Origin of the sequence: Chelativorans sp. YIM 93263, assembly GCF_028767125.1 — a bacterium.
In the GTDB taxonomy this organism is placed as follows: Bacteria; Pseudomonadota; Alphaproteobacteria; order Rhizobiales; family Rhizobiaceae; genus Chelativorans.
Genome location: NZ_JAKCWP010000005.1, coordinates 1 through 113,647 on the forward strand (window position 1 = coordinate 1; position 113,647 = coordinate 113,647).

The window sequence follows — 113,647 nt, forward strand, 5'->3', positions numbered from 1 at the left end:
GGACTGGACTTGCGTCCGCAAGGTAAAGGAGGGCGAAATCTGCATCGATCTGTTCGGCTTCCTGACCACAGAGCCGAACAGCATTGTTGCGCCCATTCACCCGAAGGCGATGCCTGTGGTCCTTACCGAGTCGGATGAGATCGAGACCTGGCTGACAGCGCCCTGGGAGGAAGCAAAGGCGCTGCAACGTCCCCTGCCCGACGATCGGCTGATGATCGTCGATGCACCGGCTGTGCCTGAAGAAGAGCCGGCGCAGGCAAACCTTTTCTGAGCATTGCACCGGTCAGAAGGGTCGGTTTCAATGTCGGGGGCGTGCCCTGGTCTTCGACGGGACAGTTCGCAAACTTGTTCCTTTCTCTTTGCGGCAACGGGGGGCGTTTTCGGCGGCCAAGGTCGACTCACGGCCTGCCCTTTTCTGATCAACATACGCCTTGTTCTCCCGCTCAGCGGAACTCAGGAACTGTCGCCAATCGATCATGGGCAATTCTCCTTCGACAAAGGAATGCGACGGAAGCAAGCCTGTTCCAAAATCCAATCAACTTAGAATAGCTTGTACGTCTGATGACACTCCGGTGTGTCAGGAACGATTCCCAGCATCCACTAATTAAGCCGCCGTAGAGTCTGATGTGCGAGGATGCCGTGTCCAAGTGGCGGCAAATCAGGGAGTGGCGGAAAAACACCTGCGCCATCCTCTTTCAAGGGGATCCGCGAGGACCGATCTGCGGCCGAGTTCGGATCCACCCGGGAGAAATTGGCGATGAATGCGCGAAGGTACGAAAAGCGCCCTGCCCGCGAAGGGGTCTGGCAGGTCGTTTACACCTCTACCGGCCAGATCGTTACGATGGACGGCAATCCACTCGATGGCCTCGATAAACGCGAAGCCATCGAAGTGATCGCCCTTCTGGATGAAGGCGAGCTGGTGCCCGATCCCTCTGATGGGCCGTAAAGGGCAGTGATCTCGTTCTGATCGCGCTTGAGTGTGGGGAATTTGACATTCCTTTCGGTAAGGTACACGCTCCCACACACTGAATTCGTGGGAGAGAGGATTCGTGGACCCTTGCGGCGGGTGGCACGATCCGGAAAACGATGAAACAGTCCAATGCAGCCTGGCGTACTCTTCTACCGGTTGTGCTGTCACTCACCCTGATATTGCGGCATTGGCCGACATGCGGATGTGGGTTGCGGTCAGTGATTTGAAGCGGCGCACATGCCCATCCGACAATTGCGGTGTCGTGGGGAAGTTCTTTTTCCAGGAATCTGTCTTTGTTTATGAGACTGAGAACGGATGGTCTCGGGTCTCCGCGTCCAAACCGGCCGGCTGCTACGCGGGCGAAGCTGCGTATGTCGAAACAGGGCGCTCGAACTGCACACGGGACAACGGCATCATCCAAGGTCAATTTTCCGAATGGGTGCAGTCGGAATTCCTAGCGGATGAAAAGCCTGACGCACCGCTGGACATGCATGGATAACTGCGCGCCGGCAGCGACACTCTGAGACACGAAGATTAGCAAAGTGCCCTTGTACGTTATCTGCTCCGCAGAGGGAGCAGAGTGCATCGAGCCGATGAACCTGGTATGCCGACACTAGGGCGTGGGCGCAGCACAACAGTGGCTTCGAGCAGGTCTATAATTCAAACTGAGACACCACCGGTAAGCCGTCAGCTTGCATTGATTGTCCTCTTCCAGAGAGAGAGTTCTGTCGCCCACAAAAAAGACGGTAAGACCAGTGGAGCGTTTTAAGGAGCGGCTTCGCCAAAGAATCGTGCCTTCGCTGCTTCAAAGAATCGTGCCTTGGCTGCATCGTTGCCAGAAGTGACCGCTACAGAACGAGCTGCGTGAGGTTGATCCAAGCTGCCATTGCGTTTGTACAGCCTATCCCACGTTCGAATTTCACGCTTGCGAATCCACCGAATTCTAACCCTAGCAAGCGTCGGTATCCTTACGCGCAGCTTTGTCCGCCAGTTCAAACGCTTAGGGCCAAACCCGTCCACGAGCACAATCTCAAAATTTCCGTCCGGATCAGTTCTTCTGACAAGTAGGTTATTTGGATTCAGGTCGTAAACGAGGACTGCCTGCTTCTCTGCCCACGAAAGTACATCAAGGCATGTTCTTAGTGCTTTCTGCAGGGATATATTGTTATTTGCGATATGAAAGGCAATAGGTTGACTTGGCTCGCCATTAAAGTCAAAAATTCTCTCAAACATAAGTCCTTTTCCATGAATAGTGTCCTCCCATCCAATAATTTTCGGAAAAAAAGGGGTATCTACGTGGCGAACTTTATTTAAATACCATTCCTCTATTTCGTTTCGGTCTGGCTTATCATCTATTTTCAAAACCTTTACAACAACGCCAGCATTATCTGGGTGGAGGTATACCCTTCTCTCAACGCCTTCCCCTATCAATTCGGCAAGCTCTATCATATGACACTCAGCAGCCATTGAACCTGCACTAAAGCTACCTCACAGGTTACACGCTGCCAACCGAAGTCGCCAATTTCTTCGACTGGATGATCGACGATGTTACGGCGGCCTAATTGATCGATCGATGAAGTTGTCGAGGCGATCACGGATACCGCGCATGTCCTGCCCGATGTCGCCTATGGCTTTCATGATCTGGTCTGTTGATTCCCAGTGGCCCGCCTTGGAAACATATGCTTCAGCCACGTGCGCTGATACTGCGCCAGTTCCTCGCGCGCCGTGCTGGCAAGCGCCGCGGCTGCATCAGCCTTGATTTTGGCGTCATCGGTCTTCCGATAGGCTGATACTTTCGCCTCGTTCACCTTGCGCTCGATACGCCACCAGATAGCAAATGCGGCGATAATTCGAGCATCGTGCCGTCATTGGACCAGTGCCATCGAAGAACAGGTCGCGTTCCTTCTTGCGCCTGCCTTCGATCTGGGGCGGCCTGCGCCAGTCCATGAAGGTCTTACGCGCGCGCGCAATATCGCCAGCCTTGAAGTGCTTGACCCCGACGCCCGCTTGATGGAGCCCGTATTCCAGTGGAACGAAACCGCCGCGGCGAACTGCGCATTGTGAGCGGGTGATCCTTGAAAACCTCGCGCACCTGCTCCGCATAGTTCGTCAGCGCCCACACATAGATGTCCATGCAGTGCTGGACCGACTGCGGCTCGCGGATATAGCGCTCGACGCGGTGTCCGGTGGCGTTCGTCATGCCGACGCACCAGGTCAGAACACCGGCGCTGTCCTTGTATGTCTGGCTCACAAGCGCCTCATGCGCGGCGACTTCCATCGCCACGTCGCAATTGACGCGCATAGCGTTTCCTCTTGATTTTCGCGTTAGGTCAAAGGCTCAGCGCCCGCGGAAGCATTGGCTCCGCCGATTGCTTAGATAATCGTATTGAGATTAGATCGCGCGGGGACGAGGAACGCCGGGGGCACAGATGCAAATTCGAGATGGAGTGTTAGCTCGAGTATTATCTGGTGCTTCCATTGTAATGCGCTATTACCGGAAACATAGTCGTATCCCGAATCTCACAACACCCAACACCTTCAGCGAAAAGGTATGTGCCGCAAAGCTAAGATGGCGCGACCCCCGCCTCTCTCATTTTGTTGATAAGGTCGCCGCCAAAGATATCGTCAGGCGCGTCCTTGGCGAAGAGTGGGTAATCCCGACGCTCTATAGTGGACCATCCCTACCCCCGTTGCATGAAAGAGACTGGCCCCTCCCCTTTGTGATCAAGGCAAATCATGGGAGCGGCTGGAATCTGTTCATTCGATCAGAAGCGGAATGCGACTGGGGCAGCATTGAAGCGCAATCAGCCTCCTGGCTGCGACGCAAATATGGGCGGTACTCAGGCGAAACGCCGTATAGTTATGTGGACCCGCAAATCCTGATAGAGCCCTTAATCGAAGATAACCCCAACGATTACAAGATCTTCGTTTTTGGTGGAAAAGCCGAATATATACAGGTGGATACGGATCGCTTCTCGGTTCACCGACGGACCTTTTTTGACCGGCAGTGGAATAGACAGGCATTCGAATTTCGCTACCCGCTCGACGATCGTGAGATACCGGCACCAGTTCATCTAACGAAAATGTTGAACGCTGCAGAGGAGCTGGCCAGGGGCTTCCCTTTCGTCAGGGTCGATTTTTATGAGGTCGGTTCCCACCCATATTTCGGGGAGATAACCCTCTTCCCTGAAAGCGGTGATGTGCGCTTCACTCCCCATGCCGTCGAGCAACACATGGGAGATCTGTGGCCGGACCATCCGGACGGCGCTCCTTGTCCGGCAGTTGTGGCACTAAACAAAGTTTAGGCTCTTGGCCGGCGTTTAATACAGCCTTGCCTCGCGAGATCGCGCCCGGCGCCTTGGGTTCTCTGGTGATTTGCTTCAGGCTATCGATGCTATCCCTCATCCTCGCCGGCGGTCCTCAACAGAGCTGATATTCTAAAAATAGATACCCGCCGCCCCTTGGTGAAGCGGTGGGCAAGCCACTGCCCGAGTGCGGAACAAAAGAGCGCATCGCGGTGTTTTGACCCGCAAAGCACCAGCGGCGAGCGGGTGTCTACTATACTAGTGACGTGTCCTATCGGCGCCCGCTCGCTGCGCACATGCAAGCGGAACAAACTCGGGCAAAACGGATTCTACACCTGAGAACGGTAGTAGGGGCGCGCCTCCATATGCACCCCGCAGACCGGCCCGGCTTCCGCCCTCCATAGCCGGGCCGGTTCTTCTGTAGCTCGCTCCAGCTCGGCAGTTTCGAATTCTTGCGATAGCCCCGTGGCCGGTATCTGACTATCATGCCTCTCGAAGGAGGATGTGACGTGACGGACGAGAAGGTCGAACGCGCAGCAAAGGCGCTGTACGAAGCCGAGCCGGGGCACGACTGGACGGAAGCAGATGTGTCGACCAGGCAATACTGGCGTACAGTCGTTCGGATGGCCGGGCTAGACGAAGCTCCTGAGGCGCCGTTACCTCCAAATCTGCCGGGTGTGACGTTCCACTGAGGCACAGCGATCGCCATCTCGGTGCTGCTCCTGACGACCATCATAGCTACCGCAATGATGGCACCAGACACCTCCTCCTCCAGTGCGTCGAGGGAAACGCTTCGACGCCAGGTTGCAAGTGTGCTATGGTTCGTAAATCGCTGGGCAGTAAAAGACGACCAGCGATTGAGAGTTCGTTCGATCCGCGAGAAGATTTGAGTACTCCCGTCCAGTTTGGAGTAGCGGCATGTCTTCAGCAGATATCAAATCCCCTCAAAGCGACCCGCAGGACGCTCAACCAAGCCTCGAAGAGACCGGTGAAAGCGCGCGGAAAGTCGAAGAAGTACTCGATTCCGGGCGAGGCTTGACCATTTGGTCGGTCACGGTGGTGAGCATCATCATCACCTCGATCCTCTTTGTGATCGCGACATACTTTTGGTGACCTCACCAACCCGGCCGCCCCCCGAAGCAGGGGGGAACGCCAATGCGGCCTCGCGTTTGCATCTACACCAACGGCGCATTTGCTCATTCTATCTCACGCGCAGCGCTGGCGATCAGAGATTTCACCTGGGCATGGATTTGCGGTTCCAGTGTGACTGGTCGGCTGCGGCTTCATGCTCCACCAGCCGTCCCGCGCTCAGGGCTTGCATCAATCATTTCCACTACCGCCTCTGCAACCCGACCGCTCGGGGTCGGCTTCGCAAAATATAGATCGAAAAGGTGCTTGTGCTTGTCGGCTGGCTTTAGATGAGCCGATATCACGACAACCCTCACTCCCGATCGCTCCTCTTTTACGGTCCGCGCCACATCGAAACCATCGTGATCGCCAGGCATCGATAAATCCGTCACGACAATGTCTATGCGAACAGTGGACCTCAGAACGTCGATTGCCTCATCGGCGCTCCCGGCCTCTATCACCTGGCACCCCCGCTGACTGAGTTCTGCCTCAACTTTCTCGGTAGGTCGATCACCCAGGCCGAACTTGGGGCTCCCTCCTCAGATATCAGTTCCCTCTGCGAGGGTCAGCGCATCTCCTATGTCCACTCCAAGATTACGTTACAGTGTTCTCGATTTTGGCCAAGCAGGATTTGCATTGCTCGAAGGTTGCCGGTCCCCTTATAGGGCTGCGGTGGCTCCGTCGAACCAGACGAGATCGGAGGCGCGAACCTCGGCATCCCGCTGAATGATCGTGCGTTCATCGCCGGCCTTACCGCCCTCATAGAAGTCGCCGGCGACATTCTCGGTGCCATTGGAATTGTCGGGGTTATAGCTGGCATAGGCCCCGGTCGCGGTGACGATTCCGACGAGAGTGCTGGGTTCAAGCGTACCGGTCACGCTGGCATCCAGAACGCCGGAACCCGGCTGCGAAAGCCGTTGGCCTCTGATACGAGGAAATTGGCCGTGCGCTTGCCTTCGGTAAGAGTTGCCATGGATTAGGCCTCCTTCTTGATCTGGACACCGGCAGACGCGGACACGCTGTCGTTCCACGCTCTGGCCCCGTCATTGGACTGAATGCTGCCCGTGGAGCGCAGCGGATCGGACTTGCCGCCCTTTTCCGCTTCCTCCGTGATCAGGTCGAAAGTCGCGTCGATGTAGACCTCGGTTTGTCCTTCACGGCGTCCTCCCCGCGCTTGGCCACGACGACGGCCTTGCGGATATCGTGATCGGATACGCCTTCGGTCATAACATCGACGGCGATCTTCTTGGCCTTGGTCACAAGGCTGGCACGGTCCTGCCCCCTGACGTCGAGCGCCTTGTCGTCAAGAACCTTTTTCTTCAGGTCCTCGATCTCGGCTTCCTTCTTCGCCAGATCCTTGTCCTTCGCGTCGAGCGCTTTCTTGTGAGCCGTTTCGGCTTTGGAAAGCTTCGTCTGGGCGTCCGCGACGTCCTTCTGAAGCTTGTCGATTACCTGGGCGCCGGCGTCGGTGGTCTCAACCGACAGGTCGTCGACCAGCACAGTACGGAGTTTATCGGTCATAGACCGGGTTCCTTTCTCGATTTCATCACCGATTTCAGTTGAGAACCGCCCCTCGCCATGGTGACGACGGCGAGGTGGTTCATTCGGAGATTCTTCTGGATGGCGTCGTAATCGTCGCCGTCGGGCGTCGTGCCGCTGTCGAAATGAGCTCGGCGGAATAGCCCATGGAGAGCTCTCGTTTGCCATTTTCAACCGCATCAATGGCCTTCGAACCCATCAGGACTAGCGGGACGCGGACGAACTCGCCGTCGCGGACCACATCACCGCCGGTCTGCCCGATGGCGTAATCTTTCCAGTTGTCCGCGGTGACCACCTGATCGGGATGGTCAAGCGTAACAGGCCGGTGGGCGTAGGTATTGAAAGAGTCGGTGCTGAAAACCTCGGTTCCAGGTCGATAAACACGCACCTGGGACGGTCTGGCTTTCCGACCTCCCAGCCAGCGTAAACCTGAATGCCCGTCCGAGCTACGCGGGCGTCGGCCACAAGGTATCCGTCGCTGGTTCGGCGCAAGCCGTCCAATGTTATCTTGTCCACAAACATGATGGAGCCCTAGCTGAGGTTATGGTCGTGATGACCCCGCTCGAAACAAGTCGGGAACGTTTTCGTCCTTGGCCGATTGTGGGTGTCAGTTCACCATGGAGACCGAAGATGACTGATCCCAGAGATCACCTGCTGTCCTGGTTAAAGGATGCACACGCGGCCGAAGAGCAGGCCGTCACCATGCTCAGCAAATTGGCAGGGCGTATCGAAAACTACCCCGAACTGAAAGCGCGTATTGAACAGCATGTGGACGAGACCCGGCGGCAGAGCACGCGTGTCGAGGAGTGCCTTGTAAAACTGGGTTCGGATTCCTCGGCGCTGAAGGATGCTGGCACGAAGCTTATGGGTCTGGGCCAAGGTCTGAGCGGTATCTTCACCAGCGATGAGGTCGCCAAGGGGGTCCTTGCCAGCTATGCCTTCGAGCATATGGAGATTGCCAGCTACCGCATGCTGATTGCAGCCGCCAAGCAGGTCGGCGAACCGGAAGTCCAGCGCGTCTGCGAGGAAATTCTGCAGGAAGAAGTGGCCATGGCGAAGTGGCTAGAGGATAATCTGGACAGCATCACGCAGAAGTTCTTCGCCCGGGAGGCAACCGAGGCGACCGCGAAACATTAGGTAGCAACCGTCTGCAGAATGCTGGTCGTTTAAGCGCCGCCAGTGGCGTCCGGCATTGGCAACGAACGAGCCAGCTTTCAAGCCAACGACATACCGATGGAACGCGTCTTAAATCCGGCATGGCACCGTGCCCGGCGTGGAATCATGCATCTTTCCTGCCGGCGCGGGATCGTGCCGCCCGCAGATCAACTTCATCCTCTTCCTGCTCGGCAAGGCTGCCGTATTTTTCAATAGCCGTGTCCAGCCCGGCAGCGAGCCGTCCTCGGAGAGCGTGTTGACGAGCGTATCGGACAGTGCCTCGATCGGCATGAGCGGCTGTTCCTGCCCCTTGCCAGTCAACGTCCGGGCCGCATCTGCTTTGGCCTTGAAGATTTCAGCCTTATCCTTATGGCTTATCTGCCATAGAGCCGGAGCAAACCACAGATCGTCAGGATACTGGCCAAGGGCCGAACGCACCGTGAAGGCAAACAGGCGCTCCAGCGGGGACGCAGGGTCAGTTCCTGCTCGGCGCCGATGCGCTGATAATATTTCTTTTCGTCACCCTCGCCCGTTGCATTCGTGCCCTGCGGCGTGCGCTTGTCTGGCTGGAGCGCCTGCGGACGGCCGCCATTGCTAACCGCACCAGCCTTCTTTTTACTGCTGGTCAAGAAACCTGTCCTCGGAGAAGATGGGGCCAGCAAGAAATCTTTAGTGCGGGGGAACAATCTTTGGCAAATCAGCACCTTTTGGAGCGCATTGAGGCCGTCCGGCAGCAACTCCTGTCCGGTTATGCTGCTGGTAGAACGATGTCCTCAGCATCGAAAGGCCGCGAGCGAGAAGCGTTCATAGACGATTTTCTGAAGAACGTCTTCCCGCCCATCTATCGCTTTGGAACCGGGGACGCGACAGATCGCTCAGGATTGCGGTCTGGCCAACTTGATGTAGTGATCGAATACCCCTTTGGTCCTTCATTGCCTGCGGCCGGCATAAGCGACGTGCGTCTTTATCTTGCAGAATCGGTAGCGGCGGTTGTGGAGGTCAAATCTGACCTCCAGGCACAATGGAACGAAGTCATTTCGACTGCACGCCAGCTTCGCCCGATTAAACGGCATCTGGGAACTAGCATGATCGTGGGCGAACCTCCTCCAGCTTACATCCCGCTAATCGCAGTCGGCTTCCAGGGTTGGAAGAGGAGCGATACAGCGGTTCGGCACCTGGAGGAGCGCGCAGATGTCGCGGTACTTGTGATCGAAGAGAACATCTTCGCGGTAGACGACAAAATGGCGAAATCGTCTCAGACTCGGAACATGCGCTCTGGAGCATGATCTCATATATTTATTGGACGATCAGTAGCCTGCAGTCATCTGTCAGCGAGCCCATGGCGTACCTAGCCTCGCAACCCATCGATCTAAGTTCCTTTTCAACAAGTGCTACTCTGAAATCAGAAGACGACACGAGCGAATAGGCCGAGACCGAAAACGCGCGGACAACTCCACTTTTTATCGCGTGGCTTCGAGCCTGCTCGCCTTAACTGTCTTTTAACGCCGGAGGTGGGGAAACTCCGACCATGCGGGATAACATCTATCGGTTCCGGCGCATCAAATGGGGTGAGCCAAAGAGACTTAAGGTGCTAGCAGAGGACCTTGCGCCAAGAAAGCGCCCTTACGCCTTTGCTGGGGTGGTCTGCGCAGTTTTCATCGCCACCTTTGGCGCGGTCTACCTTATCGCCTAAGGCACTTCTGTCTCGCTTCGAGCCTGCCAGGAAAGTTCCTACACGTTGCAGTCGTCCGCCGCCCGCAAGGTCCTGCAGAACTGTTCTATCTCGGTTTCGCTTAACGTGATGGAATACCGCTGAGTGGATTTCGGCGTGTAGATGTCGTTCGCGAGGAACGAAATAACGACCTGCCTATCCGATTTCACGCTGATATCTGATGCATCCAGGCTACCGCTGAAGAGTGTCTTAGCGATGCCCGCCCGCTTGCCTGGTTGGACTTGAAGCTTCATCACCTACCTCGTTTTGGTGTAGCGTTCATCCACCAAAAGACTGAAGCAAGTTACATGCCACAGCTAGCAGGTCCAATTCTGTTTCAGAATGGGAAACTCCGCATCGCAAGCGCCGTAATGAGACAGCTACGCGACCTGCTGCTTGCGCTTCTTCGCCTCCCGCTGCGTCGGCGCTGTTTGTCAGTGAGCGCCATTGATTAATCTCGCTTCCTGCCGAGTTTTCGTGTACAAAAACCTATGTCCATTGCACGCCAGATCAGACGGGTCGAGCCCGAGCCGAAGAATCCTGTGAAGGCATTACGCAAAGGCGTTGGCGGCCGCCCGAAAAACGGATGATCCCAAGGTCGCCTTTACCCTCCGCATGGAGCGCAGCGAGCTTGAGCGATGGCAGACTGATCCTGTTGGCGCGCCCGGATGGTTGACGCGCTGAGGGCGGCGAAGGTTTGAGGTCAGCCTGCGTCGGGTAAGATCAGAAAACTTCTCCCAGACGCCTTCCCTCTTGAAATCGTCGGCTTCGAAGTAGCCATCGCTCACGGGATGGCACACATGCGGCCCGGTGCATGAGTTGTAGACGATGAGCCGGTGGTGGAAATCCCCCATCTCGACATCAGCATCGGTGATCTCGCTGATCGGCTTCCATGCCGCGATGTCCTGCTTGTCAGTGAGCACCATGTCTGGTTACCTTTTGTTTTCACAGGGAGGTGGGCCAGACTACGCCAAGAATCAACAATGCAGCTAATTTCCATTCTATTGTTCATGGTCATTCTGCCAGTCATTTCGATCGTGCAGGATACAATCTTCGGCACTACCGATCTGATGGCTTCCATCGGGAAATGGTTTGTTTACTGGGGCGTTGGGTGGAGGCTGGCCACAGCCGGAGTTCATCAACTACTCAAGCCATCATTTACGGCGAAAGATATCTTCGAGATAGACGACCCAAATGCCGGCAAGCTCGTCCTAGAGATCGGGTTCGGAAACCTCGCCATCGGCATTGCGGCAATTGCGAGTTTATACATTCCTGAATGGATCGCCGGCTTGGCATTGGCCGGCGCAATCTTCTACGCCCTTGCAGGCATACAGCATGTGAGAAACGGGGCCTCAACCAGACCCGAAATCTTCGCGATGGTTTCTAACCTCGGAATTGCTGCGATCCTGATCGCCTATCTATTCTGGCTGGCTGTATGATCGGTCCCTCACCTAGGGGCAGCGAATTGCCGCCGCCCCGCAAGCTCTAAGCCGCCTCTCGCTTCCGCCTCCTCGCCTCCCGCTGGCGCCGGCGCTCATTACGCTTCTGAGCCCATGAGAAACCAGCCTCGTCCACCTCGACGCACTCCCGGCATCTACGCGGGTGATGCACCGGAAGCCGAACTGGAAGAGGTTCTGCGCCGCGCCTTTCTGCCAACTGACTTCATGACGCTGAACCTCAATACGCTACTTTTGGAGATCGATGGCCGCCGCGTTCTGCTGGAAGCGGGCGCTGGGACCACGATGGGACCAAACGGCCGCCTGTTCGACAATCTCAGGGCAACTGGAGTGTCTCCCGAGGATATCGACCTGGTTGTGATCTCGCATACCCATCCCGACCACGTCGGGAACTTGCGAAGCACCGATGGCGGCAGGGCCTTCCCGCGGGCAACCACCATGGCACCGAGCGCGGACTGGGCGTTTTTCGTCGAAGGCGAGCCGGACCTCTCCTACATGCCGGTGCCCGAAGAGTTCCGGCGGCGTTTTGCTGCCAACATCAAGCAAAGTGTCGAGCCTGTCGCTCAGGGCATCGAACTCTACGAGGCCGGCGCGGAGATCCTGCCTGGCCTGACGACGATCGCTGCGTCTGGCCATACACCGGGAATGGCGACATTCCTCGTCCATTCCGGTGGAGATCAACTACTGCTGACAGCCGATCTCGCGTACCACCCATTGGTCAACATCGACCGGCTCTGGCGTCCCGGACCAGACCGCGATCAGGAGGCGGCCGCCACAACGCGCCAGCGAATCTTCGATCAGGCAGCAGCCGATCGGATGCTCGTCCTCGGCTTTCACTATCCCTTCCCAGGCCTCGGACGGATCCTGCGCACCGATACCGGCTACTCGTGGGTCCCCGCCGGCTGGCAGTTCTGACCGCGTGTCAGAAAAGTGAACTCGATGCAAAATGATCCCACGAAGATCGCCGCAACTTTCTCGGCGCGGCGGGCATGGCAGCCCTCGCCTTGTCGGTCACCGGCTATCTCATGCTGATGTGGCTCGGCAACGATGCGGCCGGTCTTGCCATGGTCGTCGCCGGCTTCTCTCTGGCCTATCTGGGTCTCGGCACGATCGCGGCACTCGGAACGGACCTCGTGGTCGGGTCTGCGCCGGCGGGAAAGGCAGGTTCGGCTTCGGCCATGTTCGAGACCGTGCAGGATCTGGGCGCCTCACTGGGCATCGCCTTACTTGGCAGCTTGGCAACCGCTGTCTATCGCCAGAAGATGCAAGACCGGAATACCGGTTGAACTATCGCCAGAGGCGCGGACGTCGGTCGGAAACAGCCTGTGGGCAGCATCCGCGATCGCGCAAGAACTACCAGGAACCTGCCGGAGGAAGCACAGTCCGCATTCATTGCCGGCACAATGCCGCTGCCGCACTCAGCGCTGTCGTTGTTGCGGTTTTCGCTATGCTGGCGGCCGTGGCGCTGCGGGGAATCCCACCTCGTCATTCTCCAATCCCAGGGATCCTAACAGGCAGATCCGGGACCGGCCAGGATTGAGTTGGTTTCCGGGGGCATTGTCCGAAGCCGCTGCAGCTCTCTGTGATGACCTCAATTTGGACCGCTATAGCCCTCTCGAAGTAGCCCCGAGTTTCGTTGAAGAGGAGTTGCGCATCCGGCATCTACGCTTCCGGCAAGAGGCGGAAAGCGACCATGATCTTGGAGCTTACCCGATCCATGGGTGCCTCGGCCAGCGGCAGCGTTCTAGGATTAGGAGATTTCCGTTTCGGGCGAGCGCCAGAAGCCCTAGAAGAATGTCTCCGATTGTTCTGCTGCCAGTCGCCGGTTCAGTACCGCGCGATCAAGATGAACAAGCGTCCCAGGCAACGCAGACGAAAAGCAAGCCTTGGGCGCATTGCCATGATGTGGCCGAGGTGATGTCCCACCGCTCCGGAGAAACGGAAGATTCACTCGTCGCGGACCTCGCCGCGCGGCTGGTTCACGCTTCGCGAAAATCGGATCGCTGTCCCGATCCGACCGACTTGTCAAAGTATAACCGGCTGATGGAAATCGAGGCCGAACCTGGTTCGCGCGAAATAGGGAATAGGTTCATAACGTTTGAGGCAACAAATACGCACCGAACTCGCCTGTGTGCACATGGGGCGGCGGTGAGAGTGGTGCATCGGTCAACAGGTGGCACACAGCGAGGCGGCCCGAACGCGAATGCCACGCGTCAACGTTTCTCGAGAGCTTTGATAAGTGCGTTGAACGTCCCGCCAAGGGCAACAAGCGCTGACGCTCCCAAAAGTACAGGGGTCAACAAGAACATGAACCCCCCGGGTCGTCGGCGAAGATCACAAGAGGGTTTGCCCCTGCCGGCGGGTGGGTCACACGCAACACAGACATCATACCAATGGAAATGCCGACGGCGAGTGCAACAGCCCACCACTCGTTGGGGAGTGCCATGCGCATCGCCAACCCTATGAAAGCTGCAACGATGTGGCCGCCAATGACATTGGCGGGCTGAGAAAACGGACTGGCGGGCGCACAAAACAGCAGTACGCAACTTGCTCCAAATGGCGCCATGATCAGTGGACTTTTGCTGAGATAGCTTAATGCCCCCACGAGCCCGATAGCCACCGCTCCACCGAGGCCTGCGGCAAGGGAAGTTGTGAAAGGTTGGCGCGGCAACTGGCGCTGAAGCAGCTTCACGAAAAACATGGAGCAAGCTCAATCTTGATGTGGAATGGAGATGGTCAACACGTGGCCCGCTGCGCGTGATATGCAGGGCGCAAATTGACGGTTTCGTTTTTCACGACCTAGAGAAAGTGACCATGAGTCCCGATGATCGACGTCTCCGGCGACGACTTGCGTCGTACACGTGCCGCAGTTCCCTGACCGGCAGTCTGACATCACCGCGAATCCAGCTTGCAATAAGGCATCAAGAGCAGTCTGTTCAGCAGCGACCTGGACTGTAGCGCCGATGTCAGCGATATGTATGGAAAAGGGGCGATCCCCGTCCGAAACCTGCTGCCCAAACCGCTCGCAATGGATGCGCGCGGGATCCAGACCCACAGCGGAAACTTGAGCGATGACATCCTTGATCAGCAGCTCCGGGCCACAGACATAGACACGCGTTTCAGTGGGACCCGTCTCCAGAATATTCTGGATGTTCATCCGGCGCACAGAGCTTTCATGCACTCTGAGGTTATCAGGAAAAGCGGCTTCCAGCTCATCAACATAGGCTGCATCCGATCTGGAGCGAACGCTATAGTGCAATTGAAACGGTCGACCCGCCCGATACAGCTCCCACGCCATCGTCCTGATCGGGGTGATGCCTATGCCGCCGGCAATTAAGATCACGGGAGAAAGGTCGTCCCGGAGCGAGAAATCGTTCTGGGGCATGGAGCAATTGATCCGGGTTCCGATCTGGTAGATGTCATGGATGGCGCGAGAACCTTCGCCTTGGATAAGAACCGCAATTTCATATGAGCTGTGCCTGGGGCCTGTCCCGGCTATTGAGTATGACCGCCACACCGTCCCGCCTTCGACCGCGACGGGGACCTTTAGATGCGCGCCGGCCGTGACTTTTGGCAGCCTTTCGTTTTCTAGGGGGCCAAGCTCATATGCTCTGATACGTGGCGTAAGCTGCCGGACACCAGTGATAATCAGCGGGAGCGGGCCATCACCAATAGTGGCTGGTGAAAGGGCCTGCCTTGTCACTTTCGCCTCGTTGAGATCTGCTTCCTGATCGCGGCGCGCGCGGATCTCCTCCTCTGTGAAGCGCGGCACGATGTGCTGTGGACAGTTCCAGTCGAAGGCTTCGATTTTTATCAGGAATCCCCGCTCGACCCGGGCGCCATAGTCATTGTCCTGCAGGCGGGCTAGAGCGTCCTGACCTTGATCAGGTTGAACAACACGGACGCGTCCGAGGATTTTGAGACGCCGCCGGGCGGGATAGTCCACAAAGATCAGGGAGACCCGGTCATCAGTCACGAAATTGCCGGTGCTGACATATTGGCGATTACCGCTGTAGTCGGCAAAACCCAGTGTCATTGCGTCTAACACCTTTAGGAAGCCTTTTGGTCCTCCTCGATGCTGAACATAGGGCCAACCAGAACTGGAAACTGACGCCATATAGAAGCTGTCACGCTCTGAAAGAAATTCCTGCTCAATCGGCCCCAACCTGTCATTTGCAGGCGCATTCGGCTCCTCGAAAAGCTCATAGCTGCCGCGAGAGCCGTGGCGAACCTGTAGGGCCTGAACCTGGTCGGTGAACATCAGTTGTGAAAATCGATGTGCCATAGCAAAATCGTCCGAAGAAGGAGGAGCGCGGACGCACTCAATCGTCCGCGCTGTTCTTCAGGCTACCTTTGAAAGCAGGCTGACTTCAGGGAAATCGATCTCCACCCGGGTCGATTTCCCAAGCATGTTGGTAAAAAGGTTTAGCGCCACATGAGCCACAACCTCGAGGACTTCCTCTTCGGATAGCTCGGCGCGAGCTGCATCAAACTCGGCGGTTGAGACAGCGCCCATGCTCGCTACCAGAGCCTTTGCATAGGTCACGGCAGCAGCAGCCTTGCGCTCGCAGGACGCGCCACGACGGGCCGCATCGATTTCATCGTCGGTCAAGCCAACTGACCGGGCAATAGCAGTATGAGCGGAAACGCAATACTGACAGCTATTTTGCTCGGCAACTGCCAGAGCTATTCGCTCGCGTGTTTCAATATCGAGCGCCCCCCGTCCCGCAACTGTGTAAAGGCCGAGGAAACCTTCGAGCGCCACAGGTGCATTGGCGAGTACCTGAATGAAATTCGGGACGGAGCCTAGTTGCTGCTCGACAGCCTTGAGCAGTGGTTTCGCGGCATCCGGTGCAGCGTTGCGATCAAGGGGTGGTATACGGGACATTGGTGCGCCTCATGGTGTGTTATCTACCCTCGCACCTTGCCCTAGGCTTCGTCGCGCGATAATCCAGATGCTAGGAAATTCATTATTGCGAAAAGAGCAATAAATTGGATTGTCTTGAGGACTGCGGGCATTCGTCCTCATCAGCGAAACGGGAAGTTTCGCAGCATCGGCGCGTCGGCTGCACGTATCACCCACCGCGGTGACGCGAGCGATTTCGGGACTGGAAGCACGTTTACAGACTGCGCTTCTCCATCGAACAACACGCGCTGTTACCCTCACTGATGAGGGTGCGGTGTTTCTGCCACGCGCTCGACGCATTATTGAGGAGGTCACCCAGGCAGAAGCCGAGATTCTCGGTAAATCGGTGGAGCCCAGCGGCCTGTTGACGATCACCGCCCCGGTTCTTTACGGGCGCATGCACGTCATGCCAATCATCGCCTGCCTCTGCGCCCGTTACCCCAAGCTTCGCGTCCGCGCACTTCTCCTCGACCGGGTTGTCAACCTGGCCGAGGAAGGGATCGACATAGCCATTCGTATCGGAACACTTCCGGATTCAGCACTCGTATCTGTCACAATTGGACACGTTCGGCAGGTGCTAGCGGCGAGCCCCTCCTATCTCACTAGGCGGGGAAAACCTGAGAACGTTCAGGATCTAAAAGGGCATAATATCGTCGCTTTCAGCGGCCTCGGATCCCTCAACGAATGGCGGTTTGCCGATGGCTCCGTCAGTTCGCGTATCGACCCTGTTCTTGAGGTAAACACTGCCGATGCTGCAATCGAAGCGGTTCGGGCGGGGATGGGGATTGGTCGCTTTTTGTCTTATCAGGTTCATGACGACGTCGAGGCGGGGAGGCTCATTGTCGTCCTTCCTGATTATGATCCAGTCCCGGTCCCTGTAAGTTTAGTTTTTCCCTCCAGCAGACGGAATTCCAGTGCCGTGCGCGCTTTCATTGAAGCAGCGAAATCAGCTACTGCGCCAGAAACACGGCGCATGTAAGCTTCTTACCTCAGAAAGAAAGCTTATGGCGACTAGGGGCCGGCCCCGCAAACGACCGAAGAAGTCACGTCTCTTTTCTTCTCCGCATTCGAAAAGGCGTTCGCTGATCAGGCGCAGGAAGAATAAAACAAACTGGGGATTTTGGAAGCGCCGGACGCGAAAGCCGATGCATACCACACAGGCATTGGTGATCGCGGCCACCGTGCCTGTGATGCGGATCTCGCCCACATCCTTCACGCCGAGGGGATCTCACCGGTGGTGACTGGCAATCGTTCAGAAGCTCTTGAAGAAATGTCCTCGCTGATGTAAGTGCGTACACATCTTTGAACCGTGAGACAATCACGATTTCCCGTTCGAAGATCAATGGCTTAGCGGCCGCCGGAGGACATCGTCCCTCCTCCGCTACCAAAATACCCCAACCCGGAACTAACCTTCTTTGATGTCAGTCTGCTCTCACACCAGTCTGACACCAGAGGTGGAACTGTCGGCACAATGGGAAGTGGCAAAGGCGCTTCAACGTCCGCTTCCTGACAACAAGCTTACGATTATCGACGCTCCGGCAGTGCCTGAAGAAGAGCCGGCACAGGGATCGCTTCTATAGAGTCGTCGCGGCTATTTCCGTCGAAGCGATCTGTTCTGCCTCAATTCTGATCGAAGGAGTTTCAGCTCACGCCGCAAACTTTCGATTTCCCGCGAGCCTGCGACCTCCCCGTCACGCGCCTCCGCCTCCTGACCTATGAAGAAGGTCGCGAAGGTTCCGGTGATGTAGCTGAATACAGCAAGACCATATATGGCAAGCAGGAAAGCAAGTGCGCGTCCTTCGGCGGTGACCGGCCAGAACGCAGACCCCATGGTCGAAACCAGCATTGCAGTCCACCAAAGGGCATCTGCGTACGACGTGAACCCGCCTTCCACTTCGCGCGCAGGCTCAAATGCAAGCATGCCTGCCGCCCCTAGGATCACGACGAGTGTCGTGGCGAGGAGCACATAGCCCACGCCTCGGCGACGGAAACTCTTTCCAAGTGCGTTGAGGCCGCGGTTTGCAGTCCCGACGATACGCACGAGGCGCAGCCCTCGTGCCAATCTGAGAAAGCGAAGTGCGCTGAGGAAACGGAATGCCGGTGCTATCAGCGCGATAACGGTGATGAGATTGGTTCTGAGAAAGCGGCGCTTGTTTGGCGCTAGTGTGAGGCGAAGCACAAACTCTAGTATGAAGATGATCCAGATCGCGGTGCCAAGAAGTTCAAATACGCCCGAACTCGTCCAGACCAGTTCAAGGAAGACGAGCACCAGCCAGACGAACGAAAGAGCCAGCATCGGCGCGTGCAGCCATTCTTCCAGATCGGTGAGAACCTTCCAGCGATCCTCTTCATCGGACTGGTGCTCTCTGGAGCGTGCATTCCGTGATCCGGTGGTCACCTGCCCACCTCACATGCGCCCACCGCATTTACCGGCTCGCCACTTGCAGCTCTCAACGGGAGTTGCCTTAACTGGTCTTCTGCCATGGCCACCTTCCCTCGATCTCAACTTCGAGCGAGAAGCTCAGGAATGTTCTGATCAGCACGATCCCACCGAGAACGGCGAGGCTTTGGAGCGTCGGATCAATCGCCACGGTGTTGATGATGTCTGCCGCAACCAGGAACTCCAGCCCCAGAAGGATCGCCCGACCAACACCCGACCTGTACGAGCGAAAGCCTTCGCTGGATGCATCGCCGGCGAGGCGGCGATGCAAATATGTTGCGGTAGCCCAGATGATTCCGACGACAATGACGAGTACGCCGGCGATTTCGATGGCGCGCGTCGTCCAATGAAGCAGCACGGCGAACGCGGTATCCATGAAGCCCACTAATCTGCTTGGTCGATCTGAGCGCCTCCGCTCTTCAGATCATCGATCATGCCCTTCCCGAACCCTTCGATCTGCTCAACTTCGTCCCAGCTCTTGAACGGGCGTTCGCGCATGACGTCCTTGGCCCTATCCGACCCGACCATCGGCAAATCCGCGATCACATCTTCAGGTGCGGTATTGAGATCAACAATCCGGTTCTCGTGATGAGTTTCGCCGTGAGCCCTCGGCTCGTCCTGACCTGGATGATTGTGTTCGAACTTGTCGGCCATTTGCACGTTCTCCCTGCAGACTAGATCGCTGGCCGAACAAAGGCCGGGCAGAAATGGTTCCGGAGCACGGCATTGTCCAAGTGGCGGCAAACCAGGGAATGGCGAAAGAGGAATCCGTCGGCGGCCTTGATGAGTCGAATGTCCACCACACCCGACCGTCTACGGTGCAGCGCCGCAGTTCTGTAGGCTTCACGTTCTAATCCGCGCGGAACTCTGCCTGTAAATGGTTAATCATGGGCAGCTTCGTTTGACATCGGGCCGCCGCCGACACTCCTTCGAGAATTCTATCCGGAGGATCGCTGTCCCGCCTGGTCGAAAAAATGCATGTCCCCCGGATCTATCGCCAGTCCGACGCGTTCACCGGCTGCTGGCCCGTCGCCGTTGTTGACAACCAGCAGCGTTTCGCCTTGGTCCAGCCTGATATGCAGCATGGAGGCAGCGCCCGTATATTCGCTTATTGCCACGGTCCCCGCTAACAGTCCCGCCTCAGGCGCCGTGAGACTCAGGTTCTCCGGCCGCATGCCGACCTGTGTTGCGCCGAACGGCAGAATTTCCGAAAGGCCCTCCGAAACGCGTTCCACAGGCAGAATGTTCATCCTCGGGCTGCCGATGAACTGCGCGACGAAGAGATTGTCCGGCCTCGAATAGAGCTCGCGAGGACTGCCGACCTGTTCGATGAGCCCGTCGCGCAGCACCACGATCCGGTCCGCCAGCGTCATCGCCTCGATCTGGTCATGGGTGACGTAGACCATGGTGTTGCCGAGACGCGCATGGAGCGCGGCGATCTCGGAGCGCATGTGAACGCGTAGTTCCGCATCGAGATTGGACAGCGGCTCGTCGAAAAGAAATATTTTCGGGTCGGCCACGATGGCACGCCCGATGGCGACGCGCTGCCGCTGACCGCCGGAAAGTTCCCGCGGATAGCGGTCAAGCAGCCCATCGAGCTTGAGCGTATCGGAAGCCCCCTTGACGCGCTCTTCCCGCTCGGCCTGGGGCACTCTCCGCACCTTCAGGCCGAAACCCATGTTCTCGCGTACCGTGAGGTGCGGATAGAGCGCGTAGCTCTGGAACACCATGGCGACGCCGCGCCGGGCAGCCTGAACCTCATTCATCTTAGCATCGCCGATGAAGAGGTTGCCGGAGGTGATGTATTCGAGGCCGGAAATCATCCGCAGCAAAGTGGATTTGCCGCAGCCGGACGGCCCGACGAATACGATGAATTCGCCGTCCTGGACGTCGAGATCAATGCCCTTGATGATCTCGACGGCACCGAAGGATTTGCGAAGTTTCCTGAGGCTGAGGCTTGTCATGTGCTGCCCAATCTCTGGCCGGTCCAGGAGTTCATCCTTTTACTCCCGACATGGCGAAGCTTTCGATGATCTGCCGTTGCGCGATCAGGTATACGATCAGGATCGGCACCACGGCGAGCGACGTCGCGGCTAGTTGCAGATGCCAGAGCGGTAAGCCATACGCGTCCGTGAAGTTCGCTAGTGCCAGCGGCAGGGTGAATTTCTCGAGGCTGGAAATGAAGACCAGCGGTTCGAGGAAGAGGTTCCACGAAAACAGGAACGTGATGATAGCGACCGCAGCAAGCGCCGGCCGGGACATGGGAAGCGCGATCTTCCACCAGATGCCGAGCCTGGACAGGCCATCCATCCTGCCCGCCTCCTCCAGTTCCTTCGGCAGCGCGACGAAGTACTGGCGCATCAGGAAGGTGGCCATGACGCCATGGGGGCCGAAGACCGGCAGAAGAACCAGCGGGCCATGCGTGTCCATCAGGCCGAGCCACCGCATCAGGAAGAAGTTCGGGATGATCGTGACCTCCTCGGGAACCATCAATGCGGAAACGAGAAAGAGCATCAAGAGCCCCGCCCCGGCAAAGCGCATCCGTGCGAGCGCATAGCCCGCAAGCGAGGACAGGATCAGCGTGAGGACCGTAACCAGCCCGGCAATGTAGAGGGAGTTGAAATATTGCTGCGCGAAGGGCTGATATTCGAAAACCTCGACGAAGTTCGTCCACCGCCAGATGCGCGGAACGAGGCTTGGCTGGCCGAAGATCTCCGTGGCGCTCTTGAAGCCGGACGACACCATCCACAGAAAGGGAAAGACGAAGGGAATCGCAAGGATGGACAGTGAGAGAACCCACATTGCCCGCTTGAGCCTGTCGAGCTGGCCCTGGGTCATGTCGCCCCCCTTTGACGAAGCAGCAGCTGCACGATGGTCAGCATGAGAACGATGACGAACATGATCATCGCCAGAGCGGATGCGTAACCGACATTGAAGAACTCGAAAGCCTGCTCGTAGATGTAGAAGGCAAGCACGAGCGTGCCATTCTCGGGGCCGCCACCAGTCATCAGGTAGATGTGGTCGAAGACCTTGAACGATCCGATGGTGGTGATGACCATGATGATGAGGGTGGTCGGCGCAAGCAGCGGCCACGTGACCATGCGAAAGACTTGCCAGCCCGTGGCGCCTTCGAGGCGGGCTGCCTCCTCATAGTCGCGGGGGATCGACTGCAACGCGGCAATGTAAAGGATCATGTTGAGGCCGACCATCTTGATGACGCGTGTCACAATGACGGCCGCCATGGCCCAGTCCGGCTCGCGCAACCAGTTTGGCCCATTGACGCCCACCAGGGCGAGCAACTGATTGACCGTTCCGCCTTCCCCTTGCAGGAGGAACTTCCAGACGATCGCCCAGGCGACTGCAGAGGTTACGACCGGCGCGAAGAAGACGGTGCGGAAGAAGACGACACCGCGCCTGGGGCGTGACAGCGCAATGGCCAAGATCAGTGCGAGCGCCATGTTCATGGGAACGAGGCCCATCGCAAAGATGACCGAGTTGCGGATGACGTGCCAGAAATCCGGATTCTCGGCGAGGGCGTCGCGGTAGTTCGCCAGGCCGACAAAGACTTGTCCACCGGACAGCAGATTCCACTCCGACATCGAATAGATCACGACGGCGATCAGCGGCCCCAGGAAAAATATCAGGAAGCCGATGAGCGTCGGACTGACGAAGAGCCATGCCTCTATCGTTTCGCGCCGTTTCAATGTCAGCCATGGCACGCGCGTGTGGCGTGCCATGGCGCTTGTATCGTCTGCCGTTGCCACGTCGCCCCCGCCTACAACTGCGGCCGGATTGCGTCGCAGATCGCCTTCAGCGAGGCCTCGACATCGGCATCCGCGCGCCACAAGGCATCGAATCTCGGCTTCATGGCCGCAAGGATCTGTGGCGCACGCTCATGGCTCGGCAGCACCTCGCCTTCCTTGATCGCGGCAGCGACGTGTTTCATCTGCTCGGGCGGAATGAGGGCGTTCGCCTCGGTAAAGGCATCGCTTTCCAGGACCGAGACCCTGGCCGGCGGGAAAAACTGCGCCATCACCTCAACATTCTTCTTGTTGGTCATCCAGGCGATGAACTGCTTGGCACGTTCCTTGTTGTCAGATTTGGCGAAGACCACGAGGCCGGCCTGACCGATGACCGGAGCCTCGCCGGCGGGACCTGACGGCAGCGGCGCGATGCCCCATTCGAAACCGGCCTCGGGCATCTTTGAAGCCCTTGATATCTGGTTGATCGTCATCGCCGAGGAACCGGAGAAGTAATCTCCCTGTTCGCCGGGCGGAACGATCGACTTGTCCTCAAAGACCATCTGGTGAAGCATCTCGACCGCCTCGACGGCTTCCGCCTTCTCAAAGCCGCACTCGCCGTTCGACCACCCGTTGCCGCCATAGGCGCGGATCGGCGGCATGACCGCATGCATGATGCGCGTGTCGTAGCCCTGGCCGTCCTTGAACTCGAAGCCCCAGAAGCGCTCCTCCGGCTTCGTGAGCGCCTTCGCTACATCACGGAATTTCTCGAGCGTCCACTCACCTTTTTCAGCAAGCGTCAGCGGGTCCTCGAGACCGGCCGCGTCGAACATGTCCTTGTTGTAGAATACCATGAACGGCGAGGTGGAGAAGGGTACACCGAAAATCTCGCCATCCTCCTTCCAGAGGCTCATAGCGGGATCGGAGAAGTCGGCCAGGTCGTAAGCTTCCGCATTCTCCAGCGTGTCGGTCAATGGTTCTACGGCGCCTGCCGCTACAAACGTCGGCATGGAGTCCTCGAACATCCAACCAAGGTCCGGAGGATTTCCCCCGGCGAGCTGGAAAGTGAGCTTCTGGACGTAATCACCGGCAGGAATCGTCTCGAACGTGACCGTGGTGCCGGGATGTTTGGCTTCGAACCCGTCGGCAATGCCGTTCAGCATGTCAAGGTGAGCCTCATTGCCGGTCCAAACGGTGAAGCGCAGATCCTCCGCCATCGCGTAGCCGGTGGCGAGACTCAACGCCAGCGTCGATACGGTAAGGCTTTTCAGTGCTTTTCTCATGGTTTTCCTCCCTATATTGCTGATGAACGTCTAAGTCTGTGGGCCCCGCCCGCTTTCGAAGGCGACCTTTGCGCGCGGCTGAGGCCAGCCGCGAACCCCAGCATCTACCTCCAGGATCGCCCCGGCCAGGGGCTCGGATGCCAACGCATCCTCATCCAGGCCTGCACTCATCGTGGTGACGTAAAGTGTCGAAAGATCCGCGCCGCCGAACGCCGGCTTCGTGGGGCGCGATACCGGAAGGTCGATTGCCGACATGACCCGTCCAGCCGGGTCGAGGCGCACGACCTGACCTCCGTCGACCGCAGCAAACCAGTAGCACCCGTCGGCGTCGACCGCCGCTCCGTCCGGCCTGCCGCGCTCGGGCCGGTGAAACACGCGGCGATTGGACAGCGTTCCGGATTGGACATCGAAGTCGAACGCCCAGATGGTTGCCACCGCCGCGTGGCTGTCGGCGAGATAGAACGTCCGGCCGTCCGGGGAAATGGCTGCTCCATTCTGCGTGCGCAATCCGCCAAGCGACTCTCTGGCCTCGCCCCCTTCCAGGCAATACAGGCATCCAATCGGCTCTCGCTCCGGTGCCCTACTCAGCGTGCCGACCCAGAAGCGGCCCATGCTGTCGGTGACGCCGTCGTTCAGCCTGACACCAGCCGCCTGCCCCTCCAACCGCGCGACCTCGACAACAGCTCCCGTATCAGCGTCGAGAGTGTACCAGGCCAGCCCGGCAGCGATGACGATCCTGCCACCGTCACCAAGGGCAAGCGCCGCGGGCGAAGCTGGCATCAGGAAAGTATCGAGCGCACCGCTTTCGACATGGAGCCTGCGCACTTCACGTCCACCGGCATCCAGCCACCAGAGGCAGCCGGTATCTCCGACCCAAAGCGGGCTTTCGCCGATCTTGTGTCGGAGAGCACAAACGACGCCGATACCCATTACCGCGCTCACGGCGTGACCTCCGGGAGCGCGCCCGTTGCATCACTGATCGTCCAGCCGCCATCGACCGGAATAGTGGCCCCGGTGATGTAGGCGCCTGCGTCACTGCACAGCATCAACACAGGCCCCACGCAATCGTCCGGCCTTCCCTGCCTGCCGGCCGGGATTTTCGCCACGACCGCCTGCCGGAACTTCCAGTCTTCATATCTGGCGGCGTTCGCCTCCGTCTCTATCGCGCCCGGCGCGATCACATTCATGGTCACCCCGCTTGCGGCAACCTCGCGGGCGATGGCTCTGACGGCGGTAAACTGTGCGGATTTCAGCGACGCATAGGCCACCGTCTCCGCACGCGGGCGAGCCGCCATCACGCTGCCCGTCGCGACGACCCTGCCCCATCTCCGCTCTACCATAGGCGGAACAAGCGCCTGCATGAGCAATATCAGCGAGGTGAAGTTGACGGCGAAGTGGGTTTCGAGGAGATCGCTCGTCGCTTCCGTCCAAACACTCCGCATCTCGATAGCCGCATTGGCAATCAGAATGTCGACCGGCCCCTCCCGCAGCGCATCCCGGGCGAGACCCTCGACCGCCGTAGTATGCGAGAAATCGGCTTCAATGACCGAAGCGTTCCGCCCCATCGAGCCAACCGCCTCCCGAATCCCGGCCGCCCCCTCGGCATCGCCCAAGTGATGAAGCACGAGATCGGCTCCCTGACCCGCCAGTCCGAGAGCAATCGCCCGCCCAATGCCGGTGTTGGCGCCGGTGACGAGCGCTCTACGTCCATGAAGGCTGAAGAGGCTGCTCACGCTTCCCCTCCCTTTGAACCGAGTTCGTCAGCGACCTCAAGGGAGGCAATGTCGGCAGCCTCGAAGTGGGTGATGGTCTTCTGCTCCGCGAGATCTGCATTGCCCGCGGCAATGGCTTCGAACAAAGCCTGATGGCGGTCAATCGTCGCACTCCAGTCGGCTCGCGTCCTGTTGGATCGCCTCGAGAACAGCTCCGACACCTCCCGCTGGACGGACCGCATTCCCTCCATCTGCACGCGGATCATCAAATTGCCCGTGGCGACGGCCATTCCCAGGTGGAACAGTATGTCGGCCTCGGTGAAGGCAGCAGGATCGCCAAGGCCGTCTCGCATGTCGGCGAGCGCCCGTTCCATGGCCACAAGGCCCGGCTTGTGGCGGCGTTGCGCGGCCAGTCTCGCAATACCTGCCTCTATGACGCGGCGCATCTCGTTAGCTTCCTGGAGCCGCTCCAGGCTGGAGCGGACGGCATAGCCGTAGATTTTCTCCAGGGGTTCGCCGTTGATTTCCTTGGCGCGGGCCACCTTACCCTGCTGGGTCGAAACCAGACCCGCTGAGGTGAGTTGGCGCAAGGCCTCGCGCGCTATCGGCCTTGAGACGCCGAATTCTCGGGCGATCTCGCCCTCCGGCGGGAGAGGCTCGCCCGGCGCGATCCGTCCATCGAAAAGCGCGGCTGCAATGGCATCCGAGACGGCATCGGCAAGGCGCGAAGGTACCGCGGGCTTTGCCGAGAACAGCGGCTTTTTGGTTTGCAGATCGGTCATCATGGCTCCCTTTGCAGCCCTCTTAGCACAAGGCTTGATAACTTAGCAACTAAGTTGGTTAGTTGCCAAGAAATCTACTCTGGTCTATTAGAGAGGCAAGAAGCAGCCAGGGAGGCCATTCGGTGTCAGATGCAAACCCCGCCGACGTGAAGATCGTGGACGTCATCGCCCATCCGCTAACGCAGACGCTGCCCCGACCAACGGTCACGTCGTGGGGGAAGTACACGGAGGTCTCGATCGTGCTCGTCGAGATCCGCACCGATGCCGGTTTTGTGGGCGTCGGTGAAACCCTCGCCCGTTTTTCTCCGAAAGCTTACGCCGAACTGATCGAGACATCGCTCAAACCGCGTCTTATCGGGCAGAACCCGACGGACATCATGCAGCACTGGCGCACGATGCGCCGGGCCCTGTCGGGGCGTGCGGGCGGCATGCTGATTGAGGCGATCGCCGGCGTCGACATCGCCTTGTGGGACATCATGGGCAAGATCGCCGGCCTGCCGATCTTCCGGCTGCTGGGCGGCGTCGGGCGTACGCAGGTTCCAGTCTACGCGGCTTCGGTCAACTGGGGCACCGACGAATTCATGGATGGCGAGCTCGACCGCTATCTCGAAAAAGGTTTTCCACGGGTAAAGGTGAAGGTCGCCGATCCCGTCCGGGATGCATGCCGCCGCATCGAGCGGCTGCGCAAGCGCGCTGGCGACGACATTGAGCTCTGCGCCGATGCTAACTGGGCCTATACGCTCGAGGAGGCGGTGGACGTGGGCCGCGCGCTGACAGCCAACGGCTATTTCTGGTTCGAGGAGCCGCTCAGGCCCGAGGATGAGCAGGGCTACGAACAGCTGCGCCGCCAGTGCGCGACACCGCTCGCGGCGGGCGAAAGCAACTACACGCTCGACCAGGCGATGCGCCTCGTTGCCAACCGCACCCTCTCTTATCTGCAACCCGACGTCGCCCGCTCGGGCGGCATTACCGAGACGCGCCGCATGGCGGAATTCGCGGCGGCCCACGACGTTTCCTACGCTCCACATATCGGTATGTCGGGCATCGTATGTGAGACCGCCAGCGTTCACCTGGCCGCTGCCATGCCCAATCTGCGCGCCATGGAATGCGAGACGGACTCCAGTCCCTTCAAGACCGCGATCACCGGCGCCGCGCCGGGGGCCGACCGGCAAAAGAACGGGTACCTCCCCGTGCCTACCGGACCCGGCCTCGGCATCGAAGTCGATTGGGACGCGGTGGCACGCCTCCGGGCCAGCTGAGACGATGGGCGAGGACAGGACATTGAACGACAGTTCCACCAAAAGTGAAATCGCCGAGGCGATGCGCATCGCCATGCTGCGAATGGACCCGAAGCTTAGCCGCTTCGACCCGCTGCCACGCATCATCTGCCATGACGAGTTCTCGCGCGGCCATTGCGGCTGGTCGCAACTCGTGGGCAACTATGAGAACGACATCGGCACCATGCTGCCCGGCTATGCCCAGCACACCAGTCCCATGCTGTCCACGCTGGCGCACTGGGATGCCGGCTCGCACGGGGGACACGACAGTTCCTATGCCCTGAAGATCGCCACACGCCCGAAGAAAGGCGCCCAGAACGTCGCGATCAAGCGCCTGACGTTCCGCAAGCGATGTCCGATCCGCCTGGAATTCTACTTCACCTTCAAGCCCGAGGCGACGGAACTGAAGCTGAGCGAGAGCGACGTGCGCTCCGTCGGCTTTCTCTTCGACCTGCAGGGCGGCGACAGGGATGGCGACAGCGAACGCGTTATGCCCCACGTCCGCTTTCTCAACGCGCTCGATGGAGAGCATGTGCAGAAGTGGCAGTTAAAGCGGCACAACGCCGAGTTCACCCCGATCGGACCCTCGCAGAAGACTTTGAGCCACTACCATCTCGCGCCGGAGGGCTGGGAGGACGTTCCCGATGGCGGGCAGCGCCTTTGCTACAACGAAATCCCCACCAAGGTGAACTGGACCTATCTGCGCTTCGACTTCGATCTTGTCTCCATGGAGGCCTTGTCCTTCCAGTGCAACGACCGCGTGTTCGATATGTCCAGCTTCGATTCCATCAGAATCCCGGCGATGAAGAACCTGTGGTGCATGCTCAACATCGCTCTTTTTGCAGAGACGGACACGGACAAGCGCGCCTTCCTCTATGTTGATTCCGTTTGCATATCGGGGGACTTCTGATGCTGCCGGAGAACATCACCGCCATCGTCACACGCAACGAGCGCTGGACAGGACAAGCCGCGAGCGAGCCGCACGAAGCCGGATGGGCACGCGAGGCGGTCATATTCGTGCGCGCCATGAAGGAGCCGATCGGGAAACAGCCGACGGCGCGGGTGGAGATTTCGCCGGACGGGATGCACTGGATCGGCGAGGGAAGCGAGTTCGCCTTACCGGCGGAGAAAGACGGCATCGCTGCAGCACGCGTCTCCCATTTCGGAAACTGGTTGAGGGTGCGGGCCAATTTCGCAGACGGTACGGAATCGACCGTTCTGGTCACGATGCACCTGAAAGCCTAGTCAAGCTCGCGCGCGATACCCGGTCTTGCTTTCCGCTCGGAGACGATCCTCTGAGCCTCCCCGCGCCTCAGCCGCTGCAACACCGTTGAGCGAGGTAACGTGGGCACCGTTTCCTATCCGCCACGATGGTCTCAATTTGACCAATTGGCGACCTCTATTCTCCGAGTTGCAAATGATAGCAATCGGCTCATGTCAGTCATAGAGAGCGGCTTTGCCGCTACCAATAGCGGACGTCGCCTACGGCGAAGCAGCAGGTGCGGTTGCCCTAAGAGCCGAAGTTCGACTAATGGCTTCGAACACTAGTCCAAACCCGCCTGGCATCCTCGTCCGGTGCGTCGCCACCATCCGCATGAAGAGCGCTCCTGCAAGGATGTCGAAGCTACCCGCGCGTCTCCGATAAAATTTTTCGGGTTTTTATTAGGTTTCGATGAACGAACGGAACCTGCCAAGTTCCCACTTGTTGCGAGTTTGCCGCGGACCCCGGTCCGGCTCGCAACAATGATGGAGAAAGCCAATGTTCTTCCGAACAAATGATTTTCAATACAACGCAAAGCCCGAACGACCAGACCCCGTTTATGCAAAGAAGTTACAAGAAGTTCTCGGAGGGCAGTGGGGAGAGATAAGCGTCATGATGACGTATCTCTTTCAGGGATGGAACTGCCGCGCCCCTATGAAATACCGCGATATGATTCTCGATATCGGCACCGAGGAGATTGCACATGTCGAGATGCTCTCTACCATGATCGCTCGACTGCTGGAGAGCTCTCCTGTCGAGGCGCGCGAGGATGCAGCAAAGAATTCCGCAGTTGGCGCGGTGCTTGGTGGCTCGCGGGTGGAGGATGTCATCGTCGCCGGAATGAATCCACAGCATGCCATTGTCTCCGGCCAGGGCGCGACGCCGACCGACAGCGTCGGCTATCCCTGGAATGCGCGCTACACGATATCCTCGGGTAACCTGCTGGCCGATTTCCGGTTCAACGTGACCGCCGAATCGCAGGGCCGCCTTCAGGTGTGTCGGCTTTACGAGATGACGGATGATCCGGGAGTGCGGGACATGCTCTCGTTTTTGATTGCCCGCGACACCATGCACCAGAACCAATGGTTGGCCGCAATAGCCGAACTCGAAGAAGAGGGGCTGGATGGGACCCCGGTTCCCATGAGCTTTCCGCAGGAGCGGGAAAAATCTGAGGTGGCCTATCAGTACTGGAAATGCTCCGACGGCACCGAAAGTCAGAAGGGCCGCTGGGCCAAGGGCAAAACGCCCGACGAAAAAGGCGAGTTCGAATACCTGGAAGATCCGCAACCGATGGGTGAAACGGTCGAAGAGCTCGACCAAGGCGATCCACTCCTACACGGGACTCCAAAAAAGCCGATTCCGCCATCCGCATCATAGAGCGGCGAAGATGTGCTCGGTCAGGACGCCACACGCGCCCTGGCCGGCACCTGGCCTCAATCGATCCCTTCACAATTGGCGATCTGCAGGGCGAACGCCGAAATTTAGAAGCGGATATTCTCGCAACCAGTGTCCGCGCCCACTGAGCCCTCCCGAAAGCGGGCTTCACGCTTCAGGTACGTGGGGTTCGGTCCGGTGGAACCCGATCTAGAACGCGGCGGTTAAAGAGCGAATCGGAGGGAATGATGGGTGATCAGAGAGCCCAGCCAGAGAGCTTGGGGCAACTGCTGGATAGGCTCGCAGAAGCCGACGGCAGTGGGGGTAACGTTTCAGTGGACAACCTGCTTGATGAGGTCGGCCACCGATCATTCGGGCCGCTTCTGCTGGTTCTTGCCCTGGTTGCCTTTACTCCGCTTGGGGGCATTCCTGGCATACCGACCGTTCTGGCCGGCACGACGATTCTCATCGCCGCGCAGTTGGTGATAGGGCGGAACCGCTTCTGGATACCTGGTTTCGTGGTTCGGCGTAGCATTGATCAGGGAAAACTGAAGACGACGATCGGCTATGTTAGGCCTGTTGCACGGTTTGTCGACAAACTGATCAATCCACGACTTTCCTGGCTCACCCGGCCACCTTTCCTGCGACCCGCGGCCGCGATCTGCATCATTGTTGCCCTAACGATTCCGCCATTAGAAGTCGTCCCTTTCGGCGGCACCATCTCTTGGGCTGCGATCGCGGCCTTCGGCCTCGCCCTCATCGCGCATGATGGTGTCCTTACCCTGATCGCCGCGGCGTTCGCCGGCGGTGCTGCATATGTAATAGCGACAACGCTGCTTTAGAGGTGCGTTGGTCTGGGACGAAACGGAGGCGATGCCGTTGCTGGAGGGTTCCGCCAGTGCGCAGTGCCAGCGTTTAGCAGGATGGCGCGGAGAGCCGCCCTCGGCTGCTTTGCCCCATTACAGCAGGACGAACTGACGTCGAAATGGGAACCATGCCCCGGTCCCCTCGTTTGAAGTATCCTGGTTGACCCACCGGAGACAAGAGGTTCATGATGTTCGAACGAAAATATGGAGTACTGGCCGCTTTGGCTGGCGGTCTGCTAGCAGCGAGCGTTTCACTCCCCGCATTGGCACAAGTAGATGCAGATGCTGATGTAGGCATCGGCGGCGAAGATGGTGTGAACGCTGACGTTGACGCGAGCGTCGGCGGCGATGACGGCGTTGAGGCAGATGTCGACGCTTCGGCGGAAGACGGTGTCGACGCTGACGCCGACGTATCCGCCGGTGGCGGAAGCGGCGCTAATGCGGATGCAGATGTTTCCGTCGGCGGAAGCAATGGTGCCGGCCAGAATTCCGGCTCCTCCAGCGGCGCTGCAACCGGATCTAACGGGTCCACTGCTGCCGAAAGCGAGAACACGTCCGGGGCGGACACCGGCGAAGCTCCCCTCACCGCGGCCGACTCTGACGATTTCGACCCTAGGACAGTTGGAGCAATCGAGGAGTTGACCGAAGAAGAGGTGCAACAGCTCCGCCAACGGTGCTCGAACGTTCTGAGCAACCCGTCAGACTATAGCTCGGAAGTGAGGGACTTCTGCTCTAGCGCCACGGAATAGCAGGTAATCTGAAGGCTCCGGCGCACGGTCGGGCCTTCAGATCCCTTTAAGCAGCGCTCTGCGCCGCGCGAGCCAGAATCGGATGCGATACAGAGCGTGCTCCTCTCGTCAGAGATCGCGGTTTCACGAAAGTCCGCAGCTCGAGCTTGCGGCTCGACCTACCACAAAATCTGTGATCGCGGATCGTTTGCCTTTGCGGTCGTCCCGGCCGCCGCGGCTGTCCGCGTCGAGAACGGCGTGGTCGCAGATGCGCGCGTTGGCCTGGTCAGTGGGCGGCGTTCATGGGTTCGGCAGAGACGGTTTCAAAAGCCTGCGACGGCAGCGGTATTGCAGTGCCCGTTTTGACCGGCCCGCCCTCTTCGCCAACAAGGAAAACCCGATACGCAGCTTCGCCTGATTGGCTGCGTGCATCATCAAAAACCTGAAGCGGCCCCCGTCCAACGAAAAAGACATCGCTGCATTCGCGGCGCTGCTGGTGAAGGCAAGCGAGACTGCTCATACAGTTGAAGATGCTGTATGGGCGAGAGAGGATCATGGGTCGGGAGCTAACGCGTGCAAACCACCCTCATCGGCATCCAGGATGATATCCAGCGTAATGTGCCGCGGCCGCGTGATGGCAAAGATCACCGCTTCCACAACATCGCGCGTCGTCGCTCGCGCATTCTTCTGCAGATTTGATGACGCTTGCCACTCGGGATCCGTGGGCAGTGTATCGTCGAGATAGGGGGGGTGCACCACAATCGAGCGGACGTTCGTACCTCTCAATTGCTGCCGCAAACCTTCTCCAATTGCCGTTTGTCCCCGCTTCGCAGCGTAGAATGGTACGGCGGCGCTGTGCAACGGAGCATTGGGCAGCCCGCTGATCGAGCCTATGGTCACGACGTCCGGCGTGACCGACTGACGTAAAAGGGGGAGCAGCCCCTGAGTCAGCAGAAACGTGCCCGTGACGGCGGCATTTACCGTAGCAACCACCTCTTCAGCGGGATGAGGCTGATGTGCTGCTTCAAGCCACATCGCACCGTTGTTGATGAGCATATCCACCGGCGTCGCGAGTCCTTCGATTCGACGAACCGCCCGCTCCACGCTTTCGGCATCGGCTAGATCAAGTTCGACGATCGGCGCGTCGTGCTGCACTCGCTCTGCGATCACACGATGTACGGAAAGCAGCGCCTTGTCGTCTCTGCCACAGAGAATCGGTCGGCAACCCATGTCTGCCAGGATTATCGCCAGCGCAGCTCCGAGGCCCCTCCCCGCACCAGTGATGACGACCCGTTTCTCTTTCAGTTGTGCAGCCTCGGCAAACACTGACATGTCCTTCGTAAGTTTGCGCATCACGAACTCTTTAAACCAGCATCGCGTGAGATCGCTGACCGCAAGATGGAAGCAAGTAGCAGGGGCGAGGGTTACACGCCGGTCTCCACGGTGAGACCGGCCGCTTTCCACTCGGGGAACCCCGCGTCCAGAAGCCGTGCCTTGATGCCCTTCTTGCGCAGCGTGTCCACAGCGCTGGTCGAAAGTACGCAGTGTGGGCCCCGGCAATAGGCGACCAACTCGTGATCCTGCGGCAGCATGGATAGATGTTCCTCGAGCACTTCGACCGGAATGTTGATGGCGCCCGGAAGATGCCCCATGGCGAACTCCTCCTGTGGGCGGACATCAAGCAGGGTGACCGAGGAGTCACGCAGCCGTTCGAGCAACTCCTCGCGCGAGATACCCTCAAGGCGCTCGCGCTGGGTGAAGCTGTCTGAGATTACCGAGTGGATTTCGGCCCGCTGGTGCTCGGCAAGTCGGGTCAACGCGCCCAGGACTTCGTTGATGGGGCCGCCCGCAAGGCTGTAGAGCACACGCTTTCCATCGCGCTCGGTGGCGACGAGGTTGTTCCGCTTCAGGTGCTGCAGATGCTGCGAGGCATTGGCCACCGAAAGACCCGTGAGTTCGGCAAGCCGCTCTACCGAGCGCGCTCCTTGGGCCACATGCTGCAGAAGCATGAGGCGGTGCGGGCTGCCAAGCGTGCGTGCGATTTCGGCGAGTTCTGTAAAAAGAGCCAACTGTGCGCGTTCGATATCCATACTTGACATATATATCGCTTCCTTGAATCAATCAATCCATTGAATTATTCAAGGAAGCGATAAATTGGGGTCAAGCGGATATGAGTATGTGGATCGAGTGGGTCTTGAACGCCATTGCGATAGGCATCGTCGCGACGATCGTCATGGATCTTTGGGCACTCTTTGTGAAGGTGGCTTTTGCCATACCGTCGCTGAACTATGCTTTCGTCGGTCGCTGGATCGGGCACTTCGCTTCAGGAACGCTGAGCCATCCAAACATCGCTCAGGCCGGCCCCATAGCCGGCGAAAAAGCTATCGGGTGGGTGACCCATTATGCGACCAGCGTTATCTTTGCCGCAGCACTGCTGGCGGTGGCGGGGCCCGGCTGGGTCGAAGCACCGACATTGTGGCCGGCCTTGGTGACGGGCTGGATAACCCTGCTGGCGCCATTCTTCATACTGCAGCCCGGATTCGGTTTTGGGATCGCTGCATCGAAGACCCCGCGGCCGAACGTGGCCCGCTGGCGCAGCTTCATCGCGCACACCGTTTTCGGTCTCGGGCTTTTTGTCGGCGCGTGGGTAGTTTCCCAAATATGATGCGTTGGTATACTGCCAATTGGGGCGAGCATTTTCTCCTCCAGACAGAGCCAATCGTAATGCAACACTCAGTCATGCTTGACGCACAAACTCATTCTGCGTGGATCACGAGCGATGGGGTTCTTGGTGGTAGCGGAGATTCATCGGCTCGCTTCCCCTACTGGAGCTCCACCAAAACCGTCATAGCAATCTGTACGCTGAAACTCTGCGAACGGGATCAACTGAGTCTTGAGGCGACACCGGAGAGCGAGCCATACACACTTCGCCAACTGCTCGGCCATACATCGGGGTTGAGGGATTATGGTCAGTTGGCTTCTTACCACGACGCCGTTGCTGCAGATGAAGAGCCTTGGACGCGGCAGCAACTGATGCACGCGGTGCGTCGGGAAGGCTTACTCTTCGAGCCCGGACATGGTTGGTCCTACTCCAACATAGGTTACCTGCTCGTCCGTGAAACGCTCGAGCGTGTTTCCGGCCTTTCTCTAGCACAGTTGGTGGATGAACTGATCGGCGACCCGCTGGGACTTGAGAGCCTTGAACTGGCAACGACCTGCCAGCAACTTGCCAGTGTCTACTGGAAAGCAGCCCGAAACTATCATCCCGGCTGGGTCTATCATGGATGCCTGACAGGAACCGCGGCGGATGCCGCACGGCTGCTGCACGCGTTGTTTCATCAGCAGATTTTGGGTGCGGCAGCTTTAAAACAACTGCTGGTACGTTACCCCCTTGGCGGCGCCATTCCGGGGAGACCATGGACTGAGTGTGGTTATGCGCTTGGCCTCATGAGCGGCACCATGGGACGCAGCGGGCGCGCCATCGGTCATTCAGGTGGCGGCCCGTTCTGCGTCAATGCTGTGTATCACTTCCCCGATCGCCAAGTGCCTATGACAGTGGCGTGCTTCACAGATGGCACAGACGAGGGGCAGGCGGAGCTCTGCGCGTGCTCATTGGCCGGGCCCTGAAGACCGGACAAGTTTGCCGGTCAAGTGGCCTGCCGGCCGGGCAGACCTAGCTGCACTCCCAGAACATGTCCTTTTCAGCTTCGATGCGCGCGGCGTTTGCGGCCGCCTCGACTTTTCGGATCCGGAAGGCTTCGGCCTCTTTTTGTGTGCCTTCCACGCTCCCTTGTTGCAGCCCCAGAAGTGGCTTTCTGAGCTATCATCTCGCCACGCTGGAACGCGGTGATCGTGTTTGGCACAAGGCAGCGCCAGTTCTCATCGTCGGTCAACGGTTGCGTCGCGAGGAGGACAACGTTCTGCCGGTGGTCATCAACTGTGCACTGCCGTTGGAGCATGTGTAGATACGTGTGGGCATGAACGAATAGATGCTCGCCATTGCTGAACAGGTAGTTCGCCTCCCATTGCGCAGCTTCTCAAATGAACGAAATTCGCAGATGAGCAGAAGTCGATACTGAAGGTTGAATTCGGAGGTCGAGATAGCGAATATCGTCACGCCAAGGAGGTAGATCGGAGCGGGTACCGCCGGCGTTTCCGCTCCAGCGATCGCACCCTGGGAAGCAGCTGCCTGCTTACTCATGGGATGCCCCCGCTGCGGCCGATGTCGTGGCTCGACCGGAAAACGCGAAGGAAAGCAGCGCGACGATAGTGTAGGCCATAGCGGCCGTTCCAAAAGCCCAGGCGTAGCCTGTCACCGTCTCCACTTGGGTGGCCGCTACCGACATCAGGATCGCGAGTCCCACCGTGGGACCAAGTTCCATCGCCGTGTTCATCACGCCGCCGGCGAGCCCCGCTCTATGCTGCGGGACGTTCGTCATTGAAAGTACGGCCGATCCGGAAAAAGCCAGCGAGATACCGACCGCAACGAGGACTAGGCCCGGCAAGAGACCCTGTAGATAGCGCGTCTCCGGCGCCAACTGTGTTAGCAGACCAAGTCCGACAGCAGCCAGCATCAGGCCCACGCCGGTAATGCGCGCCGGACCGAAGCGCCCGACCAGCGGCGCTGCCGCTTGCCCCGTGGCGATGAGCGCCACGGCGAATGGGAGGAAAGCAACCGCCGTCATCAGGGGCGACCATCCCAAAACCTGCTGAAGGTAGAGGGAAAGTACAAAATTGACGACGCCCGAGCCCGCTGCCGCGAGAAACATGCCCACGAGCCCAGTGATACGGACCGGCTCCAGAATAAAACCGGGCGGGAGCAGTGGATCGCGCACCTTTCGCTCGATGAGAAAGAAGGCGATGAGCAGCGCAAGGCCTGTCAAAAGGGGCAGAAGCACCATCATCGAGGTCCAGCCGTGATCGTCCGTGGCGATCAGGCCGAAACTGGAGAGCGATATGCCGAGCGTGGCAAAGACCGCGCCCACCAAATCCAACGTTGGTTTCCGATCCTTATTGGCGCTGCGACCGCGCGGCAACAGTTCCACCGCGGCGCTCAGGCCAATGAGGGAAACGGCAACCGGAATGGCGAACATCCAGCGCCACGAGATCCAGGAAGTGAGCACACCCGAGACGATGAAGCCAAGCACCGCGCCCAGCACCGACACCCCGCCCCAGGTCGCCATTGCCCGGCCGAAGGCCGCCGGTTCGGGAAAAAGAGCTCTTAGAACCGCCATCGCGGCCGGCGCGACCATGGCCCCGCCGATCCCCTGCGCTAGGCGCATCGCGACCAAAACGGGAAAGCTAGGCGAGCCGGCGGCAATGGCCGACGATACGCCGAAGACGATCAGTCCGATGGCGAACATGCACCGCCCACCAAACCGGTCCGCCAAGCGACCTCCGAACAGCAAAAGCCCACTGAATGGAAGCCCATAGGCAGCAAGCACCAGTAGCATATCGGCAGCTGTCAAATGGAACTCATCGGCTATGACTGGGAGCGGAACCGTGATGAGGGCGATGGTAAAGATGAGCGTTGCTTGCACGGCCGCAAGCACCGCGAATGCAAGGGTTCGATTGTTTTGTGGGAGATGGGTACCGGTCATATAGGCCCTCGATGTTGCCAAGGTCGCCCGGGTTGAGAATCCGCCCCTCCACATATCCAGGACGAAGCCAAGGGCCACTTACTTGAATATCATTCAATTATATTATTGATTGATAGTTCGAACCGAGAAAGGTGTCAATCGCTCCGTGGGAGGGCCATGCAGTGCGGAGCGGTACTTCGAAAGCGCAGTGCCGCGCCCAGCCACCTTAGCTGGCGCAGGGCAAGCGATCTGCTCGCTGACGGTGCTGTTCTCGACGAAGTTGAGCGCATGTGCGAGGTATCATCGTTCGGATGCTCCGAAGTCGGGAATATTCGGATCGGTATCTATTCGTCGCTAGCATCGCTTCCTTCGTGATCTGATCCAGGCCTATCATGGGACGAACATATCGATGTCGCCCCTGGCTAGGAGATCCACGAATACCTTTCAGCGATTGAAGAAGATCCCGTCCAGAACCGTCGCCAGCGAAAGCAAGCGACGGCTTTGGTTGGTACTTCTGGATCGTTAGCGAGTTGGCGAAGCTGCGGCGGCGAATAGTCCGTGCGCAAACTGGTCGGCGAACCCTTAAGCGAATCTCCTTTCCGCCCAAGGAATCACGGTTCAGCCGGAACAGGAAGACTCCAACGAGTCAGCGCATGTCCCCGTTGGTATCACGCCACTGGTCAGGCCGCCGCACGTTCGTACGAGCGGACACGCGAAGCATAATTCTTCGTCGTGGCGATCACGTTGTGCGCCTCATACCAGTAGCGCTTCTTCAACTCGATGTTGAGGACGGTCTCGTCGGGAAAGCTGCAGCGCGTGAAGATGTCATCCCACGGGATATTGCCCCACCCCACGGGCAGGTGAAGGTCGCCGTGCCCATAGGCGGTGCGCTCGCCATCGGTGAACATCCAGGTATCGTCCTGCCGGCCGAAGGAGTCATGCATGTGCAGATGCTTGGCATAGGGCGCGAACTGCTCAACCTCGGTCAGAAAGTGGAGGCCGAGAAAATTGCAGTGCAGATAGGCGTGACTGAAGTCGAGCGTCGCCAGAACATGGCTATGGTCGATTTCCGCCAGTTCGCGAGCCAAGCGTGCAGGTGTAGCCGTATGCACCTTGCCCTCGTAACCGCCAAACAGGTTCTCCACGCAAAGGATGACGCCACGATCACGCGCATAGTCGCCAGCAATGGCGAGCTGTTCGCGCTGTCGCTCGTACGCCGCCTCGATCCCTTCGGAAAGCTGCATCGGGATCAGCCCCGTATGCATCACGTAATGAACAGCCCCGATCTCGGCACTCGCATCAAGCGATGCCTTCAGCACTTCCATGTGGCGGGGAATGCGAAATGACTGGTCCAGGAAATTGGTCGCAAGCGGCCCATGGACCGTATACGTCACATCACGACCGTTGCAGGCATCGGTGAGAAGCTTCAGGCGTTCTGGGCGGATCCTGCCACCCACCACGACATCCATGTCGTAGAGCGGAATTTCGATGGTCTCCGCGCCGAGTGACTGGATATTGTCAAGAATGCCGGCAAAGTCGGTGAGATCCGTCTTTTCCAGTTGCGCAGAGATTCCGGTACCGAGTGCAGACATGTCTGGTCCTTTCAAGACAGCGTCGGGTCGAACAGGTCACGCAGCCAGTCGCCGACGATCGAGATGGCAAGCGTGGTGAGGACGATGACGACGCTCGGTGCCAGCATGATCCACGGTGCCGACTGAATATAGTCGCGACCGTAGCCAACCATGTTGCCAAGCGAGGAAAGCGGCGGCTGGACACCCAGTCCGAGGAAGGAAAGCCCGGATTCCAGCAGGATCACTTCGGGAAAGTTGAGCGTCATGGAAACGATGAGCGTTGATGCGATGTTCGGCAGGATGTGCCGGCCATAGATCCTCCACGGTGACGCCCCGATATCGCGGACCGCAGTGGCATAACCCTGCTCATTGGCAGACAGGGCAAGGCCGCGGGCAATGCGGGCGATGCGTTCCCAGCCGTAGAAGCCCATCAATATGGTGAAGAGCATCAGAGAATTGCCAAAGAAGGCGAGCACTGCAAGCGCGATGATCATGAAAGGCATTGCTGCCTGCGCATCAATCAGCATCAATACAAGCTGCTCAACCTTGCCGCGGAAATAGGCCGCAATGAAACCGAGGGATACACCGAGGGTCGCGGCTATGAGCGTCGAGAGAAACGCGATCACGATGGAAATGCGCACCGACATCAGGAGGCGGGACAGCACGTCGCGTCCTAACTCATCCGTGCCCAGGGGATGAGCCCATCCGCCGCCGAGAAAGAGGGGAGGCGCCAGACGGTCGGTCAGGCTAATCGCCAGATAGTCATAAGGTGCGATGAAGGGCGCGAAAGCGACAATGATCACCAAGAGTGCGATCCAGGATAACGCGAGCAGTACCGCAAGAGGCCATTTCTCGAAAAAGACGCGAAGGACATTCTTTGAGGAAAAGACGCTGCCGCCGGCATCGGCCTGCTCAGATGGAAGGGTCTCGGTGCTCATATCCTCAGGCTCCAGCAGTTGCGGTCTTGGTGCGCATGCGCGGATCGACCCAGCCATAAAGAAGATCGACCGCGAGGTTCGCCGCGACCATAGTGAAACCGATCAGAAGCAGGATCACCTGTACGACCGCGAGGTCGCGATTGGCCACGGCGGTGACGAGCAGACGCCCCACGCCCGGCCACGAAAAGACGCTTTCGACAACCACAGCACCCGCGACCAGCGACCCCACCATGAAACCGATGATCGTCATGGTCGGAATGGCAGCATTGGCGAGCGCGTGGCGGGTGATAACCTGCGACCATGGCACGCCTTTGGCGGAAGCCGTGCGGATATAGGGCTGGCCCAGCACCTCGAGCATGGCCGAGCGGGTGAAGCGCGCGATGACGGCCGCACCGATTATGCCCATGGTCACGACCGGCAATACCGCATGCGCAACCGTACCCGATCCCCCCGATGGCAGCAGACGCAGCCACACGGCTAATAGGAGTGACAGTGTAAGTCCCATCACGAAGCTCGGGACGGTGAACCCGATAACCGAGACCATCATGATAAGCCGGTCATAGGCTGTATTGCGGAAAAGCGCGGCCAGCACGCCTGCCGGAAGGCCTATGAGGATGTTTAGCAGCAGCGCCGGAACTGTTATCGCGAGCGTAAGAGGAACCCGCTCCCAGACGACCTCAAGCGCTGCTCGGCCATCGCGCATGGAATTACCCAGGTCTCCCTGGATTACTGCACCGAAATACTTCGCATACTGGACCCAGATGGGTTGATCCAGACCCCAGGCCTTCCTGAACGCCTCCACCGCCTGCGGCGGCGCCTCGGGGCCGAGGATCATGATAGCCGGATCGCCTGACATGCGCAGAATGACAAAGGCCAGCGACACAATGATGATGAGCGTCAGCACAGCGCGGGCAACGCGGTTTAGGATGTAAGCAAACATCGACTCTACTCCGCTGCAATGAGGCCGGCCGAAGGCGCGGGGCGGAGGTGACAGGCGACCTTGCGCGATCCATGGCTCGCCAGCATCGGCTGGAATTCCCGGCATTCAGACATCGCAGAAGGACAACGCGGATGAAACGGGCAGCCGGATGGCTTGTTGACGGGATTCGGCGGGTCGCCTTCAAGCACGATGCGCTCACGCTTGCCCCGCCTGGAAGGCGTGGGAATCGCCGAGACGAGCGCCTGGGTGTAGGGATGCATCGGCGCATGGAAGACATCCTCCGGCGGCCCCTCCTCCACGATCATGCCCAGATACATGACAGCGACGCGATCGGACATCTGTCGCACCACCTTCAGGTCATGGCTGATGAAGAGCGACGTAAAGCCGTTTCGTTCCTTGAGGTCTTCGAGCAGGTTGAGCACCTGCGCCTGGATTGACACATCAAGCGCGGAGACCGGTTCGTCACACACGATGAAATCCGGTTGGAGCGCCAGGGCACGTGCAATCACCACGCGCTGACGCTGACCGCCGGACAGTTCGTGCGGATAGCTTGCCGCCTGGTCCGCCCTCAGTCCCACCGAGGTCATGATCTCGCCAACCCGCGCCTCCCGTTCGTCGGCCGGAACATGAGGCTCGTGTACGGCAATCGGCTCGCCAATCTGCGCAGATACGGGCAGACGCCGGTCTAGCGCGCCGAGCGGGTCCTGGTAGATCATCTGCATGCGCCGGCGCATGTGTCGCCACTGCGCATCATGTGCGGCGGTGACAGCCGAACCATCGAAACTCACTGTTCCGGAAGTCGCCGGAATGAGGCCGAGGACAAGTTTGGCCGTCGTCGACTTGCCGCAACCGGATTCTCCGACCAGGCCGAGGGTCTCGCCCATCTTGAGATCAAAGCTGACGCCGTCCACCGCTTTCAGCTTCGCACGCCTTCCAAACAAACCACCGGTCAGCCGGATATCGTAGTGCCGCTTCAGATCGCGCACGCTGACAAGGGGCATCACACGGTCTCCTGCACTGGCTGCTGGGCTGGTGAAGCGGGCTGGCGCGAGCCTCCGGGAAGATCTTCAAGATGAAAGCAGGCGGCGCGATGACGTGGCGCACCTGCCGGGCGAAGACCCGGCACCCTTGACGCGCAGGCTTCGGTCGCATGGTCGCAACGCGGTGCGAATGTGCAGCCGGTGGGCAGATTGCGCGGCGGCGGTACCATACCGGGGATCGCCTTCAGCCGGCGCTTCGGCCCGTCGATGTCCGGCAGTGCAGCCATCAGGCCACGCGTATAAGGATGACGCGGCGCATCAAACAAGCGATCGACCTGGCTTTCCTCGACCACACGGCCACAATACATGACTGCCACACGCTCGGCCATATCGGCCACCACGCCAAGATCATGCGAGATCAGCACCAGGCCCATATCGTTCTCCCGACGCAGGTTATTGAGAAGTTCGAGGATCTGCGCCTGGATGGTGGCGTCGAGCGCGGTGGTCGGCTCGTCGGCTATCAGCAGGTCCGGTTCGCCAGCCAATGCCATGGCGATCATTACGCGCTGGTTCATGCCGCCGGATAGTTCATGCGGATATTCATTGAGCCTCTGGGCAGGGTTGGACATTCCAACGCGGTCGAGAAGCCGGGTTGCCTCTGCCTTTGCCGCCGCGCCTGTCAACCCCCGATGAAGGCGCAGTGCCTCACCAATCTGCCGTCCGATGCGATGCACGGGATTGAGAGAACTTGCCGGATCCTGAAAGATCATGGCAATGCGCGAGCCTCTTAGGTGGGCAAGCGCGCGGTCGCTGCAGTTGAGGATTTCCTGCCCGTCGAGGCGGACCGAACCACCAGTGCGCGCCTTCGACCCAAGCAGACCCAGTGCAGCAAGCCAGGTGATTGACTTGCCGCAGCCCGATTCACCGACAATGCCGATGGATTGGCCTCGCTCGATCACGAAATCGACGCCATGGAGTGCACGTACGAAATGCGCCCCCTGGTCGAACTCGACCGTAAGATTCTTAATGGTCAGAAGCGGTTCGGAAACCACGCTCATATCGGCCGCTCGCAGTTATGAGAAAAGTGCGGGCCTGTCTTTTGTGAGACAGGCCCGCATCGGTGCTAGTTGGACGGCATCTTGACTGCGAAATTTCCAGCCCGGAAATCCATCGACTGAAGGCCTGACCAATGCCAGTCGATGTCGGCCCGCTTGCCGTAGAATATCGCGTTCTGGTGCATCACCGTGTAGGCGGGGTCTTCCCGTTCAGCGATTTCAAGCATGCGCTTGAAGGTGTCACGGCGTACTTCAAGATCGACTGTGGTTTCGAGCTTGATGCAGAGTTCGTTGAACTCTTCATTCGTCCATTCGCCGATCTGCTGCTGCTGACCGTTCTGGCAATGCTGGTTCACGATCGAGGCAACCGGATCCGGGAAGGGAGCCGAGTTCGACCAGTCGCGCAGCATGCGCGGGCCGCTCTCTTTGTCCATGATCTGCTGCCAATTCTCCTTCATATCGAGCTCGACATTCAGACCGACCTGGCGGAAGGATTCAGCCAAAAGCTGCGCATTGGTCACCTGGTTGGTGTAGTAGTTGTTCAGCACACGGAAGGTGATCGGTTCACCGTCGTAGCCGGCTTCCTGAACAAGCTTGCGCGCTTTCTCCGGATCATATTCGGGCACGGTCCAGTCGGCGATATACATATCGCCGTAATATTCCCACTGCAGACCGGCCGGCACCTTGGTACGCCCGCCCCATAGGGCTTCAACGATTGCCTCGCGATCGATGGCGTGTGTCATCGCCTGGCGAATGCGCGGATCCTGCATAGGACCATTGTTCTTGTCGAATACGAGCAGGCGGTGATTGGTGATTGGACCGCCGACGACTTCATACTTGTCCTGGTCGTCAACCGTCTTGATCTGGTCCGGCGGTACATCGGTGATGAAGTCGTATTCGCCGGAAAGAAGCCCGTTTACACGACTTGCGATCTCCGGAACGACGACAAAGCGAAGTTCCTGAATCGGAGGCTTCCCGCCCCAGTATTCGTCATGGGCTTCGAGAACCAGCACATTGTCCGGCTTGAATTCCTTGACCTTATAGGGGCCGGTGCCGACAGGCTTGCGCGCGAAATCGTACCAGGTTTCGGCTTCTCGATAGGCTCGCTCGCTGAGGATTTCGGCACCATAACGCGAGATGCGGCCTTCAAGCGTGGGATCGGGCACTTTCGAGATGAAACGCACCGTCATGTTGTCGACCTTCTCGACACGGTCGAGATTGGGCCAGGCGCGCGCTGCGACCGCTGCGACTTCCGGCGGCGGCACCTTGCCTTCGCCACTCACGGCAGAACGGGTGAAAAGCTCCTTGCCCTCACCCTGCGCCGCAACCTGCTCGGGCAACGTGCCGAAGCGCTCGTCGGAGAATGTGAAGACCACATCATCGGCCGTCATAACATCGCCATTGTGAAACTTGACGTCTTCGCGGAGTTTCAGTTCCACAGTCTTGTCATCGATCCGCTTCCATTCGGTGGCAAGCCCGGGCTTCTGCGGCAGATCGGGCTTTTGGCGCTCATAGTCGATGAGCGTCTCATAGATCGAGTAGAAGACGCGTGCGCCGACATTCGACTGCTCACGCAGAACGTCGAGCGCGCCGGCATTGACAATCTGCTGAACGGCAACGGTGACGTTCGGCCGTTCCTCGGCCATGGATGGCGTGGTAAAAAGCGTCGATGCGGCGAGTGCGCCGGCGAGCAGATAGGCTATGCGTCTCTTCGACAGGCTCATGGCTTGGCCCCTTTCCAGACATGTTTCGGGATGCCCGCCGTCACGCTACATCGCCTGGCAGCGGCTGGATCACACGAAAGGTCTAGGGACGTGCCGTGTCGCTTACGCTTCAGCCATGTGAAAGATGCGTGACTGTGCATAAGCCGCGAAAATCGATAAGGGCCGCAGGCTTGGCTCCCGGATACAATTTGCTGTCACATTCGCTCCGGTGCGCATAGCTGCAAGTACAGCCCTGAGCCCGAGCGAAAGCAGGCGCTTACCGTGAGCACACGCCGAAGGCGGCCTTGCAGGACTGGATGTAGTCGGCTGTCTTCGATTGGGTGATGTGTCGCCATAATGCAAGCAGCGAGAGGCCGTGTCCGTTCAGCGGATGGAAATTCTGACCGGGACTGGCCGGCGGCGCGGCTTTCGCGCGCGGTGAAGGGCGGATCGTTTTGGAGATGCTGGCGGGGCCGCTCGCTGCTGTAGCGCGAGCGGCCGAGATGCAGGCTGGGCGGTCTGCGCAAAACGTCGCCTTGCAAGCTGCGGCCGCTGCGGAATTTTCATCATGCAGGCGCGTGGCCGTCAGGTTCCTCGCACGCCGCGAAGGCCCGCTTGGCGGCAAACAGGCCATTGAGTGCTGCTGGAAATCCTGCATAGACCGACATTTGCATCAGGACCTCCACAATTTCTTCTCGGGTGAGACCGCAATTCAGCCCCGCTCGGATATGCACTTCGAGTTGCGGCGTGGCGTTGCCGAGTGCGCAGAGAGCCGCAATTGTGGCAATCTCGCGCTCGCGCAGACCAAGACCCGGGCGCGACATGATATCACCGAACGGATACTCAAAGAGATAATCCGCAAAGTCAGGGGCGATGTCTGCAAGTGAGTCGATGACCGCCTGACCAGCGCTCCCATCGATCTGCTGCAGCATGCGGCGGCCGCGCTCCAGCCGCGTTTCGGTCTGTTGAGTCATACTCCGTCTCCTTTTCACAAAGTCATGTTTCCGCATTCGACCGGGCTGAGGCTTTGCGTCGCCTCAGCCCGTGAGCACGGACCTACCGGCGGAACAGGATCATTCCTGCGTGATGCAGAACCCCGTCGATGAAATCGCCGTCCGCAGTAAATCCGGTGTCGTCCCAATATTCGATGTGGTTGCCGGTTACCTCATAGCGGCCCTGATAGGCGCGCTCGCGTGTGCCGCGCGCCTCAACATAGCGGCCGTTCGGCAACAACTCGTGACGGATGCGTCCATCGGCGGTCATCCACATGCCGACATAGGGATGAGGTGCAGCAGCGTCGGTCATTCCGCCGCCCCCGTCTGTCGGTAGTAGTGGGCGATCTCCTCTGGCTCGACCACCCAGGCGTAATTGAGTTCGTGCCGGATCTTCCAGACACCCTGCGTGCACACCCAGCCAAGCTGCGACCGTCCGTCAAAGGCGATGATTGCGCCATCCAGCCGGTCAATACGGCCGACGAAACCCAATGTTGTCGATGCGACGCTGTCGCTGACGATCTGATCGTTGCCTCCCGTCAGGGCATGGAGGATCGAGCGCGCGCCGTTCTGCAGGTCTTCCCAGTTCGCGCCGTAGATGGCGGCGTTGTCGAAAAGCTGGGTCTCGCCGGGCGCGAAATTGTCGTAAAAGACGCCGTCCTGGCTCTCGAGATCGTAGTAGCGGTTCATCTCCTCGGCGAAGATAAATTCAGGATCGCCTTCGGTGCGCTCCCAGCCTTCCATCATCCACGCTTCGTGCAACGCCATGGGGGCGTTTTCTCCCTGCTGCGGGCAGGTCTGCGCGGCGACAGGTGTTGCGGCCACTATGAGGGCCGCTGAAAAAAAGGTGATCTTCATAAGTTAGCTCTCCTGAAGTCGAATGACGATTGCCGCGATGCTCTCGTGTGCCGGATGGATGATCCGGTTTCGATTTGCGCTCGCAGAAGAAAGATGGACTTCTTTCGCTGTCGCCGGTATCCACCTATTATTGAACTCGCTGATTAGCTGCGCTGGACAATCGTGATCGACCAGAATCTCTTGCCCCTGTTCCTGGCCGTGGCCGAGGAGGACAATTTCCGAGCCGCGGCGGACCGGCTCGGGGTGACACGCTCTGCCGTCAGTCAGGGGATCCGCAGGCTCGAGGACGGACTAGGCGCAGCGCTCGTGGTGCGGACCACGCGCGCGGTTCGGCTCACCGAAGCAGGAGAACGCCTGCACGAGGCGATCTCCCGACCTTACGCGGACATTCAGGCGGCGCTGGAAGCTGTCAACGGTAGCGATGCACCGCGCGGCCACCTGCGCATAGCAGTGACCTCTATCGCAGAGCATGTCCTTTCCGGGCCATTCATCGCTGCTTTCGCGACTGCTTTTCCCAACGTGACGATCGATGTCACCGTTACTGACGAGGAATTCGACATCGTCGGCGCCGGGTTCGATGCCGGCGTACGCCTTGGAGAGGTGATCGAGCAGGACATGGTTGCCGTTCCGATCACCGGAGACCAACGCGAGGCCGTTGTCGCCTCTCCCGCCTATCTTGCCGCGCATGGGACGCCGGAGCATCCGAGTGACCTCGTACGCCATCACTGCATTGGCTGGCGGCCCGCGCCGCAGGTCGCGCCCTATCGGTGGGAGTTCGAGAAGGATGGCGTACCATTCGACGTTGCAGTCGAGCCCCAGATCACGACCAACGATCTCTGGTTCATGCTGCGCAGCGCCCTTGCCGGCGCGGGGATAACCTTCGCGACCGAAGAAACATTCCGCCCATTCATCAAGTCAGGCCAACTGATCTCGCTTCTCGAGCGCTATCTGCCACCTTTCCCGGGCTTCTACCTGTACTTTCCGCAGCGCCGAAATATGGCTCCGAAGCTTCGGGCTTTGATCGATCACGCGCGGAGTTTCCGATAGAAGCTAAGTGCGCGACATTGCTTCGTTCCGGGAGAGCAATTCGGGGCCTGTAGCGTATGAATGGTGGGTGTGGGGATCGACGCAGCGGCTCCTCCGCTACCATAGATCCCCATATTCATGAGGGCAGTTTGAACAGTATTTTCGGTCCCTGCACACAGAGGCTTGGTTGATACTCGTTGCACAATAGGTCCAACGATATTGGACCTATTGTGCAAACCAGTCGAATTCGGTGGTTTGGGGAGCGTCGTAAAGTTATTGGCTATGGGCAGCAATCACTGTTCGGTTCAGCGCTCACGCTGCGGTGACGCACGCGATATTGTTACAAATCTGCATGGCGGCGCTACGCAGGTCGCGATGGTCGCAGATGACAGAAAGTGGAACAGGTTGGCGATCTGGTCGTGGATGGAGACGAAACGCTGAAGCTGGAGTGCTGAAGCGTTCCGTGAACCGTTTCCGTCGCAGAGTCGGCTGTTGCGAATTTTTCCGCTCGGTTTTTGAGACCGCCTACCAACTAGCATCGGGGCGTGCACCACGCGTTATCTTTGGATGCGGGCGCTGATCGCGCTCGGGGTGACGAGCGGACTCGAGGAGGGTCGAGGCCGTTTGGCGGTGGTCTTGTTGCTCCAGAAGCGATTTGCAGGAGAGGGGCGGCCTACGTGGAAACCTTGGACCTGATATATGCCGAACTCCCGCAGAAGCGACATTTGCTCCTTGCTCTCCACACCTTCGACCAGGATTTTGTATCCGCGATTTCGCAGAAGGCCGACAATATCCTGGAGCATTGCCTTGCCCCTCGGGAAATCGCAGTCGTGAAGAAACGAACGATCGACTTTCACGGTATCGAAGTCGATCAGACGAAGCCAGGAAAGCCCGGCGAATCCGGTACCAAAATCGTCGAGCCAAATCCTGATTCCCAACAGTTTGAGATCGATGATGCAACGAAGTATGTCCGAATGCATCTCCATCTCGAGCCCTTCGGTAATCTCGAAGGCTAACCTGCTGCCGTCGATCCCTGTCTCTTTCAGGATGGCCGCAACGGAACTAGCAAAACCGGGTGCCTTGAGCTGAACTGGTGAGACGTTTACGCTGACGACAGGAACGTGGTTATCCACCAGGAGTTCACAGCACACCGTCCGGATTGCCCAGCGTCCCAGTTCCAGGATTGCGCCGGACCGCTCGGCGACAGGAATAAACAGGCTTGGCGGAACGGCCGTGCCGTCCAGCATCTTGAGCCGCATGAGCGCTTCGACAGCGTCGACTTGACCTGTTTTGACGTTCAGGATGGGCTGATAAACGAGTGAGACGAGATCCTGCGCGACCGCGATCTTCAGCAAAGCAGCGATATTCTCGCGCTCGTCACAGGTGTCAGGATCGTTTGGATCGAACAACCGGACGCAATTCCGCCCGGTCGCCTTAGCTAGATACAGCGCACGATCGGCTTCATGGATTATTTTTTCCAGCTTTGTGCCGATCTGATCCCTCGTAAACGAGGCGCCGATGCTCACCGTGACAATCGACAAGCCGTCATGTCGTTGCTCATGGGGCAAAGCCAGCTCTTCCACGGTGCGGCGAATAGCCTCAGCGAAGCGCGCAATCTCTTCGCGCTCGTTTACGCGAGCCAGGACGATAAACTCTTCACCGCCATAGCGCCCGATCGAACCATCATACCGGGCTGTCGCGTCTCTAAGGGCATTTGCAACATGCGCAATACAGCGATCGCCCTCTTGATGGCCGTAGTGGTCGTTGAACTTCTTAAAGAAGTCGATGTCGATGAGAATTGCTACGAAACTCTTGCCGAACCGCTGCCAGTCGTCCCAGTGGTCTCGCAGCTTCTCGTCCACGGCTCGCCGATTTTCCAGGCCCGTCAACGGGTCTGTTCTTGATAGTCTCAGCAAGGCCTGCCCGCGTTCTGTTGCCTCCTTCTGCATGAATTTGGCCTCAAGCGCGTTCAGAAAGACCTTATAGCGCTCCCTGTTCAGACTCCAGTTCACATATGAGGTGAAGGCGAAGCATGACAGGTAAAAAGTCCCGAAGGCGATCTGATACGAGGGATCTTCTGGATAGAAGGTCATCATCGCCACAACAAAAGCTGCCAGGACAAGCCCAGAAGTGACGAGCGACAAGAGAAATCTGAAACTGAAGAAAAGGTTAGCGCTCATCATGAAAATGGCTCCGAAGACCATGTAGTATGACATCGTCTCGGTATGTTTTGTCATGATCGAGGGGGCGAGCCAGCTCAAATATGCCAGGAAGACCGCGGCGGCGGCGGTTCGATCCAACCACTTCGAGTTGGTGTTCTCGAAGAACAGCAGTTCGAAGATCGCCAGGAAAGTCACACCGAACATGAAGCGCGCTGCGATCGTGTGGGCCGCTACGTCGGGGATCAGCAATATGTCTGTGATCGAGAACAGCATGTAGACGGCAAAGCCTGCCCAGACGCCCGGTCTGGTTGTCTTCGTGCGATTTTCCTCACGATGTTCCTGATAGAGAACGCGAAGCTCATCCTGCGACTTGTGCCTCTGAGGCAGGTCTGTCTCGACAAGATCACTCGGCATATCGATCTCGGATTGATCTAGCGGATTGCCCGGTGCAGCGCGAACATATGCTGCTTTTCGCTTTGCGGACGCCCTGCCTCGTCCGGACCAACCCTGCTCGGCCCGCTGCAAGCGATAATAGCGGATCGGCCCTTTACGGATTGTTATGCGACACCCGGTCAATTTTACTTAAACTTGACCGGCCGCCAAGCATACCGCGATTTTCGCCCTTTCATTCTCTGGCACAACTTCTGATCTGCCTGTATGGTTAACAAATTGTTAACGGCCGAGGGGGCAGAGCATGAGTCAGATCGCGTTCGATGGGGAAAGCCTAATTACACCTGATGCGATGGCGAATGCGCGCACTCCGTCGCATGCCCACCGGCACGATCAAGACTTCGAGACCGGCAAGGCCGAACTCGCATTGATCCTGGGCATTGCTCTGCAGCAGTTCGACAACGGCAGAGACCCGGCGGCGATCGTCCATCGCGCCAACGTCGCTTTGCACAATCTGCGTGACAAATCGCACCCGGCCGTATGGCAGGCGCTGGTTCCGATCGCCCAGATCCATCCTGTCTCGGAGTTCTTCCATCAGGATCCTTTCATGCGGTGGTCCTTCAAAAAGCCTAGAGGCTATTCCGGCGACGCCCATCTGCTGGACTTCATTTACGGTCATCCGAGCGTTGCCGATGAGATCGCCAACGCCTCCTCAATTGGCAAAGCGCTTTACTACGGCTACACGAGGGACGCGCCCTCGGCGGCGGCCGTGAGGGAGCGGCGCGATCTGCTGACGCGGCATGTAGACCTGATCGCGTCACTGCGCGGGCTTGAGACTGAAATTCTTGCGATCGCCGGCGGGCACCTGCGCGAAGCGGAGCATTCGATTGCTCTGCGGGAAAAGCGCATCAAGCGGTGGGTCGCGCTTGATCAGGATTCCTTGAGCGTCGAATCGGTCGCGCGTGACTTTCAGGAGACTTGCGTCGAGGCGATCGACGGCTCGGTTCGCGGCCTGCTTACTGGTGCCTACAATCTCGGCCAGTTCGACTTCATCTACTCTGCAGGACTTTACGACTACCTTTCCGAGAGGGTTGCCGTGAAGCTCACACAGATTTGCCTGCAAATGTTGAAGCCGGGCGGGGTCTTCCTTTTTGCCAATTTCACCACGGAGATGAGCGACGACGGCTTTCTGGAAACACTCATGAACTGGGCTTTGCTTCAGCGGTCGGAAGCGGACATGTGGAGGATCGTCAATGCCAGCGTCGACCGAGACGCTGTGGAGGCGAAGATGCATTTCGGCGCAAATCGGAACATCATTTACTGCACTCTTGCGAAACACGCCTAAACCAGCGCCGTCCTGTTGGCAGCTGAAGAATTAGTCGCAGCGCGCCGCGATAACGCGCCGCGACCGAACTCAGGCATGGGTGGAAGGCGTGCGGCTTGTTAGGCGTCTTTGGTCGATGAGTACCAGTCGGCGATCTCACCACCCTTGGCCAACCATACATCGTCGTGGGACGTGATGTATTTGAGAGCGCGGTCGAAATGCTTCGCGCGGTGTGGCTGTCCAATCAGGAAGGGATGAAGACAAAGCGACATAACGCGGCCGGTCGTCTTGCCATCAGTATAAAGCTGATCGAACTGGTCGCAGATCGCGTCGCCGAAATCCTTGCCAGACAAGCCTTGCTCCAAAAAGGCAGTATAGTCGTTCATCTCCGCCGAGTAGGGCATGGTAAGCATCCTGCCGGAACGCACGCGCATCTCGTAAGGCTGGTCGTCGTTGGTCCAGTCTGCCAGGTAGCGAATTCCGTGTTCTGCAAGGATGTCGGGCGTCTGGTGCGTTTCCGAAAGGGCGGGGCTGAGCCAACCTCGAGGCGCGGTTCCCGTCGCTTGCGTGATCGTGGACACCACCTCATGAACAATCTCGCGTTCCTCATCCTCCGGGATACCCGTGATCACGGAGGAATTGTTCATACCATGCCCCATCCACTCCCAGTCGAGGGATTTGCCAGCCTCAATAATGCTCGGATAGTGAGCACAGGCATCTGAGTTTAGCGCGACGGTACCCTTTACACCGTACTTCTCCATGATCTCCATCATGCGCCAGATCCCGACGCGCACGCCGTAGTCCCGCCATGCGTAGTTCAGGACGTCTGGCACGAAGCTGGTCGTCGACTGAATGATCGAGCTCGATGGCCGATCGAATAAAAAATGCTCGATATTGGGGATGACCCACAATGCGACTCGCGCCCCGTCCGGCCACTCCAGTTTGGGGCGACTGGTAATCGGTGAATACGCAAAGCGATCATGTTCCTGCGGCGGCGTACCAACGGCATCAAGCATAAATCTACTCCTGGTTGCGGTATCGTTCGACTGCAGGCGAGAAGATAGCTTGACTGTATTAGAGAACAATGGGAGATAATTCCGGACACTTAAGAGGATTTGTCCGGAAAGGATTGCAATGGATAGTCTTGGTTCGCTCAGCGCCTTCGTGCATGCTGCCGAGCTGCGCAGTTTCACCGCGGCCGCGAACCATCTTGGAGTTTCGCCATCCGCTATCGGTAAAGCGGTCGCCAGGCTCGAGGAACGAATGCAGGTTCGGCTGCTACACCGGTCGACCCGGACGATTACCCTGACGAGCGAAGGCGTCCTTTTCCTGGAAAGATGCCGGCGCATCCTTGCGGAAGTGGAAGCGGCCGAGCTGGAATTATCTCAAACACTCGCTGCTCCCCGCGGCAAGCTGAAGGTCAGCATGCCGATCGTATCGATGCTCACGATGCCGGTAATCCTGCAATTCACGGACCTTTATCCCGACATAGAGCTTGATCTCGATTTCTCGGACCGCCTCGTCGATGTTATAGAGGAAGGCTTCGATGCCGTCGTGCGGGCTGGCCACGTCGCCGATTCCCGTCTCATTTCGCGAATGCTCGGGCAGTTCAGTCTGGTCCTGGTTGCAGCGCCCGAATATCTCGAGCGGGCCGGCACACCCATGGTCCCATCCGATCTTATGAGACATGCCTGTCTGCATCACCGATATGCCACGAGCGGCAAGCTGGAGCCTTGGCCGCTCTATGAAGGCGAGACAGAGGTTCGTCTCGAGCTGCCGACGACCGCGGTGGTCAACACCATCGAACCTCTTATCATGATGGCCGAACGCGGCATGGGCATTGCCTGTCTACCCGACTTTGCGATCATCGACCGGCTAGCGTCCGGACGTCTTGTCACCGTTCTTTCGGATTTCGTCCGGCATACAGGCCCGTTTCGCCTGATGTGGCCAACCAGTCGCCATCTCGCCCCCAAACTGAGGGTGTTCATAGACTTCATGGCGGCGAACCTTTTCCCGATGCATCCCAGCTAGGAAGTGGCCGAAGAGCCTTAAGCCGACGCCTAGGATTGCTCCCGAGAAGGACCACCATATCATTGACCATATTGCCTTCTCGCCTGTCACCGTGGACGGGATGGATAAATCGAACTGTGCCTGTTTTCGGTAAAGCCAAAACCGCAAAAGGTATGGTGCTGAGTTGGTTCGGACGGGCCCTCGCGCCTTGGCGTTCGAGGTGCTGGTGGATGCGTGCCCCTGATGTCCCAGGCTACTGCAGTCTCTTTGGGTTCGTCCAGCGCTCGGCGCTGAATTTCATGCCGCAGGCAGATGGCGTCATCGGCAACTATTTTGGTGGCATCGCGACACCGCCGGACCTCCCTGTACCGATCCCCCGGCTGGCGAAGGCTCTGTTTTGCCGGCGCAATGTGAATGACAAAGGACCTGGCGAAAATTGAAGCCATCGCAAGCACATTAAAAGCGCTTGTTTTATGACTTTCGCTGCGGAATGAGGGAACGCTGGGAGAGGGAGGGTACCCTCCCTCTCCCAGCAGCGTGAGGCGGATACGTGTCGTGTCCTGAGTCTAACCAACCGTCCCATCGGAAAGCTTCTTAGCATAGCTCATGACCATCTGGCGTTCGCTGGGGGGCAGAGCTGCGACAGCCCGAACAGTCGCAAGAACGTCGGGTTCAATCGCGTAGTATACGCATTCGAGAAGCGTTGACGGAGCGATAGAGCCGTCGTGGAGCGTTCTGATGACCATGTCCTCGACCTTGCTCTTGAACTCGTCCGCATCTGCTTCAATGCGAAGCATGATAGGTGTCATAGGAGACCTCCGGCAGGCGAGTGAACGGGATCTTTTCAGGAGCCATGACGCTGCTGTCGATTTCATAAGTTGCTCTGGTTTTCGCGAGAGCCTCTTCGGTCATGTCGCAGGTAATCCCGACGATAGTCATGCCGTTCTTCTCGATAGGCGCGCCGAGAGGAACCGGGTTCCAGCCAAGCGCCATGAGCCGCTGGATCCAGTAAGCTTCACAGACGACACTCAGCTGACTGACCTCATGAGAAAGGCAGAATTCCAGAAGACTGCAGTAGATCATGCCGGCTGCCTTACAGAAGCGCCCGCTCTCGCGCTTGGCTGGAATGACGAAGATCCGGGTCCACTCGAAGATGTCGTCTGCCCGTGGAAGCCCGCGCACATTCGCGAGTTCCGGGAAAACCTCGCTCATGAGGTGTGGCTCAAGGGTAGGTACAAGCCGTGAGCCGCCGACGACCCCTTTGCCAGCCTCGATTCCCAGGAGGTAGATTGCTTTGTCCGTGTCGAACTGGTCTATTCACGACCGTCGGGTCGCTCAAGATCCAGCCACTTCCGCTCTCCGACGTAAATGTCATGTCGGATCCGATGGTGCTGATCGAGCATGTCTTCGTATAGATGCCGATTACCAGCATGAACAATGTGAACTTTGAACATAGGCCCCTCGTGGTGTTTCCACCATTTGGAGGAGAACTACGTATTCTGCCTATCCTAGAATCCTGGGATTGACGTCAGAGGCGGAGCTCTTTTCGCCTCAGCGCCTCGGCAAGAGAATGCGTCGTATTTCTCGTGCCAAGCTTAACCCGGATATTGCGCATATGATCGTTTACCGTGGCTTCTGAGATCCCGAGGATCTTGCCGATCTCCCAGAAGGTCTTTCCCTCTGCCGTCCAACGCATCACGTCTCGCTCACGCTCGGTCAGTCGACTCACGCCTTTGTAGTAGGTCGGCTTGCGGATCGCCCGTTCTGCTGCGCCATAAGCATAGAGAGAAGTGAGGTGGACCATGCGCCGTGCGCTTGGAGCTACATCGAGGTGCTGTCCCGCCACCGTTATTACGCGTGAGCCATAGACGTCATGAAGCGGGATGCAGAGCCCCTCGGCAAGCCCGAACTCCGCCGCCTCTTCCATGACAACCCGGGCCTCCGGCTCCTCGAGCAATCTGGCGGGCATCTCATCCCAGGCGAAAGGTTCGATGGTGGAAAAGCAATGTCGGACGCATGGATCATGGCGATAATGGTTCATCGCCGTGTAGTGCTCGAACCACCCTGTCGGCCACCCATTCAAGAGGATGTGGGGCTCCAGGCGCTCCCGTTGCGCCGGCAGTCCCGAAACTAGGAACGATGTAAAACCATATCGCGCCAAGTACTTGGCGAGGTGCGAGAAAATGGCCTCGCTCTCGTTGAGCTGTCCAAGCGTATCGATGACCTCGAATGTATCGGTCACATCTAGTGAGATATGGGAAATCATGGTCCGGATCTTACGTTGTGGTTGCGGCAAGCTTAGTTGTAATCGTAGGGAAGACAATTGGGTCAAAAGTTCGACCGGTTTGCCTTCTGAAGCCAGCAGCTTAGTGTCCTTCGAAGAGGGTGGCAAATCCCGGTCGAAACCGCGAACCTGCTCCTGGATTGCCATGCTTGCGCAGGTGGATCGACGTACTCCCCTCCGCATGCTCCTGGGGCAGGAGATCGTCTCTCTGACTGTTGGCAAGCGTTACGGCACCTCCAGATCTTCATAGCCCCGTACAACTCGGGCGGCGGTTAAGAAGCGCGAGCGGGCTGCCCACTATGCGAAGCGCCGGGCAGCATCGACCGCGAGCCCCAGCCCGACCGATCCGAACTGATCGGACCGGGCGATGCGGGCATTGGGGAAGCGCGTGGTTGCGGCTTTCTGCACCAGCGGAACCTGCGCGCCTCCACCGGTCAGGATCACCGTTTCGATAGCCCCCGCGGCCACCCTCGCACCGAGAAGCGCATCATCGACCGCAACGTCGATCTTCGCCACCAGTTCGGTGCTCGCCGCCTCGAATGCGCCGCGGCTGACCGGCAGCGTCAGCGACAGCCCCGGCTCCTCCAGACGGATGATGGTGTCCTGTGCATCCGTCAACTCGATCTTGGCTTTCTCCACCTGGGCCGCCAGCCTGTGGCCGGAACGGTGGGCCAGTAGATGCTCGAAGCGCGCCAGCTTTTCTGGCTCGGCCGCCTCGCGCGCCAACGACTGGATGTCCCGCAGGGTCTTGGCCGTATAGAGCTGATTGATCCTGTGCCAGGTCGCCATGTCGTTGAAATACCAGACCGGCAGATGGCGCTTGCCGTCGCGTGTTTTCGTGCCGAGCCCCATTTCCGGCATGACCTTCGCGATGTTGAGGCAGCGGTCGAAATCAGTCCCGCCCACATGAACGCCCGACGTGCTCAGGATGTCGCCGCGCCGATCCGTCGCGCGCGAGCGCTCGGGCGAGAGCCGCAGAACCGAGAAATCGGATGTGCCGCCGCCGATGTCGACCACCAGCGCGAGGGCCTCTTTGCTGAGTATACGCTCGAAGTGAAGCGCTGCCGCGACGGGCTCAAACTGAAATTCGATGTGACGGAAGCCCTCCCCCCGCGCGGCAGCCTCGAGCTGATCCTGCGCGGCGCGGTCGGCAGTCTCGTCACCATCAACGAAGAAAACGGGCCGTCCCAGCACGACGTCATCCGGCATGCCGCCGGACTGTTGTTCGAGCCGCTCCTTCAGATGACGGAGGAAGCGACCGATCAGTCCCTGGAACGTCATGCGGTCGCGGCCGACCTGTGTGGTTTCCTTCATCAGGCTGGTGCCGAGGATCGACTTCAATGCGCGCATGAAACGCCCCTCCCCGCCGTCCATGTACTCATGAACGGCCGATCGGCCGAAATGCACGCTGCCGTCTTCAAGGCTGAAGAAGAGCGCGGACGGGATGGTGACATGATCGCCCTCGACGGGGATCAGGAATGGGTCGCTGCCTCTTGCGCAGAGACCGACGGTGGAGTTGGTGGTGCCGAAATCGACACCACAATGAAAACGGCTCATGGGATACGGCTCGCAAGGGCGACGTTCGGGCGTGATCATACACTACGGAAGAGGGGTGACCGGAAGGGGCACCCCTCTAGCCGCTTTCTGACTGAATGGAAACCCTCACAGGCTGCCTCTCTCCCATCGATCCAAAACCGAGGCTACCGCCCTGGCACTGAAGGCGAGGTTGGATCGGCTCAGGATCGCCGCGAGAAAGTGCGCAGCGACACCGCCCTGCAACTATCAGCCGGTTCTCACCCGTTGCGGAAGGCGTAGCTGTAGCCGTTGATGGCCGGCACGCCGCCAAGATGCGCATAGAGCACTTTTGAGCCCTCCGGGAAGAAGCCCCTTTTCACCAGGTCGATCATGCCTTGCATGGATTTGCCTTCATAGACCGGGTCGGTCATCATGCCTTCCAGCCGCGCGCAAAGGCGGATTGCCTCCTTCGTTTCCTGCGACGGCACGCCATAGATCGGATAGGCGTAATCCTCATTGAGCACCACGTCGTCCTCCTCAATCGCACGGCCGAGTTCCACGAGGGCGGCCGTCTTCTGCGCGATATCGAGCACTTGCGCCTTCGTCTGCGCCGGTGTTGCCGAGGCATCTATTCCGATGACGTTGCGCGCCCGGCCGTCTGCGGCGAAGCCGACCAGCATGCCGGCATGGGTGGATCCGGTCACGGTGCAGACCACGATATAATCGAATTTGAAGCCAAGCTCGGCCTCCTGCGCGCGCACCTCCTCGGCGAAGCCCACATAGCCCAGCCCGCCATATTTATGCACCGAGGCGCCGGCGGGGATGGGATAAGGCTTACCGCCCTTGGCTTCCACATCCTTCAGCGCGTTTTCCCAACTCTCGCGGATGCCGATGTCGAAACCCTCGTCAACCATTTCCACATCCGCGCCCATAATGCGGCTCAACAGGATGTTGCCGACCCGGTCATAGACGGCGTCCTCATGCGGCACCCAGCTCTCCTGCACCAGCCGGCATTTGAAGCCGATCCGGGCCGCCGTCGCCGCCACCATGCGCGTGTGGTTCGACTGCACGCCGCCAATCGACACCAGCGTGTCGGCACCGGAGGCGATGGCGTCGGGCACGATATATTCCAGCTTGCGCAGCTTGTTGCCACCGAAGGCAAGGCCCGAATTACAATCCTCGCGCTTCGCATAAAGCTCCACTTTTCCGCCGAGATGCGTGGTCAGACGCTCCAGCTTCTCGATATGGGTAGGTCCGAAGGTGAGCGGGTAGCGTTCGAATTTTTCCAGCATGTGCAAGCCTTTCCGGGAGAGCGAAAGAAATCAAAAGCTAGCCCATCAAGTCCGGAAGGTGCTTTCAAAGATTGCCTTTGACCTCAGCAGGAACGGCGGTAAATGTCCCAAAATAGAGGAAAACAACCTATTATAGCAGGGTATATGAAAGAATCTTCCGAAGAGCAGGCGCTGGACCGGATCGACCGCAAAATCCTCCGGCAATTGCAGCGCGACGGCCGGCTGACGAACGCGGATCTGGCCAGGCTGGTCGATGTCAGTCCGGCCACCTGCCACCGCCGCACCGAGCGGCTTTTCCAGGCCGGCTATATTCGCGGCGTCCACGCCGTGATCGCGCCTGAGCGTGTGGAACGTGGAGCGTTGGTGATGGTCGGCGTGGTCCTCGATCGCTCGACGCCGGAGAGCTTTGCCGCGTTCGAGACAGCGGTGAGAAAGCTGCCCTTTATCCTGGATTGCCATCTTGTTGCCGGCGACTTCGACTATTTTCTCAAGATCCGCGTCCGCGACATGGCCGATTTCAACCGCCTGCACGGCAGCCAGCTTATCGCCCTGCCCGGGGTGCGCCAGACGCGAACCTTTTTTGTCATGAAAGAGGTGGTGGACGGGGCGCTGCTCGACTTCTAGCAGCGCTTGCGGGCCGCACTTCACGAGGCCTGGTACCCGTGTTGTATATGAGAATAAGAAGCAGCAAGGAGTATCTGAATGCGCAACCACATGTTCGACGCGATCCGCGACGCGGCCAGGCCGGGCGCAACCTTCATCGAAACGCTCGATGGGCGGGTGTGGACATATGACGAGATGCTCGCAACTTCCGGTCGGCTCGCAGCCGCGCTGGAGAAGCTGTCGGTAAAGCCAGGTGACCGCGTCGCCGTTCAGGTGGAGAAAAGCCCCGAGGCATTGCTGCTCTACATCGCCTGTCTGCGCGCTGGCGCCGTCTATCTGCCGCTCAACACGGCCTATACGACTGCCGAGCTCGATTATTTCATCGGCGACGCGGAGCCGCGGCTCTTTGTGTCGACGCCGGGGGCGGCCGAGGGCATTCGCGCGATAGCGGCAAAGCATGGAGCACGCGTTGAAACGCTCGACGACAAGGGCGGCGGCTCCTTGCTTCATATCGCACAGGAGATGGCGCCCGCGTTCGACAATGCTGTACGCGGGGCGGACGACCTCGGCGCCATTCTCTACACCTCCGGCACGACCGGCCGGTCAAAGGGAGCGATGCTCACGCATGACAATCTGCTCTCCAACGCGCTGACATTGTGCGACTACTGGCGCTTCACCGCGGATGACAGGCTGATCCATGCTCTCCCGATCTTCCACACGCACGGGCTGTTCGTCGCTTCCAACGTGATCCTTCTGTCCGGCGCGTCCATGTATTCTCTGCCGAAGTTCGACGCCGACGCGGTGTTGCGGCTGATGCCGAAGGCGACCGCCCTGATGGGCGTGCCGACCTTCTATGTACGGCTCGTGCAGCACGAAGGTCTCAACCGCGAGGTGGCGTCGAACATGCGCCTCTTCGTCTCCGGTTCGGCGCCGCTGCTTGCCGAAACCCACAAGCAGTTCCGAGAGATCACCGGCCACGCCATTCTCGAGCGCTACGGCATGACCGAAACCAACATGAACACCTCCAATCCCTATGATGGCGAGCGCATCGCCGGCACCGTCGGCTTTCCGCTGCCCGGTGTCTCATTGCGCATTGCGGATCGTGAGACGGGCAGTCTCCTCGGCGTTGGCCAAACAGGTATGATCGAAGTGAACGGCCCCAATGTCTTTAAGGGCTATTGGCGCATGCCGGAAAGGACGCAAGCCGAGTTCCGCCCCGACGGCTTCTTCATCACCGGAGACCTCGGCAAAATCGATGCGCGGGGCTATGTCCACATCGTCGGGCGCAACAAGGACCTCGTGATCTCCGGCGGATACAACATTTATCCCAAAGAAGTCGAAACAGAGATCGACGGGCTTCCCGGCGTGGCCGAAAGCGCGGTCATCGGGGTGCCACATCCGGATTTTGGCGAGGGTGTCACGGCCATCGTCGTGCGCCAGCCGGATACCGAAATAGACGAGGATGCAGTTCTCGACGGCCTTAGGGAGCGGATTGCGCGCTACAAACAGCCCAAACGCGTGATCTTCATCGACGATCTGCCGCGCAACACCATGGGCAAGGTACAAAAAAACGTCCTGCGCGAGAACTACAAGGCGCTTTACGGGGGCGGTTGAGGAGAGATCTCATGGAGGGATCTTACTTGGAGCGCTGCAGCCCTGAAAGATTGGCGAAAGCAACGATGGCGACCAATTTATCGCCCCGGGTGGGGAGATGCCCGTCAGGGCGGAGGGGCGCTCGAAAGGGCGCCGACCATCTTGAATGCTGGTTTGCAGCTGTAATGTGGCGCCTATTCCGCAGCCGAACGTTCAGCCGTCAGCGCCTTTGCCCTTTCCCGCAGGTCGACCGTGCCACTGACGATCTCAGCCCGCGTAATTGATGCATTCGCCTCGAGGAGCTTGCGGACTGCAACATAGGTCGAAGGGTCATTCAGGCTGTCTACTGCAATCAGCCGCTCCTGCCTGAAATAAAACACTGAAAGAGATCCCTCGCGTTTACCTGGCCGCGTGGCCACTGAATCGTAACCCCGGTGGAAACCAGCGATCTGGAGCTTGACATCATACTGGTCGGACCAGAACCAGGGATGCGGCTTGTAGGAGATAGCCTCCCCCGCGATGTTCGCCGCAGCAACAGTCGCCTGATCCTGCGCGTTCTGCACCGATTCAAGCCGCGTCGGCATTCCCTGGAAGGGCAGCAGCGTGCAGTCGCCGGCCGCGAAGATGGCCGGATCGCTTGTCCGGCAATGATCATCGACGACGATTCCGTCGCTTACGTCCAGTCCCGCCGCCTTGGCTAAATCGGTGTTCGGGTCGATCCCAATTCCGGCAATGACGAGGCCGCACGGCAGTTCCCTGCCGTCCTTCAACCGCAGCCCGGCGGCCTGTCCGTTTTCTTCGTGAAAACGCTCGACCTGCGCGTTTTCCAGTATCTCCACGTCATGGTCGCTATGGAGCCTTCGAAAGGCGTTGGCTGTTTCCTCGCAGGCGACACGCTTCAGGATTCGTTCGCGCGCCTCGATTACCGTCACGCGCAGCCCTTTCTTCGCCGCCTCTGCAGCAGCCTCCAGACCGATATATCCGCCGCCGACGACAACAAGTCGCCTATCGGCCTTCATCTCGCTCATCAGCCAATTTGCATCGGCCAGTGTGCGCATCACGCGCACATTGGGCAGATCGCCGCCGGTATCTGCCGGCAGACGCCGCGCCTTCGCGCCCGTCGCAAGCAAAAGCTTGTCATAGGCAAGCTCACAGCCATCGGCGAGCAAAACCGTCTTGCGCTCTCGCTCCACCATGGTCACGGCCGCTCCGAGGCGCAGTTCGACGTTGCTTCGATCATACCATTCGAGCGGGCGCAGCCGCAGGCGCTCCAGGCTCATGGCTTGCGCCATATACTCCTTGGACAATGGCGGCCGCTGATATGGAAGTTCGTCTTCTTCGGAGACGACAACGATCTCCTCCTCCGGCGCGTACTGGCGCAACGCGCCGGCCGCGGCAACGGCCGCGTGGCTTCCGCCGATGATAAGGGTTCTGCTCATGAGGTCCTAGCCGATTGTTTCCTCGCGAGATTCAAAGCAGCTTTATTGCAAAACTGGATGCCACTGAAAGATGGGATTTTGCCGCGCCAGGATTTCCCAACCGCGAAAACCGCGAAAACGCATCCGGGCCTTCGGCCAGCGCTTTTCGTCGCCTTCGCCAGACACGAGAGCATGGGCGTTTGCCAGAGCGGCGCCACGCTGGCGAACTTGCGCGCTGATCGCTGCCTTCGGCTTAGGTCGCTGTCCGCGCTTCTCGAAACGAGACAAGGCGTTTTGCGCTTTCGTCCCACAGCACGAGTTTGACGCAGCTCAAGCTCTGGAGAAAGGTGATGCGGCTGGTGTCACGCAAATCGGGGTGGTCTCGGAGCACCTCCGGCAGACGGTAAAATGGCACCTTTGCCGCCAGATGATGTACGTGGTGGATTCCGATGTTCCCCGTGATCCAGCGTAGCGGGAAGGGAAGGTCGTAGTGTGAGCTGCCGTGCAATGCGGCGTGCTGGAAGTTCCAGTCGTCGCCCTCGGACCAGTGCGTTTCCTCGAACTGATGCTGAACGTAGAAGAGCCATACGCCCGCGGTGGCTGCCATCAGGGTGATCGGCAACTGGACTATGAGAAAGGGGCCGACGCCCATCAGCCACATCAGACCGGCGACCGGCAGGGCGACGCCAAGATTGGTAGCGATTGTCGATGTCCAGGGCTGTACTCCGGCGCGCATGAGGCCGAATGGCAATCGGTACTGGCAGATGAACAGCCAGGCGGGGCCGAGTCCAAACATCACCAGGGGATGACGATAGAGCCGATAGCGCGCACGGCCCCACCAGGACAACGCACGATACTCACCGACCGTGAGAGTCTTGACGTCACCGATCCCCCGCTTGTCGAGGTTCCCCGCCGTGGCGTGATGGACGGCATGGGTGCGACGCCAATAGTCATAGGGCGTGAGGGTGAAAACGCCGATAACGCGACCTGTCCAGTCATTGATGCTGCGGCGGGCGAACAGAGCACCGTGGCCACAATCATGCTGCAGGATGAAGAGCCGCACCAGAAAGCCAGCCGCGGGGATCGTCAGCAGGAGGCCCCACCAGTAGCCGTTCACGACCGCCAGCGCCGTCAACGCCCACAATGTGGCAAAAGGTAGTGCCGTGATGACTATTTCGACCGTGCTGCGTATCGGGCTGGGTTGTCGATATTGCGCGAGGACCGCAGTCCAGGAGCGAGTTTTCGGCTCAGTACCGACCTGGTCGGCGATATTAATGTTCACGAGACCTCCAGGAGATCAGGCTTGCATCCGGGAGGACGCGTGTTGAAAGTCAAGCGCCGAATCGACGCTCAGGCAGTGCGCCGGGAAGCGGTGCTTTTTGCTGTCTTTTTGGCACGGCTCTTGGCTGGCGCCGGTTCCGGTTGCCGCGCCTCCATTTCCAGCCGGGCCTGCCGCAGTCTCTGGGTCTTTGCTTCGCGGCTGTCGGTTTCGGCCTTTATGATTGCTCTGGCCGTGCTGTTCGTGATCTCCGCCTTGGTTTGCGGACTCGGGCGCGGGGACGGAAACAGATTGTCCTTGGTGATAATTCCGGCCATGTCATTGACCTCCTTGCGATTGTGCTGAAAGCAAAAAGGCCGGGCAGAAGCCCGACCTCCTCGTATCTACGATCCGTGCCAGTACATCCGTGGTCACGGACAGAAGATGAAGCTTACGCTTCCTGCAGGTTTTCCGCAGCGGACTTGCCGGAGCGGTTGTCCTTGACGACGTCGAAGCTGAGCTTCTGGCCTTCCACGATGGTGCGCATGCCGGCACGCTCGACAGCGGAGACATGGACAAATACGTCCGAAGCGCCGTCGTCAGGCTGGATAAAGCCAAAGCCTTTGGTTGAATTGAAGAATTTTACGGTTCCAGTGGTCATGACGATTTCCTTTCAATCGGTCACGTTGTGTGGTGCCCGTCATGCCGAATGCATGGCGAAGCATTTCAGTCGATTTTGATAGGGAAGATCGTCATAGGCGCGGTTTCCGCGCGGCAACAAAGTTCGGCAAACAAGATCGATGTTCCCCATATAAACGTTTCTGGTGTTCAAAACAAGGCCTCTTTCATAAAACTTAACCTCCGGCACCACAGAGCCGACATCAGAAGACCCTCTTTCTTGAGCAAATGGTCCCTGTTTGCTCCTGTTATTCGACGGTCAAAGAACCTATATGAGGGTGTGGCCCCCCTACACGCCGGCCTCAGAAAGAATGCTCATGAAATTTCGGCCCCGTCATGACGGCATCGTTATCCGATGCGCCGAGCCAATGGCGCGTCGGGGATCGGATGATCATCCCCGGCGTTGAGAATGAGAAGCCTCAGGGCGGAATAGGCTACTTTAAATGTGCCCCGAGAATTCTTGGCGGAGATGATCAGCATAGCCGGAACAACAATCGGGAGGCATGGCACCACACAATCACGGCAAGTCATCCACCGCCAAAGCATTGGATGAGGTTCAGCCGTCGAAATCGACACTCGTTTAGGCATGCGCCGTGACGACCGCTGCCGCAGTACAGGCCGCCCTTGGACAGGAGTAGACCAGGTGAGAAGCATGACAGCCCACCGTTTCGCAGTCGGACAACCCGTCCGCATGAACAACAGGTTTGGCCTTTCGCCCTCGACGGCGGAAACCTACCGCATCACCGCTATCCTGCCGGTGAGAGAGGATAATTTGCCTCAGTACCGTATCCGCAACGACGACGAACGCCACGAGCGCGTGGCAACGGAAGACAGCCTTGAAGAGATAAGAGCGCAGCCCTCCCCGGGCGACGCCGCACCCGAATAGGAGGGCTTGACAGTGGCTAAAGGACAGAAGCGCAGCAACCGCGAAATAAAAAAGCCGAAGCAGCAAAAGGCGCCTGCGAAAGTGGAGGCGCCACTCGGCTCCCAGGTCAAGCAGGCCAGCAACAGCATATCGCGCGGTAAGGCGCGGTGATCGAGTCCCATAGGGTCCGCGCGAGCGACGGCGCTCGCGCGGACCCTAGGGAGCGTCAATTGCGGCAATCAGGTCAGGTCATGACGCTGGGATGGATCATGACGCACCTGGACCTGCGTCAGGGGAGACATGGGGCAGTCGTCGTTCACCCATCAATGCGGGGAGCAGCGGGGCTGCAAACCAGGCATTCTCCATCCCCTCCAACGGCAATGAGGTATCCGATCGTGTCACTCACTTTCCCCAATAGAAGCCGCAGCTTTGACGAAACCAGGCAGCGCGTTCGCTTCATAGGCCATGATGGCATGTTCGAAGTGCCCTTCTTCGTCGAGACGGATGCGCTTTCCACCGCAGCCACAGGCGAAGCGGATTATCTGGCCGCGTTCGATGCAGCGCGCTCCACCATCCACGATGTCGCGCGGGAAATTTACGGAAACGCCCGCAGGACCACATACGTGTTGACGGCGGCGGACTTCCGGTAAGCCGGCGGCTCGCAGGACCGCTCCGGTGGAAAATGAAACAAGGACCGGATGCTACTATGCCCATTCGCACCACAGATACAGAGGTAACTTTCAAACGACCATTTATGCTGAGTGTCTTTGACACTTGGCAACCTGCGGGAACCTATCGTCTGGTGGTCGACGAAGAGGAGATCTTCGGGCTTTCCTTTCTTGCCTATCGGCGCACGGCCACGTTGCTGCACACTCCCGCGATTTCCGTCCAACGCGGCCGACATCAGGTCGTTGAAGTCGACCCGGAAGAACTAGCGGCGGCTTTGGATGCAGACGTGCTCGCCAGCCGGCCTCTCGAGGAATAATCGTTCATGCAATATCTCGGTGGAATTCACGGTGCCGGTGTCCTGAAATGCGGGGGCAAAACGCTTACCCGCGCTGATTATGACTTTGACGGCTTCCTGAGGAAGCCGGGGGAAATAGTCGGCAGCGGCGAAATTCGGATGCCTCCCGACACGCTGCGACAGGTGTTCGGTCGCGAGGATCTGCAACTCCTGACAGACGACGGGCGGCTTCTGAGCCTTCGTTTCTCCGAAAAAGATCTGCCCCCGGCCAGTGACGCCGCTCACGTCGATGTCGCCGGCGACCTGCCCCCGCAAACCGAGTGGCGCCACTGACACTCCGATGCCTAATGAGCTCCGTAGAGGCACGTCGGATCGTCCACCAGCAGCCTTGTCGTTGCTTTGGCTCAGGCGCGATGATTTGTCGGCAGCCCATCAAAGCCCCTTATTAGGCACATGCTCCTTGATAGCGGAGCCGGCCAGTCGGTTCCCAACAGCACCCGCCAAAGCTTGTCTGCTACCGGACTCTGACACCTTTGTCGTCGAAAGCCGTCATAAATTTCGGGTCCGCCATCACCCGCAGCTCAGTTCCTGCTTTGGCTTGGGTCTTGCGGTCGGAGGCTATCGTACAGAGGGCGCCATCGCCGACGTCGCCGTACAGATAGGTGGCTCCTCCGAGAAATTCCGCGAACTTCACACGGAACGGAAAAAACGGCTCACCCTTCTCGGCCAGTCGCAGATGTTCCGGCCGGACGCCCAGCGTAATCTCGCCCTTGGAGAGCGTCTTTACCGCCGGCCCCGGCAGGCGGTGGCCGCCAATCTCGATCTCGCCGCCGTCGAGGCGCGCACTGAAGAAATTCATCTTTGGCGACCCGATGAAGCCCGCAACGAATATATTGTCGGGATCGTCATAGAGCTCCTCCCGTGTACCCACTTGCTCAATCCGTCCCGCTCGCAGCACGACGATCTTGTCGGCCAACGTCATCGCCTCGGTCTGGTCGTGGGTGACGTAGACCATCGTGTTTCCCAGTTCGCGATGCAGCCGGGCAATCTCGATCCGCATCTCGACCCTGAGCTCGGCGTCGAGGTTCGACAGGGGTTCATCAAAGAGGAACACGTCAGGATCGCGCACGATGGCCCTGCCGATCGCGACACGTTGGCGCTGGCCGCCTGAGAGCTGTCCAGGCCGGCGGTCGAGATAGTCGGTGAGCCGCAGCGTTCCGGCCGCTTTCTCTACCTTGCGGCGAAGTTCGTCCTTGGGCCGCCGCGCGACTTTCAGCGAGAAACCCATGTTCTCGGCCACACTCATGTGCGGATAGAGCGCGTAGCTCTGGAAGACCATGGCGATGCCGCGCCGGGAGGGATCGGTGTCGGTGACGTCACGTCCCGAGATAATGATTTCGCCCGCCGTGACCTCCTCAAGCCCGGCGATGAGGCGCAGAAGCGTGGACTTCCCGCAGCCGGAAGGTCCGACAAAGACAACAAACTCGCCGCCCTTGATATTAAGATTGATATCCTTCAGCACCTCAATGGAGCCAAAGGACTTGTGGACGCGCTTGAGGGAAAGACCGGCTGTGACGGTAGCGTTGTCGCCGATGCGGTTCATCATTTCTCCTCTCTACGCAACCAGACCAGCATCTCGCCTGGATCCCGATTGTCCCAGGCGTAATAAGGGACGGCGGTCAGGCGTGCCGGCTGCCGCGATGGTGTACCCAGTCGGTAGAGCCCCTCCCCCTCCCACGTCTCACGCGTTGCGCGAGCAGTCAATTTGACGATGCCACCCAGTTCCTGGCTTTCCTCGGTCGCGATTTCGGCAGTGTCGGAGAGGATCAGGGCATCGAGCTCCGCACCGTTGTCGACCTGTTCCAGGCAGTAGACGAACGGCCCGCGCATAAGCACCGTGCGGCCCTGGTCGTGGATGACCTTCGGATGCGCCGTAATACGGCGAGGGGTCAAATCGATGTCGAGCTGGACAATGTCTCCCGGAGCCCAGCGGCGGCTGAGCGCGATATAGCCATTCTTCGGCGCGGCATCGATCGGCCTGCCATTGACGGCGACAGTGGCACCCTCACTCCATCCCGGAACGCGGAGCCAGAGGGTGAACTCGGTCTCCACCTGCGGCGCGACGGCGATCTCGACCCGTCCTTCGAACGGATAACGGGTTTCCTGCGTGAGAGTCACAGTGGTCCCGGCCACATCTATCCTGGCCTCGCCGGCGTTATAGAGATGCACTGCGACACCATCGTCCGAGACGCCGTAGAAGTAGGTCCCGATCGCGGCGACGAGGCGCGAAATGTTGGGTGGGCAGCAGGGGCAGCGATGCCAGACCCACCGGTGGTGGTCGCCGCGGCTGGCGAGAGGGTTGTCGTAGAAGAACCGTGTGCCATCGAGCGAAAGACCCGCCAGCGCGTTGTTATAGATCGCCTGCTCCATGACGTCGGCGTAGCGTCCGTCGGGACCGCGGCCGAGCATCCGGCTTGCCCAGAAGACCAGAGCGACCGCGGCACAGGTCTCGGCATAGGCGGTTTCGTTGGGCAGATCGTAGTCGAAGGTCAATCCTTCGTTCCGGGCCGAGGGCCCGAAGCCACCATGGATGTATAAATTGCGGTCCACCAGATGCGACCACAGTTTCTCGAGCGGCGCGCTGAGCGTGTCATCGGCGAATTCGGTCGCGACGTCGGCCATGCCCGCATAAAGATATGCCGCACGGACGGCATGCCCGACAACGGTTTCCTGCTCGCGCACCGGCTTGTGGGCCTGGCAATATTCGAGCGTACCGAAATGAAACTGTTCGGGCCGCTCGCCCCGGCGTTCGGCCTCCTGGTCGAAGTAGTTCGGTGTCTGCCCGCGCTCGTCCACGAAGAACTTTGCGAGGTCGAGATAGCGCTGCTCGCCGGTTGTTCTGCCGAGCTTGACGAGCGCCAGTTCGAGCTCGGGATGACCCGGATAGCCGCGGAGTTGCCCCTCCCTGGGCCCGAAGGTGCGGTCAATATGGTCGGCGAAGCGGCAGAGAATATCGAGAAACTTGCGCTTGCCGGTGGCATGGTAATAGGCAACCGCTCCCTCGATCAGGTGGCCGGCATTGTAGAGCTCGTGCCGGTCGCGCAGGTTGGTCCATCGTTGACCGGGCTCGATGCGAATGTACCATGAATTGAGATAGCCATCCTCCTGCTGGAGGCGCCCATAGGCATCCACTACATCGTCTACACGCGCTTCCAGTTCAGGGTCGGGCTGGTGGTTCAGCGCGTAGGCGGCCGTCTCGATGAACTTTCCCCAATCGCTGTCCCAGAACATTTGACTGGTCACGGTATTATTGTGCTGGAAGGGAAGCACGAGGCCCGGATTGGGCCGTTCGGGATCCACCTGATCGAGCATCCCGGCTTCAATGCAACGGTCGAACAGCGTCCGCGCGGTTGCGGCCGAGATTGTGTCGACCCGCGATCCGAAAAAGCCGCGAACCCTGACCTTGTCCACCGAGATTGGGCGGAACTTGGCGCGAGCGGTGACTGCCATCGTCTGATCGGGATTGTTCATGAAAGTCCTTTCAGGTCTGCAACTACTTCACCGCGCCGGCTGTCAGGCCACGGATGTACGAGCGCTGGAGGATGAGAAAAAGGATCAGGCAGGGGATCATCATGATCGTGACGCCCGCCTGCACCGCACCCCAGTCGACCGAGCCGTAGCGGCCGTAGCGCACGGCGGTCATGAGAACGGGCAGCGTGAACTTGTCCTGGTCGGTCAGAAGCACGAGCGCGGCGAGGAATTCGTTCCAGGCATTAAGAAAGGCGAAGAGGCCCACTGTCACGATGCCAGGAAGGACCAGCCGCCCCATGACCTGGACCAACATGCGGATGCCCTTGACTCCGTCGATCCGGGCTGCCTCCTCGATCTCCTTCGGCACGGCGTCAAAGGCGTTCCGCATCATAAAAACCGAGAACGGAAGCTGCAGCGTGGTGTAGATGAGGATGAGACCGAGCAGCGTGTTCTGCAGTCCCATCTTGGCCAGGAGAAGAAACAGCGGCGTCAGGATCGACTGAAAGGGAATCATGATCGTGGAGAGGATCAGAACGAAAACCAGCCCCTTGAGCGGAAAGTGGTAGCGCGAGAAGCTGTAGCCGGCAGGCACCGCGACGCCGATTGTCAGAAGCGCCGTGCCGACCGAGACGATGGCCGAATTCATGGTGTAGTGCAGAATCGATTGGCCGTAATTCTCGAGTCGTACGTAGCTGTCGAAGCTGAACCCCTCCGTGGGCCAAGGCGGCAGCGGTTGCAGCGCTTCCGAGGGCAGGCGAAACCCGGCGGCCACGACCCAGAAGATCGGCGCGAGGAAGAGGATCGCGACCAACGCGGCGGCAATGTGAAAAATCCAGCGATGGTACTTAATCCGGCCCCCTCCGCGTGGGGGCGCCGCTGCATCCTGCCCGACAATGGTCGTGGCCGTCATGACTGATCTCCCTTGTCGCGGAGGAGCCAGAGCTGAACCACGCTGAGCACGAGCAGGATCACGAGCAACACCACCGATAATGCGGCGCCGTAACCGAGCCGGAACGACACGAAGCTTTCGTTGAAGATGCGGTAGACGACGGTGACGGTCTGGTTCTGCGGTCCGCCGTTCAGAATAATATAGAACTGGTCGAATGCCAGCATCGACCCGGCGACTGCGAGGATCAGCGCCAGAGCGAAGGGCCTGCGGATGAGCGGCAGCGTAATCCAGCGGAAACGCTGACCCCAGCTCGCACCATCGATCCGCGCCGCCTCCTGATAATCGGTCGGGATCGCCTGCAGCCCGCTCATGATGATAACCATGTAGAAGCCGGCCATCTTCCATATGACCATGATCGTCACGGACCAGAAAGCCGGTGTGAAGGTCGCAAGGATGTTCACTCTGCCATCGGTCATTCCCAAATCCTGGGCGAGCGGTGAGAACAGGCCAGCGTCCACATTCGACAGCCACGCCCACAGAAGCGAGGCCGATGCAAAGCCCGTCACCACGGGCAGGAAATAGGCAGTGCGGTAGAAAGCGATGGCCCGGCCCTCACCCTGCACCATCAGAGCGAGCACGAAAGCCACCCCCAGCAGGCCAACCGTCGCGGCGATGGTGTATTGGATGGTAAAGACCAGGGCCGACCAGAAGCTCGTATCGCCCCAGAGCCGAGCGTAGTTGTCCAGCCCGATCCAGCGCGGCACGCCGATGAGCGGCCAGGCATGGAACGACATCCAGATCGACATGCCTAGCGGGATGAGGAAGAAGACGGCGACAAGCACGAGCGCCGGGGCTACGTAAAGAAGGCCCGTCCAGTCGCGGCGACGCCTCCTACGCGGGGGCGGTACCTCTAAAATGCTGTCTGAGATGTCCGTCTGTGCGGGCATTCCGGGCCCCTCGGTCTGATATCGGGTGGCGCCGCGGGACAGACCCGCCGGCGCCGTTCGCTCGCTGGGGAGAGAAAGGGACTTAAGGCGCCGCGTCGATGATCGACTGCATCTCGGCCTGGCCATCCTCGATCGCCTGCTGCACCTCCTCTTCGCTCTCGGCGAAGAAAGCGCGGTTCAGCGTTGTGATCCAAGGCCCGTTGCGCGAGTTGATCAGGTCGTTGAAGACGGTGGTGTAGGGCGTGCGCCCGCCCGCCATGGCCTTTGCCGCCGTCAGGTAGCGCTCATCGAGCTGTGATAGTGCCTCCTCTGCGACATCTCCGCGAACCGGAAGGGCGCCGTTATCCGCTAGGATGGTCTGGCCTTCCACCGAATATGCAAATTCGATGAAATCCTGGATCGCCGGGAGTTTGCTGTCGCCGGTACCGGCCGAGATGACTATGTTGTCGCCGCCTGCGAAGGAGGACCAGTCACCGTCCTTGCCCGGCAGAAAGGTCACGCCAAAGTCCAGATCGGGATACTGGTTGTTCAGCGCGCCGATGGAGAAGGACCCCGAGGGCGAGATGCCGATATTGCCATTGGCGAACGCGGCAAAGAAGTTCGAGCCGGTATCGGTCTGGGCGCCGCCGGGAACGAGACCGTCCATTACCATATCCCGGTAGAACTCGATCGCCTCTTTCACCTCGGGCGTGTCGAGGGTGGCGGTCTGGCCGTTATCCGCGAAAATGTCTCCGCCCGAGGCCCAGATCAATGGCGTGAAGGTGAAGATATTACAGCCACCGCAATTGCCCGAGAAATAGTACCCGTAGGTCTCCTCGCCGAGCGCACCGACCGCCTCCGCCTGCGACCGCAACTCTTCCCAGGTGGTCGGCCCTTGCTCAGGGTCGAGACCGGCCTCTCTATAGAGATCCTTATTCCAGACCAGGATCGAGGCGTCGGCCGAAAACGGTAGACCATAGATCCTGTCATCCACCGAGCCGACCGACAGGTGCGCCGGCGAGAGATGCTCGAAATAGGGCAGCGACTGGGCGAACTCGGTAAGATCTTTCAACTGGCCGGCTTCGGCGAACGCTGGCGTGTAGATCAGGTCAAGTGATAGAGCATCAGGAGCCGAGCCGCCGGCCGCGGCGATCGCGTATTTCTGCACCAGTTCGTTCACCGGCACGATCTGCAGTTTCGCGGTGTGCTCGCCTTGCGCATTGAACGCCTCGACAAGCTTGGGCATGAACTCGGACCCGTCCGAGCGCACCCAGATCGAGAATTCATCAGCCGAGGCGATTCCGGGAAGCGCAATAGCCGCAAGGGCGATCCCGCTGGTAATGGTCTTAAAGGTCATCGTTTCCTCCCATCAGAGTTGATATCCGCCCATTTGGGCGAACGTTTGCGCTTTGCTCAAACCTTCTCTCGTTCGATCCTCCCTTGAGAACGTCAGTCCGCTTCTGATCTCGCGCCACAAGACTCGCGAACGACGACCGTACATGGCGTGCGCCGAATACCAGCCGGGGTCGGCTTACCGTCGATCATACCGAGCATAGTCAAGCCGGCTTGACGACCGAGCTCCAGCAGTCCCATGTCCACTGTCGTCAATGGGGGGCGAGTTGCCTTCGCGAAAATTTCCCAGTTATCGTATCCGACCACTGCAACATCCTTGGGTACGCGGACGCCGATTTCAGTCAGCCGGTCGATCATGCCGCGTGCGATCTGGTCGTTGCCACAGAACACCGCGTCGGGCATGCCACGGGATGTCTGCCCGAACAGATGGTCCGCCATGCGGTAGCCGTGCGCCTCGGACCATTCGCCGAAAAGTGCTTCTCCCCAGGGGGCAAGCCCCATCCTATCCAGAGCTTTTAACCAGCCGTCCGCGCGGATTCCCGTGGCGGCGAAGTTCCGCGGCCCCGTGACATGCGCGATGCGCCGCCGTCCGAGCCCGGCAAGGTGAAGCGTTGCCGCTTCTGCTCCGCCGGAATCGTCGGGCACAAACCCCACCTCGCCCTCGGGACAAGCCGCATTGATGTAGATCGTGGGAATGCCGGTGCGCGGTAGCTCGACCGGCAGGCCACGGTCGATCCGCTTGCCTGATACGACCAGTCCGTCGACACACTTCTCTTGCATGGCTTCAAGATTGAGAAGCGTGCGCTGCGGGTCGCCTTCTCCCGCGCACAGGAAAACGGATACACCTCGGTCGACCATTGCGGCCGAAAGGCCGGCAGCCACGGGCAACGTGAAGCGGCCATAGGTATCGTTCGTCAGAAGACCGATCGTGAACGATCGTTGGCTCACAAGGCCTCGGGCCATTGAATTTGGGCGATATCCCAGCTTGGCGGCAGCCTGGATGATCCGCTCGCGGGTTTCGCGCGCCATGCGCCCCGTGTCGTTCAGAGCCCGCGATGCTGTCGTCACGCTGACATTTGCATACCGGGCGACGTCGCGGATCGTTACGCGCGTCACTGCAGGCCTAGGGCTTTCCGCGCCTTTCGCCGGTATGGACGGGGTATCTGACACTATTTGACACGACCTAGTTGGATCTGCGCAAACGTTTCCTCAAGATGGGATAACGTTTGCGCAGTATCCTTGTCAACACGAATTCGTGTCAAAGGCACCCAGGCCCAATCTTACTCTGAGGGGCAGCCACCTTCCTGGCTGCCGGGGAGCGCGGGTTAAGACTGCGAATCCAGCGTCCCAATCACGTCCTCCACATTCTGAATACGGCAATAGCCGCCGAACGCGCGCAGGGCCGTTTCGTGGCGCTCGCGCGTATAGGCGGCGCAGGCATCCTGGGCGCAGACCATGTAGTAGCCGCGGTCGGCGCCATCCCGGATCGCCATATCGACACACTGATCCGTGACGAACCCGGTCACAATGACATTTTCGATGCCAAGATTACGCAGCACATAGTCTATATTGGTGGAGTTGAAGACACCCGAGGACGTCTTCGGCAGCACGATCTCATCGCCAACCGGCGCGACCTCGTCAATGACCTGGGCCAACGGCGAGCCCTTGTGAACGAGAATGTTGGAAAGCTTGTGATCGAGGGAACGGTCCCTCCCGTCACGGGTGAGCGCCTCGATGACGGTGTAGATCACCTCGACGCGCCGCTCACGAGCGGCTTCAAGAAGCTTGCGCATCGCCGGCAGCGCACGCTCCTTCATCCCCGTGGCGAACTCCGGATGCTTATCCAGAATCGCCGGCTCCAGTTCGGCATTCTGCGCATCGACAACGAGCACGGCGGTCCTGTCCGCTTTCAGCGGACGGTCACGGCCTTCATACTGTGCGAGGGTGCCCACGGCGGTCCCACTCATGTGCTGCTTACTCCCTTTCTGTTTACGCCCATCATCTCGGAACAAAAGAAAGCGGGGCTGATCCAGCCCCGCCTGCCCGGTTCACAACGCTTTCATGATCAGTTGACTTCCGGTGTCCAGATTTCTTCCACCTCGAACTCTCCACCGTGCACACTGATGATAGAGATCGGCTTCGGAGGCACCATGCTTTCGCGCGTATAGCTGATTTCACCGGTCACCCCCTTGAAGCCGCGGGTATCAGCCAGAGCATCGCGGATATCGGAGGGCTCGGTCGATTCTGCGCGGCGGATTGCCTCGGCGACGAGCATCACTGCGTCATAGCCGAGGGGTGCAAAGGCGTTCTCGGGCTCATTACCGTGAAAAGCCTCGTAGTCCTCGATAAACTGCGTCACCTCCTCGCGGTCGTCGGCACGATAGGTATGCGTGGAGAAATAGACATCGTTTGCCAGTTCCGGCCCTGGCACGGTGGAGACCAGTTCCGTATCGAAGCCGTCGCCGGAGATAATCGGCATGGTGATCCCCTGCTCGCGGATCTGCTTGACCGACAGCCCGGCCTCGGAGGGTATAGCCGATACGAACACGGCATCGGGCTCAGGATCAATCGACGTCAGCCGCGCGATCTGCGCGGAGAAATCGGTGTCCCCCATCATGAAGGTGTCCGTGCCGACGATTTCGCCGCCCCGCTCCTCGAAGCGCTCGATGAAGAACTTGCTGAGTGCCTTGGTGAAGTCCATGGAATTATCGGTCCACACCGCCACCTGGCGCATGCCGAGCGTGTCGTAGGCATAGTCGGCGATCGCATAGGACTGGTCATCGTCCCCGAAGGGCGTCATGAACATGTAGTCGCCGACCCACTGCGGCAGCTCGGGATGGGTAGCACCGGAGGTGACGAACGGAATGCCTGCCTCCTGGAAGAGCGGCGCTGCGGCCATGACGAAAGTCGTGTCTGACTGGCCGAAACCGGCAACCACACCTTCGGAAAGGACGCGTTGTGCGGCTTTCGCCGTTTCCTGCTGATCAGTCCTGCCGTCCGGGGCAATCAGTTCGACCTGCTTGCCGAGAAGACCGCCGTCAGCATTGATCTGTTCCACTGCGAGTTGGGCGCCCTTCAGCGACGGGCCGTCTAGCGACGACATTCCGCCGGTTAGATTGTAGAGAGCGCCGATTTTGATGGTTTCCTGGGCGTGAGCCGTTCCCAGAAGAGTGGCAAGAGCCACCGATGCGGCAAACAATGCTTTCATGGCAATCTCCTGATTGTCTTTGTCGTTCCCCTGTGACGCAAGCTGCTCTCACCAGCCTTTACGCATCCAGTTGCAGCATGACTCCGCAAATGGACGACGTCAATCGAATGGTACATTTTTTCTTCCAATAGGCTAATTTGTCTGATTTGATACAAGTCCGGTCAGCGCATCGGGGATGAGGAACTAGATGAACGTATTGGAGACCCTGCGCCGAGTGCAGCCGGAATTGAGTAGCCGGGAAGCACGTGCCGCACGCTATCTGATGGCTAACTATCCAACCGCCGGCTTGACCACAGTGGCCGAATTCGCTGAACAGAGCGGCGTCAGCACAGCCACTGTTCTGCGGCTGGTAAAACGCCTCGGTTTCCCGGTCTACGCCGAGTTCCAGGAAGCTCTCAGAACCCACATCGAGGAGACGCTGCAATCCCCTCTCCTGCGGTTCGGCGAGCGTAAGGAACGGGAAGAGACGACGCAGAAATCGCTTCTGGTGCGTACGAGCAACCGCATGGCGGAACATTTCCGAGCCCTGCCCGAATTGATCTCGGAGAAGGAGTTTGACCGGGCTGCCACACTCCTGGCCGATCCGAAGCGCGACATCCATCTTCTGGGCGGGCGCTACTCGTCCCATGTGGCGCGCTATATGGCCGATTTGCTTATGGCGGTGCGAGGCAAGGTTTATCCGGTGAACGGGCAGACCCAGGCCTGGCCGCAATATCTGCTGGACATGGGGCGCGGCAGCGTTCTGGTAGTCCTGGACGTGCGCCGTTACCAAAATGATGTGGTTCAGTTCACCCACGCCGCCGCCAAACGAGGGGCGACCGTCCTGCTGTTGACCGACATCTGGCAATCGCCTGCGGCGCGCAGCGCGGATCTCGTCCTCACCTTTCCGGTGGAATCGCCGTCGATCTTCGACGTTCTTTCCATCGGTATGGGCGTGGCAGAGGCGCTGGTCGGCGCCGTCGCAAGCAAGGCAGACCATGTAGGCAAGAGACGCATCGAAGCGCTGGAAGAGCTGCGCTCACGTCTTACGGACGCAGCTCCTCCGAAAGCCGCATCCAACCGAAAACGAAATGAGGGGAACGATGATACGCGATGAAATCATCATGTTGTGTACGGCAGATCTGGCGGGGCAGATCCGCGGAAAAGGCTTTCCATCCTCCGATCTCGAAGCACGCCTGAAGAAAGGTATAGGCTGGACGCCCACCAACAGCATGATCACAGCGCACGGGCCTATCGCACCCAGCCCGTGGGGGCCCTATGGAGACACGGTGCTCATGCCCGACCCGGCCACCGAAATCCGCGTTGATTTCGGGCCGGAGACGGCGGCCTGCCACTTCATGATGAGCGACATCATGAATCTCGACGGCACGCCTTGGAGCGTGTGCCCCCGCAGCTTTCTCAAGCGGATGCTGGCGGAGCTTGAAGAACGGCACGGGCTGAAGCTGAAAGCCGCCTTCGAGCACGAATTCATTCTGGAAGGTATCGAAGAACGGCCGAATTCCAGCTACGCGCTGGACGCGTTCCGCCGCCAGGGCCGATATGCCGAGACCTATCTCGGCGCGCTGAAAGCCGCCGGACTATCGATCGACACTTTCATGCCCGAATACGGCCCCCGGCAATATGAGGTGACCGTTGGACCGGCCGAGGGCGTATCCGCCGCGGATGAGGCGGTCGCAGTGCGTGAGATCGCGCGGGCAGTGGCGCATAATTGTGGCACCCGTGCCAGCTTCACACCGATCATGCGCCCGGACACCGTGGGCAACGGCGTGCATGTGCATTTCTGCCTGCTCGATGCAAAAAGCGGCACACCGGTGAACTATGACGCCGCCGCCAAAAACAACGTTTCGGACAAGGCTGCCCAGTTCCTAGCCGGAATTCTGCGCCTCATGCCGGCGCTCACGGCCGTTACCGCCGCCTCCACCATCTCCTATCTGCGCCTGACTCCGGACCGTTGGAGCGCGGCCTACAACAATCTCGGCGAGCGCGACCGCGAAGCGGGGCTGCGCATCTGCCCGGTTTTCCCGGGCACGGGCAGCGATATCTCCCGGCAGTTCCATTTCGAATTCCGGGCTGCCGATGCGGCCGCCAGTCCCTATCTCCTGCTCGGCGCCATCGTCGCGGCGGGCCTTCATGGGCTGGACGAGAAGTTAGACCGGCCGAAGGTCTGCCCCTCGCCGCCGCAGCACCTCAGTGAAATGGAACGCGAGGCACTCGGCATCGTGCGCCTGCCGCAATCGCTGGAGGAAGCGCTGGACCTGTTCGAGAACGAGGCAGCGCTGCGGCCCCTCTTCGGAGAGGAACTGAGCGGAGCCTATCTGGCGCACAAGCGCTTCGAAGCCCAACTTATGCAGGAGCTATCACCGGAAGCGCAGTGCGAGAAGTACGGGTTGGCGTACTAAATTACCGGGCGAAGTCCTCGTTCATTGCCGCAAGGAGGCTTTTGGTAGTCTCCATGCGGCAATAGCCCTTGAAGGCATTCAGGGCGGCCTCATGGCGGGCATGAGTATCCGTGGCGCATGCATCTGAGACACAGATCATGTGAAACCCACGGTCCGCGCCGTCACGAATCGTATGGTCCACGCACTGGTCGGTGAGGAAGCCGGCAACCATTATGGTGTCCAGCCCGATATTGCGGACGAGATATTCGAAATTGGTAGAGTTGAACAGGCTGGAGGAGGTCTTGGGGATGACCATCTCGTCACCTCCCGGCGCCAACGCGTCGATCACCTTCGCATCTCGGGAGCCTTTGGGGATGAAAAAACCGGACAGCTTGTAATCGAGGCTGCGGTCGCGGCCATTCTCGGTGAAATTCTCCATCACAGTGTAGATGACCTCCACACCATGGCCGCGCGCTGCGTGGATGAGATTGGCGATATTGCCAATCACATGGCCCCGAGTCGCGGCATAGAATTCCGGCCTCGGGTGGCGATTGTCCTCGTCCATCACCCAGTTCTGAGCATCGATCACCAGAAGCCCGCAGCGCCCTGCCCTGAGTGGCAACCGGCGGCCATCAAACACGTCCTGTGGGCGCGGTTTGGTCATGCGTCTCTCCTCCCGCTGTAAAGCCGTCGCACCAAACCCGGCTCTCCGCTGCCAAAAAGGCCGGAGGGACGAAGGCGGAGCACGATGATCAGACAAACCGCCACAATCACTTGGCTCAAGCCATAAAGGCCGACGCTTTCCTCGACGGGGCGCAGTGCCTCCGAGAGGATGGTTATGGCTGCTGCGGCAAGCAACGCGCCGAAAATGCTGCCCGATCCGCCGATCACAACCATTACTACCAAGTTGAAGGCCAGCAGGACGGAGTAGGTCTTGGGCGTGATCACGCTGACCAGATGAGCAAGCAATGCGCCTCCTACGGCCGCCAGCACGGCGCCTATGACAAATGCAAGAATTTTCAACCGCGCCGGGTTGATACCGCTGCACTGAGCCGCCAGCTCGTTCTCACGCACCGCCATCATCGAGCGGCCCAGAGAGGAAAATTTGAGCCGCCAGGTAAAGGCGACGACCAGAACGAGAAAGCCGAAGGCCCACCAGACATCGACAAGGCGCGGCAAGCCGCTGAGACCGGCGCCCCCCCTGGTGATCCCATCCCAGTTGTTCGCCAGCCCCTGCACCACGATGATAAGGCCCAGGGTTGCCACCGCCAGATAATGCCCCTTTAGCCGCAACACCGCCCAGCCGACGAACAACGCCAAAAGCCCGCCCGCGGCTCCGGCGATCAGCAGGGCCGGCAGTATGGAAAGCTGCGTTGCGGCAAGCCACTCAGGCAGGCCGGGTAGCATGGTGCCCTTGCGAGTGACCGGAAAGGTGAGAATCGCGGCCACATACGCGCCGACGGTCATGAAAGCGGGATGACCAAGCGAAAAAAGGCCTGTGAGGCCGTTGGTCAGCGTCAAGGAAACCGCCAGCGCGGCGTTGATGAACAGGAGCGCGAGCAGTGTGACCACATAGCTGCTCAGGCCTTGTTGGGCGGCGAATACGGCGGCACTGGCGATCAGCACGGTCAGGATGGCCGCCACAAATCCGCTGCGCGGCAGGGTGACGCGCGCATCCAGCTTCACGGGCGGGGTCTCGTGTGAGGTACTCATCTCAGGCGCGCTCCTCCACCTGGCGAACAAAGAGGCCGGAGGGCCGCACGAGCAGTATGACGATCAGGAGCAGGAAAACGAACGTGTCACGGTAGCCGGAATACTCTTGCGGCAACAACCCCACGAACAGGACTTCCGCCAGCCCGAGGATGTAACCGCCCATCATGGCGCCACCGATAGAGCCAACACCGCCGATCACGCAGGCGACGAAGGCCTTCAGACCTGGCACGAAGCCCAAGAGGGGATCAATCTGGCCGAACTTGCCGCCCCAGAAGAAGCCTGCAACGGCAGCCAACGCGCTGCCGATGGCGAAAGCCGCGAGCACGGTCCGGTTGACCGCAACACCCATCAGGCGGGCGGCGGTGAGGTTCTCTGCTGTCGCGCGCATAGCTGTGCCGAGCCGCGTGCGATAAACTATGAGGAACAGGCCGCCGATGAGGATCAGCGTCAGCACGATGATTGCGATATCCGTCAGCGACGCATTAACGCCGCCGACACCGACACGCTGGCGCATGAATGCCGGAAAAAGGAAGTTCCGCGGCTGGCCGGACAACAGCATCAGCGCGCTGTTCTGAATCGTGATCGAAACGGCCAGCGTGGCAATGAATCCTGTCACCTGGCTTGCTCCGCGAATCGAGCGAAACACCACCATCTCGATGGACATGCCGGCGACCGCCCCCACCGCCAAAACGAACACCAGGATGATCGGCCAGGGCACACCGGCCGTAACCAGCGCCAAGGTGGAGAAGGCGCCGATCATCACCACGTCGCCATGAGCGAAATTGATCAGCCGCACGATGCCGTAGATCATGGAAAAGCCGATGGCGACCAATGCATACAGACTGCCGAGGGAGAAGCCGTTGATAAGTTGCTGGAAGAAATACTGGCTCATGCGGCCACCCCAAGATAGGACTGCCGCACCCGGTCGTTGTTGGCGAGCTCGCTGCCCGTACCCGACAGTACGATGCGGCCGGTTTCCATGACATAAGCCACATCGGCGATGTCGAGCGCCATGGCGGCATTCTGTTCGATCAGAAAGATGGTCACACCCGTGGATTTCAGGCGGGCAATCACGTCGAAGATCTTTTCCACCACCAGCGGCGCGAGACCGAGGGACGGTTCGTCCAGCAGCAGCATTCTGGGTTGCGCCAGAAGCGCTCGGCCGATCGCCAGCATCATCTGTTCGCCCCCGGAGAGCGAGCCGGCGTGCAGGTTCGCGCGCTCCGCAAGAATCGGAAACAGCTCATAAACTTCCTCCAACGATTGCTTGATGCCAGCTCGGTCGCGCCGCGTGTACGCGCCCATCGCAAGGTTCTCCGAAACGCTGAGCGACTGAAAAATCTGCCGCCCCTCCGGGCACTGAATAAGACCGGCGCGCACGATCTTTTCCGAGGAGGCGCGCGTGAGGTCGAGCGGCTCTCCGTCGTTCGTGAACACGGCCGTCCCCGAGCGCGGCGGCAAGAGTCCCGAGAGTGTGAGCAAGGTGGTCGATTTGCCGGCCCCGTTAGCGCCGATCAGCGCGGCCAGCTCACCCTCTTCAACGCGAAAGGAGACATCCTTCAAGACATGGGTCGAACCGCGAAACACGTTGAGATCGCGTACATCAAGCATGAGCTCTCTCCTTGCGGCCCGCTCCCAGATAAGCCTCGATCACGGCCGCATCCCCCTGCACCTCTTCCGGCGTTCCCTCGGCGATCAGCTTGCCACGGTTGAGCACCTGAATACGCTTGCACAGGTCCATAACCAGATGCATGTCATGCTCGACCACCAGCACGGCGATCCCGGACTCCTCGTTCATCTGGCGGATAAAGCTTACCAGGTCCCGGGTCTCGGAAGGATTGAGCCCGGCAGCCGGCTCATCGAGGAGAAGCACCTGCGGTTGCCCAGCGAGCGCGCGCCCGATCTCCACCCGCCTCTGATCCCCGTAGGAAAGATCACCTGCCCGCTGGCCCGCCAGCTCGGCCAGACCAATGCGCTCCACGATCTCCTGGCTTGTTTGGCGGAGCCGTTCCTCTGCTCGCCAGAATGAGGGCAATTGCAGCATGGTGGCGACGGTGCTGGCGGCAAGACGCGTGTGTCCGCCACACATCACGTTCTCCACGACGCTCAAGTCACTAAACAGGCGAATGTTCTGAAAGGTGCGCGCCAACCCTGCACGAGCCATGAGATACGGCGCAGCACCGGTCATATCGCGGCCGGACAGGCTGATACGCCCGGCGGAGGGTTTCAGGACGCCAGTCAGAAGGTTGTACGCCGTGGTCTTGCCCGCACCGTTCGGCCCTATCAGGCCAACAAGATCCCCCCTTTCAAGTCGAAGGTCATACTCGTCGACGGCGACAAGGCCACCAAACCGCTTTTCTAGGCTTCGTGCCTCGACAACAGGCGCTTCACTCACCTTGTGCTGCTCCCCTTTTTCTCTCACGACGATAGGGCGGAGCGCGGACATGCGTCAACAAAAAGATACATCTTGCAATGAAACAGGCAGATTTGTACCATTTCATACAATTTCGAACGGAGCAGCCAAGGTGTCTGATTTGCAAGAGACGAACGGGGGACGGATTTTAGGGGCGGACGAACCTCATCCGCTGGAAACATTCAACAAAAACACGCAATCGGACTATTTCATCATCTGCGAGCATGCTGGTCGCAGAATCCCCGCGAGCCTCGGCACGATGGGCCTTTCGGAAGAAGACAGAAAGCGCCACATTGCGTGGGACATCGGGGCCCGCTCGGTGGCAGTGGCGTTATCGCAGGCGCTGGAGGCACCGCTCTATATGCAGCGCTATTCTCGCCTGATCTGCGATTGCAACCGCCATCCGGATGTTCTGGACTTCGCGCCGGAAATAAGTGAGGCGACGCCGATCCCCGGCAACCAGGACTTATCGCAAGCCGATCGTAAGGCCAGGGCCGATGCGATCTTCTGGCCATTTCATGATGCGGTGGCGGAAGCCCTCGCTCTGCGGGAAAAGAATGGCCTCACCACGAAAGTGGTCACCATTCATTCGTTCACGCCGTCCTATCTGGGGAAATCGCGCCCGTGGGAGATCGGCATTCTCTACAACAGAGACCTAGCGCTTGCGCCGGCGATTGCGGAATGGCTCAAGGCCGAGACCGACCTCTACGTCGGGGTAAACCAACCCTATGCGGTTAGCGACGACAGCGACTACAGCATTCCCGTGCACGGTGAGAAACGAGGGCTCCCTTGTGTCGAGTTCGAGATTCGCAACGATCTCATCAGCAGCGATGAAGAAGCTGAAAAATGGGCAGCATTAATTCGGCAAGCGCTTTTCGCCGTCGAGGCGACAGGAAGCGTGTGAACCGCCCAACTCTGCGCTGACCTAGCGTCTGCTTCCGGCAAATAACGGGGCACTTCCGATCGTCCACAAGCCGGCAAGCAAGGGCTTTGCGCGCGGCCGCTCCGACCCTTCGGGGCTGCTCATGTCGCCGTATTGATCAATATTATTTCGCAGATCGAAATATGTAACTTTCATGACTGTTGTACACAGGCCTTGAATCGTGGCTGCTTCTTCCTGTAATGATCCTCACCAGAGGGTGTTCAGAAACAGAACGCTTAGCAAGTCGAATTAATGTGGTGGCGGTATCTCTTCGGGATGATAACGTTTCGAGCCGCGTCGTGGGCTTTCCTGCTCACTGACCATCCGCCCATCACGGATCTGAAATGTACCTTTGGCGCCTGCATTCGCCACAAGCCGAGTCATAGCGACCCGGAGGTTCGAACACGTCAACGAAGAGAGGAGACGTTATGTCCGATTCGAGTGCCATGAACGCGGAGCTTACGCAAACTGACCAAGTGTACAGCGGAGACCCGCTTCAGGATCGTGAGACGGACCAGTATCGCAACGAATACGTCAAGACCTTCGTGGAAAAGTGGGACGAACTCATCGACTGGAGTGCGCGGGCCGAAAGCGAGGGCCAGTTCTTCATCGACATCCTGCGGGCTAGGGGCAAGGAGACTGTCCTCGACGTAGCCTGCGGCACCGGCTTCCATTCCGTGCGGCTGACCCAAGCGGGCTTTAACGTAACGTCGGCAGACGGATCGGCGGCGATGCTCGCCAAGGCTTTCGAAAATGGTCGCCAGCGCAGCCTCATCCTGAAAACCGTGCAGGCCGATTGGCGTTGGCTGAACCGCGACATCCAGGGCAAGTACGACGCGATCATTTGCCTTGGCAATTCCTTCACGCATCTGCACGACGAAGCCGATCGCCGCCGTGCGCTCGCTGAGTTTTACGCGGCGCTCAAGCATGACGGCGTCCTCATCCTTGATCAGCGCAACTACGACACGATGCTGGATGACGGTTTCAAGACGAAGCACAAATACTACTATTGCGGCGACCAGGTCTCGGCAGAGCCGGAGCATATCGACGATAGCCTGGTGCGCTTCAAGTACAGCTTCCCCGACGGTGCTGAGTTCACCCTCAACATGTGCCCGATCCGCAAGAACTACGTGCGCCGGTTGCTGTCGGAGGCCGGCTTTCAGCGGGTTCGCTCCTATGGCGACTTTCAGGACACCTATGCGGAGAACGATCCCGACTTCTTCATCCACGTCGCCGAGAAGTCCAAGCTTCATGCGCTCCGTTCGGACACCGACGCCCAGAAGGCCGAAACGACGGACATTAGGGACGTTACCGAGGATTATTACGACGGCGACGACGCCGACACCTTCTACAGCACGGTCTGGGGCGGTGAGGACCTGCATGTCGGCATCTACGACAAGACCACCGACATCCGCGAAGCCAGCGCCGAGACCGTCGATCGCATGGCCGAAGCCCTTCCCGTGCTCGATTCCGATACGAAAATACTGGATATCGGCGCGGGTTATGGCGGATCCATGCGTCGGATCGTCAGCCGCATTGGCTGCGAGGCGACGTGCCTGAACATCTCCGAGACCCAGAACGACACCAACCGGTACAAGAACCGCCTTGCCGGGCTTACCGATAAAATCCGGGTCGTTCACGGCGTGTTTGAAGAGATTCCGGAGCCGGCCTCCAGCTACGATGTGGTCTGGAGCCAGGATGCAATCCTGCACTCCGATCAGCGCGAGCGGGTTCTATCGGAGGTCCGGCGCGTGCTGAAGCCGGGCGGTCATCTCATCTTCACAGATCCCATGCAGGCCGACGATGTTCCAGAAGGCGTGCTTCAGCCAGTTTATGACCGTCTCCAACTCAACAGCCTCGGCTCCTTCCGCTTCTATCGCGAGGCCGCGACCGCCCTTGGCTTTGAGGTGGTGGCGCAGGAAGACCTCACGAAACACTTGCGCCAGCACTACGACCGCGTTCGTGAGGACCTGACCGCCAACTACGATCGCTTGGTCGAGCGCGGCGCCTCGACCGAGTATCTCGATAAAATGACCGTGGGACTCGGAAACTGGGTCGATGCTGCGGACGCGGGGCATCTTGCCTGGGGCATCCAGCTGTTCCGCAAACCCGTGTGAGCCAAGAGTGACGGGCGGCGGCGTCGCGCCACCGCCCATCCATCCTCTCTTCCAGGTCACATAGCAAGATACGGAGCAATCCGCATGGGCGGGCCTTTCCCCGAAAACCCCATCACCGTCTCATTCGAGCTGTTCCCGCCGAAAACCGAGCGGGGCATCGACAATCTTGGCCGCACCGTCGCCCAGCTCGCCAGCGCCGGTCCGCAATACTTCTCGGTCACCTATGGCGCCGGCGGAACCACACGCGACCGCACGGCGCGCGTGGTCGACATGGTGCGCCGGCACACCGGCTTACCGGTTGCCCATCATCTGACCTGCGTCGGCGCAAGCCGCGCCGAGATCGACGCCCAAGCGCAACGCCTTTGGGAGAGCGGCGTGCGCAAGATCGTGGCATTGCGCGGGGACCTGCCCGAAGGCCAAACTCTGGCCCCTGACGGTTATCACGACGCGGCCGAACTGGTGGCGGGCCTGCGCCGGGTGGCCGATTTCGACATCGCGGTTGCCGCCTATCCGGAAGTGCATCCCGAAGCAGCCAGTGCGCAAAGCGACCTTGATCACCTCAAGCGCAAACTCGACGCGGGCGCATCGCGGGCAATCACACAGTATGTCTTTGACACCGACAAAATCCTGCGCTTTATCGATCGTGCCCGCGCCGCGGGCATCGAAGCGCCGATCGTGCCCGGTATTATGCCTGTCGCCAATTTCGCCAGTCTCAAGCGGTTCTCAGAAGGCTGCGGCGCCTCGATTCCCGATTGGATGGAGGCGATGTTCGGCGGGCTGGACGATGCGCCCGACATGCGTGCGATGGTGGCGGCGAGCCTCGCCAGTGTTCAGTGCCGCCATCTTGCGGCCGAGGGCGTTACCGACTTTCATATCTACACACTGAACAAGCCCGACGTGAGCCTGTCTGTCTGCCGCGCGTTGGGCGTTCCCGCGCGGATCAGCGCCGAGGAAGCCGCATGAGAGGACGAAACCAATGACAGCCGACATCGAAAGACACGCTGCCGAACGCATCCTGGTGCTCGATGGCGCGATGGGAACGATGATTCAGCAGGAGAGACCGGACGAAGCCGTTTATCGCGGCGAGCGCTTTAAGGATCACCCAACAGACGTCGGCGGGAACAACGAGCTTCTCAGCCTGACCGCGCCCGAAATGATCCGCGGTATCCATGCCGCTTTCCTCGACGCCGGCGCCGACATCCTCTGCACCAACACCTTCGGCGCCAACGCCATCAGTCAGGCCGACTATTCCATGCAGGATCTGGTGGCCGAGATGAACACCGAGAGCGTGCGGCTGGCGCGCGAGGCGGCCGATGCCGTGGCCACGCCCGACCGGCCGCGCTGGGTCGCCGGCGGGATCGGGCCCACCAACCAGACGGCCTCGATCAGCCCCGACGTGAACGATCCAGGCTTCCGCTCCGTATCCTTCGACGACCTGGCCCATGCCTATGGCGAGGCCGCGCGAGCGCTGATTGAGGCAGGCGCGGATCTGCTTCTGATCGAGACGATCTTCGACACGCTGAACGCCAAGGCCGCGATCTATGCTGTCGAATCGCTGCGTGACCAAGGCGTCGCGGTGCCACCGCTGATGATCTCGGGCACGATCACCGACCGGTCGGGCCGCACGCTGACCGGGCAGACACCCGAGGCGTTCTGGGCGTCGATGAGCCATGCCCGTCCGTTCTCCGTGGGGCTTAACTGCGCGCTGGGCGCAGGCGAGATGCGCCAGCACATCCGCACGCTGTCGGAAGTGGCCGACACCCGCGTCAGCGCCTATCCCAATGCGGGCCTGCCCAACGAGATGGGGGGCTATGACGAGACCCCCGAAGAAACCGCAAGTCATCTGGGCGAATGGGCCGAGTCCGGGCTCGTCAACGTCGTCGGCGGCTGTTGCGGCACCACGCCCGAACATATCGCGGCCATCGCCGAGGCGGTGAAAAACAAGGCACCCCGCGCCGTTCCGCCGAAGATGAAGCGGATGCGGCTCAGCGGGCTTGAAATGTTCGAGGTATCGGGCGCCGAGGCCCAGCAACCGCATGAGGGTGCCGCATGACCGGGATCGCGAATTTCATCAACATCGGCGAGCGGACCAACGTCACCGGCTCGGCGAAGTTCAAGAAGCTGATCATGGCCGGCGACTATGCCACCGCGCTGGACGTTGCGCGCCAGCAAGTCGAGAACGGTGCACAGATCATCGACGTGAACATGGACGAGGGGTTGCTCGACTCGGCCGAGGCGATGACGACCTTCCTTAATCTCATCGCGTCGGAGCCCGACATCTCCCGTGTACCGGTGATGATCGACAGCTCGAAATTCGAGGTGATCGAAGCCGGCTTGAAATGCGTTCAGGGCCGCTCGGTCGTTAACTCTATTTCGCTCAAAGAGGGCGAAGAAGCATTCCTCGAACACGCCCGGACCGTCCGCCGCTATGGCGCCGCCGTGGTCGTCATGGCCTTCGATGAGAACGGCCAGGCCGAGACCGCCCAGCACAAGTTCGACATCTGCAAGCGCTGCTACGCCCTTTTGACCGAAAAGGCCGGTTTCGACCCCTGGGACATCATTTTCGACCCCAACATCTTCGCCGTGGCGACCGGGATCGAAGAGCACAACGACTATGCAGTCGCTTTCTTCGAGGCCACCCGCATGATCAAGGAGGCGATGCCGCACTGTCACGTATCGGGCGGGCTGTCGAACGTCTCGTTCAGCTTCCGCGGCAACAATGCGGTGCGCGAGGCAATGCATTCCGCATTCCTCTACCACGCGATCCCGCTGGGACTGAACATGGCCATCGTGAACGCCGGCCAGATCACCGTCTATGACGATATTCCCGACGAGCTGCGCGAGCGGGTCGAGGACGTGCTTTTGAACCGCCGCGATGACGCCACCGAGCGGCTGCTGGAGATCGCCGACAAGTACAGGGGCTCCAGCGAGGCGACGAAGAAGGAAGACCCCAAATGGCGCGAGCAAGCGGTTGAAAAGCGGCTGGAGCATGCGCTCGTCCACGGGATCACCGATTTCGTCGTAGCCGACACCGAGGAATGCCGCCTGAGGGCGGACAAGCCGCTCGATGTGATCGAAGGACCGCTCATGGACGGCATGAATGTCGTCGGCGATCTCTTCGGCGCTGGCAAGATGTTCCTGCCGCAGGTGGTGAAATCGGCCCGAGTGATGAAGACCGCTGTGGCACATCTCCTCCCCTACATGGAGGAAGAGAAGAAGAGGTCCGGTGACACCTCCGCCAAAGGCAAGGTGCTGATGGCCACCGTCAAGGGGGACGTTCACGACATCGGCAAGAACATCGTCGGCGTGGTATTGCAGTGCAACAACTACGACGTCGTCGATCTGGGGGTGATGGTCCCGGCCGAGGACATCCTCGCCAAGGCGCGAGAAGAGAAGGCCGACATCATCGGGCTTTCGGGTCTTATCACCCCCTCGCTCGACCGCATGGTCGACGTCGCGGCCGAGATGAAGCGGCAGGATTTCGACCTCCCCCTTTTGATCGGCGGCGCGACCACATCGAAGAAGCACACCGCGCTGAGGATCGCTCCGGAATACGAGCACGGCGTGATCCATGTCGACGACGCATCAAAGGCGGTCGGCGTGGTCTCGCGCCTGCTGTCGAAGTCGGCCCGCACGGACTATCTGGCCGAGGTCGCGGCCGGGCAGGACAAGATACGCGCGGCGGCGAGCCGCGGTGGCGACCGTCCGACGATACCGATCGCCGAGGCACGCGCGAATGCCTTCGACGGCGGGTGGGACAGCTACATTCCGCCGGCGCCGCAAACGCCAGGACTATCCGTCATCAACGACATGCCGCTCGAAGCCCTGGCCGGCTATATCGATTGGGCGCCCTTCTTCAGCACCTGGGAAATGCGCGGCAACTTCCCCGAGATCCTCGACGATCCCGATAAGGGGCCTACGGCGCGCGAGCTTTACGACAACGCCACTGCGATGCTCAAACGGATCATGGCCGAGGGCTGGTTCACGCCGTGCGGGGTGGTCGGCCTCTGGCCCGCCAATCGCGACGGCGACGACGTGATCGTGTGGACAGGCGAGGATCGCAAGACCGTGGCCCAGCGTCTGCCGCAGCTTCGCCAGCAGGGCAGCAAATCGAAGGACAGGCCCAATATGTGCCTGGCCGATTTCGTCGCACCGAAGGGCATTGACGACTGGATCGGCGGCTTCGCCGTGACAACGGGCCATGGCGTCCACGAATTATCCAACCGCTTCAAGGACGAGGGCAATGATTATGATTCGATCATGGTCCAGGCTCTGGGGGACCGCCTCGCCGAGGCATTCGCCGAGGCTCTGCATGCCCGCGTGCGTCGCTCGCTCTGGGGCTATGCCGCAGACGAGGCTCTCGACAACGACGCGCTGATCTCCGAGCAGTATCGCGGTATCCGCCCGGCGCCCGGCTATCCGGCTTGCCCGGATCATACCGAGAAGCGTACCCTCTTTTCGATGCTCGATGCGCCCCGTCACACCGGAATCGAGCTGACCGAAAGCTATGCTATGTGGCCGGCAGCTGCGGTCTCCGGCTTCTACTTCGCCCATCCTGACGCCCGCTATTTCGGAATCGGCCGGATCGGCCCCGATCAGGTGGCCGATTATGCCCAGCGCAAGGGCATGGATCTTGCCGAGGTCGAACGCTGGCTGGCGCCGAACCTCGCCTATGTTCCCGACCGCAGCAGCGCGCGAGACGAAATCGAGCGGAAGATCGCCTGACTGTGCGATCACAACCACCCCATTCCATGCAGAAAGAGAGGAACGAGATGAGCGACAACACCTGGCTTTTCACCAGCGAATCCGTGTCGGAAGGGCATCCTGACAAGGTCTGCGACAGGATATCGGATTCCGTCCTGGACGCCTATCTGGCCGCCGATCCGAACTGCCGCGTCGCCTGCGAAACGCTGGCCACCACCGACCATGTGACCATTGCCGGCGAAGTTCGCGGTCCGGACGAGGTGCGCCAGCATGTCGAGGAGATCGCACGCCAGGCGATCAAGGACATCGGTTACGAACAGAAGGGCTTCTCCTGGAAAACCTGCGCCGTCAATAACCTGCTGCACGAGCAGTCGGCAGACATCGCCATGGGTGTGGATGAAGGCGACAAGGGCGAAGAAGGTGCCGGCGATCAGGGCATCATGTTCGGCTATGCCTGCAATGAGACCGAAGAATTGATGCCGGCCCCGATCCAGTTTTCACACCGCATCCTGCGGCTGATGGCTGAGGACCGGAAATCGGGCAGCCAGCCCAAGTTCGGTCCTGACGCCAAGAGCCAGGTGACGCTCGAGTACCGCAACGGCAAGCCCGTTGCGCTCGATACTGTCGTCGTCTCGACGCAGCATGCCGAGGGCATCAGCCAGGAAGAAGTGCGCGAACTCGTCAAGCCCTATATCGCTGCCGTCTTCCCAGAAGGCTGGTCAGTGCCCGACGACCGGCTGATCGTGAACCCGACCGGCAACTTCGTTATCGGCGGGCCAGACGGCGACGCGGGCCTCACCGGCCGCAAGATCATCGTGGACACCTATGGCGGTGCGGCCCCCCATGGCGGCGGCGCCTTCTCGGGCAAGGATCCGACGAAGGTGGACCGTTCCGCCGCCTATGCCGCACGCTATCTCGCCAAGAACGTCGTGGCGGCGGGCCTCGCCGACAAGTGTCAGATCCAGCTCGCCTATGCCATCGGCATGCCGGAGCCGGTCGCGCTCTATGTCGAGACCCTCGGCACGGGACGCGTGGACAATAACAAGCTGTCGTCGGTCCTGCGCGAGATGGTTCGCCTGACCCCGCGCGGCATCCGCGAGCATCTGGATCTTCTCAAGCCCATCTACGCCCGCACTGCGGCCTACGGCCATTTCGGCCGCAAGCCGGATGCCGATGGCGGCTTTTCCTGGGAGAAGACGGACCTGGCCGACGAACTGGCTCGTACCTTCGGCGCCACCCTGGCGGCCGAGTAACCGAAACGCCTCAATCGGAAAGGCAAACAGACATGAACAAACCTGAGAAATTCACCCCCGAGAATTGCGCCATCCGCGATATCGCGCTTGCCGATTACGGGCGTCGTGAGCTCGACATCGCGGAGACGGAGATGCCCGGGCTAATGGCGCTCCGTTCGGAATACGGCGCATCGAAGCCGCTGAAGGGGGCGCGGATCGCCGGCTCCTTGCACATGACGATCCAGACGGCGGTTCTGATCGAGACGCTGGTGGAGCTTGGTGCCGAGGTCCGCTGGGCGTCGTGCAACATCTTCTCGACACAGGACCACGCAGCGGCGGCGATCGCGGCCGGAGGCACACCGGTCTTTGCGGTCAAGGGTGAGACGCTTGAGGAATACTGGGACTACTGCGACCGCATCTTCCAGTTCGAGGACGGTGCCAACATGATCCTCGACGACGGGGGCGACGCAACGCTCTATGTCCTGATCGGGGCTCGGGTCGAGGAAGGCGAGACCGACCTCATCGCCAACCCGACTTCGGAAGAGGAAGAGGCGCTCTTCGCGCAAATTCGCAAGCGGATGGCCGAGACACCCGGCTGGTTTGCAAAGCAGCGCCAGCAAATCCGCGGCGTCAGCGAAGAGACCACGACCGGCGTGCACCGGCTCTACAAGATGATGGAGCAGGGGCAACTGCCGTTCCCGGCGATCAACGTCAACGACAGCGTGACAAAATCGAAATTCGACAACAAGTACGGCTGCAAGGAAAGCCTCGTCGACGGGATCCGCCGGGCTACCGACACAATGATGGCCGGCAAGGTCGCGGTGGTCTGTGGCTATGGCGACGTCGGCAAAGGCTCGGCAGCCTCCCTCAGCGGCGCGGGGGCACGGGTGAAGGTCACCGAGGTCGATCCAATTTGTGCGTTGCAGGCGGCGATGGACGGCTTCGAAGTGGTCCGGCTCGAAGATGTGGTGAAGACCGCCGATATCTTCATAACCACGACCGGCAACCGCGACGTCATCCGCGTCGAGCACGTGCGCGAGATGAAGGATATGGCAATCCTGGGCAACATCGGCCACTTTGACAATGAGATACAAGTGGCCGCACTGAAGAACCACAAATGGACCAATATCAAGGACCAGGTGGACATGATCGAGATGCCCTCGGGCAATCGGATTGTCCTTCTGTCCGAGGGACGGCTTTTGAACCTGGGCAACGCCACCGGGCATCCGTCCTTCGTGATGTCGGCCTCGTTCACCAACCAGGTTCTGGCGCAGATGGAACTCTGGACCAAAGGCGATAGCTACGACAACAAGGTCTACGTGCTGCCCAAGCATCTCGACGAGAAAGTGGCGCGGCTGCATCTCGACCGGATCGGCGTCAAGCTCACCGAGCTCGCTCCCGAACAGGCCGAATATATCGGCGTTACCGTCGACGGTCCGTACAAGCCTGACCACTACCGGTATTAGGACGGCATACGGCCTCGGCAAGCCGAACCATCTCGGTAGCTGGCTTGGAGAATATCCTGGGTGAATATGTGGGCCCGGCCGATCGCGACGTGATCGGCCGGGCCACTTTGCGTCGGGCGACATACATCTTGATGGAATGTCGTCGCACCTGCCGACGGACTCGACAGCGAATTGTCCATGGTGGAGAGGTAGCGGCGAACCGCGCTTTGTCCTATTTCGACATGTGCCGCCGACGAATCTAGTTTCAGGAACGGATCTCACCATGCCTCAACACACGCCGACCATGCTTCTGATCCTCGATGGCTGGGGATGGCGGGAAGAACCGGAGGCCAATGCGGTCCTCCAGGCAGCCACGCCTAACTTCGACCGACTCTACAATTCCCGCCCGCACGCCTTTCTAAAAACTTGCGGCCCCGCGGTCGGCCTGCCCGAGGGCCAGATGGGCAACTCCGAGGTGGGGCACCTCAACATCGGCGCCGGTCGCATCGTCACGCAGGAGCTGCCGCGCATCGACCGGGCAATCGACAGTGGCGATCTCGACCGCCGGCTCCAGGCGAGCGGCCTGCCCGCCCGGTTGAAGGAGACCGGCGGAGTGTGCCACATCATCGGCCTCGTCTCGCCGGGGGGCGTCCATTCGCATCAGGCACATGCGGCCGCACTCGCCCGCCTGCTCGCCGAAAGCGGCCTGCGTTCAAAGATTCACGCGTTTACCGACGGCCGTGATACGCCGCCGGACTCAGCCAAGGGGTATCTTCGCGAACTTGAAGCGGACCTGCCCGAGGAAGCGGAGATCGTGACGGTGAGCGGGCGCTATTTCGCCATGGACCGCGACAAGCGCTGGGATCGAGTAAAGGCCGCCTATGAGGCACTCGCGCATGGAAAGGGCGTGGCCACCGGCTCGGCGGGCGAGGCGGTCGACACCGCCCTCGCCGATGGCAAGACTGACGAGTTTGTGACGCCCGCGGTGATCGGTGACTATGCCGGAATGAAAGACGGGGACGCGCTCATCTGCTTCAATTTCCGTTCCGACCGCGCCCGCGAGATTCTCGGTGCACTCGTCCTGCCCGACTTCGATGGGTTCGATCGCGGACGGCGCATCGATTTTTCCGCCGCAGTCGGCATGGTCTCATACAGTGCCGAGCTTGAGGCACACATGAAAACCCTGTTCGAGGCACAGGACCTGAAAGACGGACTGAGCGAGACGGTCTCACGCGCGGGCAAAACCCAGATCCATATGGCGGAGACTGAGAAGTACCCGCATGTTACCTATTTCCTGAACGGCGGCCGAGAGGAGCCGTTTTCGGGCGAAGATCGCGTCATGGTCCCCTCCCCCAAGGTAGCGACCTACGATCTCAAGCCGGCAATGTCGGCTCCAGAACTGACGGAGGAAATCCTGAAGGCGCTTGAGCGCGACGCCTACGACCTCTTTGTCATCAACTACGCCAACCCGGACATGGTGGGTCATACGGGCAGCCTGGATGCCGCGATTGAGGCCGTTGAGGCGGTCGACACGGCGCTGGGGAAGATCGTTGAGAAGGTGGAAAGCCGCGGTGGCTCCATGCTGGTGACGGCCGATCACGGCAATTGCGAGATGATGGTTGATCCCGAGACCGGCACTCCGCACACGGCGCACACGCTAAACGACGTGCCGGTGATCCTCGTATCACCCCGGAAGGCAAGCCTCTCTGACGGCAAGCTAGCCGACCTCGCCCCCAGCCTCTTGGGACTGATGAACATCGAACAGCCAGAAGCGATGACTGGCTCCTCGCTCATCACCTTCAAGGATTGATTCACGAGCCCTCGCGGCCGGCTTGTCCATCTGCTGTGGCACGTCGAGCTGGCCTGCCGTCTTGCGCGGCGCGGTTCAGACAGGGCGGCACCCGACCAGGCCAGCGCTTTCACCGCCGGTCGATCTTCGTTTTATAGGCGCTGTCGCAAGAGCAAGATGATGCGCGATCCCTTTGGATAATTTCGGGCAGGTTCTCTCATAACCTATACAACTCTGTGATTTTCCTGGATTATCTGAACTTGATTTGGGTTTGGAGGCGGTCCATGGAAATAGCGCTGTTTTGGCTGATCGACGGGACCTGGGCGGCGACTGAGCCGCGTTTGCCGCGCGGCAGATCGGGATATCCGCAGGTCGACCGTCTGCGGGACCAGCGGCCGGTCTCATGCTGAGAGTGAGCGCAAGCCACCCTTTACGCCAGCTCGCATTCGTCTTGGCTGCGCTAGTATTGCTGGCAGGCTGCAGTACGACCTCGGTCCTCTCACCCGCAGTGGATCCGCTGGAGTCGGACAAATATGCATCCGTTGTCATAGACGCGAATTCAGGAAGAATCCTGTTCGAGAGCGCATCAAACGAGCCCCGCCATCCGGCCTCCCTCACCAAGATGATGACGCTGTACCTCCTGTTCGAAGCGATGGATGCCGGTCTCCTCGACCGTTACAGCCAGATTCCGATCTCCGCTGAAGCGGCGTCGCGCCCGCCATCCAAGCTGGGGCTGAAGCCGGGGCAAAGCATCGATGTCCAGACCGCGATCCTCGCGCTTTGCGTGAAATCCGCAAATGACGTGGCCGCGGCAGTGGCTGAGTATCTCGGGGGCTCTGAGGAGCAGTTCGCTGCGATGATGACGGTGAAGGCACGTCAACTTGGCATGCACTCGACCACATTCCGAAATGCGTCCGGACTTCCAGACTCCGATCAGATCACGACCGCCCACGACATGGCCGTGCTTGCAGTGGCTCTACGCACGCACTTCCCGCATCAGTATCATAACTTTGCCAATCGCAGTTTCGAATATGGTGGCAAGACGATCCGCGGACACAACCATCTTCTCAGTCGCGAAGGAGTCAACGGTATCAAGACAGGCTATATCCGCGCTTCCGGATTCAATGTTGCCACCTCTGCCGCACGCGGCGGGAGACGGATTATCGCGATCGTGATGGGTGGCGAGAGCGCTAAGGAAAGAGACGGCCACATGGAGGAGCTGATCGAACATTACCTCCCCCGCGCTGCAATTGTCCGCTGAGCACGGGCACCCATTCTAACGCGCTGCAATGGGAACTATCATAGCATCACTACGCAACTACTGACCGGCAATCAGAGGTATGGAGGACAAGCCCCGCCACATCGGGCGGGGCTGTGCTTCATTAAGGGCAGTTCTCAGCCTCGGGAGGACACTCTTCCGCAGGAGTCCCGTCGGCAGGTGCCTCTTCAGCTTCCTCTGCGGGTTGCTCTTCGGCCGGCACTTCATCGGACGGCTGTTCCTCTGCTGTCGGCTCCTCTGCAGGGGCTCCGGTTTCAGGGGCTTCTCCTTCAGCCCCATCCCCCGGTTCCTCGGCTGGTGCCTCCTCAGTAGTGGATGCGCCGTTTGTAGGCTCCTCCTCGACAGGAGCACCTTCGGCAGGCGCCTCATCTACTGCCGGCGCCTCGTCCGCCGGCTGCTCATCAGACGGAGCTTGATCAGTTCCGTCCGCCGGCTGTTCATCGGCAGGAGCGTCTTCGGTGGGAGCTTCCTCCGCAGGAGCTTCGTCGGACGTGCCATCTTCAGCCGGAGCCTGATCCGGGGTTACCTCCTCTTCCGGAGACTCTTCAGCGGGAGCCTCATCGGCTGGAGACTCGTCGGTTGGTGCTTCCGCCGGTGCCTCATCACCCGTTTGGTCCGACCCGTCCTCTGCACCTTCGATGTCCTGCCCTTCAGTCGGCGCTTCGACGTCGGCAGTCTCAATCGCTTCTTGCGGAGCAGCATCTTCCTCGGCCGTCAGCTCGCCTACGAACGCGGCCGGGGAGTCCGCCTGGGCCGCTTGTGCGGGATCATCGACTTCCTGCACCTCGACAATGGTGATTTCCTCATCGGCATTCTGCTCAATGAAGTCGATATCGACGACGTTGTTCACGACGACATCGTTCTCAACCACGACGGGGCCGAGGACCTCGGTCCGCTCGTATATGGTCGGAATTTCCGAGCGCTCCACAATCGTGACCGACAGATCGGAGGCCGTGAATTGGTTCACCGGCACGAAGGCCCAATACCCGGGGGGCGGCTCGACCGTGGACACTTCGACGCTAACGGCAAAGCCGTCGCCTTCCGGTGGAAGCGGTGCCCAGCCGATATAGTCGTCGCCACGCCGCCAGGAGACCCAGGCCGGCGCCCAGCGTGTGCCAGGAACCCAATACCAGCCAATGTCTGAGGCATAGGCCCAGCGGCCGTAATGATAGACAGCCCAGGCAAAGGGTTCGTCCGATACGAAATACCAGCCATACTGATCAGTATAGACCCAGCGGCCATTCGTATACGGACCCCAGCCGGCATCCACATCTGTGGGCACCCATACATAGCGATGTCGGGGGTGACTCACCCAGGATCCATAATCGCGCAAGCTGTCGAAGAAGACACTGATATCGACTTGAGCCTGCTGTGCGTATGCTGCCGAAGATCCCAGAGTTATATTAGAAGCTGCCATAGGAGCGGAGATAAACGCGGCGGCCGCCACGCCAACCAAAAGCTTCTTCACTGCACATTCCTCCCATATTGGAATGCCAGTTGAATTCCCAAGAAGGCGATTTGTTCCGTCACATAGTGGCTCGATGGTTCTGCAACACCGGCGTTTCAGACAAAAGAAGAGGCGGCCTGAGCCGCCTCCCCTCTTCACATACGGCCTTTTCGCTTATGAGTCGTTCCAGCTCTTCACCAGCTCGTCATAGTTGATGGTGATCGGCTCTTCCTTCTCGTTTTCAATCTTCAGCTGCGGTGCCAGATTGCCGGCTTCGACCGCTTGCGCATTCCAGTATTCGATATCGTGCTCCTCAGCGAGTGCTGGGCCGATATCGCCCTGAACGCCGGCCCGCTCGAGACGGGAAAGCACTTGCTCCTGCTCGGCACACAGCGAGTCCATCGCCTCCTGGGCCGTTTTGGCGCCAGAGGACGCATCGCCGATCGCCTGCCACCAGAGCTGCGCGAGCTTCGGATAGTCCGGCACGTTGGTGCCGGTCGGCGTCCACTGCACGCGGGCGGGCGAGCGATAGAACTCGACCAGACCGCCCAGCTCCGGGGCACGATCGGTAAAGCTGTCGTGCTGGATGGAGCTCTCACGAATGAAGGTGAGGCCCACATGGCTCTTCTTCACATCCACCGTCTTGGAAGTGACAAACTGAGCGTAGAGCCAGGCGGCCTTGGCGCGCTCCTCGGGCGTCGATTTCATCAGGGTCCATGCACCGGCGTCCTGGTAGCCGAGCTTCATGCCGTCCTGCCAATAGACGCCGTGCGGGCTCGGCGCCATGCGCCATTTCGGAGTGCCGTCCTCGTTGACGACCGGGAGACCGTCCTTGACCATGTCAGCGGTGAATGCGGTGTACCAGAAGATCTGCTGGGCGACGTTCCCTTGAGCAGGCACAGGGCCGGATTCGGAGAAGGTCATGCCTTGCGCTTCCGGCGGCGCGTAAGCCTCCATCCATTCCAGATACTTCTCGATGGAATACACGGCAGCCGGGCCGTTGGTGTCGCCGCCGCGCGCCACGCAGGAGCCGACCGGGCGGGAGTTCTCGTCGACGCGGATGCCCCATTCGTCGACCGGCACGCCGTTCGGGATACCCTTGTCACCATTGCCGGCCATGGACAGCCACGCGTCGGTGAAGCGCCAGCCGAGCGACGGGTCCTTCTTGCCGTAATCCATGTGGCCATAGACCTGCTGGCCATCGATCTCTCGGCCGGTGAAGAACTCGGCGATGTCCTCATAGGCGGACCAGTTCACCGGCACGCCAAGCTCGTAGCCGTACTCGTCCTCGAACTCCGCCTTAATGTCGGGATCGTTGAACCAGTCGTAGCGAAACCAGTACAGATTGGCGAACTGCTGGTCGGGGAGTTGATAGAGCTTCCCGTCCGGCGCCGTGGTAAAGGACTTGCCGATGAAGTCGTCGATGTCGAGATCGGGGTTGGTGACGTCGGCACCCTCGTTCTCCATCCAGTCGGTCAGGTTGCGCACCTGCTGGTAGCGCCAGTGGGTGCCGATGAGATCGGAGTCGTTGATATAGGCGTCGTAGATGTTCTCGCCGGACTGCATCTGCGTCTGCAGCTTCTCGACCACATCGCCCTCGCCGATCAGGTCATGTGTGATCTGAATGCCGGTGATGGCCGTGAAGGCCGGCGCCAAAACCTTGGACTCGTACTCATGGGTGGTGATTGTCTCCGAGACCACCCGGATGTTCATGCCTTGGAAAGGCTCCGCGGCATCGACGAACCACTGCATCTCCGCTTCCTGCTCTTCACGGGAAAGCGACGACATGTCGCCGATCTCGGCGTCGAGGAACTCCCTGGCTTCCTCCATGCCGGCCATGGCGCCGCCGGAACTCATGAGAAGCATGAGCCCCGAGGTCGTCATCAATAAGCGTCGTGTCATTTCATCCTCCCTGACAAGATCGCACACATTACGGAGAAGCCCTGCGGCCCCTCCGATCCACTTCCCTAGACCCACCGGAATACGCCGACGGCGTAAACAACAGATAGGGCCAGAGCCCACCACAGGCTGGGACCGAAAAGTCCCAGCCATGCAAGATTGATAAAGCCGCTGCCGAGCAGCGATAGAAACAGCCGGTCGCCGCGTGTGGTCTCGATGCCCAGAAGACCCACCCGCGGATGACCGCCCGGTGCAAAATATTCCCATACGCCCATACTGGTGAGCAGAAGCGCTATGGTGATGAAGAAGATCGCGGTCGGCCATGTCCAGGCCATCCAAGACAATTCCATGTCACACCCTCCCCAGGGCGAAGCCCTTGGCGATGTAGTTGCGCACGAACCAGATCACGAGCGCGCCGGGAATGATAGTGAGCACGCCAGCGGCCGCCAACACGCCCCAGTCCAATCCGGAGGCCGAGACCGTGCGCGTCATAGTGGCGGCGATAGGCTTGGCTTCCGTAGTCGTCAGCGTGCGCGCGATCAGGAGTTCCACCCAGGAGAACATGAAGCAGAAGAAGGCCGCCACGCCGACGCCGCTGGCGATCAGCGGCATGAAGATTTTCACGAAGAAGCGCGGAAAGGAGTAGCCGTCGATATAGGCGGTCTCATCGATCTCCTTCGGCACGCCGGACATGAAGCCCTCCAGGATCCACACGGCGAGCGGCACGTTGAAGAGACAGTGCGCCAGCGCCACCGCGATGTGCGTGTCGATCAGTCCGAAAGCGGAATAAAGCTGGAAGAAGGGCAGCGCGAAGACCGCCGGCGGGGCCATTCGGTTGGTCAGCAGCCAAAAGAACAGGTGCTTGTCGCCAAGGAAGCGGTAGCGCGAGAAGGCGTAGGCGGCCGGAAGGGCGGCGGTGACGGAAATCACCGTATTCAGAACCACGTAGATGATGGAGTTGATGTAGCCCGAGTACCAGGACGGGTCGGTGAAGATGACCACGTAATTGCGCAGGGTCGGGTTCTGTGGCCAGAGCGAGAAGGTGCCGAGGATCTCCGTGTTCGTCTTGAAACTCATATTGACGAGCCAGTAGATCGGCAGCATCAGGAAGATGATGTAGATCGTCGGCACCAACCACCAGAAACGGGATTGCCGACCGCGCCTGAGCATCGTCTGGCCCAGTTCAGCCTTTGCCTTGCCGGCGGCACCGGAGGCCGCCTCCGTCCGCTGCATCGCGATCGTATCCGCCGCAGCGGCATTGTTCTTCCCCGCCGCCATTACCGCTTCTCCGTGCCGTAGTTGGTCATGACGGTGTAGAAGACCCATGACATGGCCAGGATGACCAGAAAGTAGATGATCGACATGGCTGCCGCTTCACCCAGGTTGAATTCGCCTATGGCAAGCTTCACCAGATCAATGGAGAGGAAGGTGGTGGTATTGCCCGGACCGCCGCCCGTCACCACAAAGGGCTCGGTGTAGATCATGAAGGAGTCCATGAAACGCAGCAGGATGGCGATCAGAAGCACCCGGTTCATCTTTGGGAGTTGGATGTAGCGGAACACCGCCCAGCGCGAGGCGCCGTCGATCCTGGCCGCCTGATAGTACGCATCCGGGATCGAGACCAGCCCGGCATAGGACAACAGCACTACGAGGCTTGTCCAATGCCACACATCCATCAGGATAATCGTCACCCACGCATCCACCGGGTCCCGGACGTAGTTGTAGTCGACCCCGAGGATATAGAGACCGCGTCCGAGCAGCCCGATGTCGATGCGCCCGAAGACCTGCCAGATCGTGCCCACCACGTTGAAGGGTATCAGGAGCGGCAGGGCCATCAAGACGAGGCAGACCGGCACGCCCCAGCCCTTTCGTGGCATGTTGAGCGCTATGAAGATGCCGAGCGGCACCTCGATAGCCAGGATGATCGCCGAAAAGGCCAGGTTCCGGCCCATCGCCGCCCAGAACCGGTCTGAATGGAGAACCTCCTCGAACCACTCCGTGCCCACCCAGAAGAAGACGTTGTTGCCGAAGGTATCCTGCACCGAATAGTTGACAACCGTCATCAGCGGGATAACGGCCGAAAACGCTACCAGCGCCAGGACCGGCAGCACCATGAACCACGCCTTGTTATTCCAGGTCCTGTTCATCGACCGCCCTCCAGTTCCACCCGCCAGGAGTCGGCGTAAAGATTGAGATGCGCCGGATCGAATATGACGCGCGGCTCGGCAGGGATCTCCCCATCCTCCTCGACGATAGCCGCGATTGCCTCGCCCTCCAAATTCGCGTGGATGATCTTCCGGCGGCCGATATCCTCGACCTTCGAGACAGACACCGGCATGCCCTCGCGGCCGAGCCGAACGAATTCCGGCCGGATGCCCAGTTCGATGCGCTCGCCGGAAAGCCGCCGTGGCGCACCGGGTAGCGCAACGGACTGACCGCCCAGCTGCGCGGTATTGCCGTCAATCCGGGCTGGCAGCAGATTCATACCCGGCGAGCCGATGAAATAGCCGACGAAGGTATGGCGCGGGCGCTCGAAAAGCTCCTCCGGCGTACCGATCTGCACAATCTCGCCCTCGTACATCACCACCACCGTGTCGGCAAAGGTGAGCGCCTCCGTCTGGTCGTGCGTAACATAGATCATGGTATGGCCGAAGCGGCGGTGCAGATCCTTGAGCTGCGTGCGCAGGGCCCACTTCAAGTGCGGGTCGATAACTGTCAGAGGCTCGTCGAACAGGATGGCACTGACATCGGGACGCGCCAAGCCGCGCCCCAGCGAGATTTTCTGCTTGTCGTCTGCCGTCAGCCCCTGCGCGCGGCGCTTCGCCCGCTCTTCCAGGCCGATCATGGCCAGGATCTCACGCACACGCCGGTCCACCACATCCTCCGGAACACGCCGGTTGCGCAGCGGGAAAGCCAGATTGTCGTAGACGGTCATCGTGTCGTAGACGACCGGGAACTGGAAGACCTGGGCGATGTTGCGCGCCTCCGTCGGCAGGCCCGTTACATCCAGCGTATCGAAATGCACTTCTCCTTCGCTGGGTCTCAGAAGACCGGAGAGGATGTTGAGCAGCGTCGTCTTTCCGCATCCGGACGGCCCCAAGAGCGCATAGGCGCCGCCATCCTCAAACACATGGTCCACCCGCTTGAGGGCATAATCGGCATCCGTCGCCGGGTTCGGCATGTAGGAATGCCGGATGTCCTTCAGTCTCAGGCGCGCCATCCGCTGCTCCTCATGCCGCCTTCGCGAGGTCGGGCGCAGCGCTCCGCCCGGCCTTGTCGAAGACGAGCACATGCCGTGTGTCGAGATGAACCGGAATCCTTTCACCGCCACTCAGGCGATGCACTCCCTCCTCTAACATCACCCACTGATTGCCAGCATAGTCGAGATGGACGAAGCTCTCCGAGCCGGTGACCTCCGTCACCGTCACACGTGCATCGAGCGATATACTGCTTTGCCCGCGCGGTGCGAGAGAAAGGTGATGCGGGCGAAAGCCCAACGTGTAGTCTGCGTCACGCAAGCCCGACAGCGCCGCCGGAACGGGCAGCCCGGTGGTGCCTTCGAGCAGGAACCGATCGCGATCTTTGCGCACCTCGATTGTATTGAGCGGCGGGTCGGAAAAGGTCCGTGCCGTCAGGAGATCAAGCGGATTGCGAAAAACCTCGATCGTTTGGCCGAACTGGGTCACGCGCCCCTCGGAGAGCGTCGCCGTCTTGCCGCCCAGGAGCAAGGCCTCGCTCGGTTCCGTGGTCGCATAGATAAAGATTGCACCTGACTCGGAGAAAATGCGCGGCAGTTCCGCGCGTAACTCCTCGCGCAGCTTGTAGTCGAGATTGGCGAGCGGCTCGTCGAGAAGCACAAGGCGGGCGTTCTTCACGATGGCGCGGGCTAGCGCGGTGCGCTGCTGCTGCCCGCCCGAAAGCTCCAGCGGCAGCCGATCCAGGAACGGTTCGAGCCGCAGAAGCTCCGCCGCCTTCTTGACCTCGCGATCGATCGTGGCCCTGTCCCGCCCGGCCACGCGCAGTGGCGAGGCGATATTCTCATAGACCGACATGGAAGGGTAGTTGATGAACTGCTGGTAGACCATGGCCACGCTGCGCTTCTGCACCGGCACGCCGGTGACATCGGCACCGTCCATGTGCACCGTGCCTGCGGTCGGCTGGTCGAGGCCGGCCATCAGCCGCATCAGGCTTGTCTTGCCGGCGAGAGTGGGCCCAAGGAGCACGTTGAGCGAACCGGCCTCCAGCTTCAAGGAGACATCGCTGATGTGCCGCTCGCCCGAAACGGTCTTGGAGACGTCACGTAGCTCCAGCACGACGTTTTCCTCCCTTGCTCGCGCGACCATGTACGGCCGCCGCGCGCGTTTTCGTTTGCCGGCCACGCAGGTCACGCATGAATGCGTCCACCGCGTCGGCCTCCTCCCGTGTCAGCCGCAGCCCGCGCTTCGTGCGCCGCCACAACACATCCTCACCAGTGCGCGCCCATTCACGCGCGTCAAGATAGCGCAATTCCGCCTCGAAGACGTCTGCGCCGAAATGGCGGCCGAGATCCTCCAGCCCCGCTGCCTGTGCAAGGATAGCACGCGCCAGCGTTCCATACAGCCGGGCAAGACGGCGTGCATGCACATTATCGAGAAAAGGATATTCACGCTTGAGCGCAGCGACATAGTCGTCGAAACCTGTCGGTGTAAAGCCAGCGCCGGGGAGCGCTGCGCCCGCGGTCCACGGTTCTCCCCGCGCGCCGAGTGCCCCACCGATCTCGTCCAGCGCGGCCTCGGCCAATCGGCGGAAGGTCGTGATCTTGCCTCCGAACACGTGGAGGACGGGGGCACCCGCCGCCTGATCCACCTTCAGCACATAGTCGCGCGTAGCCTCCTGCGCCTTGCCGGCGCCGTCGTCGTAGAGCGGGCGCACGCCGGAGAAGCTCCACACTACGTCCTCCGGCTGCACCGGCTCGGCGAAATACTCGCTCGCCGCCGCGCACAGATATTCTGTTTCCGTGTCGCTGATTTCGGCTTCGGCCGGATCGCCCTCGAAGTCCTGATCCGTGGTGCCGATCAGCGTGAAATCGTCCTCGTAGGGAATAGCGAAGAAGATGCGGTCGTCGGCGTTCTGAAAGAAGAAGGCGCGCGGATCGTCGAACTTGCGGCGAACGACGATATGGCTGCCTTTCACGAGGCGCACATTGTGCGCGGTATTGCGTCCGAGCGCGCCGGCGATCACGTCGTCGACCCACGGTCCGGCCGCGTTGATCACCATCCTGGCGCGCACCTCATCCTGCGCTTCCGTCTCCAGATCGTGCAAGGTAAGACGCCACACACCGTCCTCGGCGCGCGCACCGACCACCTTCGTGCGCGTGCGGATTTCCGCGCCCTTCTCGGCAGCGTCCATCGCGTTCAGCACCACCAGCCGCGCATCGTTGACCCAGCAGTCGGAATATTCGAAGGCGCGCCGATAGTTGGCCTTCAGTGGCTTGCCTGCCGGATCGCTGCGCATGTCCAGCGTGCGGGTGGGCGGCAGGAGCTTACGCCCGCCGATATGGTCGTAAAGGAAGAGCCCGAGGCGAATGAGCCAGCCGGGGCGCAGGCCCTTGTGCAGCGGAAGGACGAAGCGCATCGGCCAGATGATGTGCGGCGCGCTGCGCCACAGCACCTCGCGTTCCATCAGCGCCTCGCGCACGAGTCGGAACTCGTAATATTCCAGGTAGCGCAGTCCGCCATGGATGAGCTTGGTGGAGGCTGAGGACGTCCCGCTCCCCAGATCGTTCATCTCAGCGAGCAGAACCGAATAACCCCGGCCGGCCGCGTCGCGGGCGATACCGCAGCCGTTTATGCCGCCACCAATGACGAACAGGTCATGGACAAGATCGTCGCCCAATGACTCCTCCCAACCAGGACCTAGGTCCTTCCTCAAAGTGAAACTAAAACGAAGAAATTGCGAATGTCAAACGAATATAACGTGCTTTGTGAAACAGGTCTCAAAGACGCGCATCTTGGGATTCAGGGCGGTATCGCAAGAAGCCGCGCTTGGACAGGGATCGCGGGTAAACATTGTCCTAAGATCACTTTCGTTTTTCCCGCGTTACAGCGGAAACGAAAGTCTGAAAGAGGCCCCCATCGATGATCCGCAGCGTTGGGCGCTTGCGAAAGCAAGATGACAGCCAATCTCCCCCTCGTGCATGGCAGATAGAGGGCGCGAAAGAGTGCGAGGCTAAAGCAGCTGACGCCGCACCACCTCAGGCTCTAAGCGCCGAGGCTCCGGCCGGCTGTGCGCGGTTGTCTTCTCCCGTCCAGTACATGAAGTGCGCGGGATGCTCGAGATCGAAGTGCCGCTGACCCATGAGCGCGTTGACGATCATGGCGCTGCGCCAAGCCATCAAACTCAGTTGCGGCTCGGCGATACCATGGCTGAATCGCCCGGCATTGAGCGCGAATATGCGGCAGTCCGCCGGCCCGTCCCATTGGATGGAGAAATCGGCCGCCAGTCGCGGGAGACCGTTTTCGTCCAGCGCCAGGCGCTCCCCGAGCGGTGAAAGGCATTCCGGAAGGGCGAAGCTGTAGCCGGTCGCCAGCACTAGCGCGTCGGCATCGAGCGTCTCTATGCCCCCGTCGAAGCCGTTGCGCATGACGAAACGCATTTCGTCTCCCTCCTGCGCCAGATCGAGCACTTCGCGATGTGGCAGCAGGTTTGTCTGCGGACCTTCCACCGAGAGGTGCCTGAGTTCGTAGAGGCGGCGGTAGATGGCGCACAGTGTAGAAGTGGATATGCCGTCCCCGGCCAGTTTCTGGTGCGCCACCGTGGCGCGTCGGCGCGGCTCGGCCAAGGCGTGAAAGCGCTCGACATAGTTCGGCGTGAACAGTTCATTGGTGAATGGAGTGTCATCCAGCGGCTGGAAGTTCGGCCTTCGGCTGATCCACGAGATTTCTGTGCCAGCGGGCGCATTCAACAACAGATTCAGCACGATCTCGGCGCCGCTCTGCCCGCCGCCGACCACCATGATCCGGCGCCCCTCTATGTTGTCCAGAATGTATGCGGCCTCGGAAGAATGGAAGGCGCGGTCGCCCATAACGGGTTCCGCCCAAGCAGGTATATGCGGCGCAAGGCCGACCCCGAGCGACAGGTTGCGGGCAAGCCGCTCCTCACTGTCAAAAGAAAGCTTGAAGAATTCGCCGTCAAAGCTCACTTCCCGCACCTCGCGGCCGAAATGCAGCGTCGGCAGGTTCTCTGCCACCCAAGCGAGATAGCGTGCGAACTCCCGGCGCGGCACGGCTTCGAAATCGGCGTTCAGAAACTCATAGAAGCGCTTATGAGCGACGAGATAGGCAATGAAGGACCAGGGGCTGGTCGGATTCGTCGCCATCACCAGATCCTTCAGAAAGGACGTCTGCAGTTCCACACCCGGCAACATCATGCCCGGATGCCATGCGAATTGCGGTTTCCGGTCGAAGAAGCGAACCTCTGGCCCAGCGATTGAATCGAGCTGGGCGGCAAGGCTGAGATTGAAGGGGCCAATGCCGATTCCGGCAAGATCGAGGGATTCTGTCATAGGGATGCTCCTGACAGGAGGGATCGGTCGGTGGCTTGGTAGGAAAGCGCCGTTTCGGCGAGGTAGAGAGGATTGTCGAGCTCGGTGCCGAGGTCCGGCACAGGGCGCTCGCCTGCATCACCATAGCCAATGGCGAAGCGCACACGGTTGATGGCGATGCGCGGAACCTTCGGCTGGAAAAGGTCGAACAGCGCGAAGCGCTCGGCAAGTTCCGGATGCTCGGCCTGATAGCGGCGGAGGCGCTCGGCGAGCGTGGCGTAGAAAAGATGCTCGTCCAGCCCGTCATGGTCCGCGAGGGCTTCGGAAACAAAGCGCAGCACGCTTGCGAAATGACCGGTCTGCAGGTGTTGGAGAAGATGCGCCGGCGGGCGGCGCTTCAAGACCTTGCGCACGGACTCGGACAATGTTTCGAGCTCGGGAAAAGGCTGGTCCACGAGGTCGGCATCGCCCTGGAAATCCTTGATCGCCACGCCGACAGGCACCGCTCTGTCGAGGATTACCGTCACATTCTGTCCGTGGGCAATGAAGCCGACGCCATAGCGGCACATGAAGTGGTAGAGAGGAATGACGACGGCACCGAACAGCCGGTCGAGCCATTCGGCGTACTCAAGGCCGGAGCGGGCGATCAGTGCACTGGCAATCGGCCAGCCGGCGCCATCCCGCTGTGCAAGCGCCCCCATCATCATGGCGCGATGGCCCGCCGGCAGGCAGGCATTCGGGCTCTCGCGCCAGATCGCACCCAGCATTTCGCAGAACTGATAGGGCGCATCCGGGATACGTTCGTAGTGGGGATGCGGATAGAACGCGCCCGCCACCTCCTGCAACACCTTGAGCGGGCGCAGAACCGGATCGCGCGCGGCAATCCCCGCAAGCCAACTGGAGAAGGCCGGGCCGATCTCCATGTATTTGCCGGGCACGCCACGCCAGGCGGATGTATTGAGGATGGTGAGAGGCAGCTTGACGTGAAGTGCATCCGGCCTGCGGGCATTCGCGAGCGTACGCAGTGACTGCTGCGCCACGAAAGGATCGCCGAAGGTGCCGAGCGGCACGAGCCGCCTCGCCGCCACTTCACCGGCAAACTGTGCGGCAATGACACCTTGCCACTGCCAGGGATGGACGGGCATCAACAGATGCGTTTCCGTCGAAACACCCGCCTCGGCGCAGGCGGCCTTCAGCCGTTCCATTTCGCCAGCATCCAGAGCCGCGCTCAAGAGCGCCTCTTCGCCGGTATCGGGGGGAAGGAAGAGTCGGCATTGCTCGCGCGCGGCGGCCAGCCAGAAAAGCGTTATCGTGCCGCCGAATTCGGGCGCGTAACCGGCAAAGTCTTCAAGCCCCCAACCGAGACGCCCCTTGTTGGCGGACGCCTTCGGGTGACCGTTAAGAAACCGCTGCAGTTGTGTATCGGAGAGTGCGGCAAGATCGTCGGCGGCAAGATGCGCCCTAGCCGCAGTGATCCGCGCATCGGCCATGAGGGTGTTATAGAGCTCCTTGGCATAGGTGCAGAAGGTCGGCGGCGATATGTCGAGGGTTTCGCGCGCATCCGCCAGAAAGGCGATTGCATCGTCCACGGGCTGTTCTTCGCCCGACACGTCCCGCACCAGGCTTTCGGGACTAACCGTCAACTGCCCCCAGATGCGGCGCACGGCTTCAAAGCGATACCTTGCGCCGGAGGCGAGGCGGAGTTCCCATCGCGTTTCGGCCGGGTCCAACGGCACGGGCCGAAACGCCTCCTCGTAAGCAAGCTCGGAGATCGCCTTAGCTGTCGCCGCGCGGTTGATCGCTGTCCAAGTCTCACGCTCCACCGCCTGTCCACCGGGATGGGGCCCAAGCATCATCACAGTGCCACCTCACGGAAGAAGCGGTCCCGTTCACAGCAGACCAGCGCGGCGCGCTTATGCGGAAAGTCGAACTCCTTGACCTTGTCATAAGCCATCTCCGCCGTGTAGCTCAGCATCTTCTGATGCGATGCGCGCGGCTCTCCCACGATGCGGTGCGTGCGCGGCTCGTCCAGAAACAGGTAATGCGTGACCGAGCAAAAGAGGGTGCGGGTCTTGGGCCGGCCGAGATGCCGCGAATTGCCGACGAGACCGTGCCAGCCGCGATCGAAATCCTCCGGCTCGTAGTAGGGGCCGAGCCGATCCTCCTTGGCCCAGTAAAATTCGAAATAGCCGACCGGTTCGCTATCGAAGCTGGCGATGACGCCGAAGATGTGCGGATCCGTCTCCAGTTCGGCGAGATAGGCGTCAAGCTCGGCCTCGCTTTTGGCGAGTTCCCAGAAATGCGCGACCCGGCCCTGGTTCATCCAGCGATGGAAAAGGCCAAGATCGGTCCGGCGGTCTATTGGTCGCAGTGAGACATTCAGCCCGATTCCAGGCACCCAGCGCCGATACATCACGCCCGATGGTTTTTGTGGGCGCAATGGTGGCAGCCGGTCTTCCGGCCCGATTGCCGAGCGCAGACAGGGGTAAGCTACATGGGATTTCTGCTCGCGCCACAACAGCGGCAGTTGTCGGAAGATCGCGCGCTCAACCACAGCCATTTCTTGTTCCGAGTCCGGTTCACGCGCCAGCTCTGTCGCCAGAGCGGTGACCGAGGCAAGGTTTTTTGCCGTGGGTAGCAGGATGCGGTCTAGATCGGGCAGGTGGATGAAAACGGCATCGATCAACGCCGCCAGAAGGCGCGTGGCGTCGGGCCGCGCTGGGTCGAGATTTACATCCGCCAGCCTCACTCCGTCCGGACGTTGCTCAAGCCGTGCGGACGCCAGGAATTCGCCTGCGTCGTGCGAAAGAGCAAGTCGGCCATTGGTTTCAAGACGTACCGTGACCGGCGCGTTGGTGGAGGCTGGATAGTGCCAGGTCATCCCCTGTCCCATTGCTGAGCGGGACGCGTTAGTACGGGCGAAATCACGATTGGCAGGCTGCACGGTCATCGGATCACCTTTGGGCGAGCGGGTTTTGCAGTTGAACGTAGCCTGCCAGCGGGTCGGTAACGTCCGTGTTTTCGTTGATGTTGCCGAGCGAGAACATGAAGTTGCCCTTTGCGCCGATGGTCGGCGAGGAGAGCAGATAGTCGAGACACGTCCGGTCCTGGATCGGCTCGGCGGCGAGCTTTTCCAAAAACGCGCGGAAGCGGGCGAAGAACTCCTCCTCGTCGCCAAATCCGGCGGCGGCCAGCGCGCCGACAACGGCGAAAGCGCCGTTGACGAACAGATAGTAGGCGACGATGCGGGCGGCCTCGTCCGCGCCGAAAACGTGGTCCTTGGCCGCTCCGGCTTCCGGCAGATGCTGTCTCAGCTCCGGCAGGAAGCTGCTGACATAGCCAGTGCCCTGGCAATCGCGGAAGTAGAGCCGGTCGGGCCATCCCTGCCGGAGGCCGAGAACAAGGTTTTGCTGATGGGCGCCGAAGAGCAGCCCGAACTCACCTTGAGCGATAAGAAAAGGCCTGATAGCGACCTCTAGAAAGAGATCGAGCCAACGCTCGGCGATGCGTCCCGGCGCCTCGCTTTCGGCCTTGGCGATGCGGCGGATGAGATCGGCAAGGTGGCTATCGCGCTCGTCCGGGTGCCGTTCGCAAAGCGCGGCAAGGACGGCGGCTGAAGGCTGATCGGCGCCCTTGAACGGATTCTCGCGGAAGGAGACCATTGTTTCCTTGATGGTAGATCCATCGGGCGCGCGGAGCGCAAGCCATGCCGGTTCACCCATAACGTGAAACCCCGGGCAGCACTCTTTCAGTGCATCCCCGGTGGGACCCGTCAGCAGCCGGTAGACGGAAAGCCCGCGCGCGCATTCGTGCTCTTCCACGAGGCGGCGCGAATTGGTGAGCCGCAGGCTGAGCGAGAATTTCAGCATCCAGGCCACATCGGAGGAATACACCGTTCTGAGCGAGGTCGTCGCCCGCCATTTCGAGCTTCCCAGGCCGATGTCCATTATGCGGCCGGCGCGCATAAGCGCATCGATCGATGGCTCCTGCATCAGCCTTGCTGCCTGCCAGGGATGGAGTGGCATGAGCATCTTTCCGGGTGCGGCCCCGGTGCGTTCCATGAGTGCCGAATCGGGTGCGGCGAGTTCTTGCGTGGCTCCTGCCAGGCAGACCGGCGCCGCGCTTTCACCAGCCAGCAGATCCGGCTCGACCGCCCACCAGCGCAGGGAAAAGGCATTCCCGTATTCGGGACCGTAGCGGCGTGAATCCTCGCTCGTGAACTCGTCGCGGCTGCGCGGCGAAGGGTGTACCGCGTGCCCGAAGCGCAGGGCCTTCTCCGCCTCGATGAAGGAGGGATCGCCCGATGCAAAAGGGCGCTCTGCGCCAACCGCTTCGCTCACCTCCGCGACCGCGCAGGCACTGTCCAGAACACGGCGCAAGAAGAGTCCACGAGAGTTCAGGGAAGCACGCCCGCCGATATCGGCTTCACGCATCAGGAGGGTCACGAGCTCGGGCAGCGTGATCAGCTCGGCCGTGCCCTCGCTCCAGCTCACATGCATGGGATAGGCGAAAGCATGCGAGCCGCTTCGGGAATGGTGCGTGACCGGCACGCGAACCTCGGCACGCGAAGCCGGCAAGGAAAGGCAAAGCATATGGGAGGTGCCTTCCGGCTGGCCGCTTGAGCCCGCCTCTTCCATCCGCCATCCACTCCATTCCCGAATGAGCGCATTCAGGAAGCGGCTGCACGCCGGATCATATTTCAGGGTATCGACGGAGATCAACATCGGTACACCTCCGCAGCGGCGCAGCTCCTAAAAGGAATGAACACCACCCTTCCAAACGGATTGAGATATAAGATATTATATATATTATATATACAATTTAGAAGGCTTGGAGCGCTACCATGGTGGAGATAGCGGGGGTTCGGCCCAATGCACGCGCGCTGGCCGGCCGGCTTGCCTTCGGTGTCTCCGCTATCGGCTTCGGGCAATCGGCCTTCATCGCTCTCGTGCCCCTGATTGCCGTGCAGACCGGGCTCGGCACTGGCGAAATCGGCATGGCAGCGGCCTTGGGCGCGCTCGCCTTCGTCGCCGGTGCACCCATTTGCGGGTCCCTCGGTGCACGCTTCGGCCATGGACGCACCTTGTGTGCACTTGGGCTTGTGGTGCTTTGCGGACAGCTTCTTCTCGCCGGACTGATCTGGACAACCGCCCTGGCGCCGCTGCTCGCCCTGGCCGTTCTCATAACCTCGCGGTTGGTCTATGGCTTCGGCGCGTCGGGGGTAATCCCGGTCGCGCAAAGCTGGGTGTGCCGGTCGGCTGCCGAGGAACAGCATCGAGGATTGCTGGCGCTGCTCAGCGCCGGGCTTGGAACCGGACGCATCCTCGGTTCCGTGGCCGCAATGACGGCGAGCCTGGCGGCGCAGCTTCCGTTCCTCCTTCTCGTGCTGAGCCCAATAAGTCTGCTCTTCGTGCCAAGGGAGAAGCGGCTTTCCCCAGCTCTCGATACCGACGAGAAAAAGCGCCTCTTTCCCTTCGACCGCCGCATTCTGCCCTTCCTGGCGATCGGCTTTTGCCTGATGGTGGGTTTCGGCCAGGTGCAGATGATGCTGGGGCCGATACTGGAGGCGAAGCTCGGCCTGACAGCCTCTTCCGCCACCAGTGCCACCGGCCTCATTCTCACCCTTGTCGCCGCAGCCATGATCCTCGTTCAGGTCTTCGCCATTCCCCGCCTGCCTTTCGATCAAGGTATCGGCGTGACAACGGGCTCTATCCTGCTGGCACTTGGCGCGCTGACCGTTGTCGCAAGCGGCGGGTTCGCCCTCTGCGCGGTGGGGCTGGTCATCGGCGGAATCGGTGTTGCCATTGCCTCGCCCACCTATCTCGCCTGGCTCGTCTCCCGGGTCCAGCCGCGCGAGCAGGGTGCAGCTGCCGGATGGCTGGCGAGCGCCCACGTGCTGGGTCAGGGCGCGGGCGCCGTCATAGGCGGCTACGCCTTCGCCCTGTGGCCGCCGTTGCCGCTCCTTTTCTGCGCCGCGCCTGCCGGGGCGATTGCAGTGGCGGCCTGGTCGATAAAGCCCGGCAGGAGCTAACGACCGGGAGACGTGTGCAAAATTCGTGTTCATCGCCCCTGCCCTCCCCCGGGAGTGGCAACGGCCATGCCGACAGTCGCGCCATTCGCCCGCAGCATCAGCATCGTTGCCACCACTGCCGCGCCCGACAGTGCCGCGGAGATGCCAAAGAGAGCGCTGTAGCCCAGGAGATCGGCGAGCGCGCCTGAGGACATGGAACCGGCGAGATAGACGATAAGCTGACCGCAGGCGAGAATGGTGAAGTCGGTTCCCGGTTGCTCCGAGGAGGTCACGCTCATGAAGAGGCTATAGAGCGCGACGATCTCCATATAGCGGATCAGCGTCTGAAACGCTGAGGCACCGTAGAGCGGCCACACGCCCAGAATGGCGCCTGACGCATGCAGTGCAAAGACGAGGAAGCACACGGTTCTCAAGCTTCCCAGCAGGCCGAGAACGGGTGCAACGCCCCAGCGCCGAAGCAGTATGGCTGCAATGACCGAGCCGGCGAGACCGGCAGTGGCCGCCGACGCGCCGGAAAGATAACCGATGATGTCAAGCGGGATGCCCGCATCGACCAGATACGAGCCCTCCATCGCCTTCACCAGCCCCTCGCTTGCGCGATAGATAAGCGCGATCCAGAGGATCTGCCGCGCTTCCGGGCGGCGCAAGAAAGCCATAATAGAGGGGCGCGAAAGCCGCGCTCCGGACTGCTCCGATGCGGGGTCGGTTTCGCGCATGGCAAAGGCAGCGGCGAGCGGCAGGAGAGAGATGAGGGCTATCGTGCCCAGCATGACGTCCCATCCCGCGTAGTGGTAGAGCACGAGCCCCATTGTCCCGCCCGCAATCACCCCGAAAGCGACCGCGCCGCCCTGGATGGCGTTGCCGATCGGCCGCTCCTCCGGCTCGAGATACTTCGAGGCATAGCCGTCGGTGGCGATGTCCTGGGTGGACAATAGCAGCGAAGCAAGGAAGCCGATGGCGAAGATCGCCCATACATCGTTTGGCTCGACCGCCATCAGCGACAGAATGGCGGCAATGATGCCGCACTGGGTGATGATCACCCAGCCAGCGCGATGGGATCTCGCAAAGGGCCGTACGCGGTCCACAAGGGGTGCCCAGAGAAATTTCAGGACCAGCGGCAGGAGCAGGATCGAAAAGAAGCCGATCGCGGTGCGGGAGACGTCCTGTTCGCGCAGAATCGGCGGCAGGGCGGCAGCGAAGAGATAGGTAGGAATGCC

At 60.1% G+C, this 113,647-nt stretch carries 110 protein-coding genes and 7 pseudogenes (1 of these 117 cut by a window edge); 44 read left to right on the forward strand and 73 right to left on the reverse strand.

Annotation, left to right across the window (positions count from 1 at the left end):
- The 3 genes and pseudogenes from LY631_RS11435 to LY631_RS11445 form a co-directional block, all read left to right on the forward strand.
- Positions 1–271: pseudogene (locus LY631_RS11435) on the forward strand (SOS response-associated peptidase); the annotation flags it as partial.
- 486 nt (positions 272–757) lie between these two features.
- Positions 758–946, forward strand: a complete 189-nt coding sequence (locus tag LY631_RS11440; RefSeq protein ID WP_274425504.1) for a hypothetical protein — start codon at positions 758–760, stop codon at positions 944–946.
- A 103-nt stretch (positions 947–1,049) separates the two neighbouring features.
- Positions 1,050–1,469 carry a hypothetical protein gene (locus tag LY631_RS11445; RefSeq protein WP_274425505.1) on the forward strand — a complete coding sequence of 140 codons (420 nt, stop codon included), beginning with the start codon at positions 1,050–1,052 and terminating at the stop codon, positions 1,467–1,469.
- 266 nt (positions 1,470–1,735) lie between these two features.
- Here the strand turns inward: LY631_RS11445 and LY631_RS11450 are convergent, their stop codons facing one another.
- Both LY631_RS11450 and LY631_RS11455 read right to left on the reverse strand, forming a co-directional pair.
- Entirely contained in the window at positions 1,736–2,419 is a 684-nt protein-coding gene (locus LY631_RS11450) for a YrbL family protein (protein ID WP_274425507.1), read from the reverse strand.
- A gap of 505 nt (positions 2,420–2,924) precedes the next feature.
- The gene (locus LY631_RS11455) at positions 2,925–3,272 is read right to left on the reverse strand and encodes a hypothetical protein (RefSeq protein ID WP_274425508.1); all 348 of its coding nucleotides are present in this window, start codon (positions 3,270–3,272) and stop codon (positions 2,925–2,927) included.
- A 127-nt stretch (positions 3,273–3,399) separates the two neighbouring features.
- On the opposite strand from LY631_RS11455, the gene LY631_RS11460 reads away from it, so the two are divergent.
- The 3 genes from LY631_RS11460 (at position 3,400) to LY631_RS11470 (ending at position 5,388) form a co-directional block, all read left to right on the forward strand.
- On the forward strand, positions 3,400–4,275 hold the full coding sequence (locus LY631_RS11460) for an ATP-grasp fold amidoligase family protein (RefSeq protein WP_274425509.1): 876 nt from the start codon (positions 3,400–3,402) through the stop codon (positions 4,273–4,275).
- 509 nt (positions 4,276–4,784) lie between these two features.
- Positions 4,785–4,967, forward strand: a complete 183-nt coding sequence (locus LY631_RS11465) for a hypothetical protein (protein ID WP_274425510.1) — start codon at positions 4,785–4,787, stop codon at positions 4,965–4,967.
- 226 nt (positions 4,968–5,193) lie between these two features.
- On the forward strand, positions 5,194–5,388 hold the full coding sequence (locus LY631_RS11470) for a hypothetical protein (protein WP_274425511.1): 195 nt from the start codon (positions 5,194–5,196) through the stop codon (positions 5,386–5,388).
- A 170-nt stretch (positions 5,389–5,558) separates the two neighbouring features.
- Here LY631_RS11470 and LY631_RS20475 read toward each other — a convergent pair whose 3' ends face one another.
- The 4 genes and pseudogenes from LY631_RS20475 to LY631_RS11490 all read right to left on the reverse strand — a co-directional run bounded on the left by LY631_RS20475 (position 5,559) and on the right by LY631_RS11490 (position 7,330).
- A complete protein-coding gene (locus tag LY631_RS20475; RefSeq protein WP_445082880.1) occupies positions 5,559–5,921 on the reverse strand; it encodes a response regulator in 363 nt (120 codons plus the stop codon).
- A 141-nt stretch (positions 5,922–6,062) separates the two neighbouring features.
- Positions 6,063–6,281 carry a head decoration protein gene (locus tag LY631_RS11475; protein WP_274425512.1) on the reverse strand — a complete coding sequence of 73 codons (219 nt, stop codon included), beginning with the start codon at positions 6,279–6,281 and terminating at the stop codon, positions 6,063–6,065.
- Positions 6,282–6,516: 235 nt separating this feature from the next.
- A complete protein-coding gene (locus tag LY631_RS11480) occupies positions 6,517–6,924 on the reverse strand; it encodes a hypothetical protein (protein WP_274425514.1) in 408 nt (135 codons plus the stop codon).
- Positions 6,921–7,330 (reverse strand): annotated as a pseudogene (locus tag LY631_RS11490) (DUF2213 domain-containing protein). Before LY631_RS11490 ends, LY631_RS11480 begins: the two are co-directional and overlap by 4 nt.
- A gap of 242 nt (positions 7,331–7,572) precedes the next feature.
- Here LY631_RS11490 and LY631_RS11495 point away from each other — a divergent pair.
- Positions 7,573–8,079 carry a ferritin-like domain-containing protein gene (locus tag LY631_RS11495; protein WP_274425517.1) on the forward strand — a complete coding sequence of 169 codons (507 nt, stop codon included), beginning with the start codon at positions 7,573–7,575 and terminating at the stop codon, positions 8,077–8,079.
- A 108-nt stretch (positions 8,080–8,187) separates the two neighbouring features.
- On the opposite strand, the gene LY631_RS11500 is transcribed toward LY631_RS11495, so the two are convergent.
- Positions 8,188–8,388: a hypothetical protein gene (locus tag LY631_RS11500; protein ID WP_274425518.1), complete on the reverse strand. Its 201-nt coding sequence runs from the start codon at positions 8,386–8,388 to the stop codon at positions 8,188–8,190.
- Between the two features lie 83 nt (positions 8,389–8,471).
- Positions 8,472–8,726, reverse strand: coding sequence for a hypothetical protein (locus tag LY631_RS11505; protein ID WP_274425519.1), 255 nt, complete (start codon positions 8,724–8,726; stop codon positions 8,472–8,474).
- Positions 8,727–8,786: 60 nt separating this feature from the next.
- Here LY631_RS11505 and LY631_RS11510 point away from each other — a divergent pair, with 60 nt between their 5' ends.
- Positions 8,787–9,383, forward strand: a complete 597-nt coding sequence (locus LY631_RS11510) for a DUF6602 domain-containing protein (protein ID WP_274425520.1) — start codon at positions 8,787–8,789, stop codon at positions 9,381–9,383.
- A 445-nt stretch (positions 9,384–9,828) separates the two neighbouring features.
- On the opposite strand, the gene LY631_RS11515 is transcribed toward LY631_RS11510, so the two are convergent.
- On the reverse strand, positions 9,829–10,062 hold the full coding sequence (locus LY631_RS11515; protein WP_274425521.1) for a hypothetical protein: 234 nt from the start codon (positions 10,060–10,062) through the stop codon (positions 9,829–9,831).
- Positions 10,063–10,359: 297 nt separating this feature from the next.
- Entirely contained in the window at positions 10,360–10,734 is a 375-nt protein-coding gene (locus tag LY631_RS11520; protein ID WP_274425522.1) for a hypothetical protein, read from the reverse strand.
- A gap of 57 nt (positions 10,735–10,791) precedes the next feature.
- On the opposite strand from LY631_RS11520, the gene LY631_RS11525 reads away from it, so the two are divergent.
- From LY631_RS11525 to eno, 4 genes and pseudogenes are all read left to right on the forward strand, one after another.
- Complete coding sequence (locus LY631_RS11525) at positions 10,792–11,247, forward strand: hypothetical protein (protein ID WP_274425523.1); 456 nt, start codon at positions 10,792–10,794, stop codon at positions 11,245–11,247.
- A gap of 147 nt (positions 11,248–11,394) precedes the next feature.
- Positions 11,395–12,180, forward strand: a pseudogene (locus LY631_RS11530) (MBL fold metallo-hydrolase); the annotation flags it as partial.
- A 71-nt stretch (positions 12,181–12,251) separates the two neighbouring features.
- Positions 12,252–12,551, forward strand: a pseudogene (locus LY631_RS11535) (MFS transporter); the annotation flags it as partial.
- 631 nt (positions 12,552–13,182) lie between these two features.
- Positions 13,183–13,326, forward strand: a pseudogene (gene eno, locus LY631_RS20480) (phosphopyruvate hydratase); the annotation flags it as partial.
- Positions 13,327–13,561: 235 nt separating this feature from the next.
- Here eno and LY631_RS11540 read toward each other — a convergent pair.
- The 3 genes from LY631_RS11540 to LY631_RS11550 are packed head-to-tail and all read right to left on the reverse strand — an operon-like array spanning position 13,562 to position 16,153.
- Positions 13,562–13,966 (reverse strand): HPP family protein, encoded by a 405-nt coding sequence (locus LY631_RS11540; protein ID WP_274425525.1) that lies wholly within the window; start codon positions 13,964–13,966, stop codon positions 13,562–13,564.
- 9 nt (positions 13,967–13,975) lie between these two features.
- Positions 13,976–15,550, reverse strand: coding sequence for a 2Fe-2S iron-sulfur cluster-binding protein (locus tag LY631_RS11545; protein ID WP_274425527.1), 1,575 nt, complete (start codon positions 15,548–15,550; stop codon positions 13,976–13,978).
- Between the two features lie 57 nt (positions 15,551–15,607).
- The gene (locus LY631_RS11550; RefSeq protein WP_274425529.1) at positions 15,608–16,153 is read right to left on the reverse strand and encodes a carboxymuconolactone decarboxylase family protein; all 546 of its coding nucleotides are present in this window, start codon (positions 16,151–16,153) and stop codon (positions 15,608–15,610) included.
- Positions 16,154–16,274: 121 nt separating this feature from the next.
- Here LY631_RS11550 and LY631_RS20485 point away from each other — a divergent pair.
- Together LY631_RS20485 and LY631_RS11555 are read left to right on the forward strand one after the other, a co-directional pair.
- A pseudogene (locus LY631_RS20485) lies at positions 16,275–16,430 on the forward strand (helix-turn-helix domain-containing protein); the annotation flags it as partial.
- A gap of 15 nt (positions 16,431–16,445) precedes the next feature.
- On the forward strand, positions 16,446–17,150 hold the full coding sequence (locus LY631_RS11555; RefSeq protein WP_274425530.1) for a LysR substrate-binding domain-containing protein: 705 nt from the start codon (positions 16,446–16,448) through the stop codon (positions 17,148–17,150).
- Between the two features lie 612 nt (positions 17,151–17,762).
- Here the strand turns inward: LY631_RS11555 and LY631_RS11560 are convergent.
- The 10 genes from LY631_RS11560 to LY631_RS11605 form a co-directional block, all read right to left on the reverse strand.
- The gene (locus LY631_RS11560; RefSeq protein ID WP_274425531.1) at positions 17,763–18,569 is read right to left on the reverse strand and encodes an ion transporter; all 807 of its coding nucleotides are present in this window, start codon (positions 18,567–18,569) and stop codon (positions 17,763–17,765) included.
- A 67-nt stretch (positions 18,570–18,636) separates the two neighbouring features.
- Positions 18,637–18,987, reverse strand: coding sequence for a DUF1622 domain-containing protein (locus tag LY631_RS11565; RefSeq protein ID WP_274425532.1), 351 nt, complete (start codon positions 18,985–18,987; stop codon positions 18,637–18,639).
- An 8-nt stretch (positions 18,988–18,995) separates the two neighbouring features.
- The gene (locus LY631_RS11570) at positions 18,996–19,265 is read right to left on the reverse strand and encodes a ComEA family DNA-binding protein (protein WP_274425533.1); all 270 of its coding nucleotides are present in this window, start codon (positions 19,263–19,265) and stop codon (positions 18,996–18,998) included.
- 284 nt (positions 19,266–19,549) lie between these two features.
- Positions 19,550–20,575: an ABC transporter ATP-binding protein gene (locus tag LY631_RS11575; RefSeq protein ID WP_274425535.1), complete on the reverse strand. Its 1,026-nt coding sequence runs from the start codon at positions 20,573–20,575 to the stop codon at positions 19,550–19,552.
- A 31-nt stretch (positions 20,576–20,606) separates the two neighbouring features.
- Positions 20,607–21,449 (reverse strand): carbohydrate ABC transporter permease, encoded by an 843-nt coding sequence (locus LY631_RS11580; RefSeq protein ID WP_274425536.1) that lies wholly within the window; start codon positions 21,447–21,449, stop codon positions 20,607–20,609.
- Positions 21,446–22,348 (reverse strand): carbohydrate ABC transporter permease, encoded by a 903-nt coding sequence (locus LY631_RS11585; RefSeq protein WP_338000434.1) that lies wholly within the window; start codon positions 22,346–22,348, stop codon positions 21,446–21,448. The genes LY631_RS11580 and LY631_RS11585 overlap by 4 nt, the downstream gene beginning before the upstream one ends.
- A gap of 38 nt (positions 22,349–22,386) precedes the next feature.
- A complete protein-coding gene (locus LY631_RS11590; RefSeq protein WP_274425538.1) occupies positions 22,387–23,634 on the reverse strand; it encodes an ABC transporter substrate-binding protein in 1,248 nt (415 codons plus the stop codon).
- Between the two features lie 30 nt (positions 23,635–23,664).
- The gene (locus LY631_RS11595; protein ID WP_274425539.1) at positions 23,665–24,576 is read right to left on the reverse strand and encodes an SMP-30/gluconolactonase/LRE family protein; all 912 of its coding nucleotides are present in this window, start codon (positions 24,574–24,576) and stop codon (positions 23,665–23,667) included.
- On the reverse strand, positions 24,573–25,367 hold the full coding sequence (locus tag LY631_RS11600) for an SDR family NAD(P)-dependent oxidoreductase (protein WP_274425540.1): 795 nt from the start codon (positions 25,365–25,367) through the stop codon (positions 24,573–24,575). The genes LY631_RS11595 and LY631_RS11600 overlap by 4 nt, the downstream gene beginning before the upstream one ends.
- Entirely contained in the window at positions 25,364–26,128 is a 765-nt protein-coding gene (locus LY631_RS11605; protein ID WP_274425541.1) for a FadR/GntR family transcriptional regulator, read from the reverse strand. The genes LY631_RS11600 and LY631_RS11605 overlap by 4 nt, the downstream gene beginning before the upstream one ends.
- Positions 26,129–26,250: 122 nt before the next feature.
- Here LY631_RS11605 and LY631_RS11610 point away from each other — a divergent pair, with 122 nt between their 5' ends.
- The 6 genes from LY631_RS11610 to LY631_RS11635 all read left to right on the forward strand — a co-directional run bounded on the left by LY631_RS11610 (position 26,251) and on the right by LY631_RS11635 (position 31,655).
- Positions 26,251–27,387: a mandelate racemase/muconate lactonizing enzyme family protein gene (locus LY631_RS11610; protein ID WP_274425542.1), complete on the forward strand. Its 1,137-nt coding sequence runs from the start codon at positions 26,251–26,253 to the stop codon at positions 27,385–27,387.
- A 61-nt stretch (positions 27,388–27,448) separates the two neighbouring features.
- A complete protein-coding gene (locus tag LY631_RS11615; RefSeq protein ID WP_274425881.1) occupies positions 27,449–28,315 on the forward strand; it encodes a DUF6772 family protein in 867 nt (288 codons plus the stop codon).
- Positions 28,315–28,650 carry a hypothetical protein gene (locus LY631_RS11620; protein ID WP_274425543.1) on the forward strand — a complete coding sequence of 112 codons (336 nt, stop codon included), beginning with the start codon at positions 28,315–28,317 and terminating at the stop codon, positions 28,648–28,650. Before LY631_RS11615 ends, LY631_RS11620 begins: the two co-directional genes overlap by 1 nt.
- A 514-nt stretch (positions 28,651–29,164) precedes the next feature.
- On the forward strand, positions 29,165–30,043 hold the full coding sequence (locus tag LY631_RS11625; protein ID WP_274425544.1) for a manganese catalase family protein: 879 nt from the start codon (positions 29,165–29,167) through the stop codon (positions 30,041–30,043).
- Between the two features lie 245 nt (positions 30,044–30,288).
- Positions 30,289–30,882, forward strand: coding sequence for an exopolysaccharide biosynthesis protein (locus tag LY631_RS11630; RefSeq protein WP_274425545.1), 594 nt, complete (start codon positions 30,289–30,291; stop codon positions 30,880–30,882).
- 209 nt (positions 30,883–31,091) lie between these two features.
- The gene (locus LY631_RS11635) at positions 31,092–31,655 is read left to right on the forward strand and encodes a hypothetical protein (protein WP_274425547.1); all 564 of its coding nucleotides are present in this window, start codon (positions 31,092–31,094) and stop codon (positions 31,653–31,655) included.
- Between the two features lie 531 nt (positions 31,656–32,186).
- On the opposite strand, the gene LY631_RS11640 is transcribed toward LY631_RS11635, so the two are convergent.
- Together LY631_RS11640 and LY631_RS11645 are read right to left on the reverse strand one after the other, a co-directional pair.
- On the reverse strand, positions 32,187–32,987 hold the full coding sequence (locus LY631_RS11640) for an SDR family oxidoreductase (RefSeq protein ID WP_274425548.1): 801 nt from the start codon (positions 32,985–32,987) through the stop codon (positions 32,187–32,189).
- Positions 32,988–33,058: 71 nt separating this feature from the next.
- Positions 33,059–33,724 (reverse strand): ArsR/SmtB family transcription factor, encoded by a 666-nt coding sequence (locus tag LY631_RS11645; RefSeq protein ID WP_445082881.1) that lies wholly within the window; start codon positions 33,722–33,724, stop codon positions 33,059–33,061.
- Between the two features lie 80 nt (positions 33,725–33,804).
- Here LY631_RS11645 and LY631_RS11650 point away from each other — a divergent pair, with 80 nt between their 5' ends.
- Both LY631_RS11650 and LY631_RS11655 read left to right on the forward strand, forming a co-directional pair.
- Positions 33,805–34,299 (forward strand): DUF2938 domain-containing protein, encoded by a 495-nt coding sequence (locus LY631_RS11650; protein WP_274425552.1) that lies wholly within the window; start codon positions 33,805–33,807, stop codon positions 34,297–34,299.
- Between the two features lie 74 nt (positions 34,300–34,373).
- Positions 34,374–35,261, forward strand: coding sequence for a serine hydrolase domain-containing protein (locus tag LY631_RS11655; RefSeq protein WP_274425553.1), 888 nt, complete (start codon positions 34,374–34,376; stop codon positions 35,259–35,261).
- Positions 35,262–35,335: 74 nt separating this feature from the next.
- On the opposite strand, the gene LY631_RS20490 is transcribed toward LY631_RS11655, so the two are convergent.
- The 11 genes from LY631_RS20490 to LY631_RS11705 all read right to left on the reverse strand — a co-directional run bounded on the left by LY631_RS20490 (position 35,336) and on the right by LY631_RS11705 (position 46,250).
- Positions 35,336–35,593 (reverse strand): class II glutamine amidotransferase, encoded by a 258-nt coding sequence (locus LY631_RS20490; RefSeq protein ID WP_445082873.1) that lies wholly within the window; start codon positions 35,591–35,593, stop codon positions 35,336–35,338.
- 234 nt (positions 35,594–35,827) lie between these two features.
- Positions 35,828–37,234 (reverse strand): MFS transporter, encoded by a 1,407-nt coding sequence (locus tag LY631_RS11660; protein ID WP_274425554.1) that lies wholly within the window; start codon positions 37,232–37,234, stop codon positions 35,828–35,830.
- Positions 37,235–37,893: 659 nt separating this feature from the next.
- Complete coding sequence (locus LY631_RS11665) at positions 37,894–38,805, reverse strand: sugar phosphate isomerase/epimerase family protein (RefSeq protein WP_274425555.1); 912 nt, start codon at positions 38,803–38,805, stop codon at positions 37,894–37,896.
- Between the two features lie 11 nt (positions 38,806–38,816).
- Entirely contained in the window at positions 38,817–39,722 is a 906-nt protein-coding gene (locus tag LY631_RS11670; RefSeq protein ID WP_274425557.1) for an ABC transporter permease, read from the reverse strand.
- 4 nt (positions 39,723–39,726) lie between these two features.
- A complete protein-coding gene (locus LY631_RS11675) occupies positions 39,727–40,662 on the reverse strand; it encodes an ABC transporter permease (RefSeq protein ID WP_274425558.1) in 936 nt (311 codons plus the stop codon).
- A gap of 5 nt (positions 40,663–40,667) precedes the next feature.
- The gene (locus tag LY631_RS11680) at positions 40,668–41,666 is read right to left on the reverse strand and encodes an ABC transporter ATP-binding protein (RefSeq protein WP_445082874.1); all 999 of its coding nucleotides are present in this window, start codon (positions 41,664–41,666) and stop codon (positions 40,668–40,670) included.
- Entirely contained in the window at positions 41,663–42,700 is a 1,038-nt protein-coding gene (locus LY631_RS11685) for an ABC transporter ATP-binding protein (RefSeq protein WP_274425560.1), read from the reverse strand. The genes LY631_RS11680 and LY631_RS11685 overlap by 4 nt, the downstream gene beginning before the upstream one ends.
- A 65-nt stretch (positions 42,701–42,765) precedes the next feature.
- Positions 42,766–44,421 carry an ABC transporter substrate-binding protein gene (locus LY631_RS11690; RefSeq protein WP_274425561.1) on the reverse strand — a complete coding sequence of 552 codons (1,656 nt, stop codon included), beginning with the start codon at positions 44,419–44,421 and terminating at the stop codon, positions 42,766–42,768.
- A 545-nt stretch (positions 44,422–44,966) separates the two neighbouring features.
- A complete protein-coding gene (locus LY631_RS11695; protein WP_274425562.1) occupies positions 44,967–45,374 on the reverse strand; it encodes a carboxymuconolactone decarboxylase family protein in 408 nt (135 codons plus the stop codon).
- An 82-nt stretch (positions 45,375–45,456) separates the two neighbouring features.
- Positions 45,457–45,705, reverse strand: a complete 249-nt coding sequence (locus LY631_RS11700) for an Atu4866 domain-containing protein (RefSeq protein WP_274425563.1) — start codon at positions 45,703–45,705, stop codon at positions 45,457–45,459.
- Positions 45,702–46,250 carry a hypothetical protein gene (locus tag LY631_RS11705; RefSeq protein WP_274425564.1) on the reverse strand — a complete coding sequence of 183 codons (549 nt, stop codon included), beginning with the start codon at positions 46,248–46,250 and terminating at the stop codon, positions 45,702–45,704. The genes LY631_RS11700 and LY631_RS11705 overlap by 4 nt, the downstream gene beginning before the upstream one ends.
- A 159-nt stretch (positions 46,251–46,409) precedes the next feature.
- Here LY631_RS11705 and LY631_RS11710 point away from each other — a divergent pair, with 159 nt between their 5' ends.
- Positions 46,410–47,297, forward strand: a complete 888-nt coding sequence (locus LY631_RS11710) for a LysR family transcriptional regulator (RefSeq protein WP_274425883.1) — start codon at positions 46,410–46,412, stop codon at positions 47,295–47,297.
- 536 nt (positions 47,298–47,833) lie between these two features.
- On the opposite strand, the gene LY631_RS11715 is transcribed toward LY631_RS11710, so the two are convergent.
- On the reverse strand, positions 47,834–49,852 hold the full coding sequence (locus LY631_RS11715) for a putative bifunctional diguanylate cyclase/phosphodiesterase (protein ID WP_274425565.1): 2,019 nt from the start codon (positions 49,850–49,852) through the stop codon (positions 47,834–47,836).
- Positions 49,853–50,132: 280 nt separating this feature from the next.
- On the opposite strand from LY631_RS11715, the gene LY631_RS11720 reads away from it, so the two are divergent.
- On the forward strand, positions 50,133–51,173 hold the full coding sequence (locus tag LY631_RS11720; RefSeq protein ID WP_445082875.1) for a class I SAM-dependent methyltransferase: 1,041 nt from the start codon (positions 50,133–50,135) through the stop codon (positions 51,171–51,173).
- 98 nt (positions 51,174–51,271) lie between these two features.
- On the opposite strand, the gene LY631_RS11725 is transcribed toward LY631_RS11720, so the two are convergent.
- On the reverse strand, positions 51,272–52,168 hold the full coding sequence (locus LY631_RS11725; RefSeq protein ID WP_274425566.1) for a polysaccharide deacetylase family protein: 897 nt from the start codon (positions 52,166–52,168) through the stop codon (positions 51,272–51,274).
- A gap of 118 nt (positions 52,169–52,286) precedes the next feature.
- Here LY631_RS11725 and LY631_RS11730 point away from each other — a divergent pair, with 118 nt between their 5' ends.
- Together LY631_RS11730 and LY631_RS11735 are read left to right on the forward strand one after the other, a co-directional pair.
- Positions 52,287–53,183: a LysR family transcriptional regulator gene (locus LY631_RS11730; RefSeq protein ID WP_274425567.1), complete on the forward strand. Its 897-nt coding sequence runs from the start codon at positions 52,287–52,289 to the stop codon at positions 53,181–53,183.
- Between the two features lie 209 nt (positions 53,184–53,392).
- A complete protein-coding gene (locus tag LY631_RS11735) occupies positions 53,393–53,602 on the forward strand; it encodes a hypothetical protein (protein WP_274425568.1) in 210 nt (69 codons plus the stop codon).
- A gap of 126 nt (positions 53,603–53,728) precedes the next feature.
- On the opposite strand, the gene LY631_RS11740 is transcribed toward LY631_RS11735, so the two are convergent.
- The 5 genes from LY631_RS11740 to LY631_RS11760 form a co-directional block, all read right to left on the reverse strand.
- Positions 53,729–53,971, reverse strand: coding sequence for a hypothetical protein (locus LY631_RS11740; RefSeq protein WP_274425569.1), 243 nt, complete (start codon positions 53,969–53,971; stop codon positions 53,729–53,731).
- Positions 53,946–54,479 (reverse strand): acyl-homoserine-lactone synthase, encoded by a 534-nt coding sequence (locus LY631_RS11745; protein WP_338000435.1) that lies wholly within the window; start codon positions 54,477–54,479, stop codon positions 53,946–53,948. The genes LY631_RS11740 and LY631_RS11745 overlap by 26 nt, the downstream gene beginning before the upstream one ends.
- Positions 54,480–54,690: 211 nt before the next feature.
- Positions 54,691–55,428, reverse strand: a complete 738-nt coding sequence (locus LY631_RS11750) for a helix-turn-helix transcriptional regulator (protein ID WP_274425570.1) — start codon at positions 55,426–55,428, stop codon at positions 54,691–54,693.
- 315 nt (positions 55,429–55,743) lie between these two features.
- A complete protein-coding gene (locus tag LY631_RS11755; protein WP_274425571.1) occupies positions 55,744–57,003 on the reverse strand; it encodes an Hsp70 family protein in 1,260 nt (419 codons plus the stop codon).
- 236 nt (positions 57,004–57,239) lie between these two features.
- A complete protein-coding gene (locus LY631_RS11760) occupies positions 57,240–58,253 on the reverse strand; it encodes a 1-aminocyclopropane-1-carboxylate deaminase (RefSeq protein WP_274425572.1) in 1,014 nt (337 codons plus the stop codon).
- Positions 58,254–58,397: 144 nt separating this feature from the next.
- Here LY631_RS11760 and LY631_RS11765 point away from each other — a divergent pair, with 144 nt between their 5' ends.
- Both LY631_RS11765 and LY631_RS11770 read left to right on the forward strand, forming a co-directional pair.
- Positions 58,398–58,877 carry an Lrp/AsnC family transcriptional regulator gene (locus LY631_RS11765; protein WP_274425573.1) on the forward strand — a complete coding sequence of 160 codons (480 nt, stop codon included), beginning with the start codon at positions 58,398–58,400 and terminating at the stop codon, positions 58,875–58,877.
- Positions 58,878–58,955: 78 nt separating this feature from the next.
- Positions 58,956–60,470, forward strand: coding sequence for a malonate--CoA ligase (locus LY631_RS11770; RefSeq protein WP_274425574.1), 1,515 nt, complete (start codon positions 58,956–58,958; stop codon positions 60,468–60,470).
- A gap of 173 nt (positions 60,471–60,643) precedes the next feature.
- Here the strand turns inward: LY631_RS11770 and LY631_RS11775 are convergent, their stop codons facing one another.
- The 4 genes from LY631_RS11775 to LY631_RS11790 all read right to left on the reverse strand — a co-directional run bounded on the left by LY631_RS11775 (position 60,644) and on the right by LY631_RS11790 (position 63,786).
- The gene (locus tag LY631_RS11775; RefSeq protein WP_274425576.1) at positions 60,644–61,888 is read right to left on the reverse strand and encodes an NAD(P)/FAD-dependent oxidoreductase; all 1,245 of its coding nucleotides are present in this window, start codon (positions 61,886–61,888) and stop codon (positions 60,644–60,646) included.
- Between the two features lie 232 nt (positions 61,889–62,120).
- Entirely contained in the window at positions 62,121–63,149 is a 1,029-nt protein-coding gene (locus LY631_RS11780; RefSeq protein WP_445082876.1) for a fatty acid desaturase, read from the reverse strand.
- A gap of 68 nt (positions 63,150–63,217) precedes the next feature.
- Positions 63,218–63,463: a hypothetical protein gene (locus LY631_RS11785; protein ID WP_274425578.1), complete on the reverse strand. Its 246-nt coding sequence runs from the start codon at positions 63,461–63,463 to the stop codon at positions 63,218–63,220.
- A 113-nt stretch (positions 63,464–63,576) separates the two neighbouring features.
- Positions 63,577–63,786, reverse strand: a complete 210-nt coding sequence (locus tag LY631_RS11790) for a cold-shock protein (protein WP_274425579.1) — start codon at positions 63,784–63,786, stop codon at positions 63,577–63,579.
- Between the two features lie 669 nt (positions 63,787–64,455).
- Here LY631_RS11790 and LY631_RS11795 point away from each other — a divergent pair.
- From LY631_RS11795 to LY631_RS11810, 4 genes are all read left to right on the forward strand, one after another.
- Positions 64,456–64,689 (forward strand): hypothetical protein, encoded by a 234-nt coding sequence (locus LY631_RS11795; RefSeq protein ID WP_274425580.1) that lies wholly within the window; start codon positions 64,456–64,458, stop codon positions 64,687–64,689.
- Between the two features lie 374 nt (positions 64,690–65,063).
- On the forward strand, positions 65,064–65,318 hold the full coding sequence (locus tag LY631_RS11800; RefSeq protein ID WP_274425581.1) for a DUF1488 family protein: 255 nt from the start codon (positions 65,064–65,066) through the stop codon (positions 65,316–65,318).
- Between the two features lie 104 nt (positions 65,319–65,422).
- Positions 65,423–65,653, forward strand: coding sequence for a hypothetical protein (locus LY631_RS11805; protein ID WP_338000432.1), 231 nt, complete (start codon positions 65,423–65,425; stop codon positions 65,651–65,653).
- 6 nt (positions 65,654–65,659) lie between these two features.
- Positions 65,660–65,965: a hypothetical protein gene (locus LY631_RS11810; protein WP_274425585.1), complete on the forward strand. Its 306-nt coding sequence runs from the start codon at positions 65,660–65,662 to the stop codon at positions 65,963–65,965.
- A gap of 181 nt (positions 65,966–66,146) precedes the next feature.
- Here LY631_RS11810 and LY631_RS11815 read toward each other — a convergent pair whose 3' ends face one another.
- From LY631_RS11815 to LY631_RS11850, 8 genes are all read right to left on the reverse strand, one after another.
- A complete protein-coding gene (locus LY631_RS11815) occupies positions 66,147–67,238 on the reverse strand; it encodes an ABC transporter ATP-binding protein (protein WP_274425586.1) in 1,092 nt (363 codons plus the stop codon).
- Positions 67,235–69,163, reverse strand: coding sequence for a glycoside hydrolase family 127 protein (locus LY631_RS11820; RefSeq protein ID WP_274425587.1), 1,929 nt, complete (start codon positions 69,161–69,163; stop codon positions 67,235–67,237). Before LY631_RS11820 ends, LY631_RS11815 begins: the two co-directional genes overlap by 4 nt.
- 22 nt (positions 69,164–69,185) lie before the next feature.
- Positions 69,186–70,073, reverse strand: a complete 888-nt coding sequence (locus LY631_RS11825; protein ID WP_274425589.1) for a carbohydrate ABC transporter permease — start codon at positions 70,071–70,073, stop codon at positions 69,186–69,188.
- Complete coding sequence (locus LY631_RS11830; protein WP_274425590.1) at positions 70,070–70,999, reverse strand: carbohydrate ABC transporter permease; 930 nt, start codon at positions 70,997–70,999, stop codon at positions 70,070–70,072. Before LY631_RS11830 ends, LY631_RS11825 begins: the two co-directional genes overlap by 4 nt.
- A gap of 82 nt (positions 71,000–71,081) precedes the next feature.
- Positions 71,082–72,335, reverse strand: a complete 1,254-nt coding sequence (locus LY631_RS11835) for an ABC transporter substrate-binding protein (protein ID WP_274425591.1) — start codon at positions 72,333–72,335, stop codon at positions 71,082–71,084.
- Between the two features lie 92 nt (positions 72,336–72,427).
- A complete protein-coding gene (locus tag LY631_RS11840; protein ID WP_274425593.1) occupies positions 72,428–73,447 on the reverse strand; it encodes a LacI family DNA-binding transcriptional regulator in 1,020 nt (339 codons plus the stop codon).
- 209 nt (positions 73,448–73,656) lie between these two features.
- Positions 73,657–74,298, reverse strand: a complete 642-nt coding sequence (locus tag LY631_RS11845) for a cysteine hydrolase family protein (RefSeq protein WP_274425595.1) — start codon at positions 74,296–74,298, stop codon at positions 73,657–73,659.
- A gap of 98 nt (positions 74,299–74,396) precedes the next feature.
- Positions 74,397–75,539, reverse strand: a complete 1,143-nt coding sequence (locus tag LY631_RS11850) for an ABC transporter substrate-binding protein (protein ID WP_274425596.1) — start codon at positions 75,537–75,539, stop codon at positions 74,397–74,399.
- Between the two features lie 187 nt (positions 75,540–75,726).
- On the opposite strand from LY631_RS11850, the gene LY631_RS11855 reads away from it, so the two are divergent.
- On the forward strand, positions 75,727–76,635 hold the full coding sequence (locus LY631_RS11855) for a MurR/RpiR family transcriptional regulator (RefSeq protein WP_274425597.1): 909 nt from the start codon (positions 75,727–75,729) through the stop codon (positions 76,633–76,635).
- Complete coding sequence (locus LY631_RS11860) at positions 76,622–77,938, forward strand: glutamine synthetase family protein (protein ID WP_274425598.1); 1,317 nt, start codon at positions 76,622–76,624, stop codon at positions 77,936–77,938. The genes LY631_RS11855 and LY631_RS11860 overlap by 14 nt, the downstream gene beginning before the upstream one ends.
- 1 nt (position 77,939) lies before the next feature.
- Here LY631_RS11860 and LY631_RS11865 read toward each other — a convergent pair whose 3' ends face one another.
- The 5 genes from LY631_RS11865 to LY631_RS11885 are packed head-to-tail and all read right to left on the reverse strand — an operon-like array spanning position 77,940 to position 82,025.
- Complete coding sequence (locus tag LY631_RS11865; protein WP_274425599.1) at positions 77,940–78,581, reverse strand: cysteine hydrolase family protein; 642 nt, start codon at positions 78,579–78,581, stop codon at positions 77,940–77,942.
- On the reverse strand, positions 78,578–79,630 hold the full coding sequence (locus LY631_RS11870) for a branched-chain amino acid ABC transporter permease (RefSeq protein WP_274425600.1): 1,053 nt from the start codon (positions 79,628–79,630) through the stop codon (positions 78,578–78,580). Before LY631_RS11870 ends, LY631_RS11865 begins: the two co-directional genes overlap by 4 nt.
- A gap of 1 nt (position 79,631) precedes the next feature.
- Positions 79,632–80,522: a branched-chain amino acid ABC transporter permease gene (locus tag LY631_RS11875; RefSeq protein ID WP_274425601.1), complete on the reverse strand. Its 891-nt coding sequence runs from the start codon at positions 80,520–80,522 to the stop codon at positions 79,632–79,634.
- Positions 80,519–81,241, reverse strand: a complete 723-nt coding sequence (locus LY631_RS11880; protein WP_274425602.1) for an ABC transporter ATP-binding protein — start codon at positions 81,239–81,241, stop codon at positions 80,519–80,521. Before LY631_RS11880 ends, LY631_RS11875 begins: the two co-directional genes overlap by 4 nt.
- Entirely contained in the window at positions 81,234–82,025 is a 792-nt protein-coding gene (locus tag LY631_RS11885) for an ABC transporter ATP-binding protein (protein WP_274425603.1), read from the reverse strand. Before LY631_RS11885 ends, LY631_RS11880 begins: the two co-directional genes overlap by 8 nt.
- A 49-nt stretch (positions 82,026–82,074) precedes the next feature.
- On the opposite strand from LY631_RS11885, the gene LY631_RS11890 reads away from it, so the two are divergent.
- The 9 genes and pseudogenes from LY631_RS11890 to LY631_RS11930 all read left to right on the forward strand — a co-directional run bounded on the left by LY631_RS11890 (position 82,075) and on the right by LY631_RS11930 (position 95,513).
- Positions 82,075–82,947 carry an N-formylglutamate amidohydrolase gene (locus LY631_RS11890; protein ID WP_274425604.1) on the forward strand — a complete coding sequence of 291 codons (873 nt, stop codon included), beginning with the start codon at positions 82,075–82,077 and terminating at the stop codon, positions 82,945–82,947.
- Between the two features lie 446 nt (positions 82,948–83,393).
- The gene (locus LY631_RS11895) at positions 83,394–85,082 is read left to right on the forward strand and encodes a glycine/sarcosine N-methyltransferase (protein ID WP_274425605.1); all 1,689 of its coding nucleotides are present in this window, start codon (positions 83,394–83,396) and stop codon (positions 85,080–85,082) included.
- An 84-nt stretch (positions 85,083–85,166) separates the two neighbouring features.
- Positions 85,167–86,045, forward strand: a complete 879-nt coding sequence (gene metF, locus LY631_RS11900; protein WP_274425607.1) for a methylenetetrahydrofolate reductase [NAD(P)H] — start codon at positions 85,167–85,169, stop codon at positions 86,043–86,045.
- 13 nt (positions 86,046–86,058) lie between these two features.
- A pseudogene (gene metH, locus LY631_RS11905) lies at positions 86,059–89,807 on the forward strand (methionine synthase).
- A 47-nt stretch (positions 89,808–89,854) separates the two neighbouring features.
- The gene (gene metK, locus LY631_RS11910; RefSeq protein ID WP_274425608.1) at positions 89,855–91,039 is read left to right on the forward strand and encodes a methionine adenosyltransferase; all 1,185 of its coding nucleotides are present in this window, start codon (positions 89,855–89,857) and stop codon (positions 91,037–91,039) included.
- A 32-nt stretch (positions 91,040–91,071) separates the two neighbouring features.
- Complete coding sequence (gene ahcY / locus LY631_RS11915; protein WP_274425609.1) at positions 91,072–92,484, forward strand: adenosylhomocysteinase; 1,413 nt, start codon at positions 91,072–91,074, stop codon at positions 92,482–92,484.
- Positions 92,485–92,746: 262 nt separating this feature from the next.
- Positions 92,747–94,273, forward strand: a complete 1,527-nt coding sequence (gpmI, locus tag LY631_RS11920) for a 2,3-bisphosphoglycerate-independent phosphoglycerate mutase (RefSeq protein WP_274425610.1) — start codon at positions 92,747–92,749, stop codon at positions 94,271–94,273.
- 263 nt (positions 94,274–94,536) lie between these two features.
- A complete protein-coding gene (locus tag LY631_RS11925) occupies positions 94,537–94,662 on the forward strand; it encodes a hypothetical protein (RefSeq protein WP_274425611.1) in 126 nt (41 codons plus the stop codon).
- Positions 94,656–95,513: a D-alanyl-D-alanine carboxypeptidase family protein gene (locus LY631_RS11930; protein ID WP_274425612.1), complete on the forward strand. Its 858-nt coding sequence runs from the start codon at positions 94,656–94,658 to the stop codon at positions 95,511–95,513. The genes LY631_RS11925 and LY631_RS11930 overlap by 7 nt, the downstream gene beginning before the upstream one ends.
- Before the next feature lie 121 nt (positions 95,514–95,634).
- On the opposite strand, the gene LY631_RS11935 is transcribed toward LY631_RS11930, so the two are convergent.
- From LY631_RS11935 to LY631_RS11990, 12 genes are all read right to left on the reverse strand, one after another.
- A complete protein-coding gene (locus LY631_RS11935) occupies positions 95,635–96,999 on the reverse strand; it encodes a DUF6600 domain-containing protein (RefSeq protein WP_274425613.1) in 1,365 nt (454 codons plus the stop codon).
- 153 nt (positions 97,000–97,152) lie between these two features.
- Complete coding sequence (locus LY631_RS11940; RefSeq protein WP_274425614.1) at positions 97,153–98,880, reverse strand: ABC transporter substrate-binding protein; 1,728 nt, start codon at positions 98,878–98,880, stop codon at positions 97,153–97,155.
- Between the two features lie 65 nt (positions 98,881–98,945).
- Complete coding sequence (locus LY631_RS11945; RefSeq protein ID WP_274425615.1) at positions 98,946–99,227, reverse strand: DUF2160 domain-containing protein; 282 nt, start codon at positions 99,225–99,227, stop codon at positions 98,946–98,948.
- 1 nt (position 99,228) lies between these two features.
- On the reverse strand, positions 99,229–100,047 hold the full coding sequence (locus tag LY631_RS11950; protein WP_274425889.1) for a carbohydrate ABC transporter permease: 819 nt from the start codon (positions 100,045–100,047) through the stop codon (positions 99,229–99,231).
- Between the two features lie 107 nt (positions 100,048–100,154).
- Positions 100,155–101,024: a carbohydrate ABC transporter permease gene (locus LY631_RS11955; protein WP_274425616.1), complete on the reverse strand. Its 870-nt coding sequence runs from the start codon at positions 101,022–101,024 to the stop codon at positions 100,155–100,157.
- A complete protein-coding gene (locus LY631_RS11960; protein WP_274425617.1) occupies positions 101,021–102,097 on the reverse strand; it encodes an ABC transporter ATP-binding protein in 1,077 nt (358 codons plus the stop codon). Before LY631_RS11960 ends, LY631_RS11955 begins: the two co-directional genes overlap by 4 nt.
- A gap of 10 nt (positions 102,098–102,107) precedes the next feature.
- Positions 102,108–103,190: an ABC transporter ATP-binding protein gene (locus tag LY631_RS11965; protein ID WP_274425619.1), complete on the reverse strand. Its 1,083-nt coding sequence runs from the start codon at positions 103,188–103,190 to the stop codon at positions 102,108–102,110.
- The gene (glpD, locus tag LY631_RS11970) at positions 103,174–104,751 is read right to left on the reverse strand and encodes a glycerol-3-phosphate dehydrogenase (protein WP_274425621.1); all 1,578 of its coding nucleotides are present in this window, start codon (positions 104,749–104,751) and stop codon (positions 103,174–103,176) included. The genes LY631_RS11965 and glpD overlap by 17 nt, the downstream gene beginning before the upstream one ends.
- A 358-nt stretch (positions 104,752–105,109) precedes the next feature.
- Entirely contained in the window at positions 105,110–106,420 is a 1,311-nt protein-coding gene (locus LY631_RS11975) for a lysine N(6)-hydroxylase/L-ornithine N(5)-oxygenase family protein (protein ID WP_274425622.1), read from the reverse strand.
- Positions 106,417–108,255: an IucA/IucC family protein gene (locus LY631_RS11980; protein WP_274425623.1), complete on the reverse strand. Its 1,839-nt coding sequence runs from the start codon at positions 108,253–108,255 to the stop codon at positions 106,417–106,419. Before LY631_RS11980 ends, LY631_RS11975 begins: the two co-directional genes overlap by 4 nt.
- Positions 108,255–109,349 (reverse strand): GNAT family N-acetyltransferase, encoded by a 1,095-nt coding sequence (locus LY631_RS11985; RefSeq protein ID WP_274425624.1) that lies wholly within the window; start codon positions 109,347–109,349, stop codon positions 108,255–108,257. The genes LY631_RS11980 and LY631_RS11985 overlap by 1 nt, the downstream gene beginning before the upstream one ends.
- A 4-nt stretch (positions 109,350–109,353) precedes the next feature.
- The gene (locus LY631_RS11990; protein WP_274425626.1) at positions 109,354–111,123 is read right to left on the reverse strand and encodes an IucA/IucC family protein; all 1,770 of its coding nucleotides are present in this window, start codon (positions 111,121–111,123) and stop codon (positions 109,354–109,356) included.
- A gap of 119 nt (positions 111,124–111,242) precedes the next feature.
- On the opposite strand from LY631_RS11990, the gene LY631_RS11995 reads away from it, so the two are divergent.
- Complete coding sequence (locus LY631_RS11995) at positions 111,243–112,430, forward strand: MFS transporter (protein WP_274425627.1); 1,188 nt, start codon at positions 111,243–111,245, stop codon at positions 112,428–112,430.
- 29 nt (positions 112,431–112,459) lie between these two features.
- Here LY631_RS11995 and LY631_RS12000 read toward each other — a convergent pair whose 3' ends face one another.
- Positions 112,460–113,647, reverse strand: the 3' portion of a protein-coding gene (locus LY631_RS12000; RefSeq protein ID WP_274425629.1) for an MFS transporter. Its footprint extends 93 nt past the window's final position; only the last 1,188 of its 1,281 coding nucleotides appear in the window; its start codon lies beyond the right edge, outside the window; the stop codon is at positions 112,460–112,462.

Coding starts and splice junctions, on each gene's coding strand:
- LY631_RS11695 (WP_274425562.1), bottom strand. CDS start 45,374: ATGACTCAACAGACCGAAACGCGGCTGGAGCGCGGCCGCCGCATGCTG.
- LY631_RS11455 (WP_274425508.1), bottom strand. CDS start 3,272: ATGCGCGTCAATTGCGACGTGGCGATGGAAGTCGCCGCGCATGAGGCG.
- LY631_RS11850 (WP_274425596.1), bottom strand. CDS start 75,539: ATGAAAGCATTGTTTGCCGCATCGGTGGCTCTTGCCACTCTTCTGGGA.
- LY631_RS11960 (WP_274425617.1), bottom strand. CDS start 102,097: ATGGCGCGCCTGAGACTGAAGGACATCCGGCATTCCTACATGCCGAAC.
- LY631_RS11940 (WP_274425614.1), bottom strand. CDS start 98,880: ATGACACGACGCTTATTGATGACGACCTCGGGGCTCATGCTTCTCATG.
- LY631_RS11635 (WP_274425547.1), top strand. CDS start 31,092: ATGATGTTCGAACGAAAATATGGAGTACTGGCCGCTTTGGCTGGCGGT.
- LY631_RS11540 (WP_274425525.1), bottom strand. CDS start 13,966: ATGTTTTTCGTGAAGCTGCTTCAGCGCCAGTTGCCGCGCCAACCTTTC.
- LY631_RS11640 (WP_274425548.1), bottom strand. CDS start 32,987: ATGCGCAAACTTACGAAGGACATGTCAGTGTTTGCCGAGGCTGCACAA.
- LY631_RS11945 (WP_274425615.1), bottom strand. CDS start 99,227: ATGGAATTGTCTTGGATGGCCTGGACATGGCCGACCGCGATCTTCTTC.
- LY631_RS11990 (WP_274425626.1), bottom strand. CDS start 111,123: ATGTTGATCTCCGTCGATACCCTGAAATATGATCCGGCGTGCAGCCGC.
- LY631_RS11665 (WP_274425555.1), bottom strand. CDS start 38,805: ATGTCTGCACTCGGTACCGGAATCTCTGCGCAACTGGAAAAGACGGAT.
- LY631_RS11890 (WP_274425604.1), top strand. CDS start 82,075: ATGCGTCAACAAAAAGATACATCTTGCAATGAAACAGGCAGATTTGTA.
- LY631_RS11740 (WP_274425569.1), bottom strand. CDS start 53,971: ATGACACCTATCATGCTTCGCATTGAAGCAGATGCGGACGAGTTCAAG.
- LY631_RS11980 (WP_274425623.1), bottom strand. CDS start 108,255: ATGATGCTTGGGCCCCATCCCGGTGGACAGGCGGTGGAGCGTGAGACT.
- LY631_RS11580 (WP_274425536.1), bottom strand. CDS start 21,449: ATGACCCAGGGCCAGCTCGACAGGCTCAAGCGGGCAATGTGGGTTCTC.
- LY631_RS11470 (WP_274425511.1), top strand. CDS start 5,194: ATGTCTTCAGCAGATATCAAATCCCCTCAAAGCGACCCGCAGGACGCT.
- LY631_RS11685 (WP_274425560.1), bottom strand. CDS start 42,700: ATGAGCGTGGTTTCCGAACCGCTTCTGACCATTAAGAATCTTACGGTC.
- LY631_RS11985 (WP_274425624.1), bottom strand. CDS start 109,349: ATGACCGTGCAGCCTGCCAATCGTGATTTCGCCCGTACTAACGCGTCC.
- LY631_RS11545 (WP_274425527.1), bottom strand. CDS start 15,550: ATGGCACATCGATTTTCACAACTGATGTTCACCGACCAGGTTCAGGCC.
- LY631_RS11655 (WP_274425553.1), top strand. CDS start 34,374: ATGCTTGACGCACAAACTCATTCTGCGTGGATCACGAGCGATGGGGTT.
- LY631_RS11700 (WP_274425563.1), bottom strand. CDS start 45,705: ATGACCGACGCTGCTGCACCTCATCCCTATGTCGGCATGTGGATGACC.
- LY631_RS11755 (WP_274425571.1), bottom strand. CDS start 57,003: ATGAGCCGTTTTCATTGTGGTGTCGATTTCGGCACCACCAACTCCACC.
- LY631_RS11895 (WP_274425605.1), top strand. CDS start 83,394: ATGTCCGATTCGAGTGCCATGAACGCGGAGCTTACGCAAACTGACCAA.
- LY631_RS11660 (WP_274425554.1), bottom strand. CDS start 37,234: ATGACCGGTACCCATCTCCCACAAAACAATCGAACCCTTGCATTCGCG.
- LY631_RS20490 (WP_445082873.1), bottom strand. CDS start 35,593: ATGCTCCAACGGCAGTGCACAGTTGATGACCACCGGCAGAACGTTGTC.
- LY631_RS11860 (WP_274425598.1), top strand. CDS start 76,622: ATGATACGCGATGAAATCATCATGTTGTGTACGGCAGATCTGGCGGGG.
- LY631_RS11865 (WP_274425599.1), bottom strand. CDS start 78,581: ATGACCAAACCGCGCCCACAGGACGTGTTTGATGGCCGCCGGTTGCCA.
- LY631_RS11875 (WP_274425601.1), bottom strand. CDS start 80,522: ATGAGCCAGTATTTCTTCCAGCAACTTATCAACGGCTTCTCCCTCGGC.
- LY631_RS11565 (WP_274425532.1), bottom strand. CDS start 18,987: ATGGATACCGCGTTCGCCGTGCTGCTTCATTGGACGACGCGCGCCATC.
- LY631_RS11855 (WP_274425597.1), top strand. CDS start 75,727: ATGAACGTATTGGAGACCCTGCGCCGAGTGCAGCCGGAATTGAGTAGC.
- LY631_RS11930 (WP_274425612.1), top strand. CDS start 94,656: ATGCTGAGAGTGAGCGCAAGCCACCCTTTACGCCAGCTCGCATTCGTC.
- LY631_RS11575 (WP_274425535.1), bottom strand. CDS start 20,575: ATGACAAGCCTCAGCCTCAGGAAACTTCGCAAATCCTTCGGTGCCGTC.
- LY631_RS11820 (WP_274425587.1), bottom strand. CDS start 69,163: ATGAACAATCCCGATCAGACGATGGCAGTCACCGCTCGCGCCAAGTTC.
- LY631_RS11770 (WP_274425574.1), top strand. CDS start 58,956: ATGCGCAACCACATGTTCGACGCGATCCGCGACGCGGCCAGGCCGGGC.
- LY631_RS11620 (WP_274425543.1), top strand. CDS start 28,315: ATGCTGCCGGAGAACATCACCGCCATCGTCACACGCAACGAGCGCTGG.
- LY631_RS11495 (WP_274425517.1), top strand. CDS start 7,573: ATGACTGATCCCAGAGATCACCTGCTGTCCTGGTTAAAGGATGCACAC.
- LY631_RS11995 (WP_274425627.1), top strand. CDS start 111,243: ATGGTGGAGATAGCGGGGGTTCGGCCCAATGCACGCGCGCTGGCCGGC.
- LY631_RS11480 (WP_274425514.1), bottom strand. CDS start 6,924: ATGACCGATAAACTCCGTACTGTGCTGGTCGACGACCTGTCGGTTGAG.
- LY631_RS11720 (WP_445082875.1), top strand. CDS start 50,133: ATGAGTCAGATCGCGTTCGATGGGGAAAGCCTAATTACACCTGATGCG.
- LY631_RS11750 (WP_274425570.1), bottom strand. CDS start 55,428: ATGATTTCCCATATCTCACTAGATGTGACCGATACATTCGAGGTCATC.
- gpmI (WP_274425610.1), top strand. CDS start 92,747: ATGCCTCAACACACGCCGACCATGCTTCTGATCCTCGATGGCTGGGGA.
- LY631_RS11625 (WP_274425544.1), top strand. CDS start 29,165: ATGTTCTTCCGAACAAATGATTTTCAATACAACGCAAAGCCCGAACGA.
- LY631_RS11730 (WP_274425567.1), top strand. CDS start 52,287: ATGGATAGTCTTGGTTCGCTCAGCGCCTTCGTGCATGCTGCCGAGCTG.
- LY631_RS11735 (WP_274425568.1), top strand. CDS start 53,393: ATGCGTGCCCCTGATGTCCCAGGCTACTGCAGTCTCTTTGGGTTCGTC.
- LY631_RS11830 (WP_274425590.1), bottom strand. CDS start 70,999: ATGCCCGCACAGACGGACATCTCAGACAGCATTTTAGAGGTACCGCCC.
- LY631_RS11880 (WP_274425602.1), bottom strand. CDS start 81,241: ATGCTTGATGTACGCGATCTCAACGTGTTTCGCGGTTCGACCCATGTC.
- LY631_RS11785 (WP_274425578.1), bottom strand. CDS start 63,463: ATGGCCGGAATTATCACCAAGGACAATCTGTTTCCGTCCCCGCGCCCG.
- LY631_RS11550 (WP_274425529.1), bottom strand. CDS start 16,153: ATGTCCCGTATACCACCCCTTGATCGCAACGCTGCACCGGATGCCGCG.
- LY631_RS11925 (WP_274425611.1), top strand. CDS start 94,537: ATGGAAATAGCGCTGTTTTGGCTGATCGACGGGACCTGGGCGGCGACT.
- LY631_RS11675 (WP_274425558.1), bottom strand. CDS start 40,662: ATGTTTGCTTACATCCTAAACCGCGTTGCCCGCGCTGTGCTGACGCTC.
- LY631_RS11705 (WP_274425564.1), bottom strand. CDS start 46,250: ATGAAGATCACCTTTTTTTCAGCGGCCCTCATAGTGGCCGCAACACCT.
- LY631_RS11810 (WP_274425585.1), top strand. CDS start 65,660: ATGCAATATCTCGGTGGAATTCACGGTGCCGGTGTCCTGAAATGCGGG.
- LY631_RS11450 (WP_274425507.1), bottom strand. CDS start 2,419: ATGATAGAGCTTGCCGAATTGATAGGGGAAGGCGTTGAGAGAAGGGTA.
- LY631_RS11825 (WP_274425589.1), bottom strand. CDS start 70,073: ATGACGGCCACGACCATTGTCGGGCAGGATGCAGCGGCGCCCCCACGC.
- LY631_RS11805 (WP_338000432.1), top strand. CDS start 65,423: ATGCTGAGTGTCTTTGACACTTGGCAACCTGCGGGAACCTATCGTCTG.
- LY631_RS11790 (WP_274425579.1), bottom strand. CDS start 63,786: ATGACCACTGGAACCGTAAAATTCTTCAATTCAACCAAAGGCTTTGGC.
- LY631_RS11520 (WP_274425522.1), bottom strand. CDS start 10,734: ATGGTGCTCACTGACAAGCAGGACATCGCGGCATGGAAGCCGATCAGC.
- LY631_RS11690 (WP_274425561.1), bottom strand. CDS start 44,421: ATGAGCCTGTCGAAGAGACGCATAGCCTATCTGCTCGCCGGCGCACTC.
- LY631_RS11760 (WP_274425572.1), bottom strand. CDS start 58,253: ATGCTGGAAAAATTCGAACGCTACCCGCTCACCTTCGGACCTACCCAT.
- LY631_RS11650 (WP_274425552.1), top strand. CDS start 33,805: ATGAGTATGTGGATCGAGTGGGTCTTGAACGCCATTGCGATAGGCATC.
- LY631_RS11670 (WP_274425557.1), bottom strand. CDS start 39,722: ATGAGCACCGAGACCCTTCCATCTGAGCAGGCCGATGCCGGCGGCAGC.
- LY631_RS11570 (WP_274425533.1), bottom strand. CDS start 19,265: ATGGCCGACAAGTTCGAACACAATCATCCAGGTCAGGACGAGCCGAGG.
- LY631_RS11955 (WP_274425616.1), bottom strand. CDS start 101,024: ATGAACAGGACCTGGAATAACAAGGCGTGGTTCATGGTGCTGCCGGTC.
- metF (WP_274425607.1), top strand. CDS start 85,167: ATGGGCGGGCCTTTCCCCGAAAACCCCATCACCGTCTCATTCGAGCTG.
- LY631_RS11605 (WP_274425541.1), bottom strand. CDS start 26,128: ATGACCGATCTGCAAACCAAAAAGCCGCTGTTCTCGGCAAAGCCCGCG.
- LY631_RS11615 (WP_274425881.1), top strand. CDS start 27,449: ATGCGCATCGCCATGCTGCGAATGGACCCGAAGCTTAGCCGCTTCGAC.
- LY631_RS11815 (WP_274425586.1), bottom strand. CDS start 67,238: ATGATGAACCGCATCGGCGACAACGCTACCGTCACAGCCGGTCTTTCC.
- LY631_RS11500 (WP_274425518.1), bottom strand. CDS start 8,388: ATGCCGATCGAGGCACTGTCCGATACGCTCGTCAACACGCTCTCCGAG.
- LY631_RS11645 (WP_445082881.1), bottom strand. CDS start 33,724: ATGGATATCGAACGCGCACAGTTGGCTCTTTTTACAGAACTCGCCGAA.
- LY631_RS11975 (WP_274425622.1), bottom strand. CDS start 106,420: ATGACAGAATCCCTCGATCTTGCCGGAATCGGCATTGGCCCCTTCAAT.
- LY631_RS11870 (WP_274425600.1), bottom strand. CDS start 79,630: ATGAGTACCTCACACGAGACCCCGCCCGTGAAGCTGGATGCGCGCGTC.
- LY631_RS11715 (WP_274425565.1), bottom strand. CDS start 49,852: ATGCCGAGTGATCTTGTCGAGACAGACCTGCCTCAGAGGCACAAGTCG.
- LY631_RS11795 (WP_274425580.1), top strand. CDS start 64,456: ATGACAGCCCACCGTTTCGCAGTCGGACAACCCGTCCGCATGAACAAC.
- LY631_RS11585 (WP_338000434.1), bottom strand. CDS start 22,348: ATGGCACGCCACACGCGCGTGCCATGGCTGACATTGAAACGGCGCGAA.
- LY631_RS11590 (WP_274425538.1), bottom strand. CDS start 23,634: ATGAGAAAAGCACTGAAAAGCCTTACCGTATCGACGCTGGCGTTGAGT.
- ahcY (WP_274425609.1), top strand. CDS start 91,072: ATGAACAAACCTGAGAAATTCACCCCCGAGAATTGCGCCATCCGCGAT.
- LY631_RS11950 (WP_274425889.1), bottom strand. CDS start 100,047: ATGCTCAGGCGCGGTCGGCAATCCCGTTTCTGGTGGTTGGTGCCGACG.
- LY631_RS11515 (WP_274425521.1), bottom strand. CDS start 10,062: ATGAAGCTTCAAGTCCAACCAGGCAAGCGGGCGGGCATCGCTAAGACA.
- LY631_RS11775 (WP_274425576.1), bottom strand. CDS start 61,888: ATGAGCAGAACCCTTATCATCGGCGGAAGCCACGCGGCCGTTGCCGCG.
- LY631_RS11725 (WP_274425566.1), bottom strand. CDS start 52,168: ATGCTTGATGCCGTTGGTACGCCGCCGCAGGAACATGATCGCTTTGCG.
- metK (WP_274425608.1), top strand. CDS start 89,855: ATGAGCGACAACACCTGGCTTTTCACCAGCGAATCCGTGTCGGAAGGG.
- LY631_RS11440 (WP_274425504.1), top strand. CDS start 758: ATGAATGCGCGAAGGTACGAAAAGCGCCCTGCCCGCGAAGGGGTCTGG.
- LY631_RS11525 (WP_274425523.1), top strand. CDS start 10,792: ATGCAGCTAATTTCCATTCTATTGTTCATGGTCATTCTGCCAGTCATT.
- LY631_RS11630 (WP_274425545.1), top strand. CDS start 30,289: ATGGGTGATCAGAGAGCCCAGCCAGAGAGCTTGGGGCAACTGCTGGAT.
- LY631_RS11460 (WP_274425509.1), top strand. CDS start 3,400: ATGCAAATTCGAGATGGAGTGTTAGCTCGAGTATTATCTGGTGCTTCC.
- LY631_RS11765 (WP_274425573.1), top strand. CDS start 58,398: ATGAAAGAATCTTCCGAAGAGCAGGCGCTGGACCGGATCGACCGCAAA.
- LY631_RS11845 (WP_274425595.1), bottom strand. CDS start 74,298: ATGAGTGGGACCGCCGTGGGCACCCTCGCACAGTATGAAGGCCGTGAC.
- LY631_RS11835 (WP_274425591.1), bottom strand. CDS start 72,335: ATGACCTTTAAGACCATTACCAGCGGGATCGCCCTTGCGGCTATTGCG.